Source organism: Cohnella sp. LGH (genome assembly GCF_017671885.1).
Taxonomy (GTDB): Bacteria; Bacillota; Bacilli; order Paenibacillales; family Paenibacillaceae; genus Cohnella; species Cohnella phaseoli.
Genome location: NZ_CP072117.1, coordinates 3,107,448 through 3,222,790 on the forward strand (window position 1 = coordinate 3,107,448; position 115,343 = coordinate 3,222,790).

Here is a 115,343-nt window from a genome sequence, read left to right on the forward strand (position 1 = left end):
ACGGCGCGAATTTGAAGACGGGGGATCAATTGACCGACTTCAAAAGGTTTTATACGTCGCTGAGCTGGTGGAAACTGATCCCCCGATTTAACGACGGAGCATGGGCTTCCTTTAACGACACTACCCGATCGTTGCTCTCGTCCGACGGTAACGAAACTTACGTCGTCTTTTTCTACAATAACGACACGGCCACCGGAACTCTGAAACAATTGGATCGGACCGCGACTTACGAGGCTTATTGGTTCGACCCGCGCACAGGACTGTACTATTCGATTCCCGAGAAGGTTCAAGCCGCTGACTCGAGCTGGTGCATTCCCGCCAAACCGAACAACGAGGATTGGGTGCTGCTGCTCGAAAAGCAAAAGAAAGGGAAGAAGAGCGTTAAGAACAAGCCGAAAGCGACCCTCGATCCGGCGATTCGGCAAGCGATCGCCGATTCCGTGCTAGCCGAACCGCGCTGCCCCGCTCAGACCGGCGAGAACGGAGAACTGCCCGCGCCGGTATCGACTTGGAAATTCGATGAGAATTCCGGGAACGCGTCGCCTGAATCATCGGGAGCAGGCGACGCCGCGCAATTGAAAAACGGAGCTAAGATCGATGCCGGGGGAGTATCGGGCAGTAGGCTTACTCTGGATGGCCTTGACGATTACGCGGTCATCGACAGCACCGCACTGAATGGCAAAGAGCAATTTACATTGTCCTTATGGATAAACTTGCAGAGGCTGCCGCAGCTCAATTATTCCTTGATCGGCAAAGAAGGAGGGGATGCGGACAATGCGTTCCGATTAACGATTTTACCAAGCGGAGCGGGTCATTTCGTCATGAGCACGTCGAAAACGAGTTGGTACAGTACGGTTGCGTCCTTCGATTGGCCTCTTCAGACAGACCGTTGGCAACAGGTTACCGTGACTTACGACGGGAAAAACGCGCGCGTATATATCGACGGAGAGGAAGAAGGGATGAGCGGAGAGATGAGCGGAGGGCTGACGACCGTAGCGAGCCCGATCCGTCTTGGGTATCAGTCGGCTTCCAATATCGAATACGCGCAAGTCCGAATGGACGAATTACGATTGTATGACCTAGCGCTGACGGGCGACCAGGTAGCCAAGCTCTACTCGCTGCGCTAAGAGTGCGAGCCCCGGCATGAAGTCGAGCCCCTTCCGGAGATCCCGGCAAGGGGCTTTTGCACTTGTCAAATAGAGAATAGAGAAAGTCATTTCCCGCATTGACTGGGGACGGGGCCTTCTGCGAGGATAGAGAAATACCGTAACTCGAAGACGCACGATGACAGGAGAGGTTCGCCGCATGAAAATCGTTCGGTTCGTTCGATCGAAATTGCATTACAAAATGATGTTGATTTATTCGCTATTAACGCTGATTCCCTTGATTATTGTAAGCGCTACCTTCTATGTGACTTCGAAAAGAATTCTCGAGAATAACGTCGATCAATCTTTCGAACGAACGATGGCCGAAACCTCGGACAAAATCGACGGGGTTTTTAAGGCGTTTGCTAGGGAAGCTTCCGGCATCGGCGACAATCGGTTCGTCAACGCGCTCCTTCGCAACGCTTCCATGCCGGATCGGTATCCGCTTGCGCCGTCCGAAAGGGACGCTCTGGAGGAAAGGGTAGAAGAAATGCTGCGGATCGAATTGGAGGACATGAGCAAGAACATCGGCGATTTCGCCGATTCGATTCACCTCTTCGACGCGGAGGGCAAACATTATTTCACGGGCTCCGACCCCGACATCCAGTATTACGAAGCGATCGTCATCATGCCGTTCGAGAAGCAAGGCGTGCCGGAATGGGCTTTTTTCGTCGATCATCACCGGTTGATCTGCAATCTGCAGCTCGTCGATCCTGAATTGGGAACGGTTCTCGGAAATTTGGTCGTTTTGCTGGATCCGATCAAAGTACCATCGCTATACGACTCTTACGATAGGGGTTCTTTTTTCATTACGAGTGCAAGCAACGTCGTGTTGTCCTCCGACCTTCGGCAGTCGATCGGAGAGCTGATTCCTTCGCCGGCGACGAGGGATACGATCGCGACGGAAACCAAATCCAAATCGACGGGATTCAAGTATGTAAGCCGGATCCCCGTGTCGGAAGCGAGCGCGGGAATTCGGAGATTGGCCGTCTTCTCCGTCGCGGTCGCGCTTGCAGCTTGGATAGCGGTCATCGTCATTACCTATTACGTGCTGCGAAAAATCACCAGCCCCTTGGCCACCCTGAGCAAGCTCATGCGTAAAGCGGAAAAGGAAAACTACCAATTAATCGAAAACTTCGGGTCCCACGACGAGATCGCGCAGCTGTGCCACAGCTTTAACCGGATGATTCTGGAAACGAAGGATTTGATTCAAAAGGTCTATAAAGCGGAGCTCGAGCAGAAGGAGGCGCAGCTGGCGGCGATCCGGACCTATTTCAATCCTCATTTTCTGCATAATACGCTTGAATACGTAAGCATTCTAGCCAAGTCCAACGATAAGATCGAACGGATCCCTTACGTCGTGAAGAGCTTATCCAGCATTATTCGATTTTCGATATCGCCGGGCAAACCGTTCGTTCCCTTGAACGTCGAGATGAATTTCGCGAAAATCTACATGCAAATCCATCAATATCGTTTCGAAGACCGATTCGAGTACGGGATCGACCTGCCTGAACACTTGAAGCAGGTCGAAGTTCCGAAGCTGATTTTGCAACCGATCATCGAGAACGCGTTCGTCCATGGAATCGATCATATTCGCGGAATAGGCCGCATTGATATTCGAGCCTACGAAAGCCAGTTTAACCTCGTCATCGAGATCGAGGACAACGGCGGCTCCGCGCAGCCTCCGGCTCGCGAATCCAAAGGAATGGGATCGGGTCTGAAGGGGATCGAATCTCGGATTCGGCTGCATTTCGGAGAGCGCTACGGAATCGAGAAACGTCAAGGTGAGCAAGGGATGATCATCCGGCTTCTCTTGCCGATCTTATTCAACGAGCCTGCGGAATTATCAACTAGAGAGGGGATCGCATCGCCATGAAGCTCTTTATCGTAGACGACGAAAAAGCCGTCAGGGATTACGTCGTTTCCCTGCCGGCCTGGGACAGACTTGGTTGCAGGATCGTCGGGCAAGCGGCAGACGGATGGGAGGCCTACGAAACGATAGCCGGAACGAAAGGAGACGCGCCAGACGTATTGATCACCGATATTCGCATGCCTTACATGGACGGCATCGAATTGACGAGACGCGTTCTTGAGGAATTTCCGGAGATGAAGGTGATCTTCCTGACCGCATACGGCGAATTTGAATATGCCAAGCAGGCCGTTAAGCTAGGCGCCGTGGACTTCATTACAAAGCCGTTCCACGAGGACGAGCTCGTGGAACGGGTGAAGTGGATCAAGGATCACCGATTGGATCGACGGAGACCCGAATGGGTTCAACAGGAAGAATGGATTCGAACGCTGTTGAACCCCGCGATGTCGGACGGGGAAAAGCCGGGTTCGCTCGGAAAGCCGGAAGCGATGAATCAAGCGGCAGTGTTCCTCTCCATCGAAATCGATAACGCGGGGATTTTGGAGGATACGGGCAACCCCTTTTCAAACCTTGCTTTACGCGAGATCATCGCCGATGTCATGTCGTTATACCCGCACCTGTACTGGTCGGCGTTGTCGCCAAGCGGCGTTTATTTAGTTCTGTTCATGCTCCCGGACGTATCGAAGGAACAATCGGCGCATGAAGCAATGGAGATTGCCCGACACCTTCTCGACGCCATCCGAGCTTCGCTGGCCTTCAGCGTTTCGATCGGCATCAGCGATCGTCTGTCCTCCGCGAGGGAGCTTCGCAAAGGACTGGACGAAGCTCGGAGTTGCTTGGATTACCGTATGCTGATCGGGCGGAATTCAATCGTCGCTTATTCCGCCATGCTGTCGATGAGGGAACAGAAGCGGGAGCAATCGGAGACGAAACGTTCCGAGCTGTCCGACCTATTGCGCAGGGGGGACGAAATCTTCGTTTCTGAATATTTAAGAACTTTGAACAGAACGTTCTTAATGGAGGGGTTAAGCAAAACGCGCATTCAGGAAGCTTGTACGGAAATAGTTGAGACGGCGGGACAAGTGCTCCATTCCTTCGGCATTCAACAGAGTCCGGAAGAGACGGTCGCCGTTCGCAAAAGCGTTCTTGCTTTTACAGTTCTTTCCGATTTGATGACTTACATGGAACAATTTCTGAAGAAAACGGCGACTCTTGTCGGTCATGCCAGGCAAAGTTCGTCCGCCCAATATATCGATTCCGCTATGAAGTTCATCGAATGCCGTTATATGGAGGACATTACGCTGCAAATGCTGGCGGACGAGCTATTCGTCAACTATTCGTATCTAAGCAGGCTCATCAAGAAAGAAACCGGTCGAAATTTCAGAGATTTGTTATGGGAGCACCGGATCGAAGTCGCCAAGGAAAAGCTGACGACGACCAACCTGAAGCATTATGAAGTCGCTTATGCTGTCGGGTTCAAGGACGCCGCCCATTTTAGCCAATTGTTCAAGAAAACGACCGGGAAAACGCCCGGAGACTATAAGGGTTAAAGAAAAATACAGAACAGTTCCTGACAAATAGACACATGTCGAATCCAGGCGAGATTCTTTAATCTTAAGACAAGGGAGACGCCATCGTCTTGTGGCGCCGAAACCCAACCTAACATCCAGGAGGTCAAATTCTAGTGAAAAGAAAAAGAAACAGAATGCTTCTTGCGTCGACCCTGGCGCTGGCCACGCTGCTCTCGGCATGCGGAGGAAACGAGGCTAACGAAGCTCAATCTTCGAAAACCCCGGATGCGCCCGCTTCCGGAACTAGCGCAACTTCGTCCGGTAATGACGACGCTTTTACGATCCGACTCGGAGCCTGGTTCATCGACGACAGGCCGTACATGCAAGAATTCAAGACTAACGTCGAGAAGGCATACGAGAAGAAATACCCGAACGCCTCCATTCAATGGGACATTACGCTGGGGGATACGTATTCGGATAAGCTGAAAGCGGAGTTGGCCTCGGATACGGCGCCGGACGTTTTTTTCCATCAAGGCAAAACCGCGGCATTCGGAGAAGTCGGTTATTTGGCGGATTTGTCCGGGGAGTCGTGGGCGACGGAGCTGAATCCGGGCGCAAAAAGCGCCTATTCGTTCAAGGACGCGGTATACGCGCTGCCTATGGGCATCGCGGCGAGCGGAATCTGGTACAACAAAAAGATCTTCGCCGACTTGGGAATCGAAGTGCCGAAAACCTGGGCGGAGATGGATGCCGCGTTTGCCAAAATACAATCGGCAGGTTTTACGCCGGTGGCGGCGGGCTTCAAGGACGTATGGACGGCGAGCATGACTTTTAATCTGTGGATGCAGCCTTACGGCAACGAGAGCAGTCCGACTTACGGCAAAGACCTTTACGAAGGCAAGAAAAAACTGGACGGTCCTGAAATTCAAGCAGTCATGACGCATCTGCAAGAGATGGTCGAGAAGGGTTACCTGAACAAGACCGCGCTGAGCATCGACTGGCCGCAATCCGCGGAGCTGTTCAGTTCGGGGAAGGCGGCTATGATCGTTCAAGGTCCGTGGATGCCGGGAACCGCGGAAGAGAATTTCCAAACGAAGGGACATACGCCGTTTGATATCGGCTACTTCCCGTTCCGCACAGACAAAGGGTATGCCAAGCTGTCCCTAGGCATCGACCAGTCGCTTTCGGTAAACGCCAAAACCAAACTTATGCAGCAAGCGAAAGATTTAGTCGGCGTCATCGCTAGTCCGGAAGTGTACGGACCGTTTAACGTAGGCAGCGGAACGGTTCCGGCTATCCAGGGGATGCAGCTCGACTATCCGAATTCCGCGCTAAACGAATATTTGAAGGTTGTCGACGAGACGGAATCCGGTATGGGGTACGAAACCTATTTGCCGGCGTCCGCGATGACGTCGCTAGTAGAGACGTTCACGAAAGTGGCTTCGGGCCTCAAGTTCGATCCGAAGGATTTGACGGAAGCCCAGAAGAAGCTGGATAAAGACAAAGGCACGGTTATCCTTCCGGCCGAGTAAAACCATCCATTCCAATTCGACCGGCCGGCTCATCGAGCGGCCGGTCGAATAGTCAGCAGGTGAGATTATGTTGAAACCGAGCGCGCGGGAGTGGTGGACCGGCTTCTGGTTCATCCTTCCGGCAACGGCTTTATTCCTAGCGTTCGTATATTATCCGTTCGCTTCAAGTTTGTACTATTCGTTTACCGAATGGGATTCCATTCGTCCGGCCAAGTTCATCGGCCTGGATAACTACGCGTTCCTGCTCGAAGATTCCAAGATGCTTCAGGCGGCGAAGAACACGCTCTGGGTCACCTTGTTCGGTATCGTCGTCCAGAACCCCTTATCCTTGTTATTGGCCATCTTGCTGAACCGGCCCTTTAGAACGAAAATTTTGCTCAGAGTCGCGTTTTATTTGCCCGTGGTCGTCAGTCTCGTGGTCACCTCGATCGTGTGGGGGCAAATCCTGCAGTATGACGGCTTGCTGAACGGCCTGCTGGAACGAATGGGGCTGCAAGCCTGGGAGCGGGATTGGCTGGGAGACACGCGCTCCGTGTTCCCGACCCTCATCGCCCTGACGCAGTGGCAGGGGCTCGGCTATTGCGCGGTCATTTACTTGGCCGGATTGCAGGCCATTCCCCAAGATTTGTACGAAGCCGCAAAGATGGACGGCGCTAAGGCGGTCAACCGGTTCGTGCACGTGACGCTTCCGATGCTCATGCCCGCGACGACGATCGTTGTATTTCTGACCATCGTAGGCGGCCTGAAGATGTTCGATATTCCTTATGTCCTGACCGGAGGCGGCCCCGGCTCGTCGTCCTATACGCTCACGCTTGCGATCTACAACGCCGCATTCCGGGAAAACACATACGGCTATGCCATCGCGGGCGGAATCGTACTGATGATCTTCATTATGGCGGTTACGCTGCTTCAATTGAGGATCATGCGGCGCAAGGAGGTGGAGATGTAATGGGCAAGCTCTTAGCTAAGCGGAAGGATCCCGGGAGCGCGGCGCTGGAGATCGGAATGCTGCTGACCGCGTTGCTGTTCTTATATCCGATTTTTTATCTTATATTGACCAGCTTTAAATCTCCGGATCAATTGTATCAGCCCTTGAGCCTACCCGATTCTTTGTACTGGGGCCATTACAAGAAAGCCATTGCGAAAGTCGACGTTCCGCTCGGTTTCTTTAATACGTTCGCGATAAGCGTCGGTTCGATCGGGCTCATGGTCGTCGTCTCTTCCATGGCGGGTTACGTCATTGCGCGTATTCCGCGCAAGTTCTTTCAATTTCTCTTTTACTTCTTCATCTCGGGTATGGTCATTCCGCTGCAGACGGGAATGATCCCCTTGTTTAAGATGGGAGTTGCCTTGCATTTGATCGATACACGCACCTTCATGATTCTATTGTACGCGGCGGGCGCGCTCCCGATGGCGACCTTCATGTACGCGGGGTTCACGAAGTCCGTTCCGAAGGAAATCGAAGAATCGGCCGCCATCGACGGATACGGAAAATATCGCGCGTTCTGGCTGATTATTTTTCCGCTCCTGCTTCCGGCGACGGGGACGCTTATTATGTTGAACATCTACGGAATCTGGAACGATCTTTTCGGTCCGCTGCTTTTTTTGAAGGATCCCGCTAAAATGACGTTGATGGCGCAAGTCGTGCAATTCAAAGCGAATAACCAATCGATCGATTACGGTCCGATTTTCGCGCTGTGCGTCATGGCGACCTTGCCGCTGATCGTTCTGTTTTTCTTCACCCAGAAATATATGATGAAAGGACTCGTCGCCGGTGCGATTAAAGGTTGATCAGAGCAAGACAGAGGAAACCCGCAGGTCCGAAGCGACCGAATTCGGCGTTGCCGATCTTCGCGTCGAATATAGGCTTAATCCGCTCGGCATCGGCGCGCGCTTTCCCCGATTCAGTTGGAAGCTTTACGGAACGGGCAGAGGAATCCGGCAAGCCGGATACCGGTTCCAAGTGTCCGAGGGCGATCCGCACTTCCGAAGTTTGATCTGGGATTCCGGGGAAGTGGACTCGGATCGGTCCGTCCACGTCGGGTACGAAGGAGAGGCGCTTAAATCCCGTCAAGTCTACTACTGCCGAGTGCGAGCCAGGGATATCAAAGGCCGGGAAAGCGACTGGCAGAACGCCAGCTTCGAGACGGGAATATTGGATTTTCGAGAGTGGATCGCGCAATGGATTACATTCGACCCGGTGCGGCGGAATCTCCCGGCTGAAGCTTTGCCTCTATTTCGCAAAGCTTTCGAAGCGAAATCCCCGATTCGATCCGCGCGAATCTACGCGACCGCGCTCGGAGTATACGAATTGGAGCTTAATGGCCGCCGCTTGAAGGACCAGTTGTTCGCGCCGGGATGGACTAGCTACCTTCACAGACTCCAAACGCAAACCTACGACGTGACGGAGCAGATCCGGCTTGGCGGCAACGCAATCGGAATCACCGTCGCGGACGGGTGGTACAAAGGCAGGATCGGCGGGCATCCCCGCGATTTTTATGGGGATCGCCGAGCCGCCCTGCTTGAATTGCATCTCGTCTACGAGGACGGCAGCGAACAGTCCGTCGCGACGGACGGCACTTGGCGGGCGGAGACCGGTCCGATCGTCATGGCTTCCCTCTACGACGGAGAGACATACGACGCTAGACTCGAGAAAGACGAGTGGAGCCTGCCGGAGTACGACGATCGGAATTGGCTGCCCGTCGATACGATGAAACGCGGCAAACAAATGCTCATCTCGCAGGAAAACGTACCGACGGTAATCGTGCGAGAGCTTAAACCGGAACGGGTCTTGCGATCCCCGACCGGAGAAACGATATTGGATTTCGGCCAAAATCTGACGGGATGGGTTTCATATTCGGTGACGGGGGAAGCGGGAACGCTTGTCGAACTGACCCATGCCGAAGAATTGGATGCGTTCGGGAACCTGTATGTCGACAATCTGCGTTCCGCGAAGCAGAAGACAAGCTATATTTGCAGAGGAACGGGGAACGAACGATATGAACCGCGTTTCTCGTTTCAAGGCTTTCGTTATGTGAAGGTGAGCGGGTATCCTGGAGACTTGCTTCCCGAATCGTTTACTGCGCACGTCGTCAGCTCGGACTTGGAAGAGACAGGGACGTTCGAATGTTCGGATCCTCTGGTCAACCGTTTGCAAAGCAACATCGTGTGGGGGCAACGAGGAAACTTCCTCGACGTGCCGACGGATTGCCCCCAGCGCGACGAAAGATTAGGCTACACGGGCGACGCGCAGGTTTTCGTTCGGACGGCCGCCCACAATATGAATGTTGCCGTTTTCTTCGCCAAGTGGCTTAGAGACTTGAAGGCGGACCAACTGCCGAACGGTGGTGTGCCTCATACGATTCCGGATACGCTTCCGGGATGGGAAATGCATTCCGCCTCGGGATGGGGGGATGCGGCGGTCATCTGTCCGTGGACGATCTACTCTTGTTATGGAGATTCGCGCGTGCTGGAAGAACAATACGACAGCATGAAAGCATGGGTCGAATTCCTGCGCGAATCGGGAGAGCAGGAGTTTCTTCGGAACGAAGGTTTCCAGTACGGAGATTGGCTGGCGCTGGACGCACCCGCAGGAAGCTACGCGGGCGCGACTCCGAAAGATTTGATTGCGACCGCTTTTTACGCCTATTCCGTGAGCTTGCTCGCCAAATCCGCGCGCGCGTTAGGGAAGGAAGGGGACGTCGCCCTATACGAAGAACTGTTCGCGAACGTTCGCGACAGTTTCAATCGAGAGTTCGTTACGCCTACGGGAAGGCTGGCGTCTCCGACCCAAACGGCGCACGTGTTGGCGCTTAGATTCGGATTGGTTGAAGGCCCGATCCGCAAACAAGTGGAGAAAAGCTTCATTCGGCTCCTCGAGGAATCGGATTTTAAGCTGACGACCGGATTTCTGGGAACCCCCTATATCTGCCCGACGCTTTCGGATATCGGCAGAAGCGAGTTGGCGTATCGGCTGGCATTGTCGCGTCGTTTTCCGTCATGGCTCTATTCCGTCGAACAAGGGGCGACAACGATCTGGGAGCATTGGGACGGTCGGAAGGAAGACGGTTCTTTCTGGAGCGCGGACATGAATTCCTTTAATCATTACGCTTTCGGGGCGATCGGAGAGTGGTTCTATCGCTACGTAGCGGGAATAGACACGGATGAAGCCGCGCCAGGCTTCAAGCATATTCAGATCAAGCCGCTTCCAAGTCCTAGTCTTACCTATGCCAAAGCGACCTACCAATCGATGTACGGAGAGATCGTGTCCGGTTGGAGGCTGGAGAACGGAGAGATGAGCATGGAAGTCGCAATTCCCCCGAATACGACGGCTACGCTCGTCTTGCCGAACGCGCTGCAAGATCGGGTGACGGAGAAAGGCATAAGGCTGGGCGAGGCGGAAGGAGTTCGGATCGTCGCGCTCCACGAAAACCGCGTGACGTTAGATTTGGAATCGGGAACCTACCAATTTCGATATCAATGGCGTACCTGTTAGCGAGAATCGATAACACAGATGATAACAGGCTGGTGACAATATCGGCAGACTCTTCCACTTACGAGCAGGATACATTGGCTTTACCTCGAATATACAGTGATAGAGAATTTGTACGATATCATCGAGGGAACGGTTGATAAAAACCAAGGAGGAGAGTCAGTCGCATGGCAAAGTTCGTTTACTCATTGAACCAGTCTCTGGACGGTTTCGTCGACCACATGGCATTTCGGCCCGACCCCGTGCTATTTCGTCATTTCATTGACGACGTGCGCGGGCAAGCGGGAATCCTCTACGGGCGCCGCATGTACGAGATCATGCGGTATTGGGACGAAGAACAATCTGAGTGGGATGCACCGGAACGGGAATACGCAGCGGCGTGGCAAAGCAAACCGAAGTGGGTTGTGTCGAGAACTTTAAAGTCCGTCGGTCCAAACGCATCTCTGATCGAGGGCGAACTTGAAGCGGCCATAAGTGAGTTGAAGGCTCAGCATGAAGGAGTGATTGAAGTTGCCGGGCCGGAGTTGGCGCACGGTCTAACGGAGCTCAATCTCGTTGATGAATATCGACTCTATCTCCATCCGGTCGTGCTGGGACACGGAAAGCCGTTCTTCGCCGGTCCGCGGCCGCCGCTGCGCCTCGTGGCAAGCGATCGAATTGGCGAGCAGGTGATCAGATTGACCTACGTTCCAGATTAGTTGTGCGGTTGACCCGGCGGCCTAATAGGGCGCGTTACCTTAATAGGGATTCTCCGGCTGTAGCGACAGTCAGAGGATCCCTTATTAAAGTTAAGAATTCTTTATGCCGTGTTTGTTTGCAATTTGCTCGCTTTGGTTGGGCTGGCCCTTGCCCTTGGCGATCAAGTCGCGAAGACTGCCGTTTATGTAGATGCCCCAGGAATCCGTACATACGGCATAGCACTCATATGTTGGAACGAGGCCAAGGTGTGTAAATCGAACTTCTGTTTTTCCGTCTTTCTTGGCGATTTCAAAAACAAGGTCGGTATCCGTCCACTCGTTCTTGTCCTTTACGAAGTTAAAGTAGTTGTCAGTAACGTGCCAAACCACCTTGTTACCTGGAACAAGATCGGTGATTTGGATGGTACAACGGTGAATATCCTGATAGTGGTACTTAAATTCACCGAGTTCGTCAGTAGTGCCCTCAATTTCCTCAGACCACCATCCGCGGACGTTATTAATGGCGGCGAAGACTTCTTCGGGGCTTTGGTCTACCGTAAAAAAAGTGCTGTAACTTTGATCCATGCAAATGATCTCTCCTCGTTAATTGTAGACTACACACCGAGTATAAATTTTGTACTTGCAAATTGCAAGTATAAAATTGCAAAATGCAAGTACGGATTGTATAATCATTCTCATGAAAAAGCGACCTTCATCCGTTTGTCCAATCGTATATGCGCTCGACCTATGGGGTGATCCCTGGAGCCTAGTCATACTTCGTGACGTCCTTATCCATAACAAAAGGTATTACCGCGAGTTTCTTGCTTCACGCGAGCGCATCTCAACTAATATTTTGAGCGCACGTCTCCAATCACTGGTCGAAGGAGGCCTGCTCGTCAAGATAGAAGGAGATTCAAATCGCGCACAAACTATGTACCGCCCCACACAAAAGGCGCTTGACCTGTTTCCGGTCGTTTTTGCCATTATGCACTGGGGCCTGAAATACAACCCCAATACCGATATGACGATTCCGATCATGCAAGAACTAAAAACAAACGAGAAAGGGCTGGAGCAGCGTCTTTTGCAAAATTTCAACGATATTACAGATTAAGAGGGGCATATGGGGAGATCTGATTGGGTTCCAGTACCTTAGTGTCTTTTATTTATGATAACGAAGAGCTTCGTCACGATCGAGAAGAATGACTGAAAATGTGGAATTGAGGGAACACAAGGAGCAGTTTGCCAGTGGCAGCTGCTTCTTTTTTTATTGGACGGTCAGCGCAACTATATCTTTACTGGTCAAATCAAAAATCGTGTCTGAACCTTTTTGTCGCTATTGACAATTCGGCTACTGCGTGATACTTTGTAGTGGTAGTAAGTAGTACTGCATACCAGTCCTGCGGAGTAGCGAGGAGTGATTGTACTGGAAAACTTAACTGAAATGCTCAAAGGCGTGCTTGAGGGCTGCGTTCTCGAAATAATAAGACGGGAAGAAACTTACGGCTACGAAATCACGCGGCGGCTGAACACTCTCGGATTCGCCGATGTTGTGGAGGGAACGGTGTACACCATCCTGATCCGGCTTGAAAAAAACAAGTTGGTAGAGATCACAAAGAAGCCCTCCGACCTGGGACCGCCGCGAAAGTTTTTCGCGATCAACGACGCGGGTCGGGAGGAGCTGCGGAAGTTCTGGGAAAAATGGGAGTTCGTGTCCTCAAAGATGAACGAGTTAAAGGAGAGAAGAGAATGAATTTTTGGGAAAAAATCACTGGCAGCGACATGACGAAGGCAATGAAAGCTTTTGAATCGCGAGCCCAAAAGCTGCCGGCTGAATATCAAGCCGCATGGGCAGAGATCCATCTTAATATTTGGAAATACTCGGATTTCACTGGACGCAACCTCATGCCGATTCTTGACGGCGTGCTTGGCCTGCTCGAAGAAACGGCAGCGGACGGCCAGAGTGTCCAAGAGGTTTTGGGCGACGATATCAAAGGCTTCTGTTCAGCGTTGGCCGGCGAAGAAGGAGCAAAATCACACCGCGACAAGTGGCGCGAGCAACTTAACAATAATATCGCCAAAAAATTAGGTAAATAGGAGGATAAAATGAAAATACAAGATATCATCCAAGGCAAAAAAGAATGGCGAGCGCACATGGCACGCGTCAAGGCGCTCCCGCGAGATTATCAGATTGTTTATAAAGAGATTCAAAAATATTATTTTAAGGTCGGCCCCGTTGCTCTAACCGACGGTACAGGTTTGCTATCGGGAATTATTGATCTTTTTGAAGAGGGAGCGGCCTCGGGGAAAGAGGTGCTCGATGTGACGGGCAGCGACGTAGCGGCTTTCTGCGACGATCTAATTAAAGATTCCAAGACTTATGCGGATATGTATCAAGAATCCGTTGACCAAGAAGTTAACAAGGCCCTGAAAAAAGTTGCGGGCAAATCAAAATCAAAGAAAGAGGAGGATGGCGATGGAGAACGTAATTGAAGCGAAAGGTTTGCGAAAATCTTTCAAGAACACGGAGGTTCTAAAGGGCGTCGATTTTGAAGTGAAGCGAGGGGAGATTTTCGCCCTGCTTGGCTCGAACGGAGCAGGTAAGACGACGATTGTCAGGATTCTTTCCACACTGCTCAAAAAGGATGGGGGAACCGTCACCGTAAACGGGTTTGACGTCGCGTCAAAACCCGAGAATGTACGACATGCGATCAGTTTGACCGGGCAATTTGCCGCCGTGGACGAAATATTGACCGGAAGAGAAAATATGATCATGATTGCAAAACTGCGGCATCTCAAAAATCCGCGTCAGATCGCGGATGATTTACTGAATCGCTTCCGCTTGACCGATGCCGCCGACCGCAAGGTGTCCACTTATTCGGGCGGTATGCGCCGCAGGCTCGACATTGCCATGAGCCTGATCGGAAACCCGCAGCTCATTTTCCTTGACGAGCCGACCACAGGGCTTGATCCTGAGGCACGTATGGAAGCCTGGAAGATTGTCAAGGAGCTTGCCGACTGCGGCACAACGGTATTCCTAACCACGCAGTATTTGGAAGAAGCCGAACAGCTTGCAGACCGTATTGCCATTTTGCACGAGGGCAGGATTATCGCAGCCGGCTCGCTCGCGGAGCTGAAAAAGCTGTTTCCGCAAGCGAAGGTGGAGTATGTTGAGAAACAGCCGACATTGGAGGATATATTCCTCGCTATTATCGGCAAGAAGTCCAGCGGTATGATGTCAAGCGCTAACCTCGAATGAATTGGAAATTTTTTTGGCTGTAAGTTAGATCAGTCATGAAAAATGGGCACATCAAACTAAACCCAGCCGAAAATCAAGTGAATAACCAGATTTTTACTGGGAATCCGTAATGGACTTTGGCAAAGGAGGCGTCAATCCTTCGCAGTCGTCACCTTCCTTCGAGGCGTATAGAGTTGGCCGTTGCGTAGCAGCACATCGACCAGACGCACAAGTTTTCTTGCCGTTAAGACGAGGGCGCGTTTGTGTTGATGCTTGGGTACTTCCTTGTATTTCTTCCGGTAATACTCGCCGAATTCTTCATCGCGGTTTTTCACCGAGTTGGCAGCTTCAACCAGGTAATAGCGAAGGAATCGGTTGCCGGAACGAATGCGTTTAGTATCCTCGGCCTCAAAGGGGCCGGACTGATGCCTGCGCCATGTGAGCCCAGCGTACTTGGCGACAGCGGCTTGATCGCTAAAGCGCCAGATGTCGCCAAGCTCGGCGAGAATGCCGGCGGCGTAGACCTTGCCGATGCCGGGGACGGATTGCAGGCACTGGGCGCCCGGCATGCCTTCCAGAATCCGCGAGATGGCCTTGTCCAAATCCTTGAGCTGAGCCTGAATGCTTCGGATGGTCTGAATGGATGTGCCAAGCACAAGGTCGATGGAATCCTCGACGACTTTGGAGAGCCGGTAAGAAGCTCTGGCGGCTTTCTGAATGCAGCGAGCGACGTTCTCTGCGTCAGGGAAGCGATTGCGTCCCTTGTCTCTGAGATAGTCAGCCAAGCTCGCGACATCCATGGTCGCAATGTCGTCCAGGCTGTATTGGTCCGAGAGCATCTCCAGGATGGCATGTCCGAATACGGAGCTCTCGACTTCGGACGTAAAGGCGTTGCACTTGTAGAACAGGTTCTGCAGGAAGTACTGCTTCTCGCGCGTCAGGCTGTGGACCATATGAAACCGCATGCGGGTAAGCCGCTGCAAGGCAACGTACTGCTCTTGCATGACGATGGTCGTCGTCAATCTGCCGAAGCGCAAACGGTCCGCAATGACCCAAGCATCGAGACGGTCGGTCTTGTCAAGATCCGGATACGCTTCTCTGAACTTGCTGACGAGCTTCGGGTTGATGGTGAACACTTTGGCCTTGCGTTCCTTGAGTGCCGCATCCTCATGCATATACATCGCAGGATGCCAGCTGTAGACCGAGGTAGCCTCAAGCCCGATATGGATTTCGGAAGCGGACAGCTTGTCCGCTACAGCAACAATGCGGTCGCGTAGGTGAGAAGCGCCATGCAAATCGTTCTTCACGGTAAGCGTCTCAACCTTGTCGCCATCCGAATTCATGAAACACGCTTCCAGTTCTTGCGAACTGACGTCAATACCGACAAATAGTTTCAAGTGGAGATCCTCCTTTCTCTAGGGATTCAGGGAATGGACGCTCCGGGATGCCTCCGGTGCACTCGCAGATCAATCACCCTCGCATATGAGGACACACTTCGGGCCATGAGCTGCCCCAGCGCTGCTATTGCTGGGCATGGTTTGCCGAAGGGAACAGCCAGCGGGTAAGAAGCTCAGACGAGTACCGGAGAAACAGACTTTAGATGTAGACGATGCTACAGGAGGCAGAAGAATTTCCCCGAATGGACCCTAAAATCCATTGTCCAGAGGCATGCCGGAAAGTCCAGTCCCAAATTTAATTTTCAAAGAGCAAGCTGGAAATTCTGAAGGCGGCCTTCATCCCCCTCGGGGGATGGAAATTGGCTTATAACTGCCTTCAAAAAATACTATACGAGGAGGCCATGTAAATGGAAACTCACTTTTTCAGCGATATGGGCGTTATGCTTGGACGTTCTATGCGCCATATTTTACGAAGCATGGACACTATTTTCACGGTTTGTATCACTCCGATTGCAATGATGCTGATGTTCGTCTACGTGTTTGGGGGCGCAATCCAAACCGGTACCGATAACTATGTGAACTATTTGTTGCCCGGCATCCTGTTAATTGCGATTGCAAGCGGCATATCTTATACGGCTTACCGACTGTTTCTGGATAAGCAACGGGGCATTATCGAGCGATTCCACACTATGCCGATTGCCCGTTCCTCCGTGTTGTGGGGGCACGTGCTGACCTCTGTCGTATCCAATATCATTTCTGTTGCGGTAATCTTTCTCGTAGCGCTCGTTATGGGCTTTAATTCATCGGCGGATGTCCTGTCTTGGCTTGCCGTAGCCGGCATTCTCGTGCTGTTTACGCTGGCTTTGACCTGGGTCGCGGCGATTGCCGGATTGTCCGCGAAAACGGTGGAAGGGGCTAGCGCGTTTTCCTATCCGCTTATCTTCCTGCCGTTTATCAGTTCGGCTTTTGTACCGACCGAAACGATGCCATCTGCCGTACGCGTCTTTGCCGAAAACCAGCCGGTAACATCTATCGTAGAAACCATCCGCTCTCTACTGTCAAGTCAACCGATAGGCAATGAGATCTGGGTTGCTCTTGCGTGGTGCGTAGGTATAATGATTGTCGCCTATCTATTTGCGGTACGTGCGTACAATCGGAAAGCACCTTAATCTTAATGTTCGAAGGCTGGGAAAATAAAATAATCAGGGAGCAGACTATCTCGGGTGTCTGTTCCTTTTTTATTCCCACGAGCTGCGGCAAAAGCAGGCATCGAATAATTAGCTCGGGGTCTGGAATACTATGGGAACTTGGGTGGAAAGGAATGCTTGCTATGCCTAATGTTCCTGACGCGTATGAGCCCATATCACCGAGCTTGACGGAATCCCGTGCCCGCATCGAAGCGATCTTCTCGGATTGCCACGATCTCACGATCAAGGAATGGAGCTATGGGCAGGATCTGGAATATGCTTCCGTCGGTATTTTGCTCGATACCTTGTCGCAAAATTATCGAATCACCTACATGAGCGCATTGATTCAAGATCTATCGCCTTTGCTTGGCGCGCTGGATAAGACGCTGACTCCGGACAAGCTGTCCCATTATTGGGAAGCACAAGGGGTGTCCACCCATTCCGCTCACCTGCTTGACTCCATTGAGCAAGTCACACAGAGTCTCACGGACGGCAACGTCGTCTTTTTGTTGGACGGCTGGGATCGGGCGATTGGCTGCGAGATGCCGGGAGTACAGACGAGAAGCGTCTCCGAGCCAACGATGGAGCCGGTCGTCTTCGGTCCGCACAACAGTACGATCGAGGATCTAAAGACGAACATCGGCCTGCTCCGGGCGCTGATCAAGACGCCTAAGCTGAAGTTCAAGTTGTTGCATGCCGGCGAGTACACCCGCCGAGATATTGTATACGGGTACTTGAGCGATAGGGTGGATCCGGAGGATCTAAAGCTGTTCGAGCAGCGGCTAAGCGGTCTTGAGGATAAAGAGATTCTCGATACGACTTACCTTGAAGAATGGGTAGAGGAATCGGTATTTACCCCTTTCCCTCAAGTCAGGTATACGGAACGGCCGGACGTGGCGACCTCCGCGCTATTGACGGGAAAGATCGTCGTGCTGGTCCAAGGCTCGCCTACTGTGATGATCTGTCCGGGGCTATTCATCGATTTCTTCTCCACAAGTGAGGACTATTATCAGAGAACCGTTTTTTCGACCCTTATTCGCTGGCTTCGTGTGATCGCCTTCATCATGGCGACTACGCTGCCCAGTCTTTATGTCGCGCTATCCACGTTTCACACCGAGCTGATCCCTACGGTACTGCTCTTGGCCATTCTCGACACGCGGGAGAAAATCCCGTTTCCCGCGTTCGTCGAAGCGCTTTTGATGGAGTTTTTTTTCGAGCTGCTCCGGGAGGCCGGGATCCGCTTGCCTCGTCCGATCGGCTCCGCCGTCAGTATCGTCGGTGCTCTCGTTATTGGACAAGCGGCGATCCAGGCGAAGATCGCTTCGCCGATCATGGTCATCGTCGTTGCGTTAACCGGGATCGCGTCTTTCGCGATGCCTCAGTACAATTTGGCGATCGCCTTGCGCGTCCTTCGATTTCCGCTCATGATCTTGGCTGCTACGTTAGGTGGATTCGGTCTGATGATCGGCTATTTCCTAATTATGCTTCATCTGACCAAGCTAAAGTCGCTGTCCCAATACTACTTAACCGGATTCGCGCCGTTGGATTGGAGCCGAATGCTGAGCAGTATGATCTTCCGTCAACCGATCCGTTCCATGCTTAAAAGGCCCCGACACGGCTCCGGAGGCAGCCGATGATGCGGTCTCCATTCGCAGTATTGGCCTTTCTAGCACTTGTTCTCCTGACCGGCTGCTGGAATAAGTACGAACTGACGGAATGGGCATTCGTACAGGCCGTCGCCGTCGACCTTACAGAGGATGATCGTATCCGGCTGACAACCCAATTTTACAAGCCTGGCGGCGGCCTGGAGGGCGCACCTAAAGCGTCGGAAAGTTTCAATATCCACACCGAGGGAGAAAACATGTCGGAAGCGATCTCCAACATCGCCAATGAAGTTGGCCGCGTCGCCCAGTGGGGACACATTCGCATTGTGCTGGTCAGCGAACAAATAGCTAAGAATCAGAACTTAAAAGGCATATTGGATTATTTCCTCCGGGATCACGAACCTCGGGAAACTGCGCAGTTCGCGATTACGAAGGGGCTAGCCAGCGACTATTTGACGCGCAAGCCCTACATAGAGAGCACGATCAGCCAACAACTGCGGGAAATTAGCCAATCTTCCAAACGGTTCACGGGGATGTCGAAAAAGATGAACTTGCTCCAGGTCGCAATTGCCCTGAAGAGTCAGACCGGGATCGCTGTCCTGCCGTACATGGCCTCGTCGGGCGGGAAGAAGGATCCTGCGGTGATGAATGGGGTGGCCATCTTCCGCGACTACTCCATCGTCCAGCCGGGAATTCCGGCCGGGAAAGCGGAATACTTGCTCATGCTGCGAAATGAGTATGAACGAGGGGTCGTGACCTATCCATGCGAGGAAAATTCCAAGTCCAAAAAAGACACCTTCGAACATGTGATGGTATCCAGCACCACAAAGGTCGAACCCAAAGGCGAATCCGTAGCGGTCCGAATCCATCTTTTATTGGTAGGCGGCTATGGGGAGCTGCGATGCTCAAAGATCCGTAAGGCGAGCGACGAAGATCGTATCAAACAAAAAATCGCCGAGTACGTCGAGCAGGAGCTACAGAAGGAAATCAGCGCAATGCAGGCCCGTCAGCTTGATCTTCTGAATATCGGCGATGCCTTGTATCGCCGCCATCCCGCCCTATGGCTGAAGTGGAAGAGTAGTTGGGGGAGACGGCTGTCTCAAGCGACCTTCCAGGTCAAAGTGGAGATTCAAATGACCAATACGGGACTTACGAAGCCAATGCCCTACGGCGATCAGGAGGAGTAGTCGATGACCCTGAAACTGATATGTTGTTTGATCGCGCTTGCCTCAGTCTTGATCCCCGATTGGAAAAGGATAAGCAAAATCTCCTGGCAAGTCCGATTCTGCTACTTCGCGATGATTTTGTATTTCCTTTACTGCGCCGGCGGCTACATTCTGAATCGACCGTTTCCAAATATTCAGGACGCGGTCAATCAGGTCTTTGCCAAGCCTGCAAAAGCAGTCGATACTTCGCTGAAAGTCTCGCCGCAAACAGAGGCTTCCGACAAAAGGGCGGCGAGCTCCGATGAAGACTGACAACATGATCTCTCCCGTACAAATGGCTGTACTGCTCCTCGTTTATATGACCGGATCTACCATACTATTCGTTCCTTCCACTTTGCTCGCGCAGTCCGGCAACGCATTTTGGTTGTCGATGCTCGTATCTGGCCTATTCGGATGCCTTCCCCTCGGATGCATGCTTTATCTGAACCGACGGTTTCCAGGAGAAACCTTGATTGAAGGCGGGATTCGGACGGTCGGCTATCCGGTTACCCTGATATTGATGGTGCCTTACATCGTCTTTATGATATTGCTGCAAGCCTACATTTACTTTTCGATCGGTGCGTTTTTCACGACTACGATGATGCGCGATACTCCCGTGTTCATCTTCAATGGCCTTATGGCCATGATCTCCGCATTGACGGTGAGGGCGGGGGCGCTGGTCATGGCGCGCATGTTCATGCTGCTCAGCTTTCTTCTGGTCGGCGTCATTGTATTAGTCCTGGTGTTCAATGTGGAAAGCTACCATCTCAACTACCTGCTTCCCGTCCTGCCAATGGGCATCAAGCCTGTATTCCATAGCGCGTATCTTACGAGCGGCTTTATCTATGGAGACTTCCTGGTCTTCGCCTTTGTATTTGCCTACTTGCGTCCCAAAGAAGGGAAGACCGCAACCAAACCGATTTTCCTGGGCTACTTGATCAATTGGCTGTTGGTTTCATTCACCTCCTTGTGCTGCATCTTGGCGCTTGGCCCTTTAACGAACGAATACCAGTATCCGCTATTCAACATTTCTAGGCTCATAAGCATCCAGGAGATCATCGAAAGGCTGGAATCCATCATCGGCATGTCGATGATGGCCGGCTCCTATATGAAAGCAACGATCACGCTGTTCGCCCTCAATACTGCGATTACGCGACTCTTAAAGCAAAAGGACGACGGCCAGCTCGTGTATCCCCTCGCCTTGCTAGGACTGGTCCTGTCACTGATTGTCGTGAGGAACGAGGCTGACTTCGGGGACGTGCTGTTGACATGGCCGATGCTGACGTTCACAGTGAGTCTGACCCTCTATATCTTCACGTTGATCGCTCTCATCAGTAAACGGCACTCCAAAAACTAATTTTGAAGCCGTGTAAGAAGCGACAAAATAATTAAATTTACACGATAGATTTACAGTAATTTACTACGAGAAGTATAATAGTAAATAATGACACATTAATAGGAGGATATTCCTTGGATGACAATCACAAAGAGCCACAGTACGGGTTTTCTCCGCCAACCCAATCATACGCCCCGCCACAGGCGAACACGAATGGCAAAGCAATTGCCTCTCTAGTACTAGGTATAATATCTTTAATTACTTTACCAATAGGAGGAGGAATTATACTCCTTGGAATCATTGGCTTCATCAGCGGCATCGCTGCGATTGCGTTCGCGTCGTTATCCTTTAAGGAGATCAAGCTAATGCAGATGCAAGGTCGCGGTATGGCAATCGGAGGATTAGTATGCGGAATCGTCGCGACGTCTCTCAATGTGCTTGCCTTTGTTATCGCGTTTGTGATTGGCTTCACGACTGCTATGAATAACGCTTAGGCACAACAGGGGGCAGTCCCATAATTTGAGATGCTCGATATGAATAAGCAAGGGGTACGTACCCCTTGCACATTTATCATCGATTATCTTTCACAGCAACTTGGTTGGCTTATGGGACAGCTCCGATCTGCTTGTTATTTTTTAACCACAGGCACCCAAAATTCGCCGTAGAAAGTGCCGTCACCGTTATCTTGGCGATAAGTCGCGTTTGGACCGCCGATGTACGCATAATCGGTGATTTGGGACAAAACTTCGCCAAAGGCCCGGTAAGTCAACTGATCAAACAAAATTTCCTTATCGCCATTTCCCGCAACCACGATGTATTCGCTCTCTGGAAACTCGATGATGCGCGTTGCGTCAGATACGGATTTACCAGCATCCACAGCGAAATAATTCCACGGCTTTCCTTGATAGACCTCGTTGACCGACCATTCACGATCGTCTTTTGCGGCGTTTTTAAGCTTGGCGAACCGTCCGTCAGCTTTGAGCCTTCCCCAAAACTCGGCTTTTTCCTTTTGCAAAGCCGTCATATCTTGAAAATTCGACTGGATAGAGAAACCATATGCAGTTAATGTGAAAGATTTTTTGTATTCGACCGTGTAATCTGCCATAGGAGATCTCCTTTCATCGAGCTCTGTAAAATACGACAGAGCTTAGCTTTCGATTTTTTTAACGCGAAGCCACATTTCGCCATAGAATTCACCGTTCTCGGCGGGTTTGACGAATGTTGAGTTGCCGGGTCCAACGTATTTGTAGTCTGTGATTTCTTGCAACATGCCGCTGAAAACTTTGCCTGTGATTTCGTCGGCAAGGCGATCCTTGTCAGCGCCTGTGCCTGGTACGACAAGGTAGTCGCCAGCGAGAAAGTCGATGACGATCGCGGCTTCCACGTCGAACTCGCCCATCACGCCGAAACCTCGCCAAGCCTTGCCATCAAGCACGTAATTGATTTGATATTCTTGCCCGTCAGCCAGCGCGAGAAGTTCAGCTAGCTTGCCGTTTTCAACGATTTCGGCTTTTTTCGCCGCGGTTTTTGCCGCATTGCCTGCCCAGTCGTTAAAGTCATCGAATGTAACACCGAAAGCCGTCATTTTGTAGTTTTCCGAAATGGTTTTGATGGAGTACTTAGACATTTTGTTCTCTCCTTTGAGGATTTAGTCTTTACAAGTTTGATTCTATTTGCCGAATGTATCAAAAGTTGATACTATTTCTTCACTTTTGATACAATAAAATCATGAAGAAAACAGAACGAGTGAACCTCATTATGCGCTACATCAATAACCGCGCACATTTTACGATTGCGGAGATTCAACGGGAGTTTAAGATATCCCGCGCGACGGCGATCCGCGACATTAACGAGATTCAGGCTATGGGTTTTCCGCTGACGACAGAGCTTGGGCGGGGTGGAGGCTACCATGTCCTGCAAAATCATTATCTGCCCGCCGCCCGATTCACGCCCGATGAGCTGAAGGCGATATTTATCAGCTTTATCGCCTCGAAAAATTCGCAGCTGCCTTATTTGCAAAATCGACGCTCCATCACCGAAAAGCTTATCGGCATCGCTTCGCAAACCCAGCAAGACGAGCTGATCGAGCTGAATCATATTTTACTATTCGAGAATACTAATCCCGCCAATCCGAACCTTCTGGAGCTCGATGATGCGGCGCCTCCAGAGTTGAACCAGTTGATTTCGCTTGCGGTCCGGGATAAGCATTTGCGCGTGACTTTTGAACAGAGTCCTGGATGGCCGCAGTTGTTGGACGTTTATCTGCTGCATATTTTCAACTCTAACGCTCAGTGGCTTGTAGAGGTTTACGATTTCGACACGGATGAGTTTCGTTATTTGCCTGTTGCGATGCTGCGGGATTCGGCTTTTTCCGAGCAGGAGATGAAGTGTTCGGAGCAAGAGATCTTAAGCAAAAAAAGGCATCGTGCACGAGAGGCCAATCTTGTTGTGAAGCTTGATGCGACTGGAATTCTACGCTTTAAGCGTATGCACCCTCCAGGAATTACTTTGTCCTTTACCGGGATGTTTCAGTCGAGCGGGATATTCAGTGTTCAACTGGATGTGACCGATGTTGAGATGCTCGCGTATTATGCGGATTGGCTTCTGTTTTTGGGAAAAGGGGTTGTGTTTGACCGGATCCCCAATGAGCTGCGTAGGATATTGGAAGAGCGTATATTCGTATGATTCGTGAAGCTGAACGATCTGAAAGGGATCAATTGTACGCGCTTTATAAATTTAGACATTAATTCACTATCCGTACGAATCAATGGTGATGGATCTGCAATGGAACGCTTTGCCCGCGGCTTCCGTTTCTGGAGGCAAACTGCAGATCGGCATCGCGGCCAATTCCAACGACGATACCGGCAAGGTGGTGCAAGTAGCCGCAAACGAGGATCTCGTCCTGACGAACAAGATCGATTATAAATCTAGCCAGAACTACCAACAGGCGGGCTTGCTGATTTGGTACGATGCCGATCATTATATCAAAGTGGACCGGCAGTATAACAACGGCAATCGGCTCGAATTTTCCGGACAAGGTTTTTCCGGGAGTGCAAGTATCCCCGAACCACTGCCAGGCGAGACGATCTACCTGCGTCTAGATAAGGCGGGTTATTACTATCGGGCTTACTACAGCACTGACGGGGATTACTGGACGCCGATCGGGGGCTACGGTTCGTCTGCTGCCTCGGGGGCGGCGAAGATCAGGATTAGCGCTTCCTCTTTCAGCGCGGCGACGGGGACTGCCGAATTCGACTGGTTCCGCGAGAGCTAGTCTAATTGGCCAGATTTACCTCAGAAAATTTCCTTTGGTCATATCGAGCAAGACTGAACTTACGGAGAAACGATAACTCGATAAATACAGAGGCAGCCGATGCAGATGATCGGCTGCCTTTTGATTAAGCTATCGGCAGTTTTGCGCAACATGGAAGTCTGCAAAAAAATTCAGTAGCCACTTGAACCTTACGTAAAGTAATGATTTATTATGAACATAACAGCAGGACAAAACACATGACAACGGCAATAAAATCGGACAAGATATATTCAAAATCGGAGGAGAAACGGACATGAGAAAACTCGTATTATTCATGCATGTGTCGCTGGATGGGTATGCGTTAGATTCGAACGGAGGACTGGATTGGATTCCGTACAACGAGGAATTAGAGAATTACGCCGAGGAAGTCGTAGCCGAAGTCGACTCTCCCGTTTACGGACGTACGACGTATCAGATGATGGAGAGCTACTGGCCCTCTGTGCTGGATGATCCGAATGCGTCGAGGCACGCTATGGAGCATGCAAAATGGCTGCAGGATGTTAAGAAGATCGTCATTTCCGGAACGATGGACAAGGCGAAATGGAACAATACGTTGCTGGTTAAGGACAAAGTCGCAGAGGAAATCAAGGCGCTCAAGGAGCAGCCTGGCAAAAATCTTGTTATCTTCGGCAGCTCTGGGGCTGCGAATACGCTGTTTGAGCTCAGCCTGATCGACGAATACCTATTGACGATTTGTCCAGTCATCCTGGGCAGCGGCAAATCGATATTCGGCGGCGGGGTCGAGAAAATCAGGCTCAAGCTGCTGTCCAGCCGAACGCTCAAGTCGGGCATTATCGCGACCCGCTATGAGATGGAGAAAATTAGCTTTGAAAAGTAGAAAAAGAGAATTATAATGGTCTTAACAACTATAATCACGATTACTATGAAGGAGGAGCAAATTGGAATTAGAAAAGTATATTGGTGTTAATGTGCAGCGCGCGGCGCTTAAATTGAATAACTACTATCAAAAGGTAGTGAATCCGTTTGACATCACAGTGGATCAGTGGGAAATACTGATCGTGCTATGGGAAAAAGAAGGGATTACTCAAAAAGAGCTTGCAGAGAGACTCCACAAGGACCAAACGAATGTTGCACGAATGCTGTTTAAGTTGGAAAAGAAGGGATTTATTTATCGTGTGGTCCATGAAACGGATAGAAGGTCTTTGCGTGTTTATTTAACTCCTAAAGGACGAGATATTAAAGTTGAAATTCTTGCCCCCTCCATTGAAGCCTATAATAAAACCATTCAGGGGTTATCTGAAGTAGAAGTTGAAATGTTTAGAAGGATTCTTACTGTAATGTATAACAACATAAAAGATCTATAATCCAAAGAAGAGCATCTTTGATTGTCCCTCACAGTAAAGGGGGAATAAACTTTGGATGACGGAGTTAGATATTTTGGGTCATATACTTGCTGCAGCAACTATAGACTAGACTATTAAGGAGAGTTGGAGGATGACAATTACTCAAAAGGAAGTCGGGGTTTTCGATATCCAATATAGAGCATTGACAATAGGGATTATTCTTGCGGTCACTACTGTTGCGTTTGAAGGGTTGGCGCTTGTGACGATTGCTCCGAACCTGGCTCAAAAGTTAGATGGACTTCATTTATATGGCTGGATATTCAGCGCTTTTCTTTTGGCACAGATCCTTGGAACAATGATAATGGGGCAGCGGATCAACAAAATCGGCGTTTTTGCATCGTTTGGCATATCGATCCTGATTTTTGTGATCGGCATCTTGAATGCAGCTACTTCTGTGAACATGATTATGCTACTTATAGGGAGAGTGTTTCAGGGATTTGGTGCAGGGGCAATCATTACGTGCGTGTATTACAGCATTACTTTGGGGTATCCCGATAAGCTTAGAACGAAAGTACTTGCTTTATTTTCCGGCGCATATATTTTGCCAGCTTTAATTGGCCCATACATTGCCGGACTTATAGCGGAGTATCTGTCCTGGAGATTAGTTTTTTGGCTGGTGCTTCCTTTCATTGGCGTGGCTGTTGTGCTGACGATTCCCGCTTTTCGCAAATTTACAGTGGAAGAGAATCCCACTTCAATGAACAGCCGAAAAGAAGGCTTTGCAGTACTACTGACTATTGGTACCGGAATGTTGCTGGCTGGGCTAGGCTTTATAACCGATTGGAAAGGAATTGCACTTTCGGTAGTAGGATTGCTCATCATGATCAAACCTTTGCGAAAGCTGCTGCCTGAGGGCACCTTAAGTGCGAGAAGAGGTTTGCCTGCTACGATTGCTTCAAGGGGATTCTTTGCTGCTTGTTATAATGCGACTGAAAGCTATGTTGTCTTGGCTTTGACGGATGTGAAAAAGCTTCCTGCAGATTTGGCAGGATTAATTGTAGCTGCGGGTGCATTAAGCTGGTCTACGGCAGCCTGGCTGCAGTCAAAGTTTGATGCTAAAGACCATGGGAAGGGCCGAAAGAAACGGGTGACGGTTGGTATTGGATTTATGATTATTGGAGTTGCTGCGGTAATACTGGCGGTTGGCCTCCCAGGGGGAGGAATGGCATTTGCAGTCATTTCACAGCTTTTCACTGGATTTGGCATAGGCTTGGCACATCCTACCACTGGTGCGATTGCGCTGCAGCATGCGAATGCAGGCGAAGAAGGAGAGATATCCGCCAGCCTTCAATTTACAGATGCATTTAGTCCGGGGTTAAGCATTGGAATCGGCGGAGCCCTCATTGCTGTTAGTCAGTCTATAAATTTGGGGTTGTTGACGGGGATTATACTGGCTCTGTCTCTTCAATTGTTTTTTGTTCTCTTGAGCTTTACGATTTCATTTCGCATTATACAGGCGAAAGTCCCCGAGAGGATGTAAAAAAAGAGTCACAGAGACGATTTTAGCTCCAAATCCGACGGGCTTCTGGATTGATCTTTGAGGGAACGGATGGCGAATACCCACCAGACGCAGGTTGCAGTTCGTTTTTCCGTATCCATAGGGAGTAGCTCTAAAAGAACTTCCTTCGCGGCTTTCATCGGAATACGGCTAATCTCCAGCCCCTCTGCCTTGTCGGCTCCTTTCGTCAAATAATAATCCACAATAAATAGCAACAGCTCGTCCTGCGTTGAAAAATAATGACGTAAGGCCCCAGGCGACAACCCTGCCGCAGAGGCAAACCCAAAACCAAAGAAGTTCGTGCTTTACATGAAATTTTGATTGAAGCCGTAAACACTCAAATGTCTGCCTTTGTTACAATGGTAGATGCCCTCGAAAAACAGAATAACTCCTTAGTTGAACAAGCAAATGGACAATTAGACCAAGTATCTAAATTAACTGAGGATTATCATGAAAAATTGGCCGATTTAGCCAAGGATTATAAAGTTAATTATAAAAATAAAGATGCAAATAGTTAATTGTTGTTTCAGGCTGCTGAGTAAGGCTCGGCAGTCTTTTTGACATTTATCGGTATGAATTCAATTGCCCCCTTGAGGCCAAGAATGAACCAACACTTCACCCTCGACTTCCAAAATGATACAATAATGACGAGGACGGTGAATGATGGTGATAAAGTATTTATTTCTTGGATTTATTTTTCTAATGACTGCATGTACTGACCAAAACAACACTGACAATCAGACAAACTGGCAACTAAGTCGAACGATTGAAGTTGACGGAATAAAGGTGTATGGAAAAGAAGATCGTTTAGTTTTTATGCCTCAAGGCGAAAGCGACATTTCAAAAGGTGGACACTTTTCTATTTACTTCTGGGGAAAGCCGGAGGAAATAGCGGATAAGTATAAACTAATCGGCATACACAAAGATTCAGGGACAAAACAGACTTTGTATCCCGACTGGGAGGTTTCAAAGACAGAAAACGAGCTAGGAGCAGATGCGCAAAGCGGTGCCAAGTACATTCTTGATAAAAAAGGTATGTGGCGACTTGAAGTATACATGGGTGATGAATATTTTGACAGTATCGTTGTAAAAGCAACCTAACTTTCTCAACTCTAACATGGCCAGTCGAGTACTTTGATTAGATCGACTCCTTATTCGACGGGGTACGTTGTTTTAATAAGGATTCTCCGGCTGTAGAGGCAGTCAGAGGATGGCGCCAATCGTAATGGAGGAGGACTTACATTGTTAATTAGGAAATGGCTGCCTGCAGCGATGTTTTTGATGTGTTTTGCCTTCATTCTGGCATTATCGGCTCATGCAGAAGAAAACGATCTTTTCGACACGAGAGAGACTGTATTCAAGATGAACGATCCGAACGCTTTGATAAACGGGAAGAAAGTCGTTCTGCAAGTTCCGCCTACAACGATAAACAATTATACCTTTGTTCCGTTGAGGAGCGTAAGCGATGCGATCGGCGCGAATCTAACACGGAAGTCGGATGAGATCCGGCTCAGCTATGAAGGGGTCACCGTTGAAATCACGGTTGGCCGAGCGGAGGCTTTCGTACAAAGCAACCCTGTTCTTTTGGAACAACCGCCCGTTGTCATTAAAGGGACAACGATGGTTCCACTAAGATTTATTGTCAATTCTCTGGGCCTTGATCTTCGGTACGAACCGTCGACGAAAGAAATCCGGATTTCATCGAAAATCAAAAAAACGCCGGAGCCAATAGACGAAGATCAGCCGGGGAACAAAAAGGATGTTGAAGAGGAAGCACCGGTCGTCAGACCACGAATGGAAAATTTGACCGTGGATTATTTGTCAGCCAACCATAGCAACTTAAAAAGCCTTGATAAGATCAGGCTGTATTCCTTCGGAAACACAAGCATAGCCGCCGCTAAAGACAATCAAGTCTACATTCTGAATAGGGACCCGAACAAGGGGTATCAGATTAAAAAATACGACCCGAATTCTGCGGATAAAATGTCGGTCGTCGCATCCATTGATGAGCGATTTAACTTCGAATACTCCGTTCGAGACAAATACAAAATCAACTTTAGCTATGGAGAATTCGTTCCGAAGAAACTCGTCTACAACGACGCAAGCGATACGTTGTATTTGCTGGGAGAAAGCGCGGCGATGTATCCGGACAAGCTGCGTCTTGCGGTATTTTCGATAACCCCCGAGGTGAAAATGGTTACCTATCAACTGGAGAATTCAGGTTTCTACAAGTTGGAAGATTCTTTTTTCTCCACATTGGATGACAAGACATTCTATTACGGCGAACCTTATTCGAAAATGATTTATTCCGCGAATAGGGATCAAGCCTTGGAACTGGTCAACAGCTCCCCGACGTCGGACAAAACACAGTTGATCTCGACCGTGAAAGATGGAGTATTATATGTTTACGATAAAAAGAGCAGCACGATTTTCAAGTGGACGGGAACGGGATTGGCTAAGCATGCACAAGTCGCCATTCATTCGGATTCCGTCATGCACGTAGCGGCATCGTTCGGTTATTTTTATTTGCTTGACGATCGCCGAGTCGTACATCGCGTTACGTCGGACGGCAAAATGGAGTCTTATGCGGAGCTCGGCAAGGCTAGCTTTAACCCGGGGATATTAGGAGTTCCGGAGACGAGCAACTGGAAGCTGTTCGGCAATGAAAGACTTTTGCTTGATCGCTATACGCTGCACATGTCGACGGATAGCAACGGCAATTTATTTTTGTTTGACGATGGAATCTTGATACGGGTAAACGTATACCCGAGTTAAAATGCAGGAATAAAGCATAAGGACCGGTAAGCTCTGCCGATTAACGGTAAGGGATTTCCGGTCTTTGCTATGTCAACTGCAACAAAGAAAAGGTCAAATGGAATAGAGAGACAGCCTGTCCCAACCATAGTACAATGGGCATACACACTTCGTTTACGGAGGTTAGCAGGCATGGGGCACTTCATGGTCAACCTCTTTAACCTGATCCGTTCGCGACTTTTTTACAAAATGCTCATTATTTATTCGCTGCTTACACTTGTTCCGCTCATTATTGTAAGCGCTACCTTCTACTTCCGTTCCAGCCAACTGATCGGCAAGAAAGCGACGGAGGCCGCTCAACAGGAACTTGCCGCTGCTGCTTCGGCGATTGATGCTCCGCTCTCGGCCATCAAGAAGAGGATGCTCGAGATCGGGGAACGGAACGTGATGGAATCCTACTTGAAACTGTACAGTCAGACCGATGCAAATGCGACTTCTGACAGCAATCGGCAGCAACTGCTCGAAAACACAATCGATGCGCTGCAAGTCGAGTTGGCCGAATTGAAAAGAAGCGTTGGTGAATTCGTCGACAACCTGTACGTGGTCACGCCGGACGACCAAGTGTTCGGAACGGGCGGCAACCGCCCTTTGCATTATCCTTCCGCATACCGCTTGCTTCCTTTCGAATTCGACCGGATGCCCGAATGGGCGTTTTTTTCCGACGACAAACGGATGGCCTGCGACATGAAAATTTATGAGTCTGGCACCGACGAAGTGCTGGGATGGCTAGTCGTTACGCTGGTCCCCGCCAGCCTTCAGCAGACGTTTGTCGATTTTGCGTCTGGAACGTTCTATATCACCAACTCGGATAACATTATTCTTTCCGCTTCGCACCTTGACGAAGTCGGTAGAGTGCTGGACGTGCGGGGACCTGCGACGCTGCTGCTCATTCAGCAGAAGTCGCAATATGCCGACTTTCATTATATTCGGCTGGCAACTCCCGGAGCGGGCGGTATCGTGGAAAAGCAGGCGATGTTCGCGGCGGCGGTTACTTTCGTAGCGTGGCTGACCGTCTTTTTCGTTACGTATTACATTTTAAAACGCGTAACCGCTCCGATACAGAGACTCACCAGGCTGATGCGCCGGGCCGAACGAGAAGAGTACCAATTGGTGCAGGACGTTTCGACCCGAGACGAAATCGCCATGCTTTGTCACGGCTACAACCAGATGGTGCGACGCACGAAAATTCTGATCGACAAAAACTATAAAAACGAACTGCTTGTCCGCGAAGCGGAGCTCAAGGCGATCCGGATGTATATCAATCCACACTTCTTATACAATACGCTCGAATATATTAGCATCATGTCGCAAAAACCCGAAAAGGCAAAGTTCGTGCCGGATATCGTGCATAACCTTTCAAGCATTTTTCGCTTTTCGATCACGCCGGGCGAAAAGTTTGTGTCTTTGGAAACGGAAATGGCGTTCGCGGAAAAATATTTGCAAATCCATCAATATCGGCTCGGGGAGCGGTTGCAGTATCGCCTTGCGCTTCCGGAAATGCTGCTCCAGTCCGCCGTGCCAAAGCTCATCCTGCAGCCGCTTGTCGAGAACGCCGTTATTCATGGCATCGACCGTCTGCAAGGCGGCGGCCGAATTAAAATCGAGGCAAGAGAAGAGGATTACAAGCTCGTGATCGAAATTCGCAATTCCGTTCCGCCGGAAAAAGCCGACGGTTCCCTGTCCATCCGGCAGTCGGCCAGAAAAGGGCTCGGTTCCGGACTGGAAAATGTCAATGCGCGGGTACGTCACCATTTTGGCAACGTGTATGGGGTGAAGCTCAGGAGAGAAGGCGAGGATTCGGTAACCGTAACGCTGCAAATGCCGATACAACTTTGGAATGAGACGGGAGAGGATTAAGCGATGCGAATCCTTGTTGTGGACGACGAAAGCGAAATTCGCAATTATTTGGCCGAAATGCCGCAATGGGCAGATGCACGCTGCACGGTCGTCGGGAAAGCTGCGAACGGCGAGGAAGCGTTGGCTCTGATCGAAGTGGTCAAGCCGGACGTGCTGCTTACCGATATCCGCATGCCCGTGTTGGACGGCATCGAGCTGGCGGAAGCGGTCAGAAAAACGTATGCGGACATGCCGATCATATTCCTGACCGCGCATCACGAATTCGAATACGCAAGACAAGCGGTCCGACTGGGCGCAGCCGACTTTATTACGAAGCCTTTTAAGCCGGAAGACATCGTTCGGGTAGTGGAGCATTTGCGCTCCAAAGAGCGAAGCGGATGGAAGGAGCAGGAATCGTTTTTCGCCGCGCTTGGCGGATCGTCTCTTTCCAGGGAGCAAAAGCGGCAGTGGTTGCTGGAGCAGGAACTCGAAGACCGTTCTTTTCTGCTGCTGTATGCCGAGCTCGACCATGTGCACGGCTCACAATCCGGACGCAATCCGTTCGAGTTGAAAAAAATCCGCACGACACTGGAATCCGTTCCGAAAGGCGCTGGCCTGACGGCGTGGATATCGGAAACTTCCAGCGGCGTTTATTTGCTGCTGCCGTTCGAATCCGGGGGCGAAGCCGGTACACGGGAAAACGGCATCGAGCTCGCCAAGAGAATGATCAAATCTTGCGAAACGGAAAATGGGCAAAGCGTGTCCGTAGGCATCAGCAGGATGTTCGATTCGTACCTCGAGCTAGCGGAGGCGATTGGGCAGATTGGCGTTTGCATGGACTATCGCATGCTGCTCGGCAAAAATTCGGTTCTCGCCTTCGACGCGATCGAGACGATCGTCGGCGAGAAGGAGAAGGAATCGCTCGAATCCGTCAAAAGGATCGCCGATTTGCTCCGAACCGGAAATGCGGACGGTATACGCGAATCGCTTTCTTCCGCATACCGCCGCATGTTGTCCGCCGGCGCAAGCCGTAAGGACATCCAGCATTTTTGTATAGGTATGATCGAACGGTCGGAGGACGTGCTGCTAGAATTCGGAATCGAGCCGACGCCTGGGACGGCTGTAGGCATTCGCGAAACGATGCTCGCCAGCCTCATTTTGACCGACATGATGAAAGCTCTCGAGAGGTATATGCTGGATAACGCGGACGCGATACGACGGCTGCTGGAACACTCGCCGAAACGGCTCGTCGCCGAGACGAAAGGAATTATCGACATGGAGTATCGGACGGATCTGACGCTGCAGACCGTCGCCAAGCGACTGAACGTAAACTATTCGTATTTGAGCAGGTTGATCAAAAAAGAGACGGGAAAAAACTTCACGGATATGTTGTGGGAATACCGTATTGAGGCGGCCAAGATCAAGCTGCTGAACGAAGACCTCAAATCGTACGAGGTTGCCTACGCCGTAGGTTTCAAAGACGCGGGGCATTTTAGCATGCTTTTCAAGAAAATGACGGGGCTCACGCCAAGCAATTACAAGCAGCAAACCGGCGGTAAAACGCAATAAAGAAAAACCAAATTACAGCTATCGAGGCCACCCTGCGAAGAGGCTATGATGAAATTGTAAAACAAACTCGATCTCAGAAGGGGTGTTTCAACTTGCAAAAGAAAGCGTTATTATCGCTGATTGCCCTCTTGTGCGTCATGCTTGCGCTCGCGGCGTGCGGCAACGGCAAGTCGAACGACCAGAACAACGCATCGTCCAGCAGTCCCGCGGCGAGTGAAGCATCGAGTCCGTCAGCGCAGACGGACAATTCGGGTGGGGACAACGCAGCAACAGCCAACGACAAAGAGTTTACGATCCGCGTCGGTGCCTGGTTCCTTGACGATCGTCCACATGAACAGGCATTGAAGAAGGCGGTTGAAGACGGCTACAAAAAGCTTTATCCGAACGCCAAAATTCAATGGGACGTCACGCTTGGCGGCGCATATTTCGACAAGCTGAAGGCGCAATTCGCATCCGACTCCGCGCCGGACGTGACCTTCTTTCAACAGACAGATTGGTTTAAGGCCGGCAATTTCATGGACCTTTCGAATGAACCTTGGGTTGCTCGTCTGACGGAAGCGGGCAAGAAAGAGCCTACCGTCACGTATCAAGGAAAATTGTACGGCGTGCCGATGGAAGGTAGCCCGAGCCCGGGCGTCTGGTACAACACCGAACTGTTTAACGAGCTCGGTCTGAAGCCCCCGACAACGGTGCAGGAATTTATGGACGTATGCGAGAAGATCAAGGCTGCCGGCAAAACGCCGATCGCTCTCGGGTTCAAAGACGTCTGGACGGTCCAGATGTTCCTGGTTAGCTGGATCCAATCGTACGGGTTCGTGAACGATCCCGACTTCGGCAAGAAAGTGTATGAAGGTCAGATCAAACTGGACGATCCGACGATCCAGGCGGTATACAAAAACTTTCAGACGATGAAGGAAAAAGGATATTTTAATAAAAACGCGCTTAGCATCGACTGGCCGGCCTCCGCCCAATTGTTCGCTTCCGGAGACGCGGCGATGATCATGCAAGGACCATGGATGCCTGGCGCGAACAAAGATAATATTCAAAAAGGCGGCTTCAAGTCGTTCCAGATCGGCTATTTCCCGCTTATGGACGATAAAGGTAATGTCGGTATGACGCTCGGCAACGGCGCAGGCCTTGCAATCAATGCCAAAACGAAGCTCGTCGAAGAATCCAAGGCGCTCGTTAATCTCATGACGACGCAGGACGTCATCGCGCCTTGGCTTGCAGGCGACGGCGCGCTGCCTTTCTTCTCCGATGTGCAAGTTGCGTTCGACGATCCGGTGATGGAGACCGTGAAGAGTTTCGTTGACAAAGGCGTAATGTCTTACGCTATCCAGAACGTCATTCCGACAAGCTCTATGACGGCGTTGACGGATATTGTCACGAAAGTGGTATCCGGCGCATCGTTCAATCCATCTGATTTGAAGGCCGCTCAGGATGCTTTCGAGAAAGACAAGGAGTCAGTGGTTCTCCCGTACTGATCGACTGACGGCACATATAAGCGTCCAGCCGCGCCTTTTGCGGCTGACGCCTTTCATCGCTTCGGAAAGGGGCCGCCTCCATGAATCTCAAACGCAGGCATTATTGGACGGGCGTCTTGTTTTTGCTCCCGGCACTGATTGTTTTTCTGCTATTTTTCTTTTATCCGTTTCTTCAGAGCATCTATTTCTCCTTTACCCGTTGGAGCGGCAGCGGCAAGCCGGTGTTTATCGGGTTTGAAAATTATACGAATCTGTTCAGCGATCCTCATATGACGGACGGTCTGAAAAATTCGCTGAAAATGGCTGTTTTCGGAATTGTTGTCCAGAATCCGTTGGCGCTGCTTGTCGCGATCCTCATCAACAGGCAGTTCAGAACGAAGGCGTTTATCCGGACGGCCATTTATTTCCCCGTCATTATCAGCCTCGTTGTCGCTTCCGTCGTATGGGGCCAACTGCTGCAGTACGATGGCTTCTTCAACGAAATTCTAAACCGGCTCGGCTTCGAATCGTGGACCGAAGATTGGCTCGGAACGCTTAAGACTTCTTTCCCGACGATTATCCTGCTCACCCAATGGCAAGCTATCGGGTATTGCGCAATTATTTATTTGGCCGGCCTGAAGTCGATCCCGGAGGATATTTACGAAGCAGCCGAACTTGAAGGCGCAAAGGGCTTTACTCTGTTCCGGAACATTACGCTCCCGATGCTGATGCCTGCCTTTACGATCGTTCTGTTTTTGACCGTCGTCGGAGCGTTGAAGCTGTTCGATCTGCCGTATATTTTGACGAACGGGGGACCTGGAACGTCCTCTTACACGCTGTTCCTGGCCGTCTACAACGCGGCTTTCAAGGAAAACAATTATGGATACGCCACAGCGGGCGGTATTTTACTGGCCATATTCATTATCGTCGTTGCCATCATCCAGTTGTCTGTTACGCGCAAACGGGAGGTGGAGCTCTAATGGAGCGCAAACGCGCCTCTCTGCCTACGGAAATCATACTGATCGTCGTCGGATTGCTGTTCCTGTTTCCTATCCTGTATTTGCTCCAAATGTCCTTTAAGCATCCCGGTATTTTTTACAAGCCGCTGATGCTGCCGGACCGGCTGTATCTTGATTACTACAAGATGGCGCTGCACGGCGACTTTTTCCGCAGTCTGTGGAATTCGACTCTTGTTACGGTTTTTGGCCTCGGGCTGACCATCGCGATCTCATCCATGGCCGGATATGCGTTGTCGCGGCGCACCGACAGGTTGTTCCGTTTCGTGTTTCTGCTGTTATTGACGGGCATGATCATTCCGACTGTCGGATCGCTCATTCCGTTGTTCAAGCTTGTCACTTCGCTTCATCTCGGGAACACGCGCAGCGTGCTCGTCCTTCTGTATACGGCCGGATTCATTCCGTTCGCAACGTTCCTGTATTCCGCTTTCACGAAGTCGATCCCCCGCGAGTTGGAGGAATCGGCGAGCATCGACGGCTGCGGACCGCTGCGCATGTTCTGGGTCATTCTATTCCCGCTGCTGCTGCCGGCGACGGGCACTTTCATTCTGACCAACGTGTACGGCATCTGGAACGACTTCGTAACGCCGCTCATCTTCTTGAATTCGCCGGAAAAGATGACGCTTATGCCGATGATCGTCCAGTTTATGTACAACAGGCAGTCGACGAACTACGGCCCCGTGTTCGCACTATGCGTGCTTGCCATGATTCCGCTGCTCGTGCTGTTCGTTTTTACCCAGCGCTATATGTTGAAAGGTCTTGTAATCGGGTCGGTGAAAGGTTAATTGACAGGGAGTGTGTTAGAGATGAGCCATCTATACAAATCCAGCCGCTATGAGGTCGCGGTCTATTATTTCCCGCAGTGGCATGCGGATCCGAAGAACGAAGCGGCAAAGGGAAAGGGGTGGACAGAGTGGCCGTCGCTGCGCGGGGCGAAACCGCGGTTCCCGGGACACGAGCAACCCAAGGTGCCTTTTTGGGGAGAAATCGACGAAACGGATCCGCGGGTGTCGGAAATGCAAATCGGCGCGGCGGCCGATCACGGCGTCACGACTTTTCTGTACGATTGGTATTGGGACATGGGCGGCGGTGAAGGGCCGTTCTTGCAGCGCGCGCTGGAAGAGGGATTTCTTCAGGCAACGAACCGCGATCGCCTGAAATTCGCGCTTATGTGGGCCAACCACAACGAAGTGAGCCGGGAGCGGTTCGAGGCGATGACGGATTACATTATCGCGAATTATTTCCATCATCCAAACCATTTCGCCATTGACGGACGACTGTATTTTTGCATCTACGAGTGCTTTACGCTGGTGAAAGGACTTGGCGGCATCGACCAAACTGCCGACGCGCTGCAATCGTTTAGACGCAAAGCATCGGCCGCAGGTTATGAGCTGCATCTGAACGTAATGGAATGGGGACTCAATCCCAAGCACCGGGACATTCTTGGCGAAGACACGAACGTGCTTATCCGACGTTTCGGCGTGGACAGCGTTACGTCTTATGTCTGGATTCATCATATCGAGCCGGAAGAGTTTCCTGAGGCTTCCTATACCAAACTTGCGGAACGGGCGGCAAACCAGTGGGATGTGTTCCGTGACCAATTCACCGTGCCGTATTTCCCGAACGTGACGATGGGGTGGGATCCGAGTCCGCGCAGCGATCCGTCCAAGCCGTATGAGCGAAGCGAATATTTCTCGCCGATTCTTTCGGGCAATACGCCGGAGGCGTTCGAAGCGTCCTTGCGCGACGTTAAGGCATTCCTCGACCGGTCGACGCTGCAGCTGCCGATGTTTACGGTCTATGCCTGGAACGAGTGGACCGAGGGAGGCTACTTGGAACCGGATACCGTGCATGGGATGGGATACTTGGAGGCCATCCGGAACGTTTTTGGCAAGGAATAAATGGGTTAGCATACAAGGAGTTGAGTGCATGAAAATAACTTCAGTCCGCGTTTTCACGCCGAACCTGGCCAAAATCTCCGCTTTAAAGGCAAGCAAACAGCAAGACAAACCAGACAATGCGCAAGATATGTCCTGGATCTCGGAAACCGTCATCGCCAATCCGATGTCCATATATCCGGAATATTTCGAGCGCCGCTCCTCCTGGCTGTGGGTGAGTGAAGAGGTTATCGTCCAGATAGAGACGGACGAAGGCGTTACGGGAATCGGGACCTGCCCCGGCGGAGCTGCCGCCGCTTCGTTGATCAAGCAGCATTTAAGCCGTTTTCTCATCGGTCAGAATCCGTTTCAGGTGGAGCGTCTGTGGGACATTCTATTCAAGACGTCCCTCCCATACGGACGCAAAGGTTTGCCGATAATGGCTATTTCCGCTATTGATCTTGCGTTGTGGGACTGTATATCCAAAGCGAGGAACGAGCCGCTTTACCAATCGCTTGGCGGTCAGGTTAAAGACAAAGTGCACGCCTATGTCACGGGCAACGATTATTCACGGACCAAAGAGCTCGGCTATTATGGCCAAAAGCTGGCGATGCCCTATGGTCCCGCCTCGGGCTATGAGGGCATGCATAAGAACGCGGAACTAGTTCGCCGAACGCGCGAAGCGCTTGGACCGGACATTGAGATTATGTGCGACTGTTATATGGCTTGGGATGTGCATTATACGATTCGAATGGCGGAGATGCTCGCCCCCTACAGAGTCAAATGGATTGAGGAGTGCCTCCCGCCGGACGATTACGAGGGGTACGGCATCATAAACCGGACGATTACGTCAACGGCCGTAGCGACGGGGGAACACGAGTATACCCGCTACGGGTTTAGGCAGTTGCTGAATGTCCGGGGAGCGGAGATTTTGCAGCCGGATATTTGCTGGTGCGGCGGCTTGACGGAAGCCAAAAAAATATGCGCCATGGCGTCGGCGGATCATTTGACCGTCATTCCGCACGCGGGCGGCATTCAGCCGTGGGCTCTCCATCTCGTGTTCGCGACGCCGAACATTCCGCTCGCCGAATATTTTATCGGGGCTGACCCGACCGAAGATCCGATCTTTCAAGTATGGAATGTACCTGTAAACGGCTGGTTTCATTTGCCGCAAGCGCCCGGCGCCGGAATCCACATTCGAGAATCCGCGTACGAGCTTCTTAACGAACACTAAAGGAGAAGCGAATTCGTATGGGAAAATTGGACGGACGCAATGCGATCGTAACCGGAGGCAGCCGAGGGATCGGCCGTGGTATTTGTTTCGAACTGGCCAAGGAAGGGGCCAATGTAGCCGTCAATTATTCTTCCCACCCCGAGGAAGCGCGCACAGTCGTTGAAGAGCTTCGGTCATTCGGGGGGCTTGCGACGGCCGTCAAAGCGGATGTTTCGGTTAAAACCGAAATAAGTGCTATGGTGGAACAAGTCCGATCGGAATGGGGAAGCGTCGACATTCTCGTCAACAATGCGGGGATTTGCCCGTTTCGAGACTTCTTCGATATTGACGAAGTGAGCTGGACGAGAACGATTGGCGTAAATTTGTCCGGCGTTTTCTATGCCTCGCAGGCGGCCGCTAGGCATATGAAGGAGCAAGGAAAGGGCGCTATCGTCCATATTTCGACCGTGACGGCATACCGAGGCGGCATGGAGCAGGTCCATTACGCGGCCAGCAAAGGAGGGGTCAATTCTTTGACCTCTTCTATGGCTTGCGCGTTAGGACATTATGGGATTCGCGTCAATGCCATCCTTTGCGGCGGCGTCATCACTGATATTAACCGGGATCGCGTCCCGGTCCATCTGCACGGAAAAAAGGCCAAACACCCCGAATTGCCATCGGGCCGTCTGGGAGATCCGGAGGATTTGGGCAAAGCGGTCGTCTACCTGGTTTCCGACGACAGCGAATGGGTAACGGGAGCCCAACTGGCGGTCGACGGCGGTTCGTTTGTTATGTAGAATATACCTCGTGCGGGAGATGGATGTGCATGAAAGCTTTAATGTGGAATGGGCCGAGACAGATGGACCTCGTACGGCTGGATGTCCCCGAGCCGGCTCGGGGCGAGGCGCTGATTAAAGTCGCCGTTGTCGGCATATGCGGTTCGGATCTGGAAGGCTATCTGGGTCATAACAGCCTAAGAAAACCTCCCCTGCTGATGGGGCACGAGTTTTCCGGCACGATCGTTTCGATCGGCTGGGATGTGAAAGGATGGAGCGTCGGAGATCGCGTCGTTGCAAATCCGTTGATTGCTTGCGGAACTTGCCCGAGATGCGTCCGGGGGCGACCGAATTTATGCGATCGCCGCCAAATCGTCGGGATTCATCGTCCCGGAGCTTACGCCGAATATACGACCGTTCCGGTTTCCTGTTTGCATAAGTTTCCGGACTCGTTATCATTCGAAGATGCCGCGTTGACCGAGCCGCTAGCTTGCGCGCTGCGTGCTGTTCATCGTTCGATCGCGGACTTTCCGCTCGTTCAAATGTTGGTGATTGGAGCGGGCCCAATCGGGATTTTGTCGGCCTTGACCGCGCAAGTTTTGGGGGCCGCTAAAGTGTGGATCATGGACAAGAACGAGCGTCGACTTCAAACGGCCGCGCGCCTTCAGCTGTCTGGCGCCTTCAGCAGCGGAGATTCGGACGTTGCTGAACAGGTTCGTCTTGCCGCCGGTTCGCGAGGCGTCGATGTCGTGCTGGATGCCGCCGGGTTCCAACCGACCCGGGAACTGGCGATTCGTCTTCTGAATCCAGGCGGAATTTTCATGAATATCGGTCTCGGCATCGATGACACCGTTCTTCCGATCAATCATGCGATCCGCAGCGAGATTGAGATCAGAGGCTCTTTCTGCTACAGTCCGCAAGATTTTAGCGATGCGCTGTGCCTGCTTGAATCCGGCAAAATCGGATCGGAACAATGGAGCACGGTTCGTACGTTGGAAGACGGCACCGCTTCTTTTGAAGAACTAGTTTCGGGACAAACGAGCATCGGCAAAATTTTACTATCAATGGATTTATTGAGGGGATAAGCGAACGATGAGAGTAGACTCGCATCAGCATTATTGGTCGATCGCAAGAACGGATTATGGTTGGCTGACGCCGGACACCGGCATTTTATATCGCGATTACTTGCCCGAGCATTTGCATGGGCATCTCCGCAAGCATGGGTTCGAGCGGACCGTCCTCGTTCAGGCTGCGCCCAGCGTGGAAGAAACCTATTATATGCTTCGATTGGGCGAGCAAGATCCGACGATTGCCGCTGTCGTCGGTTGGCTCGATTTTGAATCCGACTCCGCGGATTTCGGCTTAAAGCTGGAGGAGCTTCGCCGCCATACGCTGTTCGCTGGGATACGTCCGATGATTCAGGATCTCCCGGCTGATTGGATGCAACGCGAGCAAGTCGTAGCCAACTTCCGGATGGTGGCGGAAACGGGAGTGCCTGTTGATTTTCAACTGCAACCCTGGCTTTTGGACAGCTGCAATAAGCTCATGGAACAAGTGCCTCATTTGCGGGCTGTCATCGACCATATCGCTAAACCACGGATGGACGGAATGGGCAAATCCGAATGGGTTCGAGGGCTGGAGCGATTGGCATCTTACCCGGGCATAATGTGCAAGTTGTCGGGAATGGTGGAAGGATCGGAAAAGGAAGTTTGGTCCAAAAGTCAGGTGGCGCCGTTCGCGTATGAAGCGATTCGGCTATTCGGACCGAATCGGCTCATGTTCGGCAGCGATTGGCCCGTTTGCCTGCTTGCAGCCGACTATGACGATGTGGTTGAATTGGCGGAGTCCATGCTCCCGCAGAATTGGAACGACCAGGAGAAAGCGGCGTTTTGGGGCGGAAACGCTGCGGCGTTTTATCAAATAGAGTGAAGAACCCCAAAGATTCATGATGATGAGGACGGCTGTTAGCCGATTCCACTTGGGAGGGGAATAAGATAGATGGGAAAAAGGACTGGAAAACGGTGGAGCTTTGTGTGTTTGTCTTTGCTGCTTGCGACGGTTGCCTTTATGCCGGCGATAGCGGGTACGACTTCAATCGCATATGCCGAGGGCAAAGGCTCCACTTTGGTCGGCGCGATCCGCTGGGACGCTTGGGTCGGCGACCTGAACACGGATGGGGTCGGGGCTCCATACGTAGGACATCAGGTGGAGGCGACGCTTGGACCGAACAAGTACCATTTTCGCCTGCCGTTTTTTGCAGTGGAGACAGGGACCGACTCCGTGCAAGCGCGCGAGTTGACGCAAAGCGTCATGGATCAGCAAATCGCTTACGCCAAAAACGCCGGCATCGACTACTGGGCGTTTGTCTATTATCCCGACAACAGCGGCATGGATACGGCGCGGAATTTGTATTTCAGCAGCACGCACAAAAACGATATCAATTACAATTTCATCCTCGGTGCCGGAGTTCTTCCCACTTCCAATTTTGACTGGCTGGTGACGAAATTTCAGGAGAGTAACTACCAAAAAGTGCTGAGCGGGCGCCCTCTGCTCTATATTTTCGGCGGAACAGGAGGGTATACGTCCAGCGATATTACAACTCTCCGCAACAAAACGACGACGGCTGGATTGCCGAATCCCTACATTGTCGTCATGGGAAGCGCTTCCGACGCCAACTCCATTGGAGCCGATGCCCTCAGTGCATACAACACGTGGATGGGGGGCGGAGGTCCTTATTCCGGGCTGATGGCCGCCGATCAGAACGGCTGGAACAGCGCCAAGAACACCGGCAAAAGGTCATTCCTTGGGTAACGACCGGGCTCGACGCCCGACCCCGCTATGACAATCCGGTTACATGGATGACGGTCGGCCCAAACGATTGGGTTCAAACGGCGACTCCTTCTGAAATCGCGACGAATTTGCAAAATGCGCTAAACTGGATCGATGCAAACTCGTCCACGGCGGAAGCGAATACGGTGTTAATATACGCCTGGAATGAGTTTGACGAAGGAGGCTGGATTTGCCCGACGTTGTATAACGGCACCGATCGGCTGGACGCGATCCGCAATGTGCTGTTCCCGCCTTCGGGAGGTATGAACCTTGCGCTGGGCCATACCTACAGTAGCTCGTCGAACTGGGATGTGTCGCAGATCGCGGATAAAGCATTCGACGGCAATTCGAGTACGAACTGGCAAGCGGCGAGCGGGTCATCTTATAACGGGCAATGGGCGGAGGTCGATTTCGGGACGAATACGACGTTTAACCGGGTGGTTCTTTCCGAATACGGCAGTCGCACAGGAGGATTCCGAATTGAATATTGGAACGGTTTGAGCTGGCAAACGGCATATACCGGATGGTCGATTGGCAGTCATTCGTCTCCAAGCACGCATACTTTCGCGGCCGTAACGGGATCGAAAGCTCGCATTTACTATACGAGCGGAACGTATACCCCGATTTTGTACGAGTTCGGGATATATACCAACTAAAAATAAGTGAAGAGGGACGATGAGCAAATCTGTGGAAGTGGCCACATAACCGGCAAGCGCGCAGTCTCGATTGGCCCGTTCTGTAAAATAAAGCCTATACAAACCGAAGAGCCTTAGTTGGCTTATTTAACGTAGTTAAACAAATAAGTTTTTTAAAAAATGGCCTGAAGCACAGCTTCAGGTTCGTTTTTTTAAATAAATTTTATTTTATCTGCACTTTTTCTTTATCTCTCTCTATTATTCTTGTTTTTTGAGAGGGGAGGTTGTCACATGTCAAGAACAATACTGATTGTAGAAGATGAAAATATTTTACGTGAAATAATGAAGGATTACCTGCTAGAAGAGGGTTACCGCGTTATTGAAGCCATAGATGGGAAACAAGCGATCTCATTATTTCAAGAATATGAGGTGGACTTGATTTTACTGGACATCATGTTGCCTGACTTGGATGGATGGTCCGTTTGCAAGCGAATCCGCAAGACATCGAATGTGCCGATTATCATATTGACGGCCCGATCTGATGAGGACGATACTTTGCTTGGGTTCGAACTGGGCGCCGACGACTACGTAACCAAGCCTTATAGCCCTCCAATCCTGTTGGCACGAGCAAAGCGGCTATTGGAGAGCAGGCATATCCACGAGCAACAAAGCGACACGTTGTCCAGCAGAGGCATTTCGATCCATTTTCCGTCCCGAACCGTTTCGATTGACGGTAAAAGCTCCGGTTTAACACATACGGAATTCGAAATATTGGCCTATCTATTGAAGAATAAAGGGATCATCATCAGCAGGGAACAGTTGGTATTAAAAATTTGGGGATATGATTTTACGGGCGACGATCGCACGGTCAACAGCCATATCCGCAATTTGCGTTCCAAGCTGGGAGAACATGCCAAGCATATCGTCACGGTCGTGCGTTCGGGATATAAATTCGAGGAAGAACCATGAATAAGGGGATCGTTCTAAAGCTATTTCTGTTTACGATGGCATTATGCATGTTCATCCTTGCCGTTATTTTTACCTTGCAAACCGTATTTTTCAAACAGTTTTATGTTCATCAAAAAGTAAAGAACGTCAACACAGCGCTTCAGGCTTATAAACAAGACTACCTGAATCAAGCCTCGAGCACGCAGGAGATGGCAAAGCTGGAGCAAATCTTTTTTCAAAAGCATAACACCTGGATCACGGTTTTGGACACCCGCGGGAATTTAAAGTATGCCGACGATTTCTTCATGGAGATTAAGCTGGACCGTTCGGAAGAATCTGCGCTTTTCGATAAAACGATAACCGTACCTCTATACAGTTTTATCAACGTAGAGGACTTCAGCAGCAATAAAACGTTCCTCACCCCTTGGATTCAAGAAGGGGAAAGGATCGCGCTTGAAGGCTTGATCACGAACAACCAGCCAGTTATCCAGCGGATGGGAAGGAGCACATCCAATCTGAGAGACGAAAGTCGGCTGGAAAATCATCAAATAGCGAGCAAAGAGTACGAGGTCGTCGATCGATCGAACATAATCCAATATCGTGAAAAATATTCCCCATTTCTGGTCAAAGGAACCATTTCGAAAGTTCGGATACCGGAAGGGGCGGGTGTCTCGCGTTACACCAATCACTTGTTTCTGGACCGTATCAAAGCTTTCCAAGCGGATCTATTGTACGGCGACTTTAAGGATGCCACGAACGCAAGTCAGATCGTAGACTATGAAGAAAATCATGCGAACTACAAAATTTTCGTGGATCGCATCCAAGATCGCGACGGAAATCCGACATACCTGTTCGCGATGACGTCACTTCAGCCGGTTAATGAAGCCGCAGGGATGATTCAAGATTACTATGTGTACATCATTATTGCCACTTTGCTTCTCGTGCTGCTGGTCTCGTTTTACTACTCTCGCCAGATCGCTCGGCCGTTGCTGCGTATCAACCGTACCGCTCGGCAAATGGCAGACCTCGATTTTTCGGAGAAAATTCCCATCACAACGAAGGATGAAATCGGTGACTTGTCGCGCAGCATTAACGAGCTCTCCGAGCGTCTGCACTCCCATATTCTCCACCTTCAGCAGGACATTGATAAGGAAAAGCAGCTCGAGTATACGCGAAAAGAATTTATATCCGGCGTCTCCCATGAGCTGAAAACTCCGTTAAGCGTCATCCAAAGCTGCCTTTCGATATTGAAGGATGGGGTTGTAAGCCATAAGCGGGATCATTATTTTGCGGCGATGGAGGACGAAGTCCGTCGGATGGATTTGCTGATTGCGGATATGCTGGAATTGGCGAAGTATGAATCCGGTACGTATAAAATGGATGTCGGCTCGTTCTATATCAATATCGTCATCGAGCGGGTATGCACTAAATTAACGCCGGACATTCAGGCAAAGCGACTGCTTCTCAACACTTCGCTTAAGTCTGTCGAAGTCGAGGGGAACGAGCGTCGGATTGAGCAGGTCATCGTCAATTTTCTTACTAACGCGATTCGATATACTCCAGATCGGGAGTCCATACTCGTAACAACATCGGAAGAGAGGGACATCGTTCAAATTTGTATCGAAAATAAAGGTGCCCATATCCCTGACGAGCAGCTGGAGAAAATTTGGGAGCGTTTCTACCGCGGGGAACCTTCTCGCCACCGGTCGACCGGAGGGACGGGACTTGGCCTCGCTATATCCAAGAAAATTCTGGAGATGCACGGTGTGGCTTACGGAGTCATCAATACCTCCGATGGCGTTCTGTTTTATTTTCACATGAATAAAAAATTGTAGAAAAGTGGAGCTGTCCCGAGGTCTTCGCGAGTCTCGGTTGGACGGCTCCTTTTTTATCTATCCTAGTAGACAAAATCTATAAATCACTTTGATATAAACTGCACTTTATCTTGACCTAGCGCGATTATACTTTTTTTCGAAAGTGTGTTATCACATGGAATATGTAAAACTTGGACGCAGCGGCTTAGAGGTTTCAAAGTTAAGCCTTGGAACTATGAGCTTCGGAGTACCTGAACGCGGCAATACCCCATGGTCTCTGGAAGAGGAGCAAAGCAGACCGATTATTAAGAAGGCACTCGAATCGGGCATCAACTTTTTCAGTACCGCCAACATGTATTCCGACGGAACAAGCGAAGAAATTCTCGGACGTGCCTTAAAGGACTTCACTAATCGTGACGAAGTTGTCATAGCTACAAAAGTATTTGTTCCAATGCGCAAAGGCCCAAATGCAATGGGACTTTCCCGCAAGGCCATTATGACCGAAATTGATAATAGTCTAAGACGACTCGGAACAAACTACGTCGATTTGTACCAGATTCATCGGTGGGATCCTAATACGCCAATTGAGGAGACTATGAAGGCTCTTCACGATTTAGTTACGGTGGGCAAGGTCAGATACATCGGAGCATCCTCCATGCTGGCATGGCAGCTTGCGAAAGCTCAGCATGTCGCAGAGCGAAACGGCTGGACACGGTTCGTTTCCATGGAGAATAGATTAAACCTGCTCTATCGGGAAGAAGAACGAGAAATGCTCCCCCTTTGCAGAGACGAGGGAGTTGGCGTCACTCCTTACCTGCCTTTGGCTGCAGGCCGGTTAACCCGGGATTGGAATGAGCAGACAACAAGATCGGAGAAGGACCAGGTAGCAAAGGCCTTGTTTAATAAAACGGAAGAGGCGGATCGCAAAGTCTCGGAAAGAGTGGGGGAAATTGCTGCTAACCGGGGAATTTCGCGCGCTCAGATTGCACTTGCATGGTTGCTACAAAAAGAAGAGGTCACCGCGCCAATTATAGGTTCGACGAAGATCAGCCATCTGGAAGATGCGGTTTCGGCGTTGTCGGTAAAATTGACTTCTGAAGAAATTACCCGTTTAGAAGAACTGTATATTCCACATCCATTGATATAAAGTTTCAAAGCCGCATTTACCTACCATTGCAGCCCGAACGTATTGAGCGCACGGGCTTTTGTGTATTTGAAAACCAATTGGCTTAAGTGTTATGCTTGGTATTCAGGCTATTTGGAAAATAGAAAGGTACAATGGAAATGTATAATAAGTTGATAGGGATTCACTAATATAGGTGATCGTCTTGGTATATGGGTATTTGTTGCAACACTTTTATCGCTTTTCAGCTATTCGCCCAAATTAGCGGCTGTAAAAGTATTCGCCTTTTTTGGGTCGATGCTTACCGTTTATTATGTTTACACAACGCTTGTACTACATTTTTTCCCGGAAAGAGAAATTGTTTTTTGGAGTATATGCGCGGCGGCATCTCCTGTTTGTGCTTATATTATGTGGTATGCGCGTGGAATCGGATTATTTTCTAATATTGTTTCGGCTTTTCCAATTACAGTGTTGCTGTCAGAAGGGTTTGAATTACGGAACGCTTACTTACCCTTTCACAGTCATTACTATTTAATACCATGGCTTATGGGAATATATCTTATAATGATAGTTGTTTTGTTACTTACAATCCCAAAAAGCAAAAAGAAACTATTGGCCATTCTACTAATAGTTATTATATTATCTTTAATCATGATATATTTTAATGTCTTTTCCCGTCTATTCCCTGGGATGAACAGTGTATTGCAAAGCATGATCTGATAGCATTACTGATGTTTCAGCTATTTATACTAATAAAGTAAACTTCACATTATGACCGGAACTAAAGCGGATACGTTTAGTCCAAAGGGTGAAACGACACGAGCGCAGGCCGCGACGGTGTTTATTCGAACACTGCAAGCATTAAGCATGATTGACTAAAAGAACAGTAAGCCATCCGAACCGAAGAGGCGCGGATGGCTTATTTATTGAAGGGAAGCGACTTATCAATTATTGCTGGAAGCTGGCATGAAGTGAGTAGTCGGTTGGGTTCCCAAACGTACCAAACAATTTTACAAAGCCTTTGGAAGCTTTACTCACATTGTTGTGCATGGAAAACCGTTGGAATGTACCCATATACGTCAACTCTCCTTTGTTTGTGCCGCTTTCCAGCTAGCATAGCGTTTCGGCAAACAGACTGCACAAGGTCTGTATCCTGCGGCTATAGCTAGTTCTTCATTTTCAAAAAATACGCGATATTTTACATATCCTCCTTTAGCTATTGCCCGGAGTGCAGAGGGACAATCTAAGCGACCATAAATTTTATTTCTGCGATAGCCTCCCATAGTTCCTTTGGTTTTGCTTTGATAAGGTCGACGATCAGCGTCTAATAGTGTGTAGGTAAAATGATTAATGTTCTCCTCAATGTCGTCTATGCTCATATGAAATCCTCATTTCAAACCTGCCATTTTTACAAAAAATCAACGGTTTTATATAAGCTCTTGGATCAATTTTTTTTGCATGCTATTCTTTCCCTCAAATTAGTTGTAACACAAAATGGCATTTAACGAATTTCGTTATCATGCTGTTATATTCGAGAATGCGTACAAGAGCTTTTTTATGGGGTTATACTGTTCGTGGAGGTGAACCGCAATTATCTCTCATGGCAGTCCCGATCTGCAAAGAACATATAAAAAAGTCAAAGATTTGACTCCGGTCGAGTACATTCAACAAGTACGAGTCGATATCAAAATGGAGGTTTTTGATCATGAGAAACAACATTTATTCGGAAATTGCCAATCAGATCCAAAAACCGAAAGCTGTTCGTGCTGTGGGCTCTGCTATTGGTGCGAATCCTATATTGATTACAGTTCCATGTCATCGTGTAATCGGTAAAAACGGGGCTTTAACCGGTTATCGTGGAGGCATGGAAATGAAAACGAAACTGTTGAAACTTGAACATAATAATGCCCTTATCAGTGGAGACTTACATTATGCCTGAGAGCCTTTCGTTAAGCGTAGATAAATTGGATTGGAACTTCATCCAGCAAATGCTGGACGAACATGGTTATGCTAAACTCCCTAATCTACTAAACAAAACCGAATGTCAAGAGATCATCAGCACTTATGAGGAAGAAGGTCACTTTCGAACGACTATCGACATGGCTCGGTATCGCTTTGGAATTGGGGAGTATAAATATTACCATGCTCCCCTTCCATCTTTGTTGCAGCAGTTGCGTGAAGGATTATATCCGGAGCTTGCTAAAACAGCGAATCGCTGGCTGGAACAATTAGGTCACAATGCTTCTTATCCGGCAACACTGGAACAATTCCTCTATCAATGTCATCAAGAGGGACAGAACCGTCCAACCCCTCTGATTCTGAAATATGAAGCAGGGGGGTATAATTGCTTGCATCAGGATTTGTATGGGAAAGAATTCTTCCCCTTTCAGGTCGTATTTGCTCTCAATCAAAGAGAAGAGGATTTCACGGGTGGTGAATTCTTACTGGTAGAGCAGCGACCGCGGGCGCAGAGTCGTGGACATGTCATAACATTGAATCAAGGGGAAGGTCTAATTTTTCCAACAAACCATCGTCCCGTAATAGGAACGCGTGGTTATTATAGAACGACACTTAGACACGGTGTAAGCACTGTAACTACAGGTACAAGGTACAGTTTGGGGATTATTTTTCACGATGCGAAATAGAAACTTATTCCTAGAATTAAGAGGTATGTGGGAAAAAACTGTTGAAATAGCTCATTGAACAAGCGACGTTATGGGGGAACTCGAGTTCTCATCTTATTGAAACTATGACAAAAGAGCAACACACTTTGGCATATTTAAGAAGCAATTCTCTGTGCGATTTTACATTCAACAAAGCTCTGCAAAAAATAACCGAATCTTATCGTGTGGATCAAGAAACCAAACAATTGATTCGCAGCATGAAACGAAAATAAATAAACATTAATTCTATCAAACAGTGACAGTTAGGACTTATTTTCTCGTCCTTAGCTGTCGCTGTTTCAATTTCTAGGGTCAGTCAAGCTTCCTAGATACGGCATAAAATAATCAGATTGTAGCCAAAAATGGTTTTGCTAACAGCTACCGGCAAATTCAAGACCCAGATTGTATCAATAATATGCAATTCGGCTTGTAATGACTTTATATACATTTACAAATATATATACAATGGTGTATATTTGGAACATGACAACAGCAAACTTGCAGTTAACGTTACTTACTCTTGCCGAACCCAATCGATTTAACATCGTTGAGTTGCTAAGAAATGGACCCAAATCGGTAGGGGAAATTGTCCAAGCGCTAGGCATCAGCCAGCCGCACGTTTCCCGTCATTTGCGCATCTTGAGCGAAGCAGGGATGGTACGCTCGCGCAGCAAAGCACAGCTGCGAATATACAGCCTCGAGGCTGGGCCGTTCCAGGAGCTGGATGAATGGTTTGATTCCTTCAGCATTCTATGGGAAGAGCGTCTCGACAATTTCGAGGAGTATATGCTGGACTACAAGAAGAAGGAGGACTTATGACAGGCATCAACAGTTTTGTCGCAAGTTACATGCTGAATAATTGCGACATCTGGAACAAGAGACCGGATTCGCTTGAACACTACTTAAAAAGGATGAATGCAGATGAAAAGCAAAACAACTATTCGTAAAAATCGCGATCGCAGGGAGCTCATTGTCGAGCGCAACGTTGCGTTGCCTGCCCAAATGGCTTGGGAAGGATGGACCGAGCCAAAACATATTACAAAATGGTGGGGGCCAAAGGGCTGGACGACAACCGTTTACGAGATGGACGTGCGGCCAGGCGGAGTGTGGCGGTATAGCCTTCAAGCAAATGACAATAGCGGCGAGGAGGCCTATTGCAGAGCCACATACGAAGAAGTGGATGCACCAGGCAAACTGGTGTACATAGATACTTTCGCCGACAGGGATTGGAATATCGTTTCGAATAGCGAAATGTACACAACCGTGTTATTCGAGGAAAAACGCGGAGGAACGCAGATTAGCATTGTAACGCGATTCGCTACCAACGAACAATTGGATAACGCGGAAGCGATGGGCATGATTGAAGGATACACCGATGCTTATGATCGACTGGAAGAATATTTAGAAACCTTAACGGGAGGGAAAGACACAATGGAAACCGTTATTTCAAAAGACGGGACACAAGTCGCTTATACCAAACGAGGAACGGGTCCTGCAATTATCCTTATATCATCGGCAGCTGCCGACCATAAGGATGCCTCACCGTTAGCCGAGCACTTGGCGGCCAACTTCACCGTATACAATTACGATCGTCGCGGACGTGGCCGAAGTACGGATACCTTGTCTTATGCTACGGCATGCGAAGTGGAAGATATCGAGGCCTTAATTGCAGCCGCCGAAGGACAAGCTTATTTGTTCGGAAGCTCATCCGGAGCCGTGTTGGCGCTTGACGCCGCGAACTCCTTAGGGGATTCGGTCGCAAAGCTCTTCTTGTATGAACCGCCATTCATTATTAACGACAGCCGTAAACCTGTGCCTAGTGACTACGTCGAACATTTGAATGCGCTAATCAAAGTAGAGAAAAGATCAGAAGCAGTCGAATATTTTGCATCCGAGGCTCTAGGCATTCCAGAAGAATACATTGGCTATATGAAAGCTGATCCTTCTTGGAATAAGATGGAGTCCCTTGCGCACACGCTTGCTTACGATGGCATCATAATGGGAGCGACGCAATCCGGAAACCCTTTGCCAACCGATAGATGGAATGTTACGATTCCTACTTTGATTATGACTGGAGAAAACAGCGAACCGCTTTTCCATGACGCGGCACGCGCGCTTGTCGAGCTTTTACCAAAGGCGGCTTCTCATTCGCTCGCCGGTCAAGATCATTCTGCGGTTGTCATGGCTCCCGATGTCGTAGCAAAGGCGATTGCTGATTTCGAACGAGGAGGAGAATGAGATTTTGGCGAATCTTCATAAGCTTGATCGACTAGTCGGTTCCACGGTGATGGCCTACAGATTCGCGCTGACGTCGATTTTCTCAGGAGCATTGTTCGTGCTTCTCCTGTGCAGTCTGCATCTGCTGCAGCCCGAGTTTGATCCGACATGGCGTTTTATCAGCGAATATGCTCTTGGCGATTTTGGTTGGATGATGCACCTGGCTTTTGGCTTGTTGGCTCTTGCTCAAATCAGCGTAGCCATTACGATTTTCCCGTATATTCGTACGGTTACGGGATATATTGGACTTGTTATTCTTGGAATCAGTGCAATAGGTGTAATTATAGCAGGCATCTTCGTGACCGATCCCATCTCCGTTAGTCCGGATGATGCAACATTTAGCGGTAGTATGCACTCAACGGGAGCGATGCTGGATTACACGCCTGTAGCCGCATTATTGATTAGTCTTTCGTTATGTCGCCTTGATGTATGGCGTCCTATGAAGAAAGTGCTGCTCACTAGCGCGATTATTGCAATCGTCGCAATGTTCTTATTTGTGCTTCAAATTCCGCAAGACGGGCAATTTGGGCCGGAGGTTTTGGCCGGAATGTTCGGACGATTCTTAATTTTGGCCGACATTGCGTGGCTGATTATTATAGGGATTCATGCATTCAGGATCGGAGCTTCTAGGGAAGTGAATCGAGGGAACTAGAAGGGGGATCCGGACTAGGGACGGAGCATCTATGTCATGGATGAGCCGACGGCAGGCCTGCATGTCAAGTAAATCCCCAACAACCTTGATAAGGCCAGGTTTTTGGGGATTATGCTGGCCTTCATTGCTCAGCTGTAATCAATTTATTGAACCATCGTATCACGCATGCAAAGCTCCCGGAGATGGAGGATGACGATCCGCTCAATAGTCTCCGGTGCGTATATCTGTTGACCGGTAAAGATTAGATCAATAAGGGAATTTTGACCGTAACGACGGTTTCGCTGTCAGGTTTGCTGATAATCGTGACTCCATAGGGAAAGCCATAGTAGAGTTGTAGTCTAGAATCTATATTTTTTATGGCATAGCCTTCACAGCGATCGCCGTAGATTTCGGCTATTTTGCCCTGGTCCATCCCTTTGCCGTTATCGGAAATGTAAAATACAATCGCGTCGTTTGTTTTCTCCGCCTTCAGTTCGATAACCGGTTCGCGGTCCAGGACACAGTCGAATCCGTGGAAGATGGCGTTCTCGACGAAGGGCTGAAGAATTAACTTCGGCGTGCGGAAGTCGTAAATTTCCGGATCGATTTGCTGCACGAATTGGTATTTTTCGTTAAACCTAATTTTTATGATTTCGATGTAATTATTCGTATGGCGCAACTCATTCGCGATGGGGATAATATCCATCCCTTTGCTCAGAGTTAGCTTGTAAAAATCCGTCAAATGAAAGATAGCTTTGCTGATCTCATGTGCTTCAATGCCGTGAGCCATAGAATGGACTGCTGAAAGCGTATTATATAACAGGTGAGGTTTAATTTGCTCCTGAAGCGCTTTGAGCTCAAGCAAATACTTCTCTTTTTCCGTTTCATGAACTTGTGCGATCAAATTTTTGGTTCTCATAACCATACGAAGGAACACATGGTTCATTTGACCGATTTCATCCGAGCCGCTGATGCCAGTCGTAATCTCAAAATCCCCTTTGCCGACGCGTACCATGGCAGCGCTGAGAATTTGAATTCTTTTGGTCACGATTCTCACGTACAAAATGGTAATTATTAAGGCCAACACAAGGGACAAGGCAGCGATCAGGGCTGTATAGTTGCGGATATATCCGGTTTTGCTGACAATTTCATCGAAGGAAACGATGTTGATCAGTGTCCAGCCCGTTCCTTCATTCTTGTGATAGAAAACGGTGTTGTTGCTCGCAGGGAGGTCTGTCTGGTAATATCCGTTATTGCCGTTTAATGCGGACCGCAAATATTCGAACTCATTGGCGTTTCCAGTCACTAATTCTTGCTCGGAGCTATATAAAATAACCCCTTCCGAATTCGCGAGGATAAACTTGCTTTTCCCCTTGACGGTCATACGCTCCAGAATTTCAAAAAGACTCTCGATTTTGAACTCAAGCCTTACAATCGCCAATATGCTGCCGTCGTTGCTGTCTCGTATCGGCATGTAGGAGGAAATCCAATAACTTTCGACACCCCTAACGTTCTGTTTGTAGGCCTTGCTCCACTTCAGCGAGTTGCGAATCTCAACCGGATATTCCTCGAACCAGTCATTCGACGTGAGCTGCTCTTGACTGAAGAAAATATCCTGATCGGGTTCGAGGGTGCTGTTGATCAAGTAGATCTTGAATTTTGGATTGTAATCGTAAGGAAGCAGCATTGTATAGATATGGTCGTAAATATTCATCTTCGCCTTATAGAAATCAATCGGATTGTCATATGCGTGTTGCCCGTCCGAAAGAAGCTTAATGAATGGGTTGTCGATATATAAGCTGTTTAGGACGCGGTTATAATTTTTGAGCGTGTATTCGATATTTTTGGCGGTGGCGGCCAATTGCAGCAAATTGTTCTCCGATGTCTCCGCTTTGACGAATTCGCTGGATTTCGAATAGGTGAAATAGCTGATCGTGAAAATAAAGAAAAACAATACGCACACGAAAAACATCAAAAGCTTGTATTTTAAAGCGATGTTATTCAGAAAGAACGTCACGACACGGAAGCCTGCAGCGAGTTTTTTCATCATCCTTTTGCCCGAAATTCTTTCGGAGTGATTCCGACATGATTTTTGAATAAAGACGAAAAATATGTGATGTTGGAATAGCCGACCCGTTGGGACACTTCGTAAATCTTGATAGTATCGTCTTGCAGAAGTTCCATCGCTTTTTTGATCCGTATGCCGGTGAGATACTGGATGATGGTTTCGTTAGTTTCGTTTTTGAATAAAGTCGTCGCATAGCTGGGCGACAGATACACTTCGGCCGCGATCTCCTCCACGGATATTTCTTCGGAATAACGGTTCTCGACCGTTTTTTTGATCGTTTCGATGATCCGGGCGTGTTTGGTTCGGAACGTATCGGAGATGACGCTGAAGATGTTATCAAACGCTTGTTTGATGTAGTCCGACAGAACGGACAGATGGTCGCAGGTCAGAATTCGTTCATAGACGGAAATATCATTGAAATGTTCGGTTATGTTTTTATTGAAATCGTTCAATGAGATCAGCGCTTTGCTTAACAGCTCGATGCACACGTTTCTTACGTATACGACGGAAAATCTTCTGTTCTCTCTTAATCTATGAAACAATTCATCGATAAGCTGCAAGACTTTCTCTTTATCGACCGCCTTCACCGCGCTCAAGATTTTGGAAAAATATAAGTCTTTGTCCGGCAAAGTTCCCAAGCCCGGCTCGGCGATGGCATCGTAATAAATCACATGGTTCTGGCCGTAGAAAAACTTATAGTTCAAAGCCTCGAGCGCCTTCTTGTAATGATCGGGAATCAGACCGGCGTTGTTCGCCAGTCCGCCCATGCTCAAGGTAACGTTCATTTTGGCATTCATATTGATGTTAATTTTTATTTTTTCTGATAGCGCTGTAAAAAATGTGGAGCTTTGCTCCTCGTCGTCGTGAAGGAGGATGACATATTGGCCTTCTTTGTTGCGGAAGATGAAGGCGCGGTCAGGGTCGGGCACAATTTCGGAGATGCAATTCAGTATGCTGGAATCGAGCAATTGCTTGCTGTATTCATTAAAGGAGCTTGTCCCGTCCGCATAGTTATCCATGTCAGCAACGATGATATACGTATAGAGGTATAACTGTATCCCCAGGAAAAGCGCCTTTTCTCGTATGATTTCTTCATCCGGATAAACGCCATGAACCCAGTCCTTGTAAAACCTTTCCTTCAGTAAAGGCAGACTTTCCGCCAATTGATGCCGAAATCTTTCCTTCTCATACTTTTGCGATTTCTCCGCCACGCAACCCTCTACGGTTCTCGCAAGCAAATGCGACAGCTCCTCCAGGTTGATCGGCTTTGTGAGATATTCCACGATTCGGAAATCGATGCCGGCCTTGGCATATTCAAAGTCTTGATAGCCCGACATAAAGATCAATTTGGTTTCCGGATACGTTTTTTTAATTTCATTGGAAAGTGCGATTCCGTCCATAATGGGCATTTTGATATCCGTCAGAACAATGTCGGGTTGTTGGTCGCGGAAAATTTCCCATGCAGTGTTGCCGTTATCCGCCACGCCGACGAGTTCAATGCCGAGCTGGTTCCAATGGATGCCTGATCTAAGCATTTCCCGGTCCAGCTTTTCGTCTTCCGCCATTAGTAGTTTGATCATTGTATCACCCTGGTTTGATTATATAAGAGCGTATACGACCGGACAATCGGATTTCGAAACCTTTAAGAAATGTGAAACAATTCGGGGAAAAGTTAAATTGAAGAGCAGAAGCCGGTCATTTATAGTCAAGCTATTACGATAACAGGAGGTACTTTCATGAAGCTAAGGCCTACATCCAAATCCTGCTTGATCCTGAGTGCTGCCGTTTTACTGCTGCTCGGCAGCGCGACCGGCTGTCAGACGGGCGGCAGCCGGCAAAGCGGCGAATCCCCAAGCGAGGCGAGCGCCGATCCCGCCGCAACCCAAACGCAGCAAGAAGGTTCCGCCAAATCGCCGGTCACCTTGACCACGTTTTTTAATGTCGCGGAAAATAGTTCGATCCCTTGGAATTGGGGGAAGGACCCCGTGTCAAAGGAGATTACCAAAAGAACCGGCGTGACGATCGAGCCGGTATTCGGAGACAACGACAGCCAGAAGCTGAAGCTTATGCTGGCCTCTGGCGAGAAGCTGCCGGATATTCTGGTGTACGTGAATCCGACGACTCAACTGTATAAAGACCTGGTCGATGGCGATTATGTGTATGCCCTCAGCGACTTGATCGAAAAGTACGACCCGGGGATGAAAGACATGCTGATGAAAGGCGAACTGGAATTCAATCAGGAGGACGACGGCAAGTTATATTACCTGGTATCCAATATTTTTGGCTACGACGAGCTTAAAGACCCAAGATTGTCGGCCACGGGGCAGTGGGCCATCCGGGAAGATTTGCACAAAAGTCTTGGAAGCCCTTCCATGAAAACCCCGGAGGAATTGATGCAGGTGCTCGAACAGGCAAAAGCCAAGTTTCCGGACATGAAGTATCCGCTCTTCCTGCCCGAGCTTTTCCTATACAGTAATCCTTGGCCGATCTATCAAAGCTTTGGCGGACACAGTACCATCGATGGCAAATATTACGACGAGAAAAACAAAACGGTAGGCTACTGGTATGAGGATGAAATCGGTAAAAAGTCGCTCAAATATTTGAATCAGTTGTATGCCAAAGGCTTGATCAACCCCGAGGCCTTCACGCTTAAGGATTGGTCGCTTCCGCTTAATACAGGAGACGTATTCCTTCTGGGAATCTGGAATTACTTCGCCATCTCGGGGGCGAACGGCAGCCTGCAGAAGATCGACCCGGAGATGTCTTATACGCCGGTCGAACCTGTCATCGCGAATGGCGTCGACAATTATGAAGTGCCGATCTGGTACTCCACCAAGAGCGGAAGAACCGCGATGATCACCAAAGACGCCAAAGATCCGGCCAAAGCTCTGGAATACCTTAAATTCATGATCAGCGATGAAGGCCAGAAGCTGGCTCTCTATGGCTTGGAAGGCGTCACCTACAACATGGAAAAGGACGAAAGCGGCGAGTATCCGGTATTTGCAGACGAGGTTGGAAAATTGTTCAGCACGGATTTCACCAAGATGGTGAATACGTATGGCGTGTACAACTACTTCAATTACGCATGGATCATTAAAAACAAGTATGACAATGCGGTCGTGTATGCCAATACCAAGAAAGATCCGCTTGCCCAAAAAACCAGGAACTTCTACCAAAAGTACAAAGTCGGCCTAAAATCCGAATACCTAACGAATGCCATCTTTATCAAGCCCGGTTCGGACGAAGCCAATATCGAAATCAAGCTGAGCGATGTCGTCAAGAAGTACATTTTCCAGACGATAACGGCCAAATCGGATGAACAATTCGAGAGTCTGTACGCCGAGTTCATGGGCAAAACGCAGGAAGTCGGCATCGACAAATTAAAAGCCTATTATGCGACAGAGGCCGGCAAGTATGCGGAGAGACTGGCGGCAAACGGCGTAGTCCTGGAATAACTTCAACTCGTTCAACCCGTTTAGATTAAGAGGTCATAGAGGCTTTCCGTCCGGATCACCCATGCGGAAAGCCTTTATTTCCTCAAGATTTGGAGCTAATTATGATGAATGCAAAAAATAAGACTCAGAGTGAGTTCGTGCGATTGAAGAAGCAGATGACGTATCAAAGTATGGTGTGGATCGGTCTAGGATTCACGTTGGTTTTTGCGTATCTCCCCATGTTCGGGATCGTTGCCGCTTTCGAGAAATACACGTTTCGCAAAGGTTTTTTCGGAAGCGAATGGGTAGGATTGGATAATTTTGCACGTTTTTTTCATGATCCGGATCTTGCAAGAATTATCGGAAACACGATAAGCATGGGGCTGCTAAATCTTCTGATTTGCTTTCCGCTGCCGATCCTGTTCGCCATTCTGTTGAACGAAATCAGAAATGGCCCTTTCAAGAGAATCGTCCAAACCGCCAGCTCATTTCCCAATTTTATATCATGGGTCATCGTATCCGTACTGCTCATCACTTTGCTTTCACCGGACAGCGGCATCGTGAATCGACTTTTGGTCAATTTCGGTTTGGTCGATAAACCGATCCTGTTTTTGGGATGGCCGGAGTATTACTGGTGGATCGCCATTCTTTCCAACGCGTGGAAGGGGACCGGCTGGACGGCGATTATTTATTTGGCAGCCATAACCGGCATCGATAGAAGCATCTATGAAGCGTCCGAGCTTGACGGCGCCAATCGATTCCAGAAAGCATGGTACATTACGGTACCGTCCATCATGCCGACCATAGGGATTATGCTTGTTTTGACTATCGGCGGCCTACTGGGCGTAGGCTTCGATCAGGCTCTTCTGCTGGGGAACACGATTAACGAACCCAAGTCCAACGTTCTTCAATATTACATTTACCAGAAAGGTCTCATTACGGGTGATTTTTCTTATGCCACTGCGATGGGGCTTGTGGTATCGGTAATTTCCTTGGGGCTAATGCTCTTCGCCAATTTCGTCAGCAAAAAAACGAAAGATGTAGGAGTGATGTAGGCTTGGCGGCAAATAACAGGAGAGAGAATAAAAAAAGCGTTTTCGATCTCCTTAACTATTTTTACATGCTTATTATCTTGCTTTTTACCGTGTACCCGTTCTACTACTGCCTCGTTTTGGCGTTCAATGAAGGGACGGACGCCTTAAGAGGCGGAATCTACTTATGGCCAAGGAAATTCGTGCTGGACAATTTCAGCTTTATTTTGGGGAACGATCTGCTGCTGACAGCTGCCAAGAATTCGCTGCTTAGGACATTGTTTGGCACTTCGCTGAGCGTCGCTTTAAATGCCCTCGTCGCCTATGGGCTTAGTAAGCAATTCCTGGCGGGGAGAAAGTTTTACCTCCTATTGTTCGCCATTACGATGTATATTAGCGGCGGATTAATCCCCTCCTATATCGTCATGGGCAAGTTGGGGCTTATCGACAGTTTTCTGATCTATATTTTGCCTGGCGCCTTCAACTTCTTCTATACCCTGCTTCTGATGGCTTACTATCAGGCGATTCCGGATTCGCTTGTCGAATCGGCGGAGATGGACGGGGCGGGCAACTACTATATTTTCTATAAAATCATATTGCCGCTTTCGCTTCCGGTTATTGCGACAGTCGCCCTCTTCGCGGGGGTGGAACAATGGAACAATTATCTGGACACGATGATCTATACCAAGTCGTCCAGCCTGGAAACGCTGCAGAGCATCATGAGAAAGCTGATTAACGAGGCGGACATTTACAATAAAATGCAGGAGGAGATGTCCAAACACGGAGTGACCTCCAGTTTTCAAGCCGCCGTCTCTCCGTTCACCATACGGGTGGCGACCATGATCGTGACGACTTTGCCCATTATGTTTCTGTATCCGTTTCTGCAAAGATATTTCGTAAAAGGAATCATGATTGGCGCCATTAAAGGGTGATGCAATCGAAGCAAACGATGTTGGCCGAGCAACGCAGTCAGGTCGGCGAAAAAAATAGGAGGGAATGCAAGTGGTAAGAAATCGAGTGGCAGTGGAATGGAGCAATGGACCGGTGAAAGGCGGCATAGCCGTGACCGGAGGAACGATCGTCGAAGAGAAGATTGTCAAGGGGAGCGGCGCCGTGTCGCAAGGCAGCTTCTCGGCGGACGGCGAGGCGATCCGGCTCGAATTTGTTGTCGAGACAACATCCGGGGAGGAGAGAACGAATCCGGCTATCGTTACGATCGATACGGAGGAGAATCCGTTCAGCTTCTTCTTGCGCGATGTTCACAAGCAATATCCGATCTATATTCCGGCATACGGGGTTGCCGTTAGCGAAGCGGAGGACGGACGCACTTACGGGCAGATCGAAGAGAACATCCGGTCGAGAGGGCAGCTTAGCAACCTGCAGCAAATCGACGCCGAGCCGGAGGAGAGCTACGAGCAGGCTGCCGCCCATACGCGCGAGCTGCCGTGTGAGACGTGGCTCGGCTTATCGCGGGACATGCGGATTTTCGGAATTGGCTTCCGCGGCGTCGGCGGAGAGGAACCGGAACGGTTGTGGGACTGGGTCCAGCCGCGGTTTCACGGCTTCGAGACGACGCTGCCGGAGACGGAGGATAAGCCGGTCCGCTATCGGTATTTGCTGGGGCGCGGCATCGGCTGTGTGGCGAGCGTATCGCGACGGCTGGAGAACGGTGTGCTGCCGATTCTGCACGCGGCGATTGTCGACGAAGACATTACGTACAGCACCGTATCGTTTGCTTCCTACGAATCGAGTCCATTAAACGAGCAAACGCTTACAGGGACGGATTACCTGGTGGCGGACGGCTTCGGCCACGGCCATATGCTGACAGAAGCTCAGACGGAACTCCGGAACGAACGGATGGAACGGGAGATGAACCGGGAAGAGGAGACCGTGCTGTATTTCCGCGCGGTGGCGTCGAATACGGCCAAGGTTCCGCGATACGCCTGGTTCAAAAATCCGATCCCCAACGCTTTTGTGTTGAATAACGACAAACATTACACGTTCGACGGCCGTAACGGGTTCGTGAAGTTTTCGGACGACCGCGTCTGCTGCGTATCCAAGCTGAACGGTCAGCCGCTGACGCAAGAGGAGACGGCGGTATTGATCCTGCCGGGGGAGACCGCCGTTTATGAATTTTATTTGCCGCATCGACCGATTACGCAAGCTCGCGCCGAGCAGCTGATCAGACAAAGCTTCGATTCGCGGCTAGAGGAATGCCGCGCTTTCTGGAACGGCAAGCTCGCCGGCGCCGCCCGCATTAAGGTGCCGGAACAGCGGCTGGACGAGATGATCCGCGCCGGCTTGCTGCATCTCGATCTTGTCTCCTACGGATCGGAACCGAACGGAACGATCGCTCCGATGATCGGCGTCTATACGGCGATCGGCTCGGAGAGCTCGCCGATCGTGCAGTTTTTTGAGTCTATGGGATGGAGCGAAGTGGCGGCGCGTTCTCTGCAATTTTTCCTCGACAAGCAGCATGACGACGGGTTCATTCAAAATTTCGGCGGATACATGTTGGAGACGGGGGCCGCGCTTTGGAGCTTCGGGGAGCATTACCGCTATACGCGGGACGAAGCCTGGCTGGCCTCGATCAAGGAGAAGCTGCTGAAGGCGTTTGATTATCTGGTCGCCTGGCGCAATCGCAACAAGACCGAGGAGCTCCGTGGCCGGGGATACGGCATGCTGGAAGGGAAAACGGCCGATCCCGAAGACCCATTTCACTCTTTCATGCTGAATGGATACGCCTATCTTGGGATGAGTCGATTGGCAGAGATGCTGGAGGCTACCGATCCGGCCACAGCCAAACGCATTGCCGCAGAGGCGGCGGAGCTTAAGGCGGATATTCGCATCGCCTTCTTCCGGGCGATGGCGTTGTCGCCGGTCGTTCCGTTGGCCGACGGCAGCTGGGTGCCTACCGCGCCGCCTTGGGTCGAACATCGAGGGCCGCTGTCTCTGTACGCCGAAAGTGCCAAGTGGCTGACGCACGGCTCGATCGTTGCCCGCGATTCGCTGCTCGGCCCGCTATATCTCGTCTTCCAGGAAGTACTCGGAGCCGACGAGCCGGCCGCTGAGTTCCTGCTCCAGTTCCATAACGAGCTGATGTGCATCCGAAATGTAGCGCTCAGCCAGCCCTATTACAGCATTCATCCGTTTGTGCATCTTCTGCGCGGCGAAGTGAAGCCGTTCCTGAAGGCGTATTACAACGGCTTCGCCGGATTGGCCGACCGGGAAACGTACACTTTCTGGGAGCATTATTTTCACGCGAGCCCGCATAAGACGCACGAAGAAGGCTGGTTCCTGATGCAAACCCGCTGGATGCTCTATAAAGAAGATGGGCAGACACTGAACCTGTTGCCCGGCGTTCCGAGAAGATGGCTTGAGCACGGCAAGGAAATCGAGCTGAACGGGGTCGCCACTTACTTCGGACCTGTCAACCTGCATGTGGAATCGCAGCTCGAGAAAGGGGTGATATTCGCCACGATCGAATGTGCGACGAATCGCAAACCGCAGACAGTGCGCCTGCGCCTTCCCCATCCGGAAGGGAGAAGACCGCAAAGCGTAACCGGTACGGGGGTCCGTATATGCGAACAGGAGACGGTAACAATCGATTCGTTCGACGGCAGTGTCAAGCTCGAATTGCATTTCTGATTCATTACACGACTAAGGAGAGGAAGCGTCAAATGACACTGCCGATTGGCTTTTGGGTTTCGCCGCCGAAACACGAATTATCGCTAGCTAGATTCCAGGAAATCCGCGATGCCGGATTTACGCATATTAACGATTTTAATAACTGGGAAGGAGAACCGGATGGCATTCGAATATCCATGGACTATGCCTGGCAGTGCGGCTTGAAATACATCGTAAACGATGCTCGCGTGACGAAGCTCGAAGACGAGGAGCAACTTGCCCAGTTTGTTCAGGAGTTTAGCGATCATCCGGCTTATCTGGGCCACTACTTGTACGATGAACCGGGAGTGGCCATGTTCGATCGTCTCGGCAGCATTGCCGAGAGGTATTACAAGATTGTCCCTTCAGGCTTGGCCTATATCAACCTGTATCCGACTTATGCTTCGCCGTCGACGCAGTTAGGCGACACCTACCCGAAATACTTGGACAATTACTGCCGCAAAGTAAAGCAGACTTTATTGTCTTATGACCATTACCCTTTATGGGTTGCGCAATCGGAACAGGCGCCCGGCATTAGCGCGGATTATTTCGATAATTTGCAGCAAATCAGGAATAAATCGCTGGAATTCGGAATTCCATTTTGGGTGTTTATTCAAACGATAGCGATTGATAATTTTTTGCGGGACCCCACCGCCGAGGAACTGCTGTGGCAGGTGAATATGAGCTTGGCCTACGGAGCGAAAGGCATACAGTACTTTACCTATTGGACGCCAAGCGATGCAAATGGAGAAGTTTTCGGAGAAGCCATGATCGATCGGCAGGGAAACCGGACAGAACGCTACGAGGAAGTTCGTCGGATCAATCGGCAAATAAAGGATATCGGAGCCATTCTGTTAAATTGCAAGTCAGTGGACGTTATTCACAATGACGGGCTTCTTTCCAAGGATAGTCGCACCGCTCTATACCCGATCTCGGAAATTGAAGGCGATCCCATAGTCATCGGATGCTTGGAAGATAATTTGGGGTTCCGGAAGTGGATGATTGTGAACAAAAGCTTTCAACAATCCGCGACCATTCGGTTAAACGTAGAAGCGAACCGATTGCAAAGTTTGTCCGTGTGGCGCAGCGGCGTCCGGCATCGGCTCCATCATGCGGACGGGGAACAGTGGATTCGCCTCGATCTAATGCCGGGAGAAGGACAATTGTTGGAATCGCTATGATGAATAATAAAGGAGACGATACGATGAGAAAAAGTGTCATGGCTGTTGTTGTCGCAGTGCTATGTCTCGTTACTTTTTCTTCGCAGGCGCGTGCATATGTACCGGAGATTACGCCGTTTCCAATCGGCGTCTATTGGTCGCCGGATTCCGAACATACGACAGATGCGCGGTATCAGGAAATCAAGGAGATGAACGCCAACGTCGTGTTTGCTTCGAATGGCGTGGATACGCTCGATGAGGTGGACACGGCGCTTACCCATGCTGCCAACAATGGTTTGGTCGTGATAGCCTCAGATCTGAGATTGGCTTGGAGAACGAACGTACTGTCCCAAACCATCCAAGGGTCTACGGTATTTGTTCGGAACAACAATCCGATCGGGCAAACGTTCAAAACGCCAAGCGGCACGGGCTGGGGGCTTAACACTGTCGAGTTCGGCATCGACAAAACATTTTGGCCGTCCGGTACAACGTTAACGCTCTCGATTTACGACAGTCCGAGCAAAACGACGTTGATTGGAAGCGATTCGATTACGGGAAGCGGAAGCACCGATTTCCCGGTGTTCGGCATTTATAAAACCATCAACTCCAATTCCACCTATTATATGGAGTTAACCAGCAACAGTCCGAATAATGTAGCGATAAGACTCGGCAACGCTTATGCCGACGGCCAAATGTACGAGAACGGAGTCGCGACCGCCCAAGACCTATATTTCAAAGTTTCATTTTCCCAATTGGTTTACAATGACGGCGGGAAGCCTTCCAACACGGAAATCGACGATGTTGCCAACCACTTTACAACCAAAGCCGCTTTCCAGGGCTACAATATTTACGATGAGCCATCCGCCGCGATTATGACGCGCATTCAAGACACTATGATGAGATTGAGGCAAACCGATCCGAATCATATGACCTTCGTGAATCTGTTTCCGACTTACGCCGCGCCGGAGCAGCTAGGATTAACGGAGCAGACAGGCGCTTATGTCACTTCCGCCCAGCCATTGGGACAAACCTTCAAGACCAAGCCTAATCAAACGACGATATCCACGATCCAGATGTGGATAGACGACACCCAGTGGTCCGCGAATGAAGAATTAAATTTGTCGCTTTGGAATTCTCCTTCCAAAACAAGCTTGATCGCCCAGAAAACGCTGAATGGCGCATCCAACAACTGGGTTACGTTCACCTTAAACGCCAGCGTAAGTCCGGACACCTCCTACTATTTCGAGCTTACCCATAATGGCGGAGGAAACAATTCGGTCGGATGGGTGATTCATTCCTTGATCGGCGACAATTGGACCAACGACGGTACAGCGTATGTCGCAGGTACGCCCATGAATGCCGATTTTTGGTTTACCATCAACCAGAATATACAGGGCGGCACGTATGAAGACTATGTCTACCGCTGGGTCAGCAAGCTGCCGGATGTACTCGTGTTCGATCATTATCCGTTCCGTATCGGCGGGGGGATAACTAGCGATTATTATAGCAATCTGGAGATCATTAGACGCCAGGCTTTGGCCGGCGGGGTCGATTTCTGGTCCTTTATTCAGTCCATCGGGATTAATGGTTATTTAAGGGTTCCGAATGAGGCGGAAATGAGGTATCAAATCTACACTAACCTCGCTTACGGAGCAAAGGGATATATATACTTTACGTATTGGACGCCGTGGTCGGGGGGAACGGAGGCTTTTCATGACGGGCTCATTTTACCGGATGGCACGAAAAATACTTCCTATACGTGGGCGCAAACGCTGAACGCTGAAGTCTTGCAACTCGGTCCCAAGCTCATGTCGTTGACTTCACAGGCGGTCTATCACACAGGAACGCTGCCGAACAGCACAACTGCGCTCCCCGCAAGCTTTTTCATGCAGCCTACCGGCACAGCGGAACCGCTCGTGTTCGGATACTTTACAGATGACAGCGGGCGCAAGTATGTGATGGTTACGAACCGGGATATCACCAATTCAAGAACAGTTTCGTTCTCGTTTTCTCCGCTTCCGAGCACAGTGAAAGAAATATCGAAGGTGAACGGGAACGAAGTCGCTACCGATTACAATAATACGACGGGGCAAATGTCCGCAACCTTCGCGCCTGGTGAAGGGAAGCTATTCGTTCTCCCTAACGGTTATTGAATCGCAAAGGCTGTCTTTCATGTTTAACGATAAATTTGAAATGATACTCAACAAGTACCGGATAGAGATTCAGATGTTTTCTGAACCTCTATCCGGTACTTGTTGCCGTCCTTTTAACCCTCACGAACGAATTGCTCAACGCGCGACTTGATGGCATCGCGTACTGAACGGAACTGATCCATTATTTCTTCTTCCGTCCCAGTCGCTTTAGCGGGATCGTCGAAGCCCCAGTGCCATTTGACGACGTTCGGGTTGGAGATGACAGGGCAATGCTCATCGGCATGTCCGCACAGTGTGATGACGTAGGTTGCTCGATTTAAAGTCTCCGAATCAATGACGTTGGAGGTATTCGTAGAGATGTCGACGCCGACTTCTGCCATGACTTCAACTGCACGCGTGTTCATTCCATGTGTTTCAAGTCCAGCACTTTTCACTTCATAGAGATGACCACCAATCGTATTTAAGAATCCGTCCGCCATTTGGCTTCGGCAAGAGTTGCCCGTACAAAGAAAATATACAAGTGGTTTTTCCATTGTGTCATTCTCCTTTAGGTTTAAGGTGTATTGTATTTAATGATATTAATTAATAATCTTGAGCCAGAGATAAAGGCTCGTCAGCGTGATAAAGAGAACGGGGACGGTCAGAATGATGCCGATCTTGAAGTAATAGCCCCAACCGATTTTAACGCCCTTAGAATTAAGCACGTGCAGCCACAACAAGGTAGCCAGGGAACCTATCGGCGTTATTTTGGGCCCTAGATCAGATCCAATGACATTTGCGTAAATGAAGGCTTCACGAACAATGCCGACTGCATCGGCGCCTTGAATAGCAAGCGCGTCAATCATAACAGTCGGCATGTTATTCATGATTGAGGAAAGGATGGCCGCGATAAATCCGGATCCCACCGTGGCCGCGAATAATCCCTGGTCTCCGAACCAATCGTATAGTTTGCCTAGCTCGTCGGTAAGTCCAACATTGCGCAATCCATACACCACGACGTACATCCCGATCGAGAAGACAACAACCGCCCAGGGAGCACCCTTTATGAGATTCCAGGTTTGAATCCCTTTGCATTGTCTAGCTAATAAGAGGAAGATGATAGCGGCAACGCCAGCGATAATGGAGACGGGGACGTTCATCAATTCACTTGTCAGATACGCAATGAATAAAACGGCCAAAATTATCCACGAAATCCGGAATAACCTCATATCCTTAATGGCTTCCTTTGGCTGCTTTAACTGAGTAAGATCATATTGCTTTGGGATGCTCTTCCTAAACATCAGGTACAGAACCAGCAAGCTTGCCGCAATCGAGAAGATCGTCGGAACGATCATACGGCCTGCATACTCGGCGAATCCAATACCGAAAAAGTCCGAAGACACGATATTGACTAGGTTGCTGACGACGAGTGGAAGGGAGGCTGTATCCGAGATAAACCCGCTTGCCATAATAAAAGGGATAATCATTCGTTCATCGAACTTCAAAGCCCGAACCATGGCCAACACGATCGGCGTAAGGATCAACGCTGCTCCATCATTTGCGAAAAATGCGGCTACGGCAGCGCCTAGCAAAATGACGTAAATGAACATCAGGTTGCCGTCGCCTTTAGCAAACCGGGCCATATGCAGAGCAGCCCATTCGAAGAAGCCGATTTCATCCAAGATTAACGAAATCAGAATCACTGCTACGAAAGCAAGCGTAGCATTCCATACGATTTGCGTCACATCCCAGACATCGCTCAAATTCACAACCCCAAAGATTAATGCCAGGATAGCGCCAGCGCATGCAGACCATCCAATATTAAGTCCGCGAGGCTGCCAAATTACAAAAACCAAAGTAACAATGAAAATTCCTATTGCAATGATCATGAATCCTCCCCTAAGTTGTCCCAAACCGATGGATATTGTATGCTGAGGAAAAGCATATCACTTCAAGTTAACTTGAAGTCAAGGGGGGAGTTTCATGCTTTCCATAGGAGAAGTTGCTGAAAAGTGCGGCACTACGACATCAGCTTTACGATATTATGAACAAATCGGATTGCTACAGCCACCGCATCGTAAAAACGGTAAGAGGGTGTATGACGTTGAGGTATTGGGGCGGATCGAAACGATTAAGCTTGCACAGAGCGCCGGGTTTCAAATCCAAGAAATCAAACAACTGCTGGATGGTTTTGACTTACAAGTCGCACCTTCCGAGAGGTGGAGGCTCATGGCCATGAGGAAACAGAATGAACTCGAAGCCAAAATCCAGCAAATGACCCGCATGAAGACCATTTTGGCGAACAGTGTGAATTGTGATTGCCTCTCTTGGGAAGAATGTTTTAATGATAATATCAAGAAAAATTGATTTAATGATTGAAATACGATTTTTTCCATGTTACCATTCATTTATCAAATGTTTTTGAGTCAATGATTCGTAAACGAATTACTTCGCAATTGAATTGCTTATGGAGGGCAGTGAAAATGATTAAAGAGCTTCCCCTTGCTACGGTAACTAATGAAAACGTTGATTTCGTCAAATATGAAGCAAAATTCAAAGCGTTGGCCGATCAGAAACGGTTGCAAATTATGTACGAACTGACCCAGAAGGGAAGCGTCTGCGTTTGCGATCTCGTCAACATCGTGGATATGCCGCAATCCAAGCTGTCCTATCACCTTAAAATCCTACTTGATGCTGGATTGATCTCGCGTGACACTAGAGGAACGTGGAGTTACTATGAATTGAATCATGCAGAGGTCAATCGATTGCTTTCTCCTGAACTGTGCTGCATTTTTCGTAAGAGGGACGATCATTCAAGCGGTTGCTGTTCTTGAAATTAGAGACAGTCTTCTTTTTGCAGTATTAATCAAAAAATCTTGATTTATTATCAATTAGGGGATGATTTCCATGAATCAAGTTCAAAACGATGAAGTTCGACAGCATGTGCGCAACCGTTACAAGCAGATCGCCATTCAAGACGTTTCGAATGCGAGCTGTTGCTCGCCAAGCACTTCGTCTTCAAGTTGTTGCGATGGAGTAAATGAGATCTCCTCCAAGCTAGGGTACTCTGATGAAGAACTCTCAATCGTTCCGGAAGGATCTAACCTCGGGCTTGGTTGCGGAAATCCTCAAGGCATTGCGTCGATTAAGGACGGGGAAACTATTCTTGATTTGGGGAGCGGTGCTGGTTTCGATTGTTTTCTCGCCGCCAAACAAGTAGGGGATACGGGGAAAGTTATTGGTGTCGATACGACCCCGGAAATGGTTAGCCGAGCCCGCAATAATGCTACTAAAAATGGATATAAGAATGTTGAATTTCGGTTGGGAGAAATAGAATACTTGCCAATTCAGTCTGAAACGATCAATGCAATCATTTCGAATTGTGTGATTAATTTATCGCCGGATAAGCAGCAAGTCTTCCATGAAGCTTTCCGGGTATTAAAATCGGGCGGTCGATTAGCTATTTCCGATATTGTAACAACAGCAGAGTTGCCAGCAGAAATAAAAAGTGATCTAGATTCATTAGCGAGTTGCATTTCGGGGGCATCAACCGTCAAAGAACTCAAAGAAATGCTTCGTCAAAGCGGATTCGTTGAAGTCATTGTTGAACCGAAAGATGAATCACGCGAATTCATTAAGGACTGGGTTCCTGGAGCAAATATTAATGACTATATACAAGCCTCTATCATTAAAGCAATTAAGCCATAAAGATGTCTAAAGACCGAATGTAAGAACGTGCCGGTAACTGAAATTAAACATAAAGCCGTCGCAAATCAAGCGGAGAAGCAACTTTCGGGATACTGCTGCGTCTACATTTACAGTTAAATAATGGGAAGATGGTGCCTATTGAAAAATGGAAGCTTATTCGCCATAGCGGTGCTTGCGGTAGTATTGGGGTTTTTGGGAGTAAAAGTTGCCGATGCGGGCGGAGTGAACGGGCAATCGTCTTAAATTGGCGATAATTATGACTACTTGAACGATGCGAAGACCGTCGAGCCGACTTGGACGGTGGATATGTCGGGTTTCGATCCCGGCTTCGATTTGAACAATGGGGTTGCGCTTGCGGAGGAGGGAAAGGTCTTCTATCTGAACCAAGGACAGCTGCTCGCCGTATCGGTCAAAACCGGCAAGCGGATCTGGAAATACGGCAGCGGATTGAAGCTGCCGCTCGCCTATGCGGATGGCAAAGTATACGCAGCCTCAGGCGACGGCACTCTCTATGCGGTGAACGCGGCGACGGGCAAACGGATTTGGGCATCGTCGGCTAAGCAGCCGGACGTTCATCAGTTTACGGTGACGAATGACGAGCTGATCTCGGTCAGCGATCATGTGACGCGTATCGTCTGTCCGATGGCAAGAGACTATGGAAGGACGACTACGAGTTTCCGGCTTTCGGGACCGTGACGGCGATGGGTGATGTTTTGGTGGAGCGGCATGAGGAATCCGGCGCCTATATGTACGACATGACGCTCGGGCTTGACCGGAAGACAGGCAAGGTGCTGTGGAAGCTGATGGACATCGGCGAGCCCTTATACATTAATGAGGCAAAAGGCACGTTCATGGCACGGCACTTGGATTATATCTTCGCACTGGATAAGCCGGAAGGCTCGGCGGTCAAAACCGTCGATTGGCGAACAGGCAAAGTGCTCAAGTCGACGGAATACGAATCGGCCAAAATCAATCCGAACGGCAAGGAGCGGATTATCGAACGCCTATTCGTGAGCGACGGCAAAATCTATCTCTCCTTCGGCATTAAAGTTCTTGCCTTTCCGCTCGATGCGGATCCTGCTACGCCTTCAACGAAAAAGGAGATCTACTGGGTGTATGGGGGCAATTCAAACGTAAACTATGCCGCCGGACCAGCAGCCGGCAAGATATTCTTCGTATCCACGAATGCTAGAAGCTATCGGCTCTACGGGGTAAAGACCGTGGACAAAACAGCGGTAGTTGAATACGCGATCGATAATCCGATCGCCCGGTTCGATATTGTAGGCAACGGGCTTTATATTTACCAAACCGACCGGAAGCTAATCGTCATGAACCCGAGCAAGAACAGAACGTTGTTCCGGATGGACGTACCGGCGCGCGCGTTCGGCCCGACTTTAAGCGACAGCGGCATGATAGTGGTGCAGACGAAGGGCAAGCTGCTCGCCTTTCCGGAGCCGGTGGAATTGAAGGAAGCATCGTAAAAATATTGAGGCTGTTCGCTTCATTGCATATAATGAAGGTACTGCCCTTCGGGGAGATCGTTAAGGGAGGCCGCGATGAACGAGACCGCATTTGACGAACCATTATTTGCAAGCTTGAAGCCGGGGTTAACCTCGTTCTGTTACCGAATGCTAGGCTCCATAGACGATGCGGATGATGCCGTTCAGGAGACGAGTATTCGGGTCTGGCAGAGCTGGAGCACGTTCAGACAGGATTCCTCGTTCAAAACTTGGGTCTATCGGATTGCCTCCAACCTCTGCCTGGACAAGCTGAGACAATCCAAACGCCGCGCGCTTCCCGTTGATCTGTTTGATCCGGCCGTCGCCATCGTCGAGCCGCGCGACACGCTGCCGGATTCTGCCTGGATCTGGCCGTCTCCCGACTTTGGGGGCAATCCGGAGGATCGGCTCGTCCGCAGAGAGACCCTTCAATTGTGCTTCATCGCTCTCCTGCAGAACTTGCCTCCGCGACAGCGCGCGGTACTCATTTTGAAGGATGTATTTGAATGGCCCTCCAAGCAGATCGCGGAAACGTTGGCGATGTCGCCGGCAGCGGTGAACAGCGCCTTACAAAGAGCCCGAGAGACGATGGACCGGGCACAGCTTCGCTCGGATGAGCTTAGCAGCATGGACGTTCAACCGGAGCAGCAACTGCTATCCCGGTATGTGGAGGCCTTCGAGCAATTCGATATTGCTGCGCTTGTCGCGTTGTTCCACGAGGAAGGCTGCATGTCGATGCCGCCCTTCGAGATGTGGGTCCGCGGCAAGGAAGATTTGTCTGCTTTTTTCGCGCTCACTCGCTGGCATTGCGAAGGTTCGCGACTTGTGCCTATTACGGTGAATGGCGGTTATCCGGCGTTGGCCCAGTATATGCCGGACAAAGAGGGCTCCGGCCTGGTACCCTGGGGCATCCACGTCATCGAAACCAAAGAAAATCAAATTCTGCACGTTCAAAATTTCATTCATACGCCATTATTTTCGCGATTTGGGCTGCCTGAACGAATTGACCGATGAATTTCGTCATTGGCTTACGTCTATATTATTGAGAATAACCAAACGACGATTATCATGAGAGAGGTGTCTATTTAAAATGGAAACGAATCAACCGACGAAAGTAACCGTGCAAGCCGTTATTCAAGCCCCTGTCGAGAAGGTATGGCGCTATTGGACCGAGCCGGATCACATCACGAAGTGGAATCAAGCGTCTGAGGACTGGCATGCGCCAAGAGCCGAAAACGATCTGCGGGTCGGCGGCAAGTTTCTGACACGGATGGAAGCGAAGGATGGCAGCATGGGCTTTGATTTTGGCGGCGTCTACGATGTCGTGAATCGGCATGAGGCGATCGGCTACACCCTGGGAGACGGAAGAAGAGTGGATATTGTTTTCGTCGATCAAGGGAACGAGACGAAGGTCATTGAAACGTTCGACGCGGAAAGCTCCAATCCCGTCGAGTTCCAGCAAGCAGGCTGGCAAGCGATTATGAACAATTTCAAAGCCTATACCGAACAAAACTAATCATCGCGAAGAAGACGTCGGGGAAGATGCCCGGCGTCTTTCTTTTTGAACCTAGTATGAGCATGCTCACCGCTAGGTTTAACCTTGTACCGCATCCACGTTCATGCAGTTAATGGCCCACAGATGGCCGTCCAAGTCCACGAAGCCCCAATGATACATGACCCCATGATTTTCAGGTTCAGCGTGTAATTTTCCGCCTAAGGAGACCGCGGTATTCACGATTTCATCGACCTTTTCCCGGCTCTCAAAGGCCAATGCGATCGTCATCTGCGCATACTTGCTCGTATCGACGGATTCCCTCTCCGTGAGCGTATTAAAGAAGGCTTGACTGATCAGCATGACCTGCAGGTTGTCGCCGATCACGATGGCTGCCGAATTCTCGTTATCGGGGAATTGGGGGTTGAGCTCGAATCCGAGCCCGGTGAAGAACGCTTTCGATTGTTCTACGTTTTTTACAGGCAGGTTGAAGCTCGTGAATGCGGACGTTAATGCCATTTTCAAAACACCTCTTCGTCAAATTTGTTTGTGTTCATTTATGCCTTCGTTTATATAGACGACAGCCGATCCGGAAATTCATCGGTCTCATGGATTTGGATTTAGAGTAGACCATGTTTTCATGAATATGCGATAATTGTAATTATTTAACGCCAATAACTATAACCTATGAATTGAAGGGATGAGCCATTTGAAGAAGAGACTATTCATTTTGACGTGTATTTTCATGATGCTTAGTAACATAACAATTGCAGGAGCTAATGAAACCATTCCTAATCCTATTGAACCTGAGTTTTCTTACGCCAGTGACTTTAGTGAAGAGGGAGTTGCAATGATTGCTACTGGTGGAGAATGGAGTCTAAAGCTCTGGTACGATGTTCAAGGTGCAAAATATGGCTTTATTGATAGGTCTGGTAAATTTATCGTTGAACCACAGTATGATTGGGCGACTGCATTCGTTGAGGGTTTTGGGAGGGTCGAAAAAGAGAAGAAAATTGGGTTTGTAGACCTAACCGGCAGAGAGATTGTAGAACCGCAATATGATTGGGTAGATGATTTTAGCGAAGGTATGGCTGCAGTGGAAAAGAACGATAAGTGGGGTTTTGTTGATAAAACGGGAAAAGCAATTGTAACACCTCGATATAACAGAGTTGATTCTTTCAAATACGGAATAGCAAAGGTGTACAAAAATAACAAAGTGGGATTCATTGATAAAACCGGAAAAGAAATTGTAACCCCACAATATGGGGCGATTGAACCTTTTGCTGGCGGAATGGCTGCAGTTTATAAAAATGGGAAATGGGGATTTATCGACCAAACGGGAAAAGAGATTATAAAACCTCAATATAATAGTGTAGGTAGTGTTGGTCGTCCTGAGGTTAACTATTTCACAGAAGGATTGGCTCTGGTAGCTAACGATCCAGGAGATCGAAATCCTTTATTTATTGATAAAACGGGTAAGGTGGTCCTGAAGACTCGTTATGATTATGCGTTTGATTTTAGTAATGGATTGGCTTTGTTTAGTAAGGGTTCGAAAATTGGATTTATCGATAAAAAAGGAAAAGAAGTCATTAAGCCTCAATTTACTGACGCTCAATCATTTAATGAAGGTATGGCCGCAATAATGAGCAAGGAGAGAAAATGGGGTTTTATTGATAAAACTGGAAAAGTAATCGTAAAGCCTCAATACGATAACGTATTTGATTTTCAAGACGGAATCGCAATTGTTCAGAACGGTTTAAAGCGGGGGCTCATTGATAAAACCGGAAAAGTAATCTTGAAGCCCATATATGAAAAAATAAAGCCCTTGGATGGAGGCTTGATCATGATTCAACAATCTGGAAAATGTGGCCTTGCAAACAGGAGTGGAACCGTAATTGTTAAACCTAAATATGATGATATAAAGAACTTTAGCGAAGGACTTGCTGCTGTTGAATTAAAGGAGAAATGGGGATTTATAAACAAAAACGGAGAAATAATAATAACCCCACAGTATGCTGTTGTTAATGATTTTAAAAATGGGTTTGCATTGGTTCAAAGAGAGCAATGGAAGTACCATTTTATCTCAAATCCTCTGCACAAACCTAAGAAATCATGAATCGAGAGTAGGAGAATAGTTTTGAATTTTAAACTTATTGATATGAATGGAGTACCTGTGATTTCGCTGCCGACAGGTTTTGGGTCGTTAGAAGCCTTTATCGGAACAAATCTTCAAGATAAAGATGAAAAGGGTATTTGGTTGATTGATTCCATTGATGATGTACTAAGCGGTAAAGTAACCAACAGTACCTTAGGTGATGTGAAGTACCATGTGATCGAGCTAAGCAAAACAACCGTGAAGATAATCGATCCGTATTCCGACGAAGGAATGTACTGTGAGTTGCCTTTAGACACCTTTAGAAGCATTATTTTCAATTGGCTCAAACAGAAGGATAAATACTACGGATTACGCTAACGGGAAACGATAGCTCAATAAAACAGCGACAGAGTGTGAGTGATTTCGTTGCGCTAACGAAACCTCTTCAAATGGTAGCTAAAAATGCCAAAGAGGCTGCAACTAGTTAGTAGCTGCAGCCCTATGATTTCTACCGATTAAATATCAAGTTTACGTTCACCAATCCATTTCACCATTGCAGGATCACGATGGGAGAAGAACAGGCTCTCTTTCGTATCCAACGCAGCAATCAACTCCATATCCAGCTGGCTTAATTCAAAGTCAAAGATGTTGAAGTTTTCAACAATTCTTTCTTTACGAACAGACTTTGGAATTACTACAACTTCTCCTTGTGTTAGCCAACGTAAAACCACTTGAGCGACAGATTTATTATACCTTTGAGCTATAGATACCAATACTTCATTTTGGAACAAGTTATTTTTTCCTTCAGCAAAAGGAGCCCATGACTCGATCTGAACACCGTTTTCTTTCATGAATTTTGCATTTTCGATTTGCTGGTTGAAAGGATGCGTTTCAACCTGATTAACGGCAGGAACAATTTCATTATGAATAATCAAATCGATCAGGCGGTCTTCATGGAAATTACTAACCCCGATTGCACGCACCTTTCCTTCCCGATACAGTTTCTCCATAGCGCGCCAAGAGCCGTGCACATCTCCATATGGCTGATGAATCAAATACAAATCCAAGTAATCTAACTGCAATCTTTGCAGCGATTTTTCATTACTTTTTGCATAAAAATCCTCCATTGTTTTAAGTTCAACTCGATGTATTCGCGTAACAGAAAGCTTTTTACGGTTTTATTATGCACCTAATACAAGAGGGAGCGTTATAACGATCTTGTCAAATGTTTGCCTAATCCTCTTACAACTACTTATGTATGTTTGGTTATCCACCTAGACAAGACATTTATTTATGATTAATTAAACTAACGGGCAGTTTAGCGCAACAAAACATATATACAAGCCGTATGTTTAATAAATGAACTTTACTAGGGGGAACGAATGAAATATTTCACTAAAGAGTGGTATGAAGAAGCGCAGATAAGAAGTTTTTTAATTTTTCATGAAACGGTGAAGGATTGGGAAGAAGATATTGCTTGGTATGAATCTGAAGGTTTGAACTTCAAAGAAATTTGCAAGAACAACTTGGAATATAACAGAGCTCATTTACTCAAGTATCTCCCAGCCGCCTTTCATCCCTATATCCAGGACGGAACGTTAAATTCACAATTTCCTTCTGAAGAACTTAGAAAAATGGCTGACCAATGGTTATTGGAGTATGATGAGAGAGCGAAAGCAAAAAAGATTACCTACCGTAACTACTACAACTCCATAAAAGGCTCGCTCTCCGAGAGTGTTATGCAATTGTTTGAAAAGACATTACACGATGCTCAAGTAATTTCGATTGAGATACCTTCGAAGGATACGTTCATCATGACATTGGACTGTAGAGGGGGCTATCATTATTTAACGGATGTCAGGCTAACCTTTACGGGAGTGAGAAGTTTACAGCCTACAAGCTTAAGTGTAGAGAGCGTGTGGCTTTGTGATGAAGTTTATCTCACAGAAACAGGTTTTGAACTTCATGTGCTATTAGATAGTCCTTTAATAGAGTTCACGATCTTAGGTGAAAACGTGAATATTGAGGTTATTTCATAAATCATAGTGACGTTAACCGGAAACGATAGCCCAAGGCTGCAGATATGTCTGCAGCCTGTTTGGGTTTGATTTGGTTTTCGGAGAAACGAATCGAATACGAAATTTCACTAACACGCAATTGATTTCGTTTAAATATCCGTCTGGCAAGCTGGATTCCCGAACATATCTGGTTCTGAACTCTTTAATCCCGAGACAGAAAGCGATAACCGATTCCCGGCTCCGTAAGGATAAATTTGGGTTGGGTCGAGTCTTCCTCCAGCTTTTTACGCAAATGCCCGATGTACACCCGCAAGTAGTGGCTTTCGGTCTCGCTGTGATTGCTGCCCCATACTTGTTGGAGCAGCTGCCGCTGAGTAACGACCTTCCCGGCATTGGAGGCGAGAATTTTCAGAAGGTCGTACTCGGTTGGCGTAAGCTTTACGCGTTCGCCGTTTAATTCCACGATTCGTTGCGACAGATCGAGGGTTAATTCTCCGATCTGGAGGACGGGCTCATTTGTCGATTTGGCGACATGCCTTAGTGCCACACGAATTCTGGCGACCAGTTCTCCCATGCTGAACGGTTTTGTAACGTAATCGTCGGCACCGTTATCCAGCGCAAAGATTTTGTCTTCCTCCCTATCCTTAGCTGTAAGCACAATGACGGGAACGCTCGACCAATCCCGAATGCGCTCCAGTACCTCCATGCCGGAGAGATCCGGCAATCCGAGATCGAGGATGATCAAATCCGGATGAATTAAGGACGCTTGTAGCACGCCTTCTTCTCCGGTAGACGCTTCGTGAATCGCAAATTGATGAGCTTGTAAGGTCACTTTAAGCAGCTTCCGAATTTGAGGCTCGTCATCGACGATCAAAATACGTGCTCCGTTCTCATTCATGTTTTTCGCTCTCCGTTTCCTCAGGCATTGCATACATTCCGTTTGGGTCGAGTAAAGGAAGCGTAATTGTCATTACGGTCCCTGTTGGTTCATTGCGACGGCCCGTAATCGATCCATTGTGGAGCTCAACGATTCCTTTGCAAATCGCCAATCCCAATCCTGTACCAGTCACTTGTTTGGTCGCATCGGCGCGATAAAATTTTTCGAACATCCGCATGTATTCCTCATCAGAGAGCCTGATCCCCTGATCGGATATGGAGATCAAAAGGGCATTGTTTTCCGACGATACCTCTATGTCGATATCACTGTAATCCGGACTATATTTAATCGCATTACTGACTATATTGACCAATACTTGCTCAAGAAGCACTTCATCGCCTAACACCATAGGGGTATTGGGCGGAAGCTGTACCCGCAGCCGCCGATGCTGCTGAAAATCTTTAACTTGCGCAAGCGTAACGCCGATCAGATCCTCCATGTCGCACCAATTTTTTCTAAGACGCAACATACCGCTTTCCAATTGCACCATGCTGAGAAGGTTGATTACGAGTCGGTTCATACGAAGCGCGCCATCCCGAATGGTGATGAGCAGTTCCATCCGGTCCTCCGAAGTAAAAAGGTTGTCTCCCGCGATCAGACCGGTTGACGAGCCGATTATGGCTGCTAGCGGGGTTCGCAGTTCATGAGAAACGGAATCCAGAATAGCTGTACGAAGTCGTTCCGATTCAGCCGACAAATGAGCGATTTTCGCCTCTTCAGCCAACTTCACGCGAGCGATGGCGCTGGCCGCCAATCCGCCTATCGCTTCCATCATTTGCTGCTGTTCGGTCGTGAATCCTTTAGTCCAATCTCTCATATTAAGCGCCAGAACGCCATATACGCGGTCTTCGGTTCTCAACGGGAGGTAATAGCCTGGAGCATCTCTTAAAGTGTTGGACCCGTATCCGGCTGCTTCGCCGTCATCGAACGCCAGCTTCGCAATTACCTGCTCTGCTTTACTCTGCCCCCAATCGCTAAGAGAATCGGAACGGTGGGTCAGCACCAGATTGTTCCGATCATCCGGCAAGTAAATCGCAATTTCCGTGCCAATGGTCTGAGAGACATGGAGGGAGACATTATCCAGCAAAGCGTGGATGTCCGTAATGGCGCTCATCTGCTTGCTCAGCGCATAGAGCGAAGCAGTGTGCGCCTCTTTCTGTTTGGAATAAAGCAGCTGCTGCTTCAGCCTTGCCGCAAGACTGGAGGTCAACGCGGCAACGGCCAAAAAAACGCAAAATGAAATGAGATAACGCAAGTCTGCCACGGTGAAGCTCAGCTTTGGCGGAATGAAGAAAAAATCGAGCGCCAGAACAGCCGCGATTGCCGTATAGATTGCCGGACGTAACCCCCAATACACGGCACTGACGAGCACAGGAAATAAATAGATCAGCGCTATATTGACCAAATCGATCGCAAGTACGAGCGGGTGCAAGGCCACTGTCATGAGGGCGATCAGCAGCGTGATGCTTGCATAAGACCACCACGACCTCCATAAAGCTCGAATAATTCGCACGACTTCCCCCGTCCCCCCGTCCATATTCCAGTATTCTGCTCTATTAGATTACTGTAAAAAAGGGATAAAATAAACCGTTTAGAGGTGTAAAAATACTATAAAAATGGATGTAAAACTGCACAATAAAGAGAATACACGAGATAATCGAAGATTATTTCCATATAAATCGTTGTAACCAATGAATTTTACCGAAATCCATTCATTTTGAACCGTGCGCTGCTTTACAGGTTTTATGGCTAGGAGTACGATACGGCCATGATGCGTGGAGCTCCACACAGAAATTGCTTCTTCGGAGAGGATGATGAAGCTTGTAAGCCCAGTCGCGACGCAGAGAGCGATCAGTTGCGTTTTAATTATGCCATTTTATGAAAAGTATTTTCAAATTTAGACGCTGAATCCTTAAACGAAAAGGATCGGGGGAACCGACAGGATCCGAAATCGGCTCCATGGGGTGAATCGTTCGGCACTTAACCGTTCCGAGCGTAGGGCGACTCTCACGCCCGAATCCGGCAGCTAACCTCGTAAGCGTATCGGGAGAGGCAACACTTTTCGCGAGCCGACATCAGACTAGCGTTTTGGTCGAAGAAGCCGCGGGCAAAGGTTCCTCTGTGCCCAAAGCTTCTTTTTTGTTGCCTTCTTCCGATATCCGGGAAGGAGGAACCGAACCTATGGAACAACGTCATATCCTGATTGCCGCACCGAACGAGGCGGGTAAAAGATTTATCAAGCTCCTTCGAATTCATCGGATTCCAGTAGCGGTGCTGACGAATAACGGCAGGGAAGAGAGGGAGCTAAGAGGCCTTGGAGTAGACTGTATACTCCGCGTAGACACCGTCTCAATTAAGGAAAATTCTGTACCTTCGTTCCCGATCGGTCGTGTATTCATTTTCGAATCAAGTTTACCGCTAAGTTGTCAGTACTTGCTGCTGCTCGCCAATTGGTCTTGTAAGGCGATTACGGTCGTAACCGGCGCATCGCATCCCGAAGTGATTTACAGAAAGCTAGGCGCTTCTTATATCGTGCATACGCAAGCCAACGATGTCGGATTTTTGCTCGGAAGTTGGACGGATTAATCGTAAAGGACGTGTAGAGATGATGGATCTATGGATGATTTTAACCTTGGTCGCTTCCTTCGCCCTAGTCGCCGGGTTTATCGTCTGGTGCGACAGATCGATCGACGAAACGGAAGGGGAAAGCTCATGACAATCGTATTGATTTTTACGGGAGCGTTGTTCATTTATCTCGTTTATGCACTGCTTCACCCTGACAAATTTTAGAGGGACTTCGCACGCAGTCGATCGAGCCACAAGGAGGAACGGCTATGGATATTTTGCAAATTGTCGTTGTGATCGGCATTCTGATGCTGATCGCGAAACCGCTCGGGAACTACATGTACCATGTGTTCTCGAACGAATCCAACCGTACGGACAAAGTGTTTGGTCCGTTTGAAAAACTGATTTTTAGGATCATTGGGCTAAATAATAGAGTCGGAATGAGCTGGAAAAAATATGCGCTCAGCTTCGTTTTGACCAATATGGTTTTGGTTGCCTTATGTTACGCGATGCTTCGCGTGCAGACCGGACTGCCGTTAAACCCGAACGACATCGGCAATATGGAGCCGACGCTCGTGATAAATACGATCATCAGCTTTATGACCAATACGAATCTTCAGCACTACAGCGGCGAAACCGGTTTGACCTATTTCTCGCAAATGGCGGTCATCATGATGATGATGTTTACATCGGCGGCCACCGGTTTGTCAGTGGCAGTCGCTTTCGTCAGAGGGATCACCAGCAAAGGGAACACGCTCGGTAATTTCTTCGAGGATTTCGTCAAAGCCCATACCCGGATCTTCTTCCCATTAGCGATCATCGTTACTTTGGCATTGGTTGCGCTGCAAGTGCCGCAAACCTTGGACCCGACCTTGTCATTAACGACTCTGGAGGGCTCGGTTCAGCAAATTGCGATCGGTCCGGTCGCCTCGCTTGAGTCGATCAAACATTTAGGCACCAATGGAGGCGGTTTTTTCGGAGCGAACTCCTCGCATCCGTTCGAGAATCCGAACGGGTTGACGAACGTCATCGAAATGATTTCGATGTGGTCGCTCTCTGCCGGTCTTCCATTCATGTACGGCAGATTCGCCAAAAGTAAAAAGCAGGGCTGGGTTATTTTTTCGGCGATGATGATTTTGTTCCTCGTATTCCTGACGATCGCTTATACGGCCGAGAAAAGCGGCAATCCGGCCCTGAATGCACTGGGCATCGACGCTTCGCAGGGTAGCATGGAAGGAAAGGAAGTACGCTTCGGCATCGCCCAATCCGCCTTGTTCACAACCGTTACGACGGCGGCGACAACGGGAACGGTCAACAACATGCACGATACGCTGACGCCGCTTGGCGGTCTTGTGCCCCTTGCCGAAATGATGCTAAACGTCGTGTTCGGAGGCAAAGGTGTCGGATTGATCAATATGCTGATGTACGCGATTCTCGCCGTCTTCATCTGCGGCTTGATGGTCGGGCGTACGCCGGAGTTTCTCGGTCGGAAGATCGAGCCCCGTGAGATGAAGCTGATCGCGATCGTCATTTTGGCGCATCCGTTCATCATTCTCGCACCGACGGCGATCGCTTTCCTCACCGATCTGGGCAAAGGCGCCATAACGAATCCCGGATTTCACGGCATCACGCAGGTGCTGTATGAATATACGTCATCCGCGGCTAACAACGGTTCCGGATTCGAGGGGCTGGCCGACAATACTCCATTCTGGAACATCTCGACCGGTCTGGTTATGTTCTTCGGCCGATATGTCTCAATGATTGCAATGCTTGCGGTTGCCGGGTCGCTAACCCGCAAGCAATGGGTGCCGGAGACAAGCGGAACATTCCGCACGGACAACGCATTGTTCACCTTCTTATTGATCGGTACCGTAATTCTGATAGGAGCGCTGACTTTCTTGCCGGTCATCGTTCTGGGTCCGATCGCCGAGTACTTGACTATCCGCTAATGGAAACGGGGAGAAGCCGCAATGAATGACAATCGTAAGAAAAGCTTGTTCACAGGACCGTTGGTGTCCCAAGCAATCAAAGCGAGCTTCATTAAGCTGAATCCGGTCAGCATGATGAAAAATCCGGTGATGTTCATCGTCGAGATCGGCACGATTATAGTGCTGCTGATGACGATCTTCCCAGGCTACTTCGATTCGGAGGACCGAATCGGCTTTAATCTGGCCGTGTTCCTGATTTTGCTGTTCACGGTGCTCTTTGCCAACTTTGCCGAAGCGCTGGCGGAGGGAAGAGGGAAAGCGCAGGCCGATACGCTCAAGAAGACGAAAAAAGAAATTACCGCCAACAAAGTGGTCGGCAACGGCATCAAGACGGTTCCGTCCACCGAGCTGCGCAAAGGGGATATCGTCGTCGTCTCGCAAGGCGAGATGATTCCAGGGGACGGCGAGGTGATCGAAGGCCTCGCTTCCGTCGACGAATCGGCGATTACCGGGGAGTCCGCGCCGGTCATTAAAGAGGCGGGCGGAGACTTTAACTCCGTCACCGGCGGCACTCGCGTCGTTAGCGACAGCATCCGGGTGAGAATCACAAGCGATCCCGGAGAAACGTTTATTGATCGGATGATCGCGCTCGTCGAAGGCGCGAAACGGCAAAAGACGCCGAACGAAATCGCACTGAACACGCTGCTTATCAGCTTGACGCTGATCTTTCTTATCGTGGTCGTCACGCTTGGGCCGATCGCCTCCTTCGTAGGCGTCGATCTGGAAGTTCCGGTACTGATCGCGCTGCTCGTCTGCCTCATCCCGACAACGATCGGAGGGCTGCTGTCGGCAATCGGCATCGCAGGGATGGACCGGGTTACCCAATTCAATGTGCTGGCGATGTCGGGAAAAGCGGTAGAAGCGGCAGGCGATATTAACACGATGATTTTAGATAAAACAGGAACGATAACCTTCGGAAATCGGATGGCCAGCGAGATCGTTCCGGTTGGCAAAGCAAGCGGCGACGATACGGCCGCCTGGGCCGCGATTGCGTCGCTGCACGACGAGACGCCGGAAGGGCGTTCGGTGCTCGACTGGATGAAAAGAAACGGTAAATCATACGATGCCGCGCTTGGCGACGGCGGAATCTTCGTCGAGTTCAAAGCGGAAACCCGGATGAGCGGCATCGATTTGAAGGACGGGCGGCAAGTGCGCAAGGGAGCGGTCGATTCCATCCGCAAATGGGTCAGCGCTCAAGGCGGTACGATCCCCGATAATTTGGGCAAGGAAACCGATCGCATCGCTTCGCTGGGCGGCACGCCGTTGGCCGTAGCTGTAGATAAGCAAATCTTTGGACTGATTTACTTGAAGGATACGGTAAAGCCCGGCATGCGAGAGCGGTTCGACCAGCTTCGCGCCATGGGAATCAAGACGGTCATGTGTACGGGAGACAATCCGTTGACGGCCGCGACGATCGCGAAAGAGGCCGGAGTCGACGACTTTATTGCCGAGAGCAAGCCCGAGGATAAAATCGCGGTCATCCGACGCGAACAGGCCGATGGCAAACTCGTCGCCATGACCGGCGACGGTACGAACGACGCTCCGGCGCTGGCGCAAGCGGATGTCGGGCTCGCGATGAACAGCGGAACGACGGCGGCCAAAGAAGCGGCAAATATGGTCGATCTGGACTCGGACCCGTCGAAAATTATCGAAGTGGTGGCCATCGGCAAACAACTGCTGATGACCCGCGGCGCGCTGACCACGTTCAGTATCGCCAACGACATCGCCAAATACTTCGCTATCATCCCGGCGATGTTCATGCTGGCGATTCCTGAGATGGAGGCGCTAAACGTCATGGGACTCGGTTCCCCGCTGTCTGCAGTGCTTTCGGCGCTCATTTTCAACGCAGTCATCATCCCGCTGCTCATTCCGCTTGCGATGAGGGGCGTGGTCTACCGACCGATGAACGCTTCGCGCCTGTTAAGTCGGAACTTGCTTGTCTACGGACTCGGTGGAGTGGTCGTGCCGTTCATCGGAATCAAATTGATCGATCTGATCGTACACATGTGGATTTGACGTTCATGATGGAAAAAGTAAAAGAATAGAACAGGGAAGAAGGGATCGGCTATGTCGACAATAACGAAAAACGGGCAGTCGGAAAGCTCTTCCGGAGGCTCGATATTTTGGATCGCCTTGAGAACCAGTGTGCTGTTCATCCTCCTATGCGGAATCGCTTATCCGTTCGTCAGCACGGGGCTTGCGCAGCTGCTGTTTCCCGCTCAGGCGAACGGAAGCTTGCTGAAGGATAAGGACGGGAACGTCGTCGGATCCGAATTGATCGGGCAGGCGTTTACCGAGCAGAAATATTTCCAAGGCCGCGTATCCAGCATCGACTATAAGGCGGAGGCGTCCGGTTCAAACAACTACGCCCCGTCCAATCCCGACATGCTAGAGCGGACGAAAGCTTCGATCGAGCAGTGGAAGGAAGACAATCCGGACGTTCCGATTGAACAACTGCCAATCGCCCTGATCACCAACTCGGGTTCCGGGCTCGATCCGCACATTACGCCGAATTCGGCTGTCGTACAAATTCCGCGAATCAGCAAACTGACCGGCATCTCCGAGCAAGAGCTGCAGAACTTGGTCGACGAATATACGGATAACCGGGATCTCGGCATCTTCGGCGACCAACGAGTCAATGTGCTGAAGATCAACCTTGCTTTGAGAGATCAGCTCAATAAATAAGAGAAACAAAGCCCTATTCGCAGAAGAAATGCGAATAGGGCTGATCCATTGTCGAAGAGGTGTTGTATGTGGCAATCGCGCTGTTTAGCGGAACGAAGATCTATTATGAGATACACGGCGCCGGTCTTCCTTTATTTTTTATTCACGGTCATGGATTTACGCATAAGATGTTCAAGCAGCAAATAAAGTATTTTTCAAAATATTATCAGGTGGTCGTCTGCGACCTGCGGGGAAACGGGAAATCCGGAAAACTTAAGCAAAATCCAGGCGAAGTGATCGAAATACAATGCCTCGATCTTATAAGGTTAATGAATGTGCTTCAGATCCGCGAGGCGGCCTTCCTCGGTGTATCTTACGGCGGATTGATCGTGCAGCATCTGGCCAAGGAATATCCGAGGCGTGTATCCGCGCTTGTCATTTCGGACAGTTACTGCCGGATCGAAGCATCGACGTTCACGGGTAAATTGCAGCTGGCCGCGGCCTATTGCAGCTGCCTGATCTATTACTCGCCAGGCGAACTGTTCCTTCCAGCCACCCGGTTGTCCTATCAAAGATGGCCTCAGGCGTACAGCGAAGTTAGACATGGAATGCTTCACAAACGGCCGAACGAGCTTTATCGCCAGAAGCTGGCGGAGTGCCACGCCGATTATTCCGAGCATTTGAAAACGGTTGAGAAGCCCGCGCTTTGTCTTGTCGGTGATTACGCCCCGTATGGAGTCGAATGCATGAAGGAAGTCGTATCGCGGCTGCCTGAAGCCCGTCTGGAGATTATTCCGGATGCTTGGGATCCGAGCAATTTGTGCCAACCGGACGTATTTAACGAGCTTGTCCGTCAGTTCTTAATCGAGCAACAGGAAAGCCTCGAAAGAGAGGGAAACCCGGCCGGCGAGGGGAGGTTCGGAATCGTTGTCGACGTATAGGCGCAAAACGCCGGAGGAAATTTTATATTCGATTTCGAAGCTGCATCGGGGACGTTTAAAAATTATTATCGGTTCAGTTAGCGGCTCCGGCAAAACGTATCACATGCTTCAGGAGGGCAATCTGCTACAAGAACGGGGCATCGATGTCGTAATTAGCGCCGTGTCCACGATGCAGCGGATTGAAACGGTGCAGCAGACGCTGCAGTTGGAGAGGGTGCCGAGCATCCATTGGTGGAAGGACGGCAAGGAACAGAAGGATTTGCCGTTGGACGCCCTGTTAGCCCGGAATCCGGAAGTTCTGCTTGTGGACGGGCTTGCTCACCGTAACCGCAAGGAAGCCCGTTTTCAGACACGATTAGAGGATATTCGGTTTCTCATGGACCATGGCATTAGCATCATCACGACAATCAACGTCTACGAGTTGGAAGGCGCGGACGAGTTTGTCTACCGGATGACCGGAATTCACGCGGAGCAGACGGTACCCTCCAATACGCTGGAAATGGCGGACGAGGTAAGGTTGATCGACGTGTCGCCGGAGACGATGCTGAAGCGGATCGACGAAGGGATTTTAGGCGATAAGACGCATCCGGCGATTTCCCGGAGAGGCAACCTTGGCGTTCTGCGCGAGCTTGCGCTTCGCTTGATGGCGGAAGGCGTTAACGAATCGCTGGAAAAGCACCGTGAAGAGCTCGGGCTCGTCGGGCCGTCTGGCGCGGCGGAGCGAATTCTCGTATCGGCGCAATATCACTGGAACGGTTCGCTTCACGTACGCCGGGGCCAGCAGATCGCCAAACGACTTAACGGAGAATTAATTGTCGTGACCTTTGTACCGAACAAGCAACGGCTTACGCAAAATCAGTTAACCTTCAAAAACTCGATCAAGAAGCTGGTCGACAAAGTCGATGCCGCATTCGAGGAGCTTCCTTTGACCCATTCGCGCAAGCTACCCGGTATGCTGGTGAGCTATGCCATTGAACACAAGGTTACCAGAATCGTCATGGGTCATTCGAAAAAAAATCGATGGCAGGAGCGCTGGCAAGGCTCGATCGTCAACCGGGTGCTCAGGCGTGCGCGCAACATCGACGTGTTCGTTATGGCGGACCGGGCGGAGCACGAAGGAGAACGGATTTTGCCGGTCAAGGCGCGTCCTGAGTCCGGCAACAACGATTCGTTCCGTAGACTGAGCTCCTTCGAAATCGAAAAAAAGATCGAGACGATCCGTCGCGGCACCTTCAAGGTATATATCGGAGCGGCTCCTGGCGTCGGTAAAACTTATAAAATGCTTCAGGAAGGCAATGCGCTTCTGAATAAAGGAATCGATGCGGTTATCGGCTTGCTTGAGACGCATGGGCGGAAGGAGACGACGGAACAAGTAGGCACGCTTACGACGATTCCGCGAGCGAAAATCAACTACCAGTCGACCACACTGGAAGAGATGGATACGGAAGCCATTATCGCTCGCCACCCTGAAGTCGTGTTGGTTGACGAGCTCGCTCATACGAACGTGCCGGGCAGCCGAAACAAAAAAAGATACGACGACGTTCTCCGTCTATTAGAAAGCGGGATTTCCGTCATCTCCACCGTTAACGTTCAACACCTTGAAAGCTTAAACGACGCGGTGGAGCAGCTCACGGGAGTGCGAGTCAGAGAGACGGTACCGGACGCCGTTCTGAGAATGGCCGACGAGGTCGAACTGATCGACGTCACGCCTCAAATGCTGCAGCAGCGAATGCGCGAAGGCAAAATCTACGCGATGGAGAAGGTCGATCAGGCTCTCGGCTCCTTTTTCAAAATCGGAAATCTGATCGCCCTAAGGGAGCTGGCACTACGCGAAATCGCGGATGACGTGGACGAGCGGCTGGAGGCGTGGAACCGCAACAGCTCGCTGCGCGGGCCTTGGCGTAGACGAGAGGTAATTTTCGTATGCGTCGACATTTGTCCGCGTTCGGAGCGGCTGATCCGCCGCGGATTCCGCATCGCGCATCGCCTAAAAGCGGAGTGGCATGTATTCTACGTTCGCCACAGCTCATTGATGACGGATGAGGATCAAAAGCGATTGGATACTTTGAGGCAATTGTGCGAACGCCTAGGCGGTAATATGGAAATGGCCGAGGCTGCTAGCCGCAAAGGGGTACGGGATACCTTACTGCAACGAATAAACGAGGTGCAAGCGACCCAGCTCATTATCGGCCAATCCCGAAGACCGCTCTGGTACACCCTTTTTAAAGAGACCGTCGTGCATTACATGCTCCGTACCGCTCGTCACGTGGATATGTTGATTGTTGCAGATTTCGATCCGGTTATATCTGAACAATGAACGAAACGGGCTATGTTGCTCAATAAAAACGGCAGCCGATCTCCTGAACGGTTGCCGTTTTATCGCGACAAATGGCGCATGTAAGTAAAACGCGTCAAAGCGCTCCCGCAAGATTATCAGTTGTTAATCTAACGGGCAGGTTACTTAGATCTTATATTGAATTAAGAGAAAAATAGTGATAATCATTTAGGAAATATTTACATAATGGGGTGATAATCTGGCTGTAGTCGATCCAATAATGTACTCGATACCGGAGAGCTTCGAAAGTAAAAGATTACTTATACGTGCTCCAATATGGAATGATGGCATAAAGGTAAACGAGGCGGTAAAAGAAAGTAAAGAGGAATTACGTCCCTGGATGCCCTGGGCAAAAAACATTCCTACCGTCGAAGAGTCGGAAGTTAGTATCCGTCGATCTCGTTTACAATTCTTGGAACGCAGTGACTTAAGGTTATTACTCTTTTTGAAGGGAACCGATGAACTAGTTGGTAGCAGCGGTTTACTTCGAATAGATTGGCAGGCGCGTAAATTTGAAATCGGATATTGGGTGCGAACATCTTATGCTAATCAAGGATACATTACTGAAGAAGTAGAAGCTATCTCGAGCTTTGCCATAAATGAGTTACAAGCGAATCGAATTGAGATCCGATGCGATGATCGTAATGAACGAAGTGCAAGAGTTGCTGAACGATTGGGAATTAGCTTAGAGGGGACGACCCTTCGAAATGAAAAGTGTGATGTAGATGGCTCTTTGCGAAATACTATGATTTTTTCTAAGTTCGAGGAGTGGAATTTTTCTAAGACCGTTGATTCAACTAACGGGTAATCTCGACTACCGGCTGGAATCGGCATCCTTTCCTCAACAATAGGAGATGATCGATCTGCCTAAAATTATGTGTCCCTGTGGGAGTGTACTTCTTATCGACCATCCCTTGTTCCTTGTCATAATCAACGTCGCAATACAAACAATCATATTGACTGGCCTGGCGGTTTCAATTTAGAGATGATTGGGGAGGCGAAGCCGAGGGCTTCGCTAGAACAGTTATCTAATTCAGAGCGGAGCGACGTCGAATGAGGTGCCCGCTGCGATTAGCCGGCCGGGTATTCCATATTCCCGAGGCTGGTGGTAAAAGCGATATGTTCCAGTTGTAGAAAGGAAGGGGACTGTTCTTAATTTGGCTATATTGGTTTCTGAAACCCAGCCCTTAATGAACTCGCGTGATTCATCTTTTGTTATAGCGCATCCGTCTCCGGCAGCTACCTGACACTGGAACCGATTCGATTGCGGGCAGCTCGAAAGTTCAGGTCACTGCAAATGACGGCAATGGAGGTACGGCAACCTACGATGTCAGTGTTCGTAATGCCCCGCTCGCTCCTAATGGTTGGTTAACATTATTAAACCAAGTTCGCAAAATGGCATCACCTACGACCTGTCAACTATTTTTCCGGCGCGCAAAAAAGCTGGATGAACACCGACATTGTATGTGTCTATATAATTTGGATTTTCATACGCTTCGGTGCCAACATGTACCCACAGAACTGAGTATAGGGTCCTCTGTCTGCTATACTCGGATCTGTAATTACCCGATTACTGTTGTCTGTTGATCGTGCCAGTGTTTGTCCTGGTTTGTGCTCCCAATTACCATCGATACATTGCCTGTACCAATGGTAATCAATAAAATCAGGCCCTGGCGCAACCACTAATGCCATTAGAAAACGTGGAATCTCCGTTTCTTGAAAACAACTATCCGACTTATGACTTCCGTCAGCAATCGCGCCCCTTGTCACTTCATCACAGCTGATACCACTGTACATTTGACCAGCCGCTCTACCTGGTTGTGCAAATGAATCCGTTCTTCGATTTGTTTCAAAATTATAGCAATTATTTTTCCTTACATGATCCGACTGGTTCCAAAAATCGGGTTCAAAAGCGACTTTTTCAAATGGGCAAGGAAGGGTCGTATCCTCCAATTCAAATTTTTCTGGTGGAACATTACGTGGGAAGATCGCAGTCGGCAAGTTCTTCAATTCTTTAGAAATCCATCTGTTTAAATTTGAGTCGAGAGTTGACTCATGATGAAATATCATTGAGTCTGCTGACAAATAGTTGAGCAGGGTCTCAGAATGCCCATCATTTTAACGCATTGCTCAGCACACAAGATCAAAAAGAAATTTCGAAAATGGTGCGGTTGTGGGGATCTTGGCACGTGTGATTCAACTGATCATGGCACTGCGTACATCGCCACTGATTACAATACAGGAATGGGCAAAGGATTTTATGATATCATTGTTTACTTGCGTCACTACCCAATTTCCCAGTTTGAAGTTCCAAACAATAATTCAAAGACATGGGACAATTTTAAAAACGGATCCAATAATTATATGCTCTGGAAATCAGCGATTTTGTATGGACCGAATGTTCCGGGGAGAGACGGCAACTTTCAAACAGGCCATAATGATACGCCTGGTCATCTTCATATCGGCACCATCGGTGTTGAGGTCATCCGAACAGAGTGGAATTGTGATGATAACGTTATGGAAAGAAAAACAATTTGGTGGGCTCTGTGGGATTTCCATAAAGGCTGGAGGGGTCCAAACAATTGGGGAAATGAATGGCTCAGATGCGGACACGAGCTCGATTTTTGGTTTAGGGATTACGCAGACTGGAGACATCAGAAATAATAAGCTTTTTAGAGCGGTGTGTCTCCCGTAAATAAAATTATTTGTAGGAAGAGTGGTGGTAACGTAATAAGAGTTAGACTAAACGCATACTAAGCGTTGGCCTTTCTCCATTGACCAGATTGCCACGTATGATTTTGAAGCCAATGAGATTGATCTTCTCATTAAGCTACTTGCGTATAACCTCTTCGAGCGCTTGAAACGCGAGTGCTGCGAACCGATCCACCGAAGTTACACCATTGCGCGATTCCGCCTTGAGTTCTTACACTGTGCTGCCTCGATTATCCGACATAGTCGCGAGGTGGTTTTTTCATTTTGTAATATTTTTACTTATTTTTTTCAAGAAACATACTTTAGTAGGTAGTGAGGCCTTACACAATTCGTTATGTTTAATCTATGTTCAGTGGAAGGAGAGTCAATGAAGATATGGACCTGCTAGGATATGCGAAAATATCGAATTATTATGGTTATCGTAAAATGGCGTGGAATAGGGATTACAACTTTTAATTTATGAAGGGAGATTAATATGAATACACAAAATAAAGCACAAAATGTACTGGAAGACATCAAAGTCAGTTCGAAACTGAAGCTTGCTACGCTGTGGGCGAGTTTTATGTTTCTATATATTTATGTTGATTATTTCGCCTTATATATGCCGGACAAAATAGAAGGTATTCTGGAAGGAAAAATATTTATATTTGACATTTCATATGTCTTTCTATTGGTAGCACTGATTTCGGTAACAATTCCAGCTCTTATGATCTTCCTTTCTGTTGCCCTGCCGGCAAAAGTTAGTCGCTGGGCAAATATCATTATTGCGGCGGTGTATATCCCCTATACATTGTTTAATTTGACAGGAGAGGCTTGGGTGCACATGGTGTTTGGCGCTGTTGTAGAAGTCGCTCTTCTTTGTCTAATTATCTGGTATGCATGGAAATGGCCTTCTTCGTTGGCCAATAGATAGAAACATACAGGCTGTCGATATTGTTTCGGCAGTGTATTTGTCCTCAAACCTCCTCGAATCCATCCGTCAGCAAGCAAAGGAACAGATAAAGCTATCATGATAAGTAAGCTCGATCAATAGCTCGATCGAGCTTTTTTTGCATTTTTCATCGAACTGTCAGAAAGAATTGTTCCATTCTTGAACGATTAAGGGAGAAGATGTGACCGCGATTGTGCTGAATAAAAGACAGAGATAAAATCAACATTAATTACAAATGGCTTTGGAAGGGAGGCAGTAAAACATGGAAATTGATACGGTACTATGGAGCAGGCTGGTGACAGGAATGACACTAGGGTTCCATATGATATTCGCGACGATTGGTGTCGGTATCCCTCTCATGATCGCGATTGCTGAGCTCATCGGCATCCGCAAGCAAGATTCTCACTACACACTGATGGCTAAGAGGTGGGCACGTGGGTTTGTTATATCTGTAGCAGTCGGTGTCGTAACAGGCACGGCAATCTCACTGCAACTGGCATTGGTGTGGCCGAATTTTATGAAGTTGGCGGGTAACGTTATTGCGCTTCCGTTATTCATGGAGGTGTTTGCATTCTTTTTTGAAGCTATCTTTCTTGGCATTTATCTGTATACGTGGGATCGGTTCAAGAACCCGTATATTCATTGGCTGCTCACAATCCCCATTGTCGCAGGGGCAGGCATGTCCGCTGTTTTTATCACGACTGTGAATGGTTTTATGAATCAACCCGGGGGATTTACCATGCTAGGGGGTCAGTTTACAGCCGTTAACCCGGTTCAAGCGATGCTGAATACGGCGACTTTCTCCAAAGTGTTCCATGTATTAAGCTCGGCCTATCTCACAGGAGCAGCTCTGCTAGCAGGAATAGCAGCCTTTACGATGCTTAAAAAGGGCGTTACGGGATATCACAAAAAAGCACTGAAGCTTATGATGACTGTTGTCCTGTTGTTCAGCGCACTAAACATCTTTGCTGGAGATGTGTCCGCCAAATTTTTGGCCGAGCATCAACCGGAAAAGCTGGCTGCTGCGGAATGGCATTTTGAGACCGAGAGCGGTGCGGATTTGATTTTATTAGGATGGCTTAATGCCGAGCATCAAATTATAGGCGCACTTCACCTGCCGAAGATTCTCAGCTTCCTGGCTTTTGGAAACTTCAACGCGAAAGTAACAGGTCTGAACGAATTTCCTCCGGACGAACAACCTCCGCTCCTTGTGCATTACTTTTTTGACTTGATGGCTGGCATCGGGTTTGCATTGTTGGGCATATCCGTTTTGTATTTCCTATTTACATTCTGGAAAAAACGCAATGAGCACAACAAATGGATACTCCGCATGATTGCTTTAGGTGCGCCGCTCGCGTTTTTGGGAGTCGAGCTGGGCTGGTTTTATGCCGAGTTGGGGCGGCAGCCGTGGATTTTACGAGGATATTTGCGTGTAGAAGAAGCGGCGACGACATCGCCAAGCGTGAGAATTCTATTTTTCCTCTTCCTTCTTCTCTACATCGTATTAGGCGTGGTTAGCGTTTTTGTTCTTCGGCGCTTATTCAACAATAATCCGGCGGAAACTGAGATGGAGAAGTGGGCGCAGCATGCGGACGACAAGAGGACGGGGAAGGGAGCGCATACCTGATGAGTTACGATTTGATTGGGATTTCGGTACTTTGGCTGTTTTTGTACGGGTACCTGATTATAGCCTCCATTGACTTTGGAGCCGGTTTCTTTGCCTTTTATGCTCGCCTGACCAAGCAGGACCACCTCATTAATCGTCTGATTTCTCGTTATTTGTCACCCGTATGGGAGATCACAAATGTATTTTTCGTCTTTTTCTACATCGGCATGATCGGATTTTTTCCGGATACAGCCTATTATTATGGTTCGGCGCTGCTTGTTCCGGGGAGTATTGCAATCGTGCTGCTTGCTATTCGCGGTTCGTTCTATGCGTTTGAAAACTATGGTTCCAAAAATAATATCGTCTATCTGTTTTTGTACGGCGCATCGGGATTGCTGATCCCGGCTTCGTTGTCCGTGGCGCTGGCCCTGTCTGAAGGCGGCTTTATCTTGGCACAGGATCAGTCGGTTTATCTGGATTACTGGGCTTTATTTACCAATCCATTGTCGTGGAGCATCGTTGGATTGGCGATTGTGTCTGTCTTGTTTATTAGCGCTTGTTTTCTGGCGTTTTACGCTTCACGGGCAGAGGATCAAGCTGCGCTAAAACTTATGAGGACCTACGCGCTGTTCTGGAGCACACCGACGATTATTATCGCCCTGACGGCCTTTATCTATTTGGGGCAACACAATGAGCGACATTATCAAAATATGATGGATTTATGGTGGCTGCTTGCGCTTTCTGTTGCCTTTTTCATGATTGCGATGTGGCTGTTATACCGCGGCCGCCGCTACGGGTTAGCATTTGTTTGCATCATGCTGCAATTTTTCTGTGCCTTTTTCGCTTACGGGATCGGGCAGTATCCCTATATTCTTGATCCCTACATTACGATTCAGAGCAGCGTCACCTCATCCTCAATGGGCTTCGCGCTGGTTGTCGTATTTATCGGGGGCATGTGTCTATTGATTCCTTCCCTTATTTTGGTTTTCAAGCTGTTCCTGTTCGATGCAGATTACGTAAAAGGGAAAAAGTAGGCTGATTGCTCGCAGGCTATACGATAAAGGAGTTGAGTTTGGTGAAGGGGAAAAGAAGTTTGATCGCTATACAGATGACCGCCCAACGCAAACGTCTCATTTACCTGACATTCATCTCGCTCGCACTAGGCGCCGCTATTGTAAGTCAGGCTGCATTGCTGGCAGAAGCCGTCCAGCGGATCTTTGTGGAGAATGCCTCTTTTTCATCGGTTGCCCTGCTGCTCGGCATCCTACTGGTCGTGATGGCGATACGTGCACTGTTGTCATATGGGAACGGGACTATTGGTTTGCAAATGGCGGCAACCGCCAAAAAAAATATGCGAGCAGCCGTGCTTCAGAATTTTACGCATGCTTCCATGCCGTCCTCTCTTCGAGGGCAAACGGGGGGGAAGGTCAGTATGGCGCTGGATGCTGTGGATGAGGCGGATAGTTATTTCAGTCAATACATGCCGCGTATGGTGGAAACGGTCATTATCCCCATTCTGATTATGGTCGTTACGTTTACCCAACATGCCAATTCAGGGATCATCATGCTGGTTACGGCTCCGTTTATCCCGATTTTTATGATTCTGGTAGGGTTGAAAACGAAAAATAAATCAGAAGAAAAGGTTGCGCAGTTGGCTGAGTTTTCCAGTACATTTCTGGATTCCCTTCAAGGGCTCGTTACGTTAAAAATATTCGGACGGGCCCGCCGTCAGCAGCAAGAAATCGAACGCAGCAGCTTAAGATACCGTGATGCCACAATGGATATTTTGAAGATTGCGTTTACGAATACCCTCATGCTGGAATCAATTGTGATGCTGAGCATCGGGATTGTTGCGCTCGAACTGGCCATTCAACTGCTTGTCTTCAAATCGATGTCGTTTCACACGGCCTTTTTTGTTTTGTTGCTCGTGCCCGAATTTTACAGCTTGCTAAAGAGTTCGGGAACCGCTTTCCACAATGGGCGAACCAGTATGGGGGCGATTCGCAAGGTTGAAACCATGCTCGCGGACACGAACGATAGAATCGATCCGCAGGATCAGCCGATAAGGCTCCGGACATTCCCGAAGAAACTGTTCCCAATGCCGCCCGTCCTTGAACTGGACAATGTCCGGTTTCAGTATGCACCTGACTCATTCGAGCTGAATACAGGCTCGATCACAATTGGACCAGGAGATCATATTGCCCTTGTTGGTCATAGCGGATCCGGCAAATCGACCTTGCTCCATCTTATAGCGGGATTACTAAAACCGGTGTCGGGGACTATTATGGTGAATGGAAACCCGCTTACTCAACAGAATGAGACGATATGGTTCGAACATATTAGCTACATTACGCAGCATCCTTACATTTTTGCAGGTACCTTCGCCGATAATATCGCGATCGGTGCCGGGCGGGAAGTCTCCAGGGCTGAAATCGAGGCGGCTGCTGCGGACGCGGGTCTTTCGATGGTTGTATCCCAACTGGAGCAGGGATTGGATACCCTTGTCGGTGAAGGCGGTAGAGGACTATCCGGTGGGGAAAAGCAACGGCTAGCCGTAGCGAGGGCTTTTTTGAAACGCCCCTCCATGATTTTGTTCGATGAGCCGACCGTCGGACTTGATCTTCACACCGAGGGCATTCTGCAACAATCGATTGCAACCTTGGCAAAATCGGCGACGATGATCACGGTGGCTCACCGATTGTATACCATTCGAAACGCGGACAACATTTTGTTTATGGACCATGGCGTCCTAAAGGGCTCGGGACATCACGACGAGCTTATGAAACGTCTGCCGGCGTATGCGGAGATGGTCGATGTCCAACGCAAAGGGGTGCCGGGATGAACGAGTTGGCTATTTTGTTCCAAGCTATGATTCGGGAGCGCAAAGATATTATTCTTTCTATTTTAGGTGGGTTTGTCGCCGGCATCGCCGGTGTGGTCCTCTTTTCTGCGAGCGGATATCTCATTTCGCAGACGGTGTTTGCACCTCCGCTGTATACGCTAATCGTACTTACTTCATTGGTCAAGCTGCTTGGTTTGATTCGAGCGATGAGTCGTTATGGCGAGCGCTTATATTCGCATAGAGCGACGTTCTCTATGCTTAGCCGATTGCGAACCTCCTTTTTTGACAAGCTTATTCCTTTAACGCCGGGAATTTTAAGTCATAAACGAAGCGGGGATCTGCTTGCTCGAATCGTTGGGGACGTAGAGAGTTTGCAGCACTATTTTTTACGCGTCGCGTATCCGCCGATCATTGTTGTCATGGTGTTCTTGACGACAATGCTGGCTACCGCCTCCTTTTCTTTCTGGATGGCTTGCTTGATGCTACTCGGTATGCTGGGGACCATATGGGTCGTGCCGGGAATCGTGTTGCTAGGATATCGAAAAATTAATGGGGATGTTCGCAATCAGCGGGCGCTGCTGTCTACGGAACTAACAGAGGTGTTGTATGGTTTCCGGGATCTTAAAGTTTATGGGCAGCTTGCGCAGCGGGAACAGCAACTTCGCCAAGCTTCTGCCGCATTGGCAGCCGAGCAGCAGCGAGCGGCCGGACACCTGCTACGCGGACAATCGATGCATGTCTTTGTCACCTATCTGATTTCCTGGGGGGTGTTGGCGCTTGGTGCTTATCTGATATCGGATGGAACGCTAGCCGGCGTATATCTGGCTATGCTTGTCATGGCCTCATTAACTGTATTTGAAGAAGCAGCGGCTATGGCCACGTTGCCCGCATATAAGCAAGATAGCGAACATGCAGCCAAGCGGCTGACGGAAGCCGTATTAACTCCTGCCATGCAGCCGGTGCAGCCAAGCCGTACGTTGAATACCGACCATGCCGTTTCTATTGAACTATCCGGCGTTTCTTTTCAATATGAAGGGGAGTGGAGGCCGGCGTTGAAGAACTTTTCGTTGCAAATTCCACCTGGCTCCAAAACGGCGATTGTCGGACCTAGCGGTTCAGGAAAGTCCACGCTGATTGAGTTGTTGCTCAAGCTGCGTACGCCGACGGCCGGGGATTTGCGACTAGACGGCATATCGGTAGAAGAGCTGGAGGAGTCGAGCATTTGGAAAACGGCTAATGTCGTGCTGCAGCAAAGCCATTTTTTTCGGGGAACGATCCGGGATAACTTGCTCATGGATGGCGAGGACCATTCTGACGGCGACCTGTTGGATATCCTCGCTAAAGTGCAATTGCCGACCACTTCATTAACGGATCCGGTGTACGAAAAGGGAGAAAATTTATCGGATGGCGAAAAACAGCGCTTAGCCCTGGCGCGGGCCATGCTTCGCAAGGGAAAGCTATGGCTGCTGGATGAGCCGACGTCTTCGCTGGACTATGTGACAGAGCAACATGTTTTGACACACCTATATGAACAGGCTTCCGGAGATACGCTTCTGCTAATCTGTCATCGGCTTAATGGCTTGGAAGGAATGGACAGAATTGTAGTCGTGGAGCAAGGAAGAGTGATCGAATCGGGATCGTATTCAGAGCTGATGGAGCAAAACGGCTATTTTTATAAGATGAAACAAATTGAGTTACAATTAATCGGCGAAACGGGGGACTAAGCATTTAAGGTAAGCTCGAAAAAAAAGAAATAACTTTCGTCCGTATTAATTGATCGAAAATACTTTCGAATAATTCTGATATAAACCAGCAAAGCCCATGAGAAATCGGGTAAGAAGCCAGCGACCTGGATTAACTGGCTTCTTTTATTACATAACGACTTCATAATGTAATATTCCATCATACAACCGGCGAAATATTCGCTTGCATTTTCAGTTCTTGGGTAAATTAGCTCAATAAATTCTATAAATAAGATAATATATGGTATAATATGAAAGTATATTTTATAAGTACTAAAGCGTTATGAAATGGTGGACTAAACGAATGGAACGAACAATTCAATTAATGGAAACCCATTTAAATATCGATCTTGGAAATCCGCCCTTTTTAAATTTAGATAACGGGTTGCAAATTCCATACTCTTCGATTAGGGGGATAACAACAGGTAGACCCATACCAGATGCTTTCAAACTTTATGGTTTTTCTTTTGGAAGAACAAGAAATGGATTATTTAGATTCAATGGAGGTTATCATCTCTACTTTTTTAATAATGAGGTTGATACCCTTCATTTTGACTTGAATAATTTTCTTGTTGGTAAATTTAAAATATCAAAGTTAATCATTGATGTTAAGAACCCTGAAGAAATATGTAAAACGATCTCCGAAAGATTGACGTGATCGTTCAATACCGACAGCATGTCTGATGTCCCGGGCAAGCATCCGGTTTACACTGGCGCGCTGAGTTAATAAAAGCCAGTGTGTGATTATATTAGAGAAGAGGCTGTTGTCACGCAGTATGTGACGAGAGCTTATTTTATTTTATGGGTTAATTTAGTGGCATTATCGTAAAACTTATTTATCCTGCCGAAAGAGAGGCGATCTCAATTTTCTGATCTCCCACAAATTCATAATGAATTCCGCGCTCCGTTATTGTATGTTCGAAGCGACGTCGATCCGCTTCTCCCGCCGGTACTCGCCCGGAGTGATGCCGGTCAGCCTGCGAAACATCCGCGTGAATGAATTAGCGTTCTGGTAACCGACATGAAGAGCAACCTCATGGATTTTGCAATCGGTCGATTCCAAAATTTCCTTCGCCTTCATGATCCGAATATCGTCGAGGAAATCACCGAACGTTTTGCCTGTTTTATTTTTGATGTATTTGCACATGTAGCCGGAGGACAGATTCAGCTTCTCCGCAACGGCGTCCGGTCCTATGTCGTCCCCATAATGCTGCTCCATATAAGCCAGCGCGAAATCGATAATCGAGTCTTTTTCCATTCTCTTATCGTTCATGAGAGTTGCCGCGTAACCGATCAAGCTTCTGAAGAAGTCGTCATACTGCTCCTCCGAAACAAATTCCTTAATCTGTTCGTAGGGCGACAGTTCTTCCTGCAAAGCTCCCGCGTTAATATTTTGCAGCACTAGCGCCAACAACGTTTTGGAAACGATCTCTCTTGCAAGCTGCCGGTACTGCTCCGCCGTTCCGTTCGCGCGGAGCCTGTTCATCATCCGGCCGATCATCGTCATAATGTCCGCTTCGTTGGCTGCGGCCAGACGGGCGGTAAACTCTTTGTCCTCAGACGGCGTCAGATTAAAGTCCTGATGGGGGCCAGCGAAGTTCGAGACGATTTGCGTCTCGCCGTTCAGCCGGCGGCGGCGGATCATTTCCCGCCCCTCGTCATAAGCGGCTGTAAAGCCGCTCGGACTGTACGGCGCAGGCTTGAAGGCGATCGTCACGTAATAATACTCGCTGTCCATGTCAAACACCCGCTTCATCTTGTCGAGCACGCCGCGCAAGGTCCCCGAAGCGTCCGCCCCCGCAAAGACGATCGAGAAGATTAAATCTTTTTCCGACTGTACTGTCTCCGATTGCGGGAAAGCCAGCTGAATATTCAGTTGGATAAATTCGAGAATATGGGATTTCTTCTGCTCCTCGGTAATCAGCTCATGGAAGCGGCGCGTGAAATGAAGATGGAACATGACGAAAAAATAAGGCTTGGACGTATCGATCAAGCTTTGCACGTCGCGGCTCCCGATCGGAATGCTTTTGACTTTGTTCCAGTAGCCGTATTTTTTGAGTAGTGTGTTTTTGTTTTGCAAATCCTTATGAATGCTGCGGTTCGAGGCGATGATCGTCCGCATATTGTCGACGATGGCGTTAAATTCGTTGATTTTGCTGCCTAGCTGAATGTTCGGATTCATTTTGTACATCGACTCTATGATTTTCTGGATCGGGCTTTTGATGCGAATGCTGAGCAGCACGGAAATAATGAGACTGAGCGCGAGCGATACCGCCAGCAGCAGGATGAGAATGGCGCTAAGCCGCGATTTTTTGGCCGCGATGTTCTGGTTCGGGACCACGTTGACGTACGTAAACCCGGTTTTCTCGCCCTGCGCGTAAAAGTAATAGTTATCATTCTTCATATAATAGGTGCCGGATGCCGCGAGCGTCTGCGGAGTTACCGTCTGACCTTGAGCATTCGAGCTGTAATACAACGTCCCGCCGGCGTCGGCAATATAGAAAAGATCGGAAACCGACAAATGGTATTTCTCATAAAGGGCCTCGGCGTCGAGCAGGGCGGCGATATAGTAGTGCTTTTGCAGCTTGCTTTTGACGATGACGGGAAACAGCTTGCCGGCAGGCTCGATTGAGCCGTGTAACGTTTGTCTTGTAAAATCCGCCGCAGGATAAATGCGCATATAAAAATCTTCATCGAACTGCTTTGCCCAGAATGCCGTATCGTATTTGGCGCTGATGTACTGCTTGGCAAACATTTCGTCTTCTTTCATTAATCCGCTTTTGTCAACAAGAAACGAATGGCGGCCGTTATACAGAAACAGGTTGTCCAAACCGAGATTTTTATAATTCATGACCAGCGTTGTAAATTCGACGGCCAAGTCGTTCATCGCGAAGAAGTTCGTTTTATCTCGGCTGAGAGCGGTTACATTTGTGTTATTGTAGAAGTTCGTAGCAACCTCTTCCATTAATTGAAAATGCTCCTCATACTTAGACACGGTGTTGCTCATATTCGATTTGTTGTAAAGGACGACTTCATCATGAATGCTGACGGTAAAAAATTTGAAGGACAGCACATTGAAAATAAAGGAAATGACAATGATGACGATAAATCCGAGAAGGAGTTTCGCAAATAACGAATTTCGTTTCACCCGCAGGCTGTTGATCACCACTGGCACCCCCTGTATCCTATTTTCTCTGCTTTCATAATAGACGATATTGCCGCACGCGGGGAACCTGCAATTTTGAATTAATTATTCAATCTCGGATATGCACTGGTTAAAAGGCGCAAAACGGAATAAGTCGGCGGAAACGGAAGCTTTTCAGCAGCGGGTTCAGCGGTTACGCTACTCTTGCAAGCGGTTGCGACCGGTCGGCTTGCCGAAAAATGACGACATTGCGGAAGGAGATGATCGCGGAGTTTACGCGAATTACGATCGAAAAGAAGCGAAAATCAACAAGAAATAACGGAGTGATTACGGATGGAAAACCAGTTGTACCGCCAAACGATACGCCGCGGGCTGTTTGACTTCCACGCGGGGGAAGCTGTTCCGGAGGTGCGGTTGAACGTTGCAGAGTATTTTGCGGCCGCAGCCGCGGCCGGCATGCAGACGATTACGTTCATGACTAAAGACGCGTTCGGCAACAGCTACTTCGACACGAAGATTGGTCATAAGAACGTGAAGCTGGATGGCGACCTGCTCGCCGAAGCTGTGGTCGAGGCCCGCAAGCATAACATCGCTATCATCGCCTATTATAATGTCGGGCTGAACAGCCATGTTGCCACGGACAACCCGGATTACCGGCAGCGGACCGCCGATCAGACGCCGATTAAGGAAGCGTTTGGCTTCTACGATCTGCTCTGCATGAACTCGCCTTACCGCGATTACGTGTATGGGCAGTTGCGCGAGATCGCCGAGAGCTACGATGTGGCCGGATTTTTTTTCGACATCACGTATGTATGGGACAACTGCTGCCACTGCGAATATTGCCGCGTGGCGTACCGCAACCGCTTTGGCTATGAAGCCCCTACAGCGCCAGTTCCAGGCACAAAAGAAATGGCCCAATGGCAATCGTTCCAGCGCGATATTCGCTTCCGGTTTCTGCGTGATGCGGCGAACGGGCTGAAGGCGATCCGTCCGGATTTCCTGATCGGCTGGAATCATGCCGGCGATCCCCGGTTCGGCCAAGTGGAAGCGGACCGGTATGCGGACTATTTCACCTCGGAGTTCCATCCGCCGCACTACATGGACGGTAGCTTGCTCGCGCGCTGGAAACGGTCGTTCGGCAAGCCGTTCGAGCTGATGATGCCAAGCGAGATGGGGAGCTGGGGGGAATGGACGGTCGCGCCGCCGGAAACGCTGCGCACGACAGCCGCAATCGCCGTGGCAAACGGAGGTTCGATCAGCTTCGGCCATGTCGCCTATCCGTCCGGTGCTTTGAAGGGCAACGTGCCGCAGCCGGTTATGGAAGCGGTCAAACATGCCAATGACTGGGTGCAGTCGTTGGAGCCGTGGCTGCTGGAGGCGGTCAGCGAGCCGAACGTCGCCGTGTTGTTCAGCATCGGCAACAAGCGGATGCTGGAAGCGTCGGCGCTGCCGCGCAGTCTGGACGAAGCGACGCTGCAAGGCGTACACCGAATCTTGTCGGAAGGGCATATCCACTTTGATTTCCTTGACGAAGAAGGCCTCGCGGCGAATATCGACCGATACGAAATGGTAATCTTGCCGGATCAAGCGTATGTGAGCGAAGAACTGCAAACGATCATACGCGTCTATGTGCAAGGCGGCGGCAAGCTGCTGGCAAGCGGACGCACCTCCCTGTATCAAGCAAACGGAGAGCGCAGCGACAACTTTGGACTGAGCGAGGTGTTCGGCGCCGATTTCCTTGACATGTGGCTGTATGAGGTTTCATATCTGTATCCGCTTGATGCTGATCTTGCGGGGAACGTTCCGGCTATGCCGCTGCTGCTGAAAACCCCGGTGCTGCCTGCGCTGAAGGTATTGCCCACAACCGCGACGACGCTGGCCGGACTGATGGAGCCGGCCGTCGAGACGAAGGTACACCGTCATGTGTACCACCAACACTCTCATCCGGCAGCCGAAACGCCTTATCCATCCGTTGTGGTGAACGCATTCGGCAAAGGAAGCTGCTTGTACATTCCGCTGCCGCTGGAGGCGGGATATTGGAGCAGCGGTTCGCCATGGCTGCGCAACGTATACCTGAACGGCCTGCGGGTATTGAATCCCGAACCGGGAATCGACGTACGTGCGCCGTTATCCGTTGAAGTGAGCATCATGCGGCAGCCGGGTCAATCGCGAGTGATCGTCCACCTGATCAACGTACGCGAAGAAACGGCGGCAGGCTCGAAGACGTTTATCGAGGACGTGCATCCGGTCGGAGAAGTGGAAATTTCGCTTCGCCTCGATGCACGCAGCGTCCGGTTAATTCCGGAAGGAACCGAGCTTGCGGTCAGCCAGTCTTCCGGCCGCATCTCGTTCGTCGTGCCGCCGTTCGGTTTGCATACGGCCGTTGCGATTGAGATAATCGAACAACGCTTGAGAGGATGAAAGACATGCATTTGCACAGGAAGTCCTGGTTATCGTTATTGCTATCTTTCTGTTTAACGTTTCAACTGATTGCCGTTTTTCAGGCACGGTCGGCGGCGGCTTCGAGCGGCAATCTTGTCGCGAATCCCGGCTTCGAGGAGGTGACGGGAGGTGTTCCCGCGCAGTGGGGTGTCATCGGCAATGTCTGGGGGGACGCAATCAAAGCGGTCCCGGAGGCGGCGTATACAGGGAATTACGGCATCTCCATTCAAACGAGCACGGGGAATAATCCGTGGGTAGCGATTCCTGTTCCGGTAGAGGAAGGAGCTACATACAACATCACCACCTGGTTCAAAGCGATTGGTGTTAGCGGAAATGTAGGCTATAAATTTGAATTTTTCAAAGGAATCGACAAAACGTTGGAGAATTGGGTAACCGGTTATAGCTATCAAGCGTCGCGTACCGCTAACGACGGACAATGGCATGAGCTGGAATACAACATTCAGGCTCCGCCGGAATCGGCCTACATGTATGTGTACTTGCGGCTGTACGGAACGGGAACCGCTTACTTCGACGATATGACGGCTGTCAAGACAAAAGACAAGCCTCAGCTTATTGTCGAACCGTCTCAGCGTTACTTCTATCCCGATGTGACGAATGGAAGCGCTTTAATCAAGCTTGAACCTTCAGACGGCAGTATGGCGGGTAAAACGGTCGATGTTCGGCTTGTTGAGCAGGCTTCCGGCCAAACGATTTTTGAGCAGAACGGCATTGCGGCCGAAGCAACTTTGAACGTCGCCTTCCCGACGTCAGGGATGACGCTTCAGCAGTCCTATCAACTGGAGGTTGAGTTGAAGGATGAGGAAGGACAACGGATTGAGCTGGAGATCAGTGCGATATACCGTTGGGAGCGCCCGGCTTCCCTCCCTCAGAACGGTCCGGTACTCATCGACGGGCAACCCTTCTTCCCGGTTATCGCTTACCATGCTTACCCGGAGGACTATCCCTACTTGAAGGAGATCGGTGTCAATACGATTCAAGGCACAAATAACGGAAGCGAGGCATCCTTGCAGTCGATGCTCGATACCGCCCAGGCTAGCGGGTTAAAGGTGCTCATTCCGCTTTATCTTGATATGAAGGTTAAGGAAAACTTTGAGCTGACCCAGCAAGTGGTAACGAAATTCAAAAATCATCCGGCTGTGCTCGCTTATATGATTATGGACGAACCGAGCGGAAACGGCATTCCGCAGTCTGAACTGCTTGATGCCTACAAGCTGATTCGCTCGATCGATCCCGTTCATCCGACGTATATGGTCGAGGTCGATTCGGATTATTATCGTTCTACGGGTCAGGCGACGGACGTTCTCGTTACGGACGTTTACCCGTATAACCAGGACTTCAACCAGCCGATCTCGGCGGTCGGAGACGGAGTGCGTAAAGCGGTTGCGGAAGTGGACGGCGCGAAACCGGTTTGGACGGTGCTGCAAACGTTCAAACTTGCCGGAACCATATGGAACTACTTGCCGACAATCGATCAACTCCGCAATATGGCTTATCAGGCATTCCTCGCAGGCAGCAAGGGTCTCGGTTATTATGCAATCAACGACCCGGGCTGGAAGCTGCGGGATTCTGCATTGTGGCCGGGGTTGGTGAATTTCAAGGACGAGATCGCCTTGATGGGAAATCTCGTCTCGGGAGGCAACAAGGCGGCGGAGCATATCGGCAGTGACGTCCAATGGGCGATCTATACCGAAGGGCAGGAGCAATACGCCATAGCCATCAACTTGACCAAGCAAGCGCAGACAGCCGTGCTTCCGCTTGCGCAAGCAGGTAGTCGGTTGGATCTGCTGTACGGCGCCCCGCCGCAGAAGTCAAGCAGTTGGGAGCCTGAGCTCAGCGTCAACCTAGGTCCGGAGCAAACGCTGGTATACCGAATCACGCCTTTAACGGTAGAGGTCGATCGGGCGATCGGCGAACTGCAAAGCGCAACCAGCCTCATTGCAAACAATCAGTGGCAGAAGAAAACGGAGAAGCTGAGCGAAAAGCTGCTGAAAGTGAAGCAGGAATGGACGGCGGCGTCTGTTGATGCAGGAAAAGTCATGAGCAAGACGGAGAAAGCGCTGGACGACGCCGACAAGCTGAAAAAATGGATAAGCGGCAAATCCGATACCGTTCTGGAAGGCAAAAGAGATCAGCTGAACGCCTTGTTGGACGATGTGATCGCAAGTATGATGCCGATCCTGCAGTCGATGGCGCGGCTGGATTTGCAAGCTGCGGTATCGTCGCTTGTACAGGGTGATGAGCTGGGATTGAGCGCAGAGATCCGGAATGTCGGCGACAAAGCGATCCAAAATGCGCAATTGCGCATAGAGCTGCCGGAAGCGATGGGGGTTCCGCCGATCGAGGCGCAGCTCGGTAAAATCAAGAGCGGAGAAAGCGCTGCCCGCAGCGTAAATCCGGTTATTCCGGCAACGCTGCCGACAGGAGACTATGTGGCAAAAGCTGCGCTCTCATTTGAATACAAAGGCTCAAACATTCAAGTCAGGGCAGAGCAGGTATTTACGGTATCGCCGCTTCTTGCCGCCAAGCTAACGCCGGGGAGCATGGATGTCACGGAGGCGGGAACGTACCCGTTCTCGGTCGAGCTGACGAACGGCTCTGGCGAGCCGATTACGGTTGAACTGGAGCGGACGGTTGCGGATGGCGTGACGGTTGATCTCCCCGGAGCGGTGACGTTGACCGGGCATGAGACGAAGACGGTTCAGGGATCTGTCACGGTTCCCGCGGAGGCTGCGCACGGCGACTATGCTGTAACTGTCGAGACCAGGGTGTCCAGCGTCAGCTACGGGGTACTGCCGCTTACCCTGTCGGTTGACACGAACCTTGTATACAATGGCGGCTTCGAGAAGGTTACCGCCGGCGGCGCCAGAAAGGACGGCTGGTACATGCGTGAAGGCGTATGGGATAAGACTACCGCTCACAGCGGCCAATCATCCGCCAAGCTGATTCCTGATGCAAGCAATGCATTTAACGTGCTGAATACGGATTCGAGCAAAGAATTCCCGCTTGTTGCCGGAAGCAAATATAAGCTGACGGGCTGGGTGAAGACAGCAGCGACGGCCGGCTCGGTCGCGCTTGGCGTTCGCCAAATCGACGCCGGCGGCGCATCCGTAACCTATACATGGACGGAAGCGGCAAAAACTGGCGATTGGACGAAGGTCGAGGTTATCTTCACGGCTCTGACGAATACGAAGCGCGGAGCGGTGTACTTCAAGCTCGACCAGGCCGCGAACGGCGAGGCGTGGGTGGACGATCTGGAATTGCACGAAGTCCTGACCGTTCTTGATGCACAGTTGACGCCGAGTGTTATGGAGATCAGCCAGGCCGGAACGTATCCGTTCACTGTCGAGCTGACAAACGACACGAATAATCCGCTAACGGTCGATTTGCCACGTACGACGCCGAACGGAATCACCGTGACGCTCGACGATTCCGTCTTGCTGGCAGCACGCGAGAAGAAGACGGTGCAGGGCTCAGTCTACGTACCGGCTTCGGTAACGAAAGACGCATTTGGTGTAACCGTCGAAGCAAAGGTTGGGAATGTCAGTTATGCCACGCTGCCGCTCCAGGTGAACGTCGATACGAATCCCGTATTTAACGGCAGCTTCGAGAAAATGACGGTCGGCTGGGCGAGACCGGACGGCTGGGCGATGCGGGCAGCCGTGTGGGATCAAACGGTCGCGCGCACGGGACAATATTCGGCGAAGCTCGTTCCCGACGCCATCAACACGTTTAATGTGCTCAACACGGACGCACCTAAGGCGATCGCCGTAACGCCGGGTCATCGCTACGTCTTGACGGGGTGGGTCAAGAACAGCGCGACGGCTGGCTCCGTGGCGCTTGGCGTCAGACAGGTAGACGCAAGCGGCGGAAGCACTTCCTATTTGTGGACAGAAGCGGACCGAACGGGCGACTGGACGAGGGTTGAGGTTGAATTCACTGCGTTGCCGCAAACGAAAACGGTCTGGATTTACTTCAAGCTCGATCAGGCCGCGAACGGCGCAGCATGGGTTGACGACCTTGAGCTGAGCGAAGTTCCGCTGTAAAGGGGACCTTTCCGCGGTGAAGACGAGGTCGGGCATGCTGGAAGCCGTATGAGCAATTTCGAATTATTTATTCCATCATGGATAGGATCCGGCATATAAGCATTTAACGGAATAAGTGAGCGGAAACGGAAGCTTTTCAGCCGCGGCTGCTGCGGGTTACGCTACAAATGCAAGCGGTTTCGGAAGCAGCTTGCGGTCACATGAACAACACTCACAACATTCAGAAGGGGATGCATGAATTGAAAAAGGCTGGACTCACAACCGTAACACTTATGTCCGCGATTTCGATCGCTATTTCGGGATGCAGCGGCAGCGGAGGAAAGGAGCAATCGCCGCAACCGTCGGCCAAAGCCGAGGCAAGCGCCAAACCACAGGACAGCGGAACGGCAAATGGCATGGAGGACGGCAAATACGACCCGCCGATCACCTTGACGACCGTACGGGCGCAAGCGCCGACCGTCAAATTTGCCGAAGGCGATTCACTCGAAAATAACGCCTGGACCCGTGCTTACGAGAAGGAATACGGCATCAAGCTGAAGACGCTCTGGGCGGTCGATCCGACCCAATTGGAGCAAAAAATGAATTTGACGATCGCATCGGGGGAAATTCCGGATTTCTTCCAGGTGACGCCCACCCAGTTCAAGCAGCTTGCCGAAGCTGACTTGATCGCCGACTTGACGGACGTTTACAACAAAAATGCCAGCGACAGCATCAAAAAGCTGCTGACCGAGGACGGGGACGCGGCGCTGAAATCGGCAACGATTAACGGCAAGCTGATGGCGATTCCGTATACGGCGGCGGCTAAAGAACGTTCGCAAATGGTGTTCGTCCGCACCGACTGGCTGGAAAAGCTCAATTTGCCGGAGCCGAAGACGTTCGCCGATTTGCTCGCGATCAGCGAGGCGTTTACGACGAAGGACCCTGACGGCAACGACAAAAACGATACGTTCGGACTCGCTGTCGATAAAGATTTTGGGCTGCTGCCCGGCTTTTTTAACAGCTTCCATGCTTATTGGGGAATTTACGTCAAAGGGGCGGACGGGAATCTAGCGTACAGCACGACGCAGCCGGAGATGAAAAAGGCGATTAAGCAGCTTCAGGATATGTTTAAAGCGGGTCAAATCGATCCCGAGTTCGGGGCAAAAAACTTGTCGAAGGTGTACGAAACGATCGCAAACGGCAAAGTCGGCATGTTCTATAACGCGCCGTATGCCGGTCTGTCGCCGCTGCAAGCCGCGAAGGATAAAGACCCGTCGATGGAATGGAAGGCGTTTCCGATCTTGTCGGTGGACGACAAGCCGGCTTTATCGCAAGTCGGGGTAGGCGTAAGCAACTATTGGGTAGTCAGGAAAGGAGTTCAGAATCCGGAAGCGGTGTTCAAGCTGCTTGAATTTTGGCTGAAAACGTTCTACGAAAATACGTCGAACGACATTTACCAGCAGTACAACACATCGGCGGACGGCAACCAGGTTTGGCTGCTGAACGCGATGGCTGCGTACAAATCGTACAAGAACATCGACGAGAGCCAACGTATTATTGAAGCGCTGGACACGAAGGATCTGTCGAAGCTGACGCCTGAGGATAAGGGCGTATACGATCGCATTCTGAAATTCCAGGCGGGCGATCTCAGCAACTGGGGATGGAATCTGATGTTCAATAAAGGCGGTACGATGTCGGTGGCTGACTACTATCGCAAAAACAATTTATACCTCGTCAACGAGTTTATTACGACGCCGCTGCCTTCGATGCTGGAGAAGAAGCCGGTGCTTGACAAGCTGGAGTTCGAGGCGCTGACCAAAATCATTTTGGGCCAATCGTCGATCGACGAATTTGACAATTACGTGGAGCAGTGGAATAAACAAGGCGGCGACGAAGTTGTTAAGGACGTTAACGAATGGTACAAAACGGCCAAGTAAGCGGGCCGGGGTATGGGGGAGAGGGCGTGCTTCCTCTCCCTCCTTCTCCACTCCACGGGAGGAGGCTTCGCAAGAAGCTGGCAAACTGGCCGCTTCATCTGATGATTTTGCCCGGCTTGCTGCTCGTTATTTTGTTTCATTACGGACCGATGTTCGGCATTATTATCGCTTTCCAGAAGTATATACCGGCCAAAGGCTTTCTCGGCTCTGAATGGGTCGGACTGAAAAATTTCCGCTATGTGCTGAGCTTGCCGGATACGTTCGAGGTGCTGCGCAATACGGTCTTCATCGCCATGATGAAAATCGCTTCTGGACTGGTTGTGCCGATCGGGATCGCGATTCTGCTTAATGAAGTGGCGTCCAAATTTATTAAACGCGGCGTGCAGACGCTGATCTATTTGCCGCATTTTTTGTCCTGGACGATTCTCGGCGGCGTACTGCTCGACCTGCTTTCGCCCTCTGTCGGGATCGTGAATACGATTTTGGGCACGGTTGGCATCAAACCGATTTATTTTCTCGGCAGCAACGACTGGTTCCCTTATGTGCTTGTCGTTACGAACGAATGGAAGGAGTTCGGCTTCAGCACGATCATTTATTTGGCCGCGCTAACGAGTATCAGCCCGTCGCTCTACGAAGCGGCGCTTGTCGACGGGGCGGGCAGGCTGCGCCAAACCTGGCATATTACGCTGCCCGGGATGCGGCCGATCATCGTGCTGATGGCGACGCTTAGCCTGGGCAACGTGCTCAACGCCGGCTTCGATCAGGTATTCAATTTGTATAATCCGCAAGTGTATGAAAGCGGCGACATTATCGACACGTATGTGTACCGGATGGGGCTGATTAGCGCCCAATACAGCACGGCGACCGCGATCGGCTTGTTCAAATCGCTCGTTTCGTTCGTGATGATCTCCTCCGCTTATTTTCTCGCACATCGCTTTGCCAATTACCGGATTTTTTGAAAGGAGAAGAGAACATGCGGGCAACCGGATGGAGAATCAGCTTCAATCTGTTCAATTACACCTTTCTCTGTCTGCTGGCCGTGCTGTGTTTGCTGCCGCTTGTTCATGTTCTTGCCGTATCGTTTAGCGCGAATCATGCGGCGTCCGCAGGAATCGTCAAGTTATGGCCGGTAGACTTCACTACGACGTCCTATTCTTATGTACTCGGCAAGCAAGAGTTTGTCCGTTCCTTGCTCGTATCCGTGAAACGGGTCATTCTCGGTACGATCGTCAATATGCTGATGACCGTTTTGCTGGCTTATCCGTTGTCCAAAGAGTCGGCGACCTTCAAATCGCGAACAGTTTACGTTTGGATTCTCGTCATCACGATTTTGTTCAGCGGCGGACTCATTCCTTATTACATGGTTATTAAGTCCGTTGGTTTGCTGGATTCGATCTGGGCGCTTGTTCTGCCAGGCGCTGTGCCGGTGTTTAATGTGATCCTGCTGCTCAATTTTTTTCGCGGGCTGCCGAAGGAGCTGGAGGAAGCGGCGTTTATCGACGGGGCAGGGTATTTCAGGACGTTGGCCAAAATCATTTTGCCGCTGTCGACGCCGTCGCTGGCGACGATTTTGCTGCTGACGGTGGTCACTCATTGGAATAGCTGGTTTGACGGCCTTATTCTGATGAATTCGCCTGAGCATTATCCGCTGCAAAGTTATTTGCAAACCATCATCATCCAAAAAGATTTCTCAGAGCTGACCGATTTGAATGCAGAGGCGCTGCGGGACATTTCGGACAGAACGGTAAAGGCGGCGCAAATTTTTATGGGTGCGTTGCCGATCCTGGTCGTTTATCCGTTCCTGCAAAAATATTTCATGAAAGGCATCGTGCTCGGAAGTGTAAAGGAATAAATACGCGCGGCATGTTCGGAGGGAGTTTACCTATGAGATTCAGACAAATTCATCTTGATTTCCATAACGATAAACATGTACAGATCGGCACGCAGTTTTCCAAAAAACAGTTTCAAGATATGCTGCGGCTGGGAAATGTCGATTCGATTACGATTTTCGCCAAATGCTTTCATGGCTGGGCTTATTACGATACGCAAAAATTCGCCAAGCACCCGGGCCTGTCGTTTGACTTGCTTGCCGAAATGATTGATGCGGCTCATGAGATCGGCGTTAAAACACCGGTATATCTCAATGTCGGACTGGATGAGCAGCTCGCAAGGCGGCATCCGGAATGGCTTCGCCGCGACGAGAACGACCGGATCACCTGTGAGGCCGGTTTTCGCGAGCCGGGACTGCATGTTTTTTGCTTCCATTCGCCATATCTGGAATATATGACGCAGCATATCGAGGAGGTCGCTGCCGGTTATGACGCAGACGGTATTTTCCTCGACATCGTTTATCCTAAAACATGCTACTGCCACTACTGCCGGTCGACGCTGCTCGCGGAAGGAAAAGATCCGTACGACAAGCAGGCGGCCGAGGAGATGGCTGAGCAGGTTTACGCCCGTTACACCGCCCAGATCAACGAACGCGTTCGGGCAATCAAACCGGAAATGCCCGTGTATCATAATAGCGGCATCCGCTTCGGACGCCGCGACATGGCCGCGATGAACAGCCATCTGGAAGTGGAATGCCTGCCTTCCGGCGGCTGGGGTTACGATTTTTTTCCGATGTCGGCCAGATATTTACAGCAAATTGAGGAAAAGATCGTCGGCATGACCGGACGTTTCCATAAAAACTGGGGAGATTTCGGCAACTATAAGCATCCGAACGCCCTCCGCTTCGAAGCGGCGCTTTCGCTGGCGCATGGCACCCGTTGTTCGGTTGGGGACCATCTACATCCCGACGGCCTCATGGACCCGATCGTCTATCGGTCGGTCGGCGCAGCTTACCAGGAGGTTGAAGCGAAGGAGCCATGGTGTACGGATGTACGCAACGTCGCCGATGTTGCCATCCTTGCCGTTGAGTCGCTTAGCCCTGCGGAGGAGCGGAAGGGGCGGTCGGATATCGGCGCTTATCGGATTTTGCAGGAGGGGAACATCCTGTACGATTTCATCGACACAGACTCAGATTTCACCGCCTACAAGGTCATCGTCCTGCCGGATAGGGTGAGAATCACGGCAAAGCTCGCCGCCAAACTGGACACGTATTTCAAAAGCGGCGGAAAGGTGCTCGCTACCGGCGAATCGGGGCTGAACGAAGCGGGCTATGCGTTTGCAATCGATCTCGGCGCAACGTGGCTAGGCGCGAATCCGTTCCAGCCGGACTATTTCCGGCCGCATTTTGCGACACGCAGCCTGGGGGAAGGCTCGTTTGTCTTCTATGCGCCGGGGCAGAAGGTCGAGCTAGCCGAGGGCGGCGTCGAGCTGGGCTTCAGGGAAGACTCCTATTTCAACCGCTGCGCAAGCGCTTATTATTACACGCACACGCCCAACTGCCGCAACAACGCGGGGCCTGGCATGATTCAAAGCGCGAACGGCATCTATTACGCCTGGAACGCCTTTTATGACTATGGCGAGAATGCCAGCTTGTTTATCAAGGAAACGATTTTGCATGCGCTGGATTTGCTGCTTGGCTCCGGCCGAACGCTTCAGACAAGCTTTCCCGCGCAGGGGACAGTCACATTGCAGCATCAGCCGCATGAATCGCGTTATGTGAACCATCTTCTGTATGCATGTCCAGTCAAACGTGGAAGGAATTTGGAGATTATCGAGGATATGACGCCGATCTATGACGTTGATGTTACCCTGCAAGTGCCGGAGCCAGTGAAGCGGGTATATTTGGCGCCGACAATGGAGGATCTGCCGTTCACGCAAGAAGGCGGGGCGATTCGTTACCGGGTTCCGGTTGTCGAATGCCATCAGATGGTCGTCATTGACTATATCCTATAGTAAATCAACTGCTCACCAGGTTAGCCGTTCCCCTTAAAGGCGGATAACCTGGTGAGCGTTTTTGTTGACAAGAACTTTGTCCCATTCCCGTTTTGTGACATCAACAGAGGAGGGAGGGGAGATTGAATCCTAACGGGCAGGATAGTTGAATGATTTCGAGAATAACTTAGGTCATGACGAATTTACGAAGTTCGCAAAAAAGACGTTAGGCTTAAAGAAATTCTTAGTCTAGGAGGAGTCTATATGATATTAGAAAAAGTTATAAATAGAATTGTAATACAAAGTGAATATAAGGATTTTGTTGATAAGTATATCGATAAAATACTTGCCGAATTTAAAGGTAAGATTCATAGCATTTATATGTGCGGCTCGATTCCAAAAGGAACTGCTAAACCTTTTAAGTCAGATGCAGACTTTACGATTGTATGTGCAAATCCCAAAGATATTGATTACGAAAGATTGTCAAATATTAAAGACAGGCTTTTGGAAGAATATCCAGTAGTAACTAACTCAACTTTCGCAGAGCACAAATCATCTTGAGAGCATGTCGTTGTAGTCTTTCAAGGTGATCAGGTATTGGGCTTGTAAATAGAAAAACACCGCTTCGTTTGCTAAAGTGAGAGTGTCGAGCAATCACTTCAACCGAAGAGGTGTCTACCCTAATGATAGCCCAACCATCCGAATTGAATCAACTGCCTAACGAACTAAAACCAGCGTTCCAAGAACTGAAAGTCATGCAGCATCTGCAACAAGCTGGATTTCGTAAACGCTTTGGCTTTAGCTGTGCCCGACTATTCCAACTTGTTTTCGTTTTGTTGTTCCATCAGAAAAACTGGTTTCGCCTGCTTGAGAGCCGCAAGGACGATTCCATGCCTGGCAAAGATGCGGTTTATCGCTTTCTCAATCATGCCGGCTTTGCATGGCGCCGATTTCTGACTTCGCTTAGCGTGGCTACCGTGAAGAAAGTGGATGCGCTGACGTCTGCGGATCGGGATGTCGTCTTCATCGTCGACGATTCGATGTTCGAACGCAATCGCAGTAAAGCCGTTGAGTTGCTCGCCAGGTTCAAAGATCATGCCACGGGTGCGTATTACAAAGGTTTCCGCATGCTGACGATGGGGTGGTCGGATGGTCATACGTTCTTACCCATGGACTTTGCGCTGCTAAGCTCTAGCAAGTCGGCAATCACCGGCATGAGCGAATCCATCGACAAACGAACACATGGTTACAAGCGCCGGAAGGAAGCACTTCTGTCGGCTCCTCAAGTCGTTGCGTCCATGCTGGATCGCGCCTTGGCAGCCGGAGCAACCGCCTCTTATGTCTTGATGGACAGTTGGTTCACGCACGCGCCGCTCATTCGCGAAGTCGTCTCCCGCGGACTCGATGTGATCGGCATGGTCAAGAACGACAATAAACGATTCCTTGTGCAAGGCCAGAAGCTGTCGCTTAAAGAGCTTTACTTAGCAGCCGCACCTGTAGCGAGCCAGAAGCGCAGTATTCTCCGCTCGATCCGAACG

General features: G+C 49.6%; 100 protein-coding genes, 5 pseudogenes and 1 riboswitch (2 of these 106 cut by a window edge). Of the genes and pseudogenes, 89 read left to right on the forward strand and 16 right to left on the reverse strand.

Going from position 1 to position 115,343, the window contains the following annotated elements; translation table 11 throughout:
- From J4772_RS13140 to J4772_RS13175, 8 genes are all read left to right on the forward strand, one after another.
- Positions 1-1,127: the end of an apiosidase-like domain-containing protein gene (locus tag J4772_RS13140; protein WP_209075548.1), read on the forward strand. Its footprint begins 1,348 nt before the window's first position; only the last 1,127 of its 2,475 coding nucleotides appear in the window; its start codon lies off the left edge, out of view; it ends in the stop codon at positions 1,125-1,127.
- 178 nt (positions 1,128-1,305) lie between these two features.
- Positions 1,306-3,021: a sensor histidine kinase gene (locus J4772_RS13145; protein WP_209075549.1), complete on the forward strand. Its 1,716-nt coding sequence runs from the start codon at positions 1,306-1,308 to the stop codon at positions 3,019-3,021.
- A complete protein-coding gene (locus J4772_RS13150; protein WP_116062528.1) occupies positions 3,018-4,565 on the forward strand; it encodes a response regulator in 1,548 nt (515 codons plus the stop codon). The genes J4772_RS13145 and J4772_RS13150 overlap by 4 nt, the downstream gene beginning before the upstream one ends.
- 134 nt (positions 4,566-4,699) lie before the next feature.
- Positions 4,700-6,058, forward strand: a complete 1,359-nt coding sequence (locus tag J4772_RS13155; protein ID WP_209075550.1) for an ABC transporter substrate-binding protein — start codon at positions 4,700-4,702, stop codon at positions 6,056-6,058.
- Positions 6,059-6,125: 67 nt separating this feature from the next.
- Positions 6,126-7,007, forward strand: a complete 882-nt coding sequence (locus J4772_RS13160; RefSeq protein ID WP_209075551.1) for a carbohydrate ABC transporter permease — start codon at positions 6,126-6,128, stop codon at positions 7,005-7,007.
- On the forward strand, positions 7,007-7,849 hold the full coding sequence (locus tag J4772_RS13165) for a carbohydrate ABC transporter permease (protein WP_209075552.1): 843 nt from the start codon (positions 7,007-7,009) through the stop codon (positions 7,847-7,849). Before J4772_RS13160 ends, J4772_RS13165 begins: the two co-directional genes overlap by 1 nt.
- Positions 7,833-10,553, forward strand: coding sequence for a glycoside hydrolase family 78 protein (locus J4772_RS13170; protein ID WP_209075553.1), 2,721 nt, complete (start codon positions 7,833-7,835; stop codon positions 10,551-10,553). The genes J4772_RS13165 and J4772_RS13170 overlap by 17 nt, the downstream gene beginning before the upstream one ends.
- 164 nt (positions 10,554-10,717) lie before the next feature.
- Positions 10,718-11,248: a dihydrofolate reductase family protein gene (locus tag J4772_RS13175; protein WP_209075554.1), complete on the forward strand. Its 531-nt coding sequence runs from the start codon at positions 10,718-10,720 to the stop codon at positions 11,246-11,248.
- 90 nt (positions 11,249-11,338) lie between these two features.
- Here J4772_RS13175 and J4772_RS13180 read toward each other — a convergent pair whose 3' ends face one another.
- The gene (locus tag J4772_RS13180; RefSeq protein WP_209075555.1) at positions 11,339-11,812 is read right to left on the reverse strand and encodes an SRPBCC family protein; all 474 of its coding nucleotides are present in this window, start codon (positions 11,810-11,812) and stop codon (positions 11,339-11,341) included.
- Positions 11,813-11,924: 112 nt separating this feature from the next.
- Between J4772_RS13180 and J4772_RS13185 the strand changes: the two genes are divergently transcribed.
- The 5 genes from J4772_RS13185 (at position 11,925) to J4772_RS13205 (ending at position 14,483) form a co-directional block, all read left to right on the forward strand.
- Entirely contained in the window at positions 11,925-12,338 is a 414-nt protein-coding gene (locus J4772_RS13185; RefSeq protein ID WP_209075556.1) for a winged helix-turn-helix transcriptional regulator, read from the forward strand.
- A gap of 330 nt (positions 12,339-12,668) precedes the next feature.
- Positions 12,669-12,977: a PadR family transcriptional regulator gene (locus J4772_RS13190; RefSeq protein ID WP_305827879.1), complete on the forward strand. Its 309-nt coding sequence runs from the start codon at positions 12,669-12,671 to the stop codon at positions 12,975-12,977.
- Positions 12,974-13,321: a DUF1048 domain-containing protein gene (locus J4772_RS13195; protein WP_116062535.1), complete on the forward strand. Its 348-nt coding sequence runs from the start codon at positions 12,974-12,976 to the stop codon at positions 13,319-13,321. Before J4772_RS13190 ends, J4772_RS13195 begins: the two co-directional genes overlap by 4 nt.
- A gap of 9 nt (positions 13,322-13,330) precedes the next feature.
- Positions 13,331-13,717: a DUF1048 domain-containing protein gene (locus tag J4772_RS13200; protein ID WP_209075557.1), complete on the forward strand. Its 387-nt coding sequence runs from the start codon at positions 13,331-13,333 to the stop codon at positions 13,715-13,717.
- Positions 13,701-14,483, forward strand: a complete 783-nt coding sequence (locus tag J4772_RS13205; RefSeq protein ID WP_209075558.1) for an ABC transporter ATP-binding protein — start codon at positions 13,701-13,703, stop codon at positions 14,481-14,483. Before J4772_RS13200 ends, J4772_RS13205 begins: the two co-directional genes overlap by 17 nt.
- A gap of 131 nt (positions 14,484-14,614) precedes the next feature.
- Here the strand turns inward: J4772_RS13205 and J4772_RS13210 are convergent, their stop codons facing one another.
- On the reverse strand, positions 14,615-15,859 hold the full coding sequence (locus tag J4772_RS13210) for an IS110 family RNA-guided transposase (protein WP_209073651.1): 1,245 nt from the start codon (positions 15,857-15,859) through the stop codon (positions 14,615-14,617).
- Positions 15,860-16,266: 407 nt separating this feature from the next.
- Here J4772_RS13210 and J4772_RS13215 point away from each other — a divergent pair, with 407 nt between their 5' ends.
- The 6 genes from J4772_RS13215 (at position 16,267) to J4772_RS13240 (ending at position 21,685) form a co-directional block, all read left to right on the forward strand.
- Positions 16,267-17,028: an ABC transporter permease gene (locus J4772_RS13215; protein ID WP_209075559.1), complete on the forward strand. Its 762-nt coding sequence runs from the start codon at positions 16,267-16,269 to the stop codon at positions 17,026-17,028.
- Between the two features lie 161 nt (positions 17,029-17,189).
- Positions 17,190-18,683 (forward strand): spore germination protein, encoded by a 1,494-nt coding sequence (locus J4772_RS13220; RefSeq protein WP_209075560.1) that lies wholly within the window; start codon positions 17,190-17,192, stop codon positions 18,681-18,683.
- Positions 18,680-19,837: a Ger(x)C family spore germination protein gene (locus J4772_RS13225; protein WP_209075561.1), complete on the forward strand. Its 1,158-nt coding sequence runs from the start codon at positions 18,680-18,682 to the stop codon at positions 19,835-19,837. The genes J4772_RS13220 and J4772_RS13225 overlap by 4 nt, the downstream gene beginning before the upstream one ends.
- A gap of 3 nt (positions 19,838-19,840) precedes the next feature.
- Entirely contained in the window at positions 19,841-20,128 is a 288-nt protein-coding gene (locus J4772_RS13230) for a hypothetical protein (protein ID WP_116062541.1), read from the forward strand.
- A complete protein-coding gene (locus J4772_RS13235; protein WP_209075562.1) occupies positions 20,118-21,212 on the forward strand; it encodes a GerAB/ArcD/ProY family transporter in 1,095 nt (364 codons plus the stop codon). Before J4772_RS13230 ends, J4772_RS13235 begins: the two co-directional genes overlap by 11 nt.
- Before the next feature lie 113 nt (positions 21,213-21,325).
- A complete protein-coding gene (locus J4772_RS13240) occupies positions 21,326-21,685 on the forward strand; it encodes a DUF4190 domain-containing protein (RefSeq protein ID WP_209075563.1) in 360 nt (119 codons plus the stop codon).
- A gap of 134 nt (positions 21,686-21,819) precedes the next feature.
- Here the strand turns inward: J4772_RS13240 and J4772_RS13245 are convergent, their stop codons facing one another.
- Both J4772_RS13245 and J4772_RS13250 read right to left on the reverse strand, forming a co-directional pair.
- Complete coding sequence (locus tag J4772_RS13245; protein WP_209075564.1) at positions 21,820-22,296, reverse strand: GyrI-like domain-containing protein; 477 nt, start codon at positions 22,294-22,296, stop codon at positions 21,820-21,822.
- Positions 22,297-22,338: 42 nt separating this feature from the next.
- Positions 22,339-22,818: a hypothetical protein gene (locus J4772_RS13250; protein WP_209075565.1), complete on the reverse strand. Its 480-nt coding sequence runs from the start codon at positions 22,816-22,818 to the stop codon at positions 22,339-22,341.
- A gap of 101 nt (positions 22,819-22,919) precedes the next feature.
- Between J4772_RS13250 and J4772_RS13255 the strand changes: the two genes are divergently transcribed.
- From J4772_RS13255 to J4772_RS13275, 5 genes are all read left to right on the forward strand, one after another.
- On the forward strand, positions 22,920-23,876 hold the full coding sequence (locus J4772_RS13255; RefSeq protein WP_256442710.1) for a helix-turn-helix transcriptional regulator: 957 nt from the start codon (positions 22,920-22,922) through the stop codon (positions 23,874-23,876).
- An 88-nt stretch (positions 23,877-23,964) separates the two neighbouring features.
- The gene (locus tag J4772_RS13260) at positions 23,965-24,465 is read left to right on the forward strand and encodes a beta-xylosidase family glycoside hydrolase (RefSeq protein ID WP_209075567.1); all 501 of its coding nucleotides are present in this window, start codon (positions 23,965-23,967) and stop codon (positions 24,463-24,465) included.
- 292 nt (positions 24,466-24,757) lie between these two features.
- Entirely contained in the window at positions 24,758-25,342 is a 585-nt protein-coding gene (locus J4772_RS13265) for a dihydrofolate reductase family protein (RefSeq protein ID WP_209075568.1), read from the forward strand.
- A gap of 61 nt (positions 25,343-25,403) precedes the next feature.
- Positions 25,404-25,829: a MarR family winged helix-turn-helix transcriptional regulator gene (locus J4772_RS13270; protein WP_209075569.1), complete on the forward strand. Its 426-nt coding sequence runs from the start codon at positions 25,404-25,406 to the stop codon at positions 25,827-25,829.
- Between the two features lie 130 nt (positions 25,830-25,959).
- Positions 25,960-27,348 (forward strand): MFS transporter, encoded by a 1,389-nt coding sequence (locus J4772_RS13275; RefSeq protein ID WP_209075570.1) that lies wholly within the window; start codon positions 25,960-25,962, stop codon positions 27,346-27,348.
- A gap of 8 nt (positions 27,349-27,356) precedes the next feature.
- Here the strand turns inward: J4772_RS13275 and J4772_RS13280 are convergent, their stop codons facing one another.
- Complete coding sequence (locus J4772_RS13280) at positions 27,357-27,581, reverse strand: hypothetical protein (protein ID WP_247741086.1); 225 nt, start codon at positions 27,579-27,581, stop codon at positions 27,357-27,359.
- A gap of 102 nt (positions 27,582-27,683) precedes the next feature.
- On the opposite strand from J4772_RS13280, the gene J4772_RS13285 reads away from it, so the two are divergent.
- From J4772_RS13285 to J4772_RS37545, 19 genes are all read left to right on the forward strand, one after another.
- A complete protein-coding gene (locus J4772_RS13285; RefSeq protein ID WP_209075571.1) occupies positions 27,684-27,884 on the forward strand; it encodes a hypothetical protein in 201 nt (66 codons plus the stop codon).
- Between the two features lie 142 nt (positions 27,885-28,026).
- Positions 28,027-28,467, forward strand: coding sequence for a DUF4871 domain-containing protein (locus J4772_RS13290; RefSeq protein ID WP_209075572.1), 441 nt, complete (start codon positions 28,027-28,029; stop codon positions 28,465-28,467).
- Positions 28,468-28,608: 141 nt separating this feature from the next.
- The gene (locus J4772_RS13295) at positions 28,609-30,141 is read left to right on the forward strand and encodes a stalk domain-containing protein (protein WP_209075573.1); all 1,533 of its coding nucleotides are present in this window, start codon (positions 28,609-28,611) and stop codon (positions 30,139-30,141) included.
- Positions 30,142-30,312: 171 nt separating this feature from the next.
- A complete protein-coding gene (locus tag J4772_RS13300) occupies positions 30,313-32,037 on the forward strand; it encodes a sensor histidine kinase (RefSeq protein ID WP_209075574.1) in 1,725 nt (574 codons plus the stop codon).
- Positions 32,038-32,040: 3 nt separating this feature from the next.
- Positions 32,041-33,585 carry a response regulator transcription factor gene (locus J4772_RS13305; RefSeq protein WP_209075575.1) on the forward strand — a complete coding sequence of 515 codons (1,545 nt, stop codon included), beginning with the start codon at positions 32,041-32,043 and terminating at the stop codon, positions 33,583-33,585.
- A 92-nt stretch (positions 33,586-33,677) separates the two neighbouring features.
- Positions 33,678-35,069 (forward strand): ABC transporter substrate-binding protein, encoded by a 1,392-nt coding sequence (locus J4772_RS13310; RefSeq protein ID WP_209075576.1) that lies wholly within the window; start codon positions 33,678-33,680, stop codon positions 35,067-35,069.
- An 80-nt stretch (positions 35,070-35,149) separates the two neighbouring features.
- Positions 35,150-36,028: a carbohydrate ABC transporter permease gene (locus J4772_RS13315; RefSeq protein ID WP_209075577.1), complete on the forward strand. Its 879-nt coding sequence runs from the start codon at positions 35,150-35,152 to the stop codon at positions 36,026-36,028.
- On the forward strand, positions 36,028-36,849 hold the full coding sequence (locus tag J4772_RS13320) for a carbohydrate ABC transporter permease (protein ID WP_116062562.1): 822 nt from the start codon (positions 36,028-36,030) through the stop codon (positions 36,847-36,849). The genes J4772_RS13315 and J4772_RS13320 overlap by 1 nt, the downstream gene beginning before the upstream one ends.
- A 21-nt stretch (positions 36,850-36,870) precedes the next feature.
- A complete protein-coding gene (locus J4772_RS13325; protein ID WP_209075578.1) occupies positions 36,871-37,965 on the forward strand; it encodes a glycoside hydrolase family 99-like domain-containing protein in 1,095 nt (364 codons plus the stop codon).
- Between the two features lie 28 nt (positions 37,966-37,993).
- On the forward strand, positions 37,994-39,175 hold the full coding sequence (locus J4772_RS13330; RefSeq protein WP_209075579.1) for an enolase C-terminal domain-like protein: 1,182 nt from the start codon (positions 37,994-37,996) through the stop codon (positions 39,173-39,175).
- Positions 39,176-39,192: 17 nt separating this feature from the next.
- Positions 39,193-39,951: an SDR family NAD(P)-dependent oxidoreductase gene (locus J4772_RS13335; protein ID WP_116062565.1), complete on the forward strand. Its 759-nt coding sequence runs from the start codon at positions 39,193-39,195 to the stop codon at positions 39,949-39,951.
- Positions 39,952-39,980: 29 nt separating this feature from the next.
- Positions 39,981-41,015: a zinc-dependent alcohol dehydrogenase gene (locus tag J4772_RS13340; RefSeq protein ID WP_209075580.1), complete on the forward strand. Its 1,035-nt coding sequence runs from the start codon at positions 39,981-39,983 to the stop codon at positions 41,013-41,015.
- Between the two features lie 7 nt (positions 41,016-41,022).
- Positions 41,023-41,859 (forward strand): amidohydrolase family protein, encoded by an 837-nt coding sequence (locus J4772_RS13345; protein WP_209075581.1) that lies wholly within the window; start codon positions 41,023-41,025, stop codon positions 41,857-41,859.
- Between the two features lie 69 nt (positions 41,860-41,928).
- Positions 41,929-42,741 (forward strand): glycoside hydrolase family 71/99 protein, encoded by an 813-nt coding sequence (locus J4772_RS13350; protein ID WP_209075582.1) that lies wholly within the window; start codon positions 41,929-41,931, stop codon positions 42,739-42,741.
- 47 nt (positions 42,742-42,788) lie between these two features.
- The gene (locus J4772_RS13355; protein WP_209075583.1) at positions 42,789-43,415 is read left to right on the forward strand and encodes a discoidin domain-containing protein; all 627 of its coding nucleotides are present in this window, start codon (positions 42,789-42,791) and stop codon (positions 43,413-43,415) included.
- 270 nt (positions 43,416-43,685) lie between these two features.
- Positions 43,686-44,363, forward strand: coding sequence for a response regulator transcription factor (locus J4772_RS13360; RefSeq protein ID WP_209075584.1), 678 nt, complete (start codon positions 43,686-43,688; stop codon positions 44,361-44,363).
- Entirely contained in the window at positions 44,360-46,177 is a 1,818-nt protein-coding gene (locus tag J4772_RS13365; protein WP_209075585.1) for a sensor histidine kinase, read from the forward strand. Before J4772_RS13360 ends, J4772_RS13365 begins: the two co-directional genes overlap by 4 nt.
- A 154-nt stretch (positions 46,178-46,331) precedes the next feature.
- Entirely contained in the window at positions 46,332-47,303 is a 972-nt protein-coding gene (locus J4772_RS13370) for an aldo/keto reductase (RefSeq protein ID WP_209075586.1), read from the forward strand.
- A 747-nt stretch (positions 47,304-48,050) separates the two neighbouring features.
- A complete protein-coding gene (locus tag J4772_RS37545) occupies positions 48,051-48,158 on the forward strand; it encodes a hypothetical protein (protein ID WP_116062576.1) in 108 nt (35 codons plus the stop codon).
- 200 nt (positions 48,159-48,358) lie between these two features.
- Here the strand turns inward: J4772_RS37545 and J4772_RS13380 are convergent, their stop codons facing one another.
- Positions 48,359-48,658, reverse strand: coding sequence for an Ada metal-binding domain-containing protein (locus J4772_RS13380; RefSeq protein ID WP_116062577.1), 300 nt, complete (start codon positions 48,656-48,658; stop codon positions 48,359-48,361).
- Between the two features lie 341 nt (positions 48,659-48,999).
- Between J4772_RS13380 and J4772_RS13385 the strand changes: the two are divergent.
- The 6 genes and pseudogenes from J4772_RS13385 to J4772_RS13410 all read left to right on the forward strand — a co-directional run.
- Positions 49,000-49,218 (forward strand): annotated as a pseudogene (locus J4772_RS13385) (methylated-DNA--[protein]-cysteine S-methyltransferase); the annotation flags it as partial.
- A complete protein-coding gene (locus J4772_RS13390) occupies positions 49,211-49,924 on the forward strand; it encodes a 2OG-Fe(II) oxygenase (protein WP_209075587.1) in 714 nt (237 codons plus the stop codon). The pseudogene J4772_RS13385 and the gene J4772_RS13390, both read left to right, overlap by 8 nt.
- A 122-nt stretch (positions 49,925-50,046) precedes the next feature.
- Positions 50,047-50,175, forward strand: a pseudogene (locus J4772_RS37000) (DNA alkylation repair protein); the annotation flags it as partial.
- A 250-nt stretch (positions 50,176-50,425) separates the two neighbouring features.
- Positions 50,426-50,761: an ArsR/SmtB family transcription factor gene (locus J4772_RS13395; protein WP_116062581.1), complete on the forward strand. Its 336-nt coding sequence runs from the start codon at positions 50,426-50,428 to the stop codon at positions 50,759-50,761.
- Between the two features lie 102 nt (positions 50,762-50,863).
- The gene (locus J4772_RS37005; protein ID WP_247741087.1) at positions 50,864-52,180 is read left to right on the forward strand and encodes an alpha/beta fold hydrolase; all 1,317 of its coding nucleotides are present in this window, start codon (positions 50,864-50,866) and stop codon (positions 52,178-52,180) included.
- A 4-nt stretch (positions 52,181-52,184) separates the two neighbouring features.
- A complete protein-coding gene (locus J4772_RS13410; RefSeq protein WP_247741088.1) occupies positions 52,185-52,871 on the forward strand; it encodes a DUF998 domain-containing protein in 687 nt (228 codons plus the stop codon).
- Between the two features lie 241 nt (positions 52,872-53,112).
- Here J4772_RS13410 and J4772_RS13415 read toward each other — a convergent pair whose 3' ends face one another.
- On the reverse strand, positions 53,113-54,900 hold the full coding sequence (locus tag J4772_RS13415; protein WP_209075588.1) for a sensor histidine kinase: 1,788 nt from the start codon (positions 54,898-54,900) through the stop codon (positions 53,113-53,115).
- Positions 54,897-56,498 (reverse strand): response regulator transcription factor, encoded by a 1,602-nt coding sequence (locus tag J4772_RS13420; RefSeq protein ID WP_209075589.1) that lies wholly within the window; start codon positions 56,496-56,498, stop codon positions 54,897-54,899. Before J4772_RS13420 ends, J4772_RS13415 begins: the two co-directional genes overlap by 4 nt.
- Before the next feature lie 156 nt (positions 56,499-56,654).
- Between J4772_RS13420 and J4772_RS13425 the strand changes: the two genes are divergently transcribed.
- From J4772_RS13425 to J4772_RS13450, 6 genes are all read left to right on the forward strand, one after another.
- A complete protein-coding gene (locus tag J4772_RS13425) occupies positions 56,655-58,373 on the forward strand; it encodes an extracellular solute-binding protein (RefSeq protein WP_209075590.1) in 1,719 nt (572 codons plus the stop codon).
- A 101-nt stretch (positions 58,374-58,474) separates the two neighbouring features.
- A complete protein-coding gene (locus tag J4772_RS13430; protein ID WP_247741089.1) occupies positions 58,475-59,407 on the forward strand; it encodes an ABC transporter permease in 933 nt (310 codons plus the stop codon).
- Positions 59,408-59,409: 2 nt separating this feature from the next.
- The gene (locus tag J4772_RS13435; protein ID WP_209075591.1) at positions 59,410-60,315 is read left to right on the forward strand and encodes a carbohydrate ABC transporter permease; all 906 of its coding nucleotides are present in this window, start codon (positions 59,410-59,412) and stop codon (positions 60,313-60,315) included.
- A 70-nt stretch (positions 60,316-60,385) separates the two neighbouring features.
- On the forward strand, positions 60,386-63,031 hold the full coding sequence (locus J4772_RS13440; protein ID WP_209075592.1) for a glucosidase family protein: 2,646 nt from the start codon (positions 60,386-60,388) through the stop codon (positions 63,029-63,031).
- 32 nt (positions 63,032-63,063) lie between these two features.
- On the forward strand, positions 63,064-64,230 hold the full coding sequence (locus tag J4772_RS13445) for a beta-galactosidase (RefSeq protein ID WP_209075593.1): 1,167 nt from the start codon (positions 63,064-63,066) through the stop codon (positions 64,228-64,230).
- A 23-nt stretch (positions 64,231-64,253) separates the two neighbouring features.
- Positions 64,254-66,362: an alpha-amylase family protein gene (locus J4772_RS13450; RefSeq protein ID WP_209075594.1), complete on the forward strand. Its 2,109-nt coding sequence runs from the start codon at positions 64,254-64,256 to the stop codon at positions 66,360-66,362.
- Positions 66,363-66,475: 113 nt separating this feature from the next.
- Here the strand turns inward: J4772_RS13450 and arsC are convergent, their stop codons facing one another.
- Both arsC and J4772_RS13460 read right to left on the reverse strand, forming a co-directional pair.
- Entirely contained in the window at positions 66,476-66,895 is a 420-nt protein-coding gene (gene arsC / locus J4772_RS13455) for an arsenate reductase (thioredoxin) (RefSeq protein WP_209075595.1), read from the reverse strand.
- Between the two features lie 45 nt (positions 66,896-66,940).
- Entirely contained in the window at positions 66,941-68,230 is a 1,290-nt protein-coding gene (locus J4772_RS13460; RefSeq protein WP_209075596.1) for an arsenic transporter, read from the reverse strand.
- A gap of 94 nt (positions 68,231-68,324) precedes the next feature.
- Here J4772_RS13460 and J4772_RS13465 point away from each other — a divergent pair, with 94 nt between their 5' ends.
- The 7 genes from J4772_RS13465 to J4772_RS13495 all read left to right on the forward strand — a co-directional run bounded on the left by J4772_RS13465 (position 68,325) and on the right by J4772_RS13495 (position 73,064).
- Positions 68,325-68,708: a MerR family transcriptional regulator gene (locus J4772_RS13465; protein ID WP_209075597.1), complete on the forward strand. Its 384-nt coding sequence runs from the start codon at positions 68,325-68,327 to the stop codon at positions 68,706-68,708.
- Between the two features lie 116 nt (positions 68,709-68,824).
- Positions 68,825-69,175, forward strand: a complete 351-nt coding sequence (locus J4772_RS13470; RefSeq protein ID WP_209075598.1) for an ArsR/SmtB family transcription factor — start codon at positions 68,825-68,827, stop codon at positions 69,173-69,175.
- A 73-nt stretch (positions 69,176-69,248) separates the two neighbouring features.
- Complete coding sequence (locus J4772_RS13475; protein WP_209075599.1) at positions 69,249-70,049, forward strand: arsenite methyltransferase; 801 nt, start codon at positions 69,249-69,251, stop codon at positions 70,047-70,049.
- A 264-nt stretch (positions 70,050-70,313) separates the two neighbouring features.
- A complete protein-coding gene (locus J4772_RS13480) occupies positions 70,314-70,745 on the forward strand; it encodes an outer membrane protein assembly factor BamB family protein (RefSeq protein ID WP_209075600.1) in 432 nt (143 codons plus the stop codon).
- The gene (locus J4772_RS13485) at positions 70,742-71,530 is read left to right on the forward strand and encodes a PQQ-binding-like beta-propeller repeat protein (RefSeq protein ID WP_371822856.1); all 789 of its coding nucleotides are present in this window, start codon (positions 70,742-70,744) and stop codon (positions 71,528-71,530) included. Before J4772_RS13480 ends, J4772_RS13485 begins: the two co-directional genes overlap by 4 nt.
- Positions 71,531-71,605: 75 nt before the next feature.
- Positions 71,606-72,562 (forward strand): sigma-70 family RNA polymerase sigma factor, encoded by a 957-nt coding sequence (locus J4772_RS13490; RefSeq protein WP_209075601.1) that lies wholly within the window; start codon positions 71,606-71,608, stop codon positions 72,560-72,562.
- Positions 72,563-72,638: 76 nt separating this feature from the next.
- Positions 72,639-73,064 carry an SRPBCC family protein gene (locus tag J4772_RS13495; RefSeq protein ID WP_209075602.1) on the forward strand — a complete coding sequence of 142 codons (426 nt, stop codon included), beginning with the start codon at positions 72,639-72,641 and terminating at the stop codon, positions 73,062-73,064.
- Between the two features lie 78 nt (positions 73,065-73,142).
- On the opposite strand, the gene J4772_RS13500 is transcribed toward J4772_RS13495, so the two are convergent.
- Complete coding sequence (locus tag J4772_RS13500) at positions 73,143-73,559, reverse strand: VOC family protein (protein ID WP_209075603.1); 417 nt, start codon at positions 73,557-73,559, stop codon at positions 73,143-73,145.
- Positions 73,560-73,749: 190 nt separating this feature from the next.
- On the opposite strand from J4772_RS13500, the gene J4772_RS13505 reads away from it, so the two are divergent.
- The gene (locus J4772_RS13505) at positions 73,750-75,156 is read left to right on the forward strand and encodes a WG repeat-containing protein (protein ID WP_209075604.1); all 1,407 of its coding nucleotides are present in this window, start codon (positions 73,750-73,752) and stop codon (positions 75,154-75,156) included.
- Between the two features lie 21 nt (positions 75,157-75,177).
- A complete protein-coding gene (locus J4772_RS13510) occupies positions 75,178-75,513 on the forward strand; it encodes a hypothetical protein (RefSeq protein ID WP_209075605.1) in 336 nt (111 codons plus the stop codon).
- Positions 75,514-75,650: 137 nt separating this feature from the next.
- Here the strand turns inward: J4772_RS13510 and J4772_RS13515 are convergent.
- Positions 75,651-76,244: pseudogene (locus J4772_RS13515) on the reverse strand (aldo/keto reductase); the annotation flags it as partial.
- 273 nt (positions 76,245-76,517) lie between these two features.
- On the opposite strand from J4772_RS13515, the gene J4772_RS13520 reads away from it, so the two are divergent.
- Positions 76,518-77,174: a DUF4085 family protein gene (locus J4772_RS13520; protein WP_209075606.1), complete on the forward strand. Its 657-nt coding sequence runs from the start codon at positions 76,518-76,520 to the stop codon at positions 77,172-77,174.
- 181 nt (positions 77,175-77,355) lie between these two features.
- Here J4772_RS13520 and J4772_RS13525 read toward each other — a convergent pair whose 3' ends face one another.
- Together J4772_RS13525 and J4772_RS13530 are read right to left on the reverse strand one after the other, a co-directional pair.
- Complete coding sequence (locus J4772_RS13525) at positions 77,356-78,051, reverse strand: response regulator (protein ID WP_209075607.1); 696 nt, start codon at positions 78,049-78,051, stop codon at positions 77,356-77,358.
- Positions 78,044-79,603: an ATP-binding protein gene (locus tag J4772_RS13530; protein ID WP_247741091.1), complete on the reverse strand. Its 1,560-nt coding sequence runs from the start codon at positions 79,601-79,603 to the stop codon at positions 78,044-78,046. The genes J4772_RS13525 and J4772_RS13530 overlap by 8 nt, the downstream gene beginning before the upstream one ends.
- Before the next feature lie 379 nt (positions 79,604-79,982).
- A riboswitch (cyclic di-AMP (ydaO/yuaA leader) is annotated at positions 79,983-80,147 on the forward strand.
- 124 nt (positions 80,148-80,271) lie between these two features.
- On the opposite strand from J4772_RS13530, the gene J4772_RS13535 reads away from it, so the two are divergent.
- The 8 genes from J4772_RS13535 (at position 80,272) to J4772_RS13570 (ending at position 89,391) form a co-directional block, all read left to right on the forward strand.
- The gene (locus J4772_RS13535; protein WP_209075609.1) at positions 80,272-80,676 is read left to right on the forward strand and encodes an HAD family hydrolase; all 405 of its coding nucleotides are present in this window, start codon (positions 80,272-80,274) and stop codon (positions 80,674-80,676) included.
- A 126-nt stretch (positions 80,677-80,802) separates the two neighbouring features.
- Positions 80,803-80,880 (forward strand): K(+)-transporting ATPase subunit F, encoded by a 78-nt coding sequence (gene kdpF, locus J4772_RS37550; RefSeq protein ID WP_371822898.1) that lies wholly within the window; start codon positions 80,803-80,805, stop codon positions 80,878-80,880.
- 44 nt (positions 80,881-80,924) lie between these two features.
- Positions 80,925-82,604, forward strand: coding sequence for a potassium-transporting ATPase subunit KdpA (gene kdpA, locus J4772_RS13545; RefSeq protein WP_209075611.1), 1,680 nt, complete (start codon positions 80,925-80,927; stop codon positions 82,602-82,604).
- Between the two features lie 21 nt (positions 82,605-82,625).
- Complete coding sequence (gene kdpB / locus J4772_RS13550) at positions 82,626-84,659, forward strand: potassium-transporting ATPase subunit KdpB (protein WP_209075612.1); 2,034 nt, start codon at positions 82,626-82,628, stop codon at positions 84,657-84,659.
- A gap of 51 nt (positions 84,660-84,710) precedes the next feature.
- Positions 84,711-85,328, forward strand: coding sequence for a potassium-transporting ATPase subunit KdpC (gene kdpC / locus J4772_RS13555; RefSeq protein ID WP_209075613.1), 618 nt, complete (start codon positions 84,711-84,713; stop codon positions 85,326-85,328).
- Positions 85,329-85,396: 68 nt separating this feature from the next.
- Entirely contained in the window at positions 85,397-86,248 is an 852-nt protein-coding gene (locus tag J4772_RS13560) for an alpha/beta fold hydrolase (protein ID WP_209075614.1), read from the forward strand.
- The gene (locus tag J4772_RS13565; RefSeq protein WP_209075615.1) at positions 86,235-88,565 is read left to right on the forward strand and encodes a histidine kinase; all 2,331 of its coding nucleotides are present in this window, start codon (positions 86,235-86,237) and stop codon (positions 88,563-88,565) included. The genes J4772_RS13560 and J4772_RS13565 overlap by 14 nt, the downstream gene beginning before the upstream one ends.
- 238 nt (positions 88,566-88,803) lie before the next feature.
- Complete coding sequence (locus J4772_RS13570; protein ID WP_209075616.1) at positions 88,804-89,391, forward strand: GNAT family N-acetyltransferase; 588 nt, start codon at positions 88,804-88,806, stop codon at positions 89,389-89,391.
- 662 nt (positions 89,392-90,053) lie between these two features.
- On the opposite strand, the gene J4772_RS13575 is transcribed toward J4772_RS13570, so the two are convergent.
- A complete protein-coding gene (locus J4772_RS13575) occupies positions 90,054-90,653 on the reverse strand; it encodes a hypothetical protein (RefSeq protein WP_209075617.1) in 600 nt (199 codons plus the stop codon).
- A 36-nt stretch (positions 90,654-90,689) separates the two neighbouring features.
- Between J4772_RS13575 and J4772_RS13580 the strand changes: the two genes are divergently transcribed.
- From J4772_RS13580 to J4772_RS13615, 8 genes and pseudogenes are all read left to right on the forward strand, one after another.
- Positions 90,690-91,247, forward strand: a complete 558-nt coding sequence (locus J4772_RS13580) for a hypothetical protein (RefSeq protein WP_209075618.1) — start codon at positions 90,690-90,692, stop codon at positions 91,245-91,247.
- Positions 91,248-91,350: 103 nt separating this feature from the next.
- Positions 91,351-91,608, forward strand: a pseudogene (locus J4772_RS13585) (transposase); the annotation flags it as partial.
- Positions 91,609-91,770: 162 nt separating this feature from the next.
- Positions 91,771-92,208 carry a DUF6326 family protein gene (locus J4772_RS13590; protein ID WP_209075619.1) on the forward strand — a complete coding sequence of 146 codons (438 nt, stop codon included), beginning with the start codon at positions 91,771-91,773 and terminating at the stop codon, positions 92,206-92,208.
- Positions 92,209-92,488: 280 nt separating this feature from the next.
- Positions 92,489-93,853, forward strand: a complete 1,365-nt coding sequence (locus tag J4772_RS13595; protein ID WP_209075620.1) for a cytochrome ubiquinol oxidase subunit I — start codon at positions 92,489-92,491, stop codon at positions 93,851-93,853.
- Entirely contained in the window at positions 93,853-94,866 is a 1,014-nt protein-coding gene (locus J4772_RS13600) for a cytochrome d ubiquinol oxidase subunit II (RefSeq protein ID WP_209075621.1), read from the forward strand. Before J4772_RS13595 ends, J4772_RS13600 begins: the two co-directional genes overlap by 1 nt.
- 41 nt (positions 94,867-94,907) lie before the next feature.
- Positions 94,908-96,674, forward strand: a complete 1,767-nt coding sequence (gene cydD / locus J4772_RS13605; protein WP_209075622.1) for a thiol reductant ABC exporter subunit CydD — start codon at positions 94,908-94,910, stop codon at positions 96,672-96,674.
- Entirely contained in the window at positions 96,671-98,398 is a 1,728-nt protein-coding gene (gene cydC, locus J4772_RS13610) for a thiol reductant ABC exporter subunit CydC (protein ID WP_209075623.1), read from the forward strand. Before cydD ends, cydC begins: the two co-directional genes overlap by 4 nt.
- Positions 98,399-98,720: 322 nt before the next feature.
- On the forward strand, positions 98,721-99,074 hold the full coding sequence (locus J4772_RS13615) for a hypothetical protein (RefSeq protein ID WP_147310330.1): 354 nt from the start codon (positions 98,721-98,723) through the stop codon (positions 99,072-99,074).
- Positions 99,075-99,323: 249 nt separating this feature from the next.
- Here the strand turns inward: J4772_RS13615 and J4772_RS13620 are convergent, their stop codons facing one another.
- Positions 99,324-101,582, reverse strand: a complete 2,259-nt coding sequence (locus J4772_RS13620; protein ID WP_209075624.1) for an AraC family transcriptional regulator — start codon at positions 101,580-101,582, stop codon at positions 99,324-99,326.
- Positions 101,583-101,894: 312 nt separating this feature from the next.
- On the opposite strand from J4772_RS13620, the gene J4772_RS13625 reads away from it, so the two are divergent.
- From J4772_RS13625 to J4772_RS13660, 8 genes and pseudogenes are all read left to right on the forward strand, one after another.
- Positions 101,895-103,982: a beta-galactosidase trimerization domain-containing protein gene (locus tag J4772_RS13625; protein ID WP_209075625.1), complete on the forward strand. Its 2,088-nt coding sequence runs from the start codon at positions 101,895-101,897 to the stop codon at positions 103,980-103,982.
- A gap of 5 nt (positions 103,983-103,987) precedes the next feature.
- Positions 103,988-108,067, forward strand: coding sequence for a carbohydrate binding domain-containing protein (locus tag J4772_RS13630; protein WP_209075626.1), 4,080 nt, complete (start codon positions 103,988-103,990; stop codon positions 108,065-108,067).
- Between the two features lie 239 nt (positions 108,068-108,306).
- The gene (locus tag J4772_RS13635; protein WP_209075627.1) at positions 108,307-109,983 is read left to right on the forward strand and encodes an extracellular solute-binding protein; all 1,677 of its coding nucleotides are present in this window, start codon (positions 108,307-108,309) and stop codon (positions 109,981-109,983) included.
- 101 nt (positions 109,984-110,084) lie between these two features.
- The gene (locus tag J4772_RS13640; protein WP_246017101.1) at positions 110,085-110,942 is read left to right on the forward strand and encodes an ABC transporter permease; all 858 of its coding nucleotides are present in this window, start codon (positions 110,085-110,087) and stop codon (positions 110,940-110,942) included.
- A gap of 14 nt (positions 110,943-110,956) precedes the next feature.
- Entirely contained in the window at positions 110,957-111,835 is an 879-nt protein-coding gene (locus J4772_RS13645) for a carbohydrate ABC transporter permease (protein ID WP_116065519.1), read from the forward strand.
- A 32-nt stretch (positions 111,836-111,867) separates the two neighbouring features.
- Positions 111,868-113,826: a family 10 glycosylhydrolase gene (locus J4772_RS13650; RefSeq protein WP_209075628.1), complete on the forward strand. Its 1,959-nt coding sequence runs from the start codon at positions 111,868-111,870 to the stop codon at positions 113,824-113,826.
- A gap of 243 nt (positions 113,827-114,069) precedes the next feature.
- Positions 114,070-114,333, forward strand: a pseudogene (locus J4772_RS13655) (nucleotidyltransferase domain-containing protein); the annotation flags it as partial.
- Between the two features lie 155 nt (positions 114,334-114,488).
- Positions 114,489-115,343, forward strand: partial view of an IS4 family transposase gene (locus J4772_RS13660; RefSeq protein WP_209071836.1) — the 5' portion only. 504 nt of this gene lie beyond the right edge of the window; only the first 855 of its 1,359 coding nucleotides appear in the window; its start codon is at positions 114,489-114,491; its stop codon lies beyond the right edge, outside the window.

Bases quoted from the DNA above. Each gene is read 5' to 3' on its own strand.
- J4772_RS13580 (WP_209075618.1), top strand. From the start codon at position 90,690: ATGCCCATCATTTTAACGCATTGCTCAGCACACAAGATCAAAAAGAAA.
- J4772_RS13305 (WP_209075575.1), top strand. From the start codon at position 32,041: ATGCGAATCCTTGTTGTGGACGACGAAAGCGAAATTCGCAATTATTTG.
- arsC (WP_209075595.1), bottom strand. From the start codon at position 66,895: ATGGAAAAACCACTTGTATATTTTCTTTGTACGGGCAACTCTTGCCGA.
- J4772_RS13490 (WP_209075601.1), top strand. From the start codon at position 71,606: ATGAACGAGACCGCATTTGACGAACCATTATTTGCAAGCTTGAAGCCG.
- J4772_RS13330 (WP_209075579.1), top strand. From the start codon at position 37,994: ATGAAAATAACTTCAGTCCGCGTTTTCACGCCGAACCTGGCCAAAATC.
- J4772_RS37545 (WP_116062576.1), top strand. From the start codon at position 48,051: ATGACCGGAACTAAAGCGGATACGTTTAGTCCAAAGGGTGAAACGACA.
- J4772_RS13475 (WP_209075599.1), top strand. From the start codon at position 69,249: ATGAATCAAGTTCAAAACGATGAAGTTCGACAGCATGTGCGCAACCGT.
- J4772_RS13535 (WP_209075609.1), top strand. From the start codon at position 80,272: ATGGAACAACGTCATATCCTGATTGCCGCACCGAACGAGGCGGGTAAA.
- J4772_RS13640 (WP_246017101.1), top strand. From the start codon at position 110,085: ATGATTTTGCCCGGCTTGCTGCTCGTTATTTTGTTTCATTACGGACCG.
- J4772_RS13430 (WP_247741089.1), top strand. From the start codon at position 58,475: ATGATGAATGCAAAAAATAAGACTCAGAGTGAGTTCGTGCGATTGAAG.
- J4772_RS13495 (WP_209075602.1), top strand. From the start codon at position 72,639: ATGGAAACGAATCAACCGACGAAAGTAACCGTGCAAGCCGTTATTCAA.
- J4772_RS13460 (WP_209075596.1), bottom strand. From the start codon at position 68,230: ATGATCATTGCAATAGGAATTTTCATTGTTACTTTGGTTTTTGTAATT.
- J4772_RS13450 (WP_209075594.1), top strand. From the start codon at position 64,254: ATGAGAAAAAGTGTCATGGCTGTTGTTGTCGCAGTGCTATGTCTCGTT.
- J4772_RS13650 (WP_209075628.1), top strand. From the start codon at position 111,868: ATGAGATTCAGACAAATTCATCTTGATTTCCATAACGATAAACATGTA.
- J4772_RS13645 (WP_116065519.1), top strand. From the start codon at position 110,957: ATGCGGGCAACCGGATGGAGAATCAGCTTCAATCTGTTCAATTACACC.
- J4772_RS13265 (WP_209075568.1), top strand. From the start codon at position 24,758: ATGAGAAAACTCGTATTATTCATGCATGTGTCGCTGGATGGGTATGCG.
- J4772_RS13220 (WP_209075560.1), top strand. From the start codon at position 17,190: ATGCCTAATGTTCCTGACGCGTATGAGCCCATATCACCGAGCTTGACG.
- J4772_RS13205 (WP_209075558.1), top strand. From the start codon at position 13,701: ATGGAGAACGTAATTGAAGCGAAAGGTTTGCGAAAATCTTTCAAGAAC.
- J4772_RS13525 (WP_209075607.1), bottom strand. From the start codon at position 78,051: ATGAATGAGAACGGAGCACGTATTTTGATCGTCGATGACGAGCCTCAA.
- J4772_RS13175 (WP_209075554.1), top strand. From the start codon at position 10,718: ATGGCAAAGTTCGTTTACTCATTGAACCAGTCTCTGGACGGTTTCGTC.
- J4772_RS13230 (WP_116062541.1), top strand. From the start codon at position 19,841: ATGACCCTGAAACTGATATGTTGTTTGATCGCGCTTGCCTCAGTCTTG.
- J4772_RS13360 (WP_209075584.1), top strand. From the start codon at position 43,686: ATGTCAAGAACAATACTGATTGTAGAAGATGAAAATATTTTACGTGAA.
- J4772_RS13340 (WP_209075580.1), top strand. From the start codon at position 39,981: ATGAAAGCTTTAATGTGGAATGGGCCGAGACAGATGGACCTCGTACGG.
- J4772_RS13200 (WP_209075557.1), top strand. From the start codon at position 13,331: ATGAAAATACAAGATATCATCCAAGGCAAAAAAGAATGGCGAGCGCAC.
- J4772_RS13390 (WP_209075587.1), top strand. From the start codon at position 49,211: ATGCCTGAGAGCCTTTCGTTAAGCGTAGATAAATTGGATTGGAACTTC.
- kdpC (WP_209075613.1), top strand. From the start codon at position 84,711: ATGTCGACAATAACGAAAAACGGGCAGTCGGAAAGCTCTTCCGGAGGC.
- J4772_RS13275 (WP_209075570.1), top strand. From the start codon at position 25,960: ATGACAATTACTCAAAAGGAAGTCGGGGTTTTCGATATCCAATATAGA.
- J4772_RS13335 (WP_116062565.1), top strand. From the start codon at position 39,193: ATGGGAAAATTGGACGGACGCAATGCGATCGTAACCGGAGGCAGCCGA.
- J4772_RS13190 (WP_305827879.1), top strand. From the start codon at position 12,669: ATGCTCAAAGGCGTGCTTGAGGGCTGCGTTCTCGAAATAATAAGACGG.
- cydC (WP_209075623.1), top strand. From the start codon at position 96,671: ATGAACGAGTTGGCTATTTTGTTCCAAGCTATGATTCGGGAGCGCAAA.
- J4772_RS13615 (WP_147310330.1), top strand. From the start codon at position 98,721: ATGGAACGAACAATTCAATTAATGGAAACCCATTTAAATATCGATCTT.
- J4772_RS13225 (WP_209075561.1), top strand. From the start codon at position 18,680: ATGATGCGGTCTCCATTCGCAGTATTGGCCTTTCTAGCACTTGTTCTC.
- J4772_RS13600 (WP_209075621.1), top strand. From the start codon at position 93,853: ATGAGTTACGATTTGATTGGGATTTCGGTACTTTGGCTGTTTTTGTAC.
- J4772_RS13325 (WP_209075578.1), top strand. From the start codon at position 36,871: ATGAGCCATCTATACAAATCCAGCCGCTATGAGGTCGCGGTCTATTAT.
- J4772_RS13250 (WP_209075565.1), bottom strand. From the start codon at position 22,818: ATGTCTAAGTACTCCATCAAAACCATTTCGGAAAACTACAAAATGACG.
- J4772_RS13195 (WP_116062535.1), top strand. From the start codon at position 12,974: ATGAATTTTTGGGAAAAAATCACTGGCAGCGACATGACGAAGGCAATG.
- J4772_RS13245 (WP_209075564.1), bottom strand. From the start codon at position 22,296: ATGGCAGATTACACGGTCGAATACAAAAAATCTTTCACATTAACTGCA.
- J4772_RS13420 (WP_209075589.1), bottom strand. From the start codon at position 56,498: ATGATCAAACTACTAATGGCGGAAGACGAAAAGCTGGACCGGGAAATG.
- J4772_RS13260 (WP_209075567.1), top strand. From the start codon at position 23,965: ATGGATCTGCAATGGAACGCTTTGCCCGCGGCTTCCGTTTCTGGAGGC.
- J4772_RS13570 (WP_209075616.1), top strand. From the start codon at position 88,804: ATGTACTCGATACCGGAGAGCTTCGAAAGTAAAAGATTACTTATACGT.
- J4772_RS13350 (WP_209075582.1), top strand. From the start codon at position 41,929: ATGGGAAAAAGGACTGGAAAACGGTGGAGCTTTGTGTGTTTGTCTTTG.
- J4772_RS13215 (WP_209075559.1), top strand. From the start codon at position 16,267: ATGGAAACTCACTTTTTCAGCGATATGGGCGTTATGCTTGGACGTTCT.
- J4772_RS13300 (WP_209075574.1), top strand. From the start codon at position 30,313: ATGGGGCACTTCATGGTCAACCTCTTTAACCTGATCCGTTCGCGACTT.
- J4772_RS13380 (WP_116062577.1), bottom strand. From the start codon at position 48,658: ATGAGCATAGACGACATTGAGGAGAACATTAATCATTTTACCTACACA.
- J4772_RS13395 (WP_116062581.1), top strand. From the start codon at position 50,426: ATGACAACAGCAAACTTGCAGTTAACGTTACTTACTCTTGCCGAACCC.
- J4772_RS13185 (WP_209075556.1), top strand. From the start codon at position 11,925: ATGAAAAAGCGACCTTCATCCGTTTGTCCAATCGTATATGCGCTCGAC.
- J4772_RS13415 (WP_209075588.1), bottom strand. From the start codon at position 54,900: ATGATGAAAAAACTCGCTGCAGGCTTCCGTGTCGTGACGTTCTTTCTG.
- J4772_RS13160 (WP_209075551.1), top strand. From the start codon at position 6,126: ATGTTGAAACCGAGCGCGCGGGAGTGGTGGACCGGCTTCTGGTTCATC.
- J4772_RS13235 (WP_209075562.1), top strand. From the start codon at position 20,118: ATGAAGACTGACAACATGATCTCTCCCGTACAAATGGCTGTACTGCTC.
- J4772_RS13315 (WP_209075577.1), top strand. From the start codon at position 35,150: ATGAATCTCAAACGCAGGCATTATTGGACGGGCGTCTTGTTTTTGCTC.
- J4772_RS13320 (WP_116062562.1), top strand. From the start codon at position 36,028: ATGGAGCGCAAACGCGCCTCTCTGCCTACGGAAATCATACTGATCGTC.
- J4772_RS13500 (WP_209075603.1), bottom strand. From the start codon at position 73,559: ATGGCATTAACGTCCGCATTCACGAGCTTCAACCTGCCTGTAAAAAAC.
- J4772_RS13145 (WP_209075549.1), top strand. From the start codon at position 1,306: ATGAAAATCGTTCGGTTCGTTCGATCGAAATTGCATTACAAAATGATG.
- kdpB (WP_209075612.1), top strand. From the start codon at position 82,626: ATGAATGACAATCGTAAGAAAAGCTTGTTCACAGGACCGTTGGTGTCC.
- J4772_RS13625 (WP_209075625.1), top strand. From the start codon at position 101,895: ATGGAAAACCAGTTGTACCGCCAAACGATACGCCGCGGGCTGTTTGAC.
- J4772_RS13370 (WP_209075586.1), top strand. From the start codon at position 46,332: ATGGAATATGTAAAACTTGGACGCAGCGGCTTAGAGGTTTCAAAGTTA.
- J4772_RS37005 (WP_247741087.1), top strand. From the start codon at position 50,864: ATGAAAAGCAAAACAACTATTCGTAAAAATCGCGATCGCAGGGAGCTC.
- J4772_RS13365 (WP_209075585.1), top strand. From the start codon at position 44,360: ATGAATAAGGGGATCGTTCTAAAGCTATTTCTGTTTACGATGGCATTA.
- J4772_RS13470 (WP_209075598.1), top strand. From the start codon at position 68,825: ATGATTAAAGAGCTTCCCCTTGCTACGGTAACTAATGAAAACGTTGAT.
- J4772_RS13445 (WP_209075593.1), top strand. From the start codon at position 63,064: ATGACACTGCCGATTGGCTTTTGGGTTTCGCCGCCGAAACACGAATTA.
- J4772_RS13165 (WP_209075552.1), top strand. From the start codon at position 7,007: ATGGGCAAGCTCTTAGCTAAGCGGAAGGATCCCGGGAGCGCGGCGCTG.
- J4772_RS13425 (WP_209075590.1), top strand. From the start codon at position 56,655: ATGAAGCTAAGGCCTACATCCAAATCCTGCTTGATCCTGAGTGCTGCC.
- J4772_RS13150 (WP_116062528.1), top strand. From the start codon at position 3,018: ATGAAGCTCTTTATCGTAGACGACGAAAAAGCCGTCAGGGATTACGTC.
- J4772_RS13630 (WP_209075626.1), top strand. From the start codon at position 103,988: ATGCATTTGCACAGGAAGTCCTGGTTATCGTTATTGCTATCTTTCTGT.
- J4772_RS13520 (WP_209075606.1), top strand. From the start codon at position 76,518: ATGAAATATTTCACTAAAGAGTGGTATGAAGAAGCGCAGATAAGAAGT.
- J4772_RS13465 (WP_209075597.1), top strand. From the start codon at position 68,325: ATGCTTTCCATAGGAGAAGTTGCTGAAAAGTGCGGCACTACGACATCA.
- J4772_RS13255 (WP_256442710.1), top strand. From the start codon at position 22,920: ATGAAGAAAACAGAACGAGTGAACCTCATTATGCGCTACATCAATAAC.
- kdpA (WP_209075611.1), top strand. From the start codon at position 80,925: ATGGATATTTTGCAAATTGTCGTTGTGATCGGCATTCTGATGCTGATC.
- J4772_RS13590 (WP_209075619.1), top strand. From the start codon at position 91,771: ATGAATACACAAAATAAAGCACAAAATGTACTGGAAGACATCAAAGTC.
- J4772_RS13290 (WP_209075572.1), top strand. From the start codon at position 28,027: ATGATGGTGATAAAGTATTTATTTCTTGGATTTATTTTTCTAATGACT.
- J4772_RS13180 (WP_209075555.1), bottom strand. From the start codon at position 11,812: ATGGATCAAAGTTACAGCACTTTTTTTACGGTAGACCAAAGCCCCGAA.
- J4772_RS13575 (WP_209075617.1), bottom strand. From the start codon at position 90,653: ATGATATTTCATCATGAGTCAACTCTCGACTCAAATTTAAACAGATGG.
- J4772_RS13345 (WP_209075581.1), top strand. From the start codon at position 41,023: ATGAGAGTAGACTCGCATCAGCATTATTGGTCGATCGCAAGAACGGAT.
- J4772_RS13355 (WP_209075583.1), top strand. From the start codon at position 42,789: ATGACGGTCGGCCCAAACGATTGGGTTCAAACGGCGACTCCTTCTGAA.
- J4772_RS13595 (WP_209075620.1), top strand. From the start codon at position 92,489: ATGGAAATTGATACGGTACTATGGAGCAGGCTGGTGACAGGAATGACA.
- kdpF (WP_371822898.1), top strand. From the start codon at position 80,803: ATGACAATCGTATTGATTTTTACGGGAGCGTTGTTCATTTATCTCGTT.